The 87,749-nt window shown below is 67.9% G+C and carries 78 protein-coding genes and 3 pseudogenes; 33 read left to right on the forward strand and 48 right to left on the reverse strand.

The window, feature by feature from the left end:
• The 15 genes and pseudogenes from AQY21_RS20775 to AQY21_RS20835 all read right to left on the reverse strand — a co-directional run.
• Nucleotides 1–483: pseudogene (locus tag AQY21_RS20775) on the reverse strand (electron transfer flavoprotein subunit alpha/FixB family protein); the annotation flags it as partial.
• Nucleotides 483–1,241 carry an electron transfer flavoprotein subunit beta/FixA family protein gene (locus tag AQY21_RS20780; protein ID WP_058099503.1) on the reverse strand — a complete coding sequence of 253 codons (759 nt, stop codon included), beginning with the start codon at nucleotides 1,239–1,241 and terminating at the stop codon, nucleotides 483–485. The pseudogene AQY21_RS20775 and the gene AQY21_RS20780, both read right to left, overlap by 1 nt.
• A 12-nt stretch (nucleotides 1,242–1,253) precedes the next feature.
• A complete protein-coding gene (locus AQY21_RS20785; RefSeq protein ID WP_238986849.1) occupies nucleotides 1,254–1,967 on the reverse strand; it encodes an acyl-CoA dehydrogenase family protein in 714 nt (237 codons plus the stop codon).
• Between the two features lie 10 nt (nucleotides 1,968–1,977).
• Nucleotides 1,978–2,144: pseudogene (locus AQY21_RS29900) on the reverse strand (3-oxoadipyl-CoA thiolase); the annotation flags it as partial.
• Between the two features lie 28 nt (nucleotides 2,145–2,172).
• A complete protein-coding gene (locus AQY21_RS20790; RefSeq protein ID WP_058099505.1) occupies nucleotides 2,173–4,221 on the reverse strand; it encodes a 3-hydroxyacyl-CoA dehydrogenase NAD-binding domain-containing protein in 2,049 nt (682 codons plus the stop codon).
• Nucleotides 4,222–4,230: 9 nt separating this feature from the next.
• Nucleotides 4,231–4,995: an SDR family NAD(P)-dependent oxidoreductase gene (locus AQY21_RS20795; protein WP_058099506.1), complete on the reverse strand. Its 765-nt coding sequence runs from the start codon at nucleotides 4,993–4,995 to the stop codon at nucleotides 4,231–4,233.
• Nucleotides 4,992–6,662, reverse strand: coding sequence for a cyclohexanecarboxylate-CoA ligase (gene aliA, locus AQY21_RS20800; RefSeq protein WP_058099507.1), 1,671 nt, complete (start codon nucleotides 6,660–6,662; stop codon nucleotides 4,992–4,994). The genes AQY21_RS20795 and aliA overlap by 4 nt, the downstream gene beginning before the upstream one ends.
• A gap of 27 nt (nucleotides 6,663–6,689) precedes the next feature.
• Nucleotides 6,690–7,847: a cyclohexanecarboxyl-CoA dehydrogenase gene (aliB, locus tag AQY21_RS20805; protein WP_058099508.1), complete on the reverse strand. Its 1,158-nt coding sequence runs from the start codon at nucleotides 7,845–7,847 to the stop codon at nucleotides 6,690–6,692.
• A gap of 8 nt (nucleotides 7,848–7,855) precedes the next feature.
• Nucleotides 7,856–8,563, reverse strand: a complete 708-nt coding sequence (locus AQY21_RS20810; RefSeq protein WP_203416595.1) for an ABC transporter ATP-binding protein — start codon at nucleotides 8,561–8,563, stop codon at nucleotides 7,856–7,858.
• The gene (locus tag AQY21_RS20815; protein ID WP_058099510.1) at nucleotides 8,563–9,312 is read right to left on the reverse strand and encodes an ABC transporter ATP-binding protein; all 750 of its coding nucleotides are present in this window, start codon (nucleotides 9,310–9,312) and stop codon (nucleotides 8,563–8,565) included. The genes AQY21_RS20810 and AQY21_RS20815 overlap by 1 nt, the downstream gene beginning before the upstream one ends.
• Entirely contained in the window at nucleotides 9,312–10,283 is a 972-nt protein-coding gene (locus AQY21_RS28075) for a branched-chain amino acid ABC transporter permease (protein WP_082658204.1), read from the reverse strand. The genes AQY21_RS20815 and AQY21_RS28075 overlap by 1 nt, the downstream gene beginning before the upstream one ends.
• Nucleotides 10,280–11,152, reverse strand: a complete 873-nt coding sequence (locus tag AQY21_RS28080) for a branched-chain amino acid ABC transporter permease (protein ID WP_161906083.1) — start codon at nucleotides 11,150–11,152, stop codon at nucleotides 10,280–10,282. Before AQY21_RS28080 ends, AQY21_RS28075 begins: the two co-directional genes overlap by 4 nt.
• Nucleotides 11,153–11,212: 60 nt before the next feature.
• Nucleotides 11,213–12,433 (reverse strand): ABC transporter substrate-binding protein, encoded by a 1,221-nt coding sequence (locus AQY21_RS20825; protein ID WP_058099511.1) that lies wholly within the window; start codon nucleotides 12,431–12,433, stop codon nucleotides 11,213–11,215.
• Nucleotides 12,434–12,463: 30 nt separating this feature from the next.
• Nucleotides 12,464–13,246, reverse strand: a complete 783-nt coding sequence (badI, locus tag AQY21_RS20830) for a 2-ketocyclohexanecarboxyl-CoA hydrolase (protein ID WP_058099512.1) — start codon at nucleotides 13,244–13,246, stop codon at nucleotides 12,464–12,466.
• 12 nt (nucleotides 13,247–13,258) lie between these two features.
• A complete protein-coding gene (locus AQY21_RS20835) occupies nucleotides 13,259–14,029 on the reverse strand; it encodes an SDR family NAD(P)-dependent oxidoreductase (protein ID WP_203416597.1) in 771 nt (256 codons plus the stop codon).
• A gap of 295 nt (nucleotides 14,030–14,324) precedes the next feature.
• On the opposite strand from AQY21_RS20835, the gene AQY21_RS20840 reads away from it, so the two are divergent.
• Nucleotides 14,325–14,750, forward strand: coding sequence for a MarR family winged helix-turn-helix transcriptional regulator (locus AQY21_RS20840; RefSeq protein WP_238986846.1), 426 nt, complete (start codon nucleotides 14,325–14,327; stop codon nucleotides 14,748–14,750).
• Nucleotides 14,751–14,771: 21 nt separating this feature from the next.
• Here AQY21_RS20840 and AQY21_RS20845 read toward each other — a convergent pair whose 3' ends face one another.
• On the reverse strand, nucleotides 14,772–15,938 hold the full coding sequence (locus AQY21_RS20845; RefSeq protein WP_058099514.1) for an acyl-CoA dehydrogenase family protein: 1,167 nt from the start codon (nucleotides 15,936–15,938) through the stop codon (nucleotides 14,772–14,774).
• A 165-nt stretch (nucleotides 15,939–16,103) separates the two neighbouring features.
• Between AQY21_RS20845 and AQY21_RS20850 the strand changes: the two genes are divergently transcribed.
• Nucleotides 16,104–17,126 (forward strand): zinc-binding dehydrogenase, encoded by a 1,023-nt coding sequence (locus tag AQY21_RS20850; protein WP_058099515.1) that lies wholly within the window; start codon nucleotides 16,104–16,106, stop codon nucleotides 17,124–17,126.
• A gap of 7 nt (nucleotides 17,127–17,133) precedes the next feature.
• Nucleotides 17,134–17,910 carry an enoyl-CoA hydratase-related protein gene (locus AQY21_RS20855; protein WP_058099516.1) on the forward strand — a complete coding sequence of 259 codons (777 nt, stop codon included), beginning with the start codon at nucleotides 17,134–17,136 and terminating at the stop codon, nucleotides 17,908–17,910.
• A gap of 221 nt (nucleotides 17,911–18,131) precedes the next feature.
• On the opposite strand, the gene AQY21_RS20860 is transcribed toward AQY21_RS20855, so the two are convergent.
• The 7 genes from AQY21_RS20860 to AQY21_RS20890 all read right to left on the reverse strand — a co-directional run bounded on the left by AQY21_RS20860 (nucleotide 18,132) and on the right by AQY21_RS20890 (nucleotide 24,105).
• Entirely contained in the window at nucleotides 18,132–19,163 is a 1,032-nt protein-coding gene (locus AQY21_RS20860; protein WP_058099517.1) for an asparaginase, read from the reverse strand.
• Nucleotides 19,164–19,175: 12 nt separating this feature from the next.
• Nucleotides 19,176–19,934 carry an amino acid ABC transporter ATP-binding protein gene (locus tag AQY21_RS20865; RefSeq protein ID WP_058099518.1) on the reverse strand — a complete coding sequence of 253 codons (759 nt, stop codon included), beginning with the start codon at nucleotides 19,932–19,934 and terminating at the stop codon, nucleotides 19,176–19,178.
• 70 nt (nucleotides 19,935–20,004) lie between these two features.
• Nucleotides 20,005–20,994, reverse strand: a complete 990-nt coding sequence (locus tag AQY21_RS20870) for an agmatinase (protein WP_058099519.1) — start codon at nucleotides 20,992–20,994, stop codon at nucleotides 20,005–20,007.
• Nucleotides 20,995–21,013: 19 nt separating this feature from the next.
• Nucleotides 21,014–21,769: an amino acid ABC transporter ATP-binding protein gene (locus tag AQY21_RS20875; protein ID WP_203416599.1), complete on the reverse strand. Its 756-nt coding sequence runs from the start codon at nucleotides 21,767–21,769 to the stop codon at nucleotides 21,014–21,016.
• A gap of 47 nt (nucleotides 21,770–21,816) precedes the next feature.
• Nucleotides 21,817–22,539 carry an amino acid ABC transporter permease gene (locus AQY21_RS20880; RefSeq protein WP_058099521.1) on the reverse strand — a complete coding sequence of 241 codons (723 nt, stop codon included), beginning with the start codon at nucleotides 22,537–22,539 and terminating at the stop codon, nucleotides 21,817–21,819.
• 3 nt (nucleotides 22,540–22,542) lie between these two features.
• Nucleotides 22,543–23,202, reverse strand: a complete 660-nt coding sequence (locus tag AQY21_RS20885) for an amino acid ABC transporter permease (protein WP_058099522.1) — start codon at nucleotides 23,200–23,202, stop codon at nucleotides 22,543–22,545.
• Between the two features lie 60 nt (nucleotides 23,203–23,262).
• A complete protein-coding gene (locus AQY21_RS20890) occupies nucleotides 23,263–24,105 on the reverse strand; it encodes a transporter substrate-binding domain-containing protein (protein WP_058099523.1) in 843 nt (280 codons plus the stop codon).
• A gap of 242 nt (nucleotides 24,106–24,347) precedes the next feature.
• On the opposite strand from AQY21_RS20890, the gene AQY21_RS20895 reads away from it, so the two are divergent.
• Nucleotides 24,348–25,337: a LysR family transcriptional regulator gene (locus tag AQY21_RS20895; RefSeq protein WP_058099524.1), complete on the forward strand. Its 990-nt coding sequence runs from the start codon at nucleotides 24,348–24,350 to the stop codon at nucleotides 25,335–25,337.
• A 498-nt stretch (nucleotides 25,338–25,835) separates the two neighbouring features.
• Here AQY21_RS20895 and urtE read toward each other — a convergent pair whose 3' ends face one another.
• From urtE to AQY21_RS20930, 6 genes are all read right to left on the reverse strand, one after another.
• Nucleotides 25,836–26,543, reverse strand: a complete 708-nt coding sequence (gene urtE / locus AQY21_RS20905; RefSeq protein WP_058099526.1) for an urea ABC transporter ATP-binding subunit UrtE — start codon at nucleotides 26,541–26,543, stop codon at nucleotides 25,836–25,838.
• 3 nt (nucleotides 26,544–26,546) lie between these two features.
• Complete coding sequence (gene urtD, locus AQY21_RS20910; RefSeq protein ID WP_058099527.1) at nucleotides 26,547–27,287, reverse strand: urea ABC transporter ATP-binding protein UrtD; 741 nt, start codon at nucleotides 27,285–27,287, stop codon at nucleotides 26,547–26,549.
• A complete protein-coding gene (gene urtC / locus AQY21_RS20915; protein ID WP_058099528.1) occupies nucleotides 27,284–28,519 on the reverse strand; it encodes an urea ABC transporter permease subunit UrtC in 1,236 nt (411 codons plus the stop codon). The genes urtD and urtC overlap by 4 nt, the downstream gene beginning before the upstream one ends.
• A gap of 1 nt (nucleotide 28,520) precedes the next feature.
• Nucleotides 28,521–30,443, reverse strand: a complete 1,923-nt coding sequence (gene urtB / locus AQY21_RS20920; protein WP_058099529.1) for an urea ABC transporter permease subunit UrtB — start codon at nucleotides 30,441–30,443, stop codon at nucleotides 28,521–28,523.
• A gap of 47 nt (nucleotides 30,444–30,490) precedes the next feature.
• The gene (gene urtA / locus AQY21_RS20925; protein ID WP_058099530.1) at nucleotides 30,491–31,777 is read right to left on the reverse strand and encodes an urea ABC transporter substrate-binding protein; all 1,287 of its coding nucleotides are present in this window, start codon (nucleotides 31,775–31,777) and stop codon (nucleotides 30,491–30,493) included.
• 243 nt (nucleotides 31,778–32,020) lie between these two features.
• Entirely contained in the window at nucleotides 32,021–33,262 is a 1,242-nt protein-coding gene (locus AQY21_RS20930; RefSeq protein WP_058099531.1) for an NAD(P)/FAD-dependent oxidoreductase, read from the reverse strand.
• 202 nt (nucleotides 33,263–33,464) lie between these two features.
• Here AQY21_RS20930 and peaA point away from each other — a divergent pair, with 202 nt between their 5' ends.
• Genes peaA through AQY21_RS20960 form a run of 6 tightly spaced genes read left to right on the forward strand, consistent with a single transcriptional unit; the run spans nucleotide 33,465 to nucleotide 40,245 of the window.
• Nucleotides 33,465–35,000 carry a quinohemoprotein amine dehydrogenase subunit alpha gene (gene peaA, locus AQY21_RS20935; RefSeq protein ID WP_058099532.1) on the forward strand — a complete coding sequence of 512 codons (1,536 nt, stop codon included), beginning with the start codon at nucleotides 33,465–33,467 and terminating at the stop codon, nucleotides 34,998–35,000.
• Between the two features lie 4 nt (nucleotides 35,001–35,004).
• Complete coding sequence (gene peaB / locus AQY21_RS20940; protein WP_058099533.1) at nucleotides 35,005–36,462, forward strand: quinohemoprotein amine dehydrogenase maturation protein; 1,458 nt, start codon at nucleotides 35,005–35,007, stop codon at nucleotides 36,460–36,462.
• Nucleotides 36,459–36,791, forward strand: coding sequence for a quinohemoprotein amine dehydrogenase subunit gamma (qhpC, locus tag AQY21_RS20945; protein ID WP_018001313.1), 333 nt, complete (start codon nucleotides 36,459–36,461; stop codon nucleotides 36,789–36,791). Before peaB ends, qhpC begins: the two co-directional genes overlap by 4 nt.
• On the forward strand, nucleotides 36,791–37,861 hold the full coding sequence (peaD, locus tag AQY21_RS20950; RefSeq protein ID WP_058099534.1) for a quinohemoprotein amine dehydrogenase subunit beta: 1,071 nt from the start codon (nucleotides 36,791–36,793) through the stop codon (nucleotides 37,859–37,861). The genes qhpC and peaD overlap by 1 nt, the downstream gene beginning before the upstream one ends.
• A 1-nt stretch (nucleotide 37,862) precedes the next feature.
• Nucleotides 37,863–38,531 carry a S8 family serine peptidase gene (locus AQY21_RS20955; protein WP_058099535.1) on the forward strand — a complete coding sequence of 223 codons (669 nt, stop codon included), beginning with the start codon at nucleotides 37,863–37,865 and terminating at the stop codon, nucleotides 38,529–38,531.
• Entirely contained in the window at nucleotides 38,524–40,245 is a 1,722-nt protein-coding gene (locus tag AQY21_RS20960; RefSeq protein WP_058099536.1) for an ABC transporter ATP-binding protein, read from the forward strand. Before AQY21_RS20955 ends, AQY21_RS20960 begins: the two co-directional genes overlap by 8 nt.
• Here AQY21_RS20960 and AQY21_RS20965 read toward each other — a convergent pair.
• Nucleotides 40,149–41,093, reverse strand: a complete 945-nt coding sequence (locus AQY21_RS20965; RefSeq protein WP_238986847.1) for an AraC family transcriptional regulator — start codon at nucleotides 41,091–41,093, stop codon at nucleotides 40,149–40,151. The genes AQY21_RS20960 and AQY21_RS20965 overlap by 97 nt on opposite strands.
• A 355-nt stretch (nucleotides 41,094–41,448) precedes the next feature.
• On the opposite strand from AQY21_RS20965, the gene AQY21_RS20970 reads away from it, so the two are divergent.
• The gene (locus AQY21_RS20970; protein ID WP_058099538.1) at nucleotides 41,449–42,852 is read left to right on the forward strand and encodes an aldehyde dehydrogenase family protein; all 1,404 of its coding nucleotides are present in this window, start codon (nucleotides 41,449–41,451) and stop codon (nucleotides 42,850–42,852) included.
• 110 nt (nucleotides 42,853–42,962) lie between these two features.
• The gene (gene yghU / locus AQY21_RS20975) at nucleotides 42,963–43,826 is read left to right on the forward strand and encodes a glutathione-dependent disulfide-bond oxidoreductase (RefSeq protein WP_058099539.1); all 864 of its coding nucleotides are present in this window, start codon (nucleotides 42,963–42,965) and stop codon (nucleotides 43,824–43,826) included.
• 66 nt (nucleotides 43,827–43,892) lie between these two features.
• Here yghU and AQY21_RS20980 read toward each other — a convergent pair whose 3' ends face one another.
• Together AQY21_RS20980 and AQY21_RS20985 are read right to left on the reverse strand one after the other, a co-directional pair.
• Entirely contained in the window at nucleotides 43,893–44,846 is a 954-nt protein-coding gene (locus AQY21_RS20980) for a hydroxymethylglutaryl-CoA lyase (protein WP_058099540.1), read from the reverse strand.
• A gap of 1 nt (nucleotide 44,847) precedes the next feature.
• Nucleotides 44,848–46,035 (reverse strand): CaiB/BaiF CoA-transferase family protein, encoded by a 1,188-nt coding sequence (locus AQY21_RS20985; protein WP_058099574.1) that lies wholly within the window; start codon nucleotides 46,033–46,035, stop codon nucleotides 44,848–44,850.
• Between the two features lie 106 nt (nucleotides 46,036–46,141).
• Here AQY21_RS20985 and AQY21_RS20990 point away from each other — a divergent pair, with 106 nt between their 5' ends.
• On the forward strand, nucleotides 46,142–47,074 hold the full coding sequence (locus tag AQY21_RS20990; RefSeq protein ID WP_058099541.1) for a LysR family transcriptional regulator: 933 nt from the start codon (nucleotides 46,142–46,144) through the stop codon (nucleotides 47,072–47,074).
• Between the two features lie 48 nt (nucleotides 47,075–47,122).
• On the opposite strand, the gene AQY21_RS20995 is transcribed toward AQY21_RS20990, so the two are convergent.
• Genes AQY21_RS20995 through AQY21_RS21005 form a run of 3 tightly spaced genes read right to left on the reverse strand, consistent with a single transcriptional unit; the run spans nucleotide 47,123 to nucleotide 49,724 of the window.
• The gene (locus tag AQY21_RS20995) at nucleotides 47,123–48,124 is read right to left on the reverse strand and encodes an ABC transporter substrate-binding protein (protein WP_058099542.1); all 1,002 of its coding nucleotides are present in this window, start codon (nucleotides 48,122–48,124) and stop codon (nucleotides 47,123–47,125) included.
• A gap of 14 nt (nucleotides 48,125–48,138) precedes the next feature.
• Nucleotides 48,139–48,918, reverse strand: a complete 780-nt coding sequence (locus AQY21_RS21000; protein ID WP_058099543.1) for an ABC transporter permease — start codon at nucleotides 48,916–48,918, stop codon at nucleotides 48,139–48,141.
• On the reverse strand, nucleotides 48,915–49,724 hold the full coding sequence (locus tag AQY21_RS21005; RefSeq protein ID WP_058099544.1) for an ABC transporter ATP-binding protein: 810 nt from the start codon (nucleotides 49,722–49,724) through the stop codon (nucleotides 48,915–48,917). Before AQY21_RS21005 ends, AQY21_RS21000 begins: the two co-directional genes overlap by 4 nt.
• Before the next feature lie 622 nt (nucleotides 49,725–50,346).
• Here AQY21_RS21005 and AQY21_RS21010 point away from each other — a divergent pair.
• The 8 genes from AQY21_RS21010 (at nucleotide 50,347) to AQY21_RS21045 (ending at nucleotide 58,871) form a co-directional block, all read left to right on the forward strand.
• Nucleotides 50,347–50,997, forward strand: coding sequence for an ABC transporter permease (locus AQY21_RS21010; RefSeq protein WP_058099545.1), 651 nt, complete (start codon nucleotides 50,347–50,349; stop codon nucleotides 50,995–50,997).
• Between the two features lie 25 nt (nucleotides 50,998–51,022).
• Entirely contained in the window at nucleotides 51,023–52,171 is a 1,149-nt protein-coding gene (locus AQY21_RS21015; RefSeq protein ID WP_058099546.1) for a betaine/proline/choline family ABC transporter ATP-binding protein, read from the forward strand.
• Nucleotides 52,168–52,890, forward strand: coding sequence for an ABC transporter permease (locus tag AQY21_RS21020; protein WP_058099547.1), 723 nt, complete (start codon nucleotides 52,168–52,170; stop codon nucleotides 52,888–52,890). Before AQY21_RS21015 ends, AQY21_RS21020 begins: the two co-directional genes overlap by 4 nt.
• Nucleotides 52,891–52,928: 38 nt before the next feature.
• Nucleotides 52,929–53,813: a glycine betaine ABC transporter substrate-binding protein gene (locus AQY21_RS21025; RefSeq protein WP_058099548.1), complete on the forward strand. Its 885-nt coding sequence runs from the start codon at nucleotides 52,929–52,931 to the stop codon at nucleotides 53,811–53,813.
• Nucleotides 53,814–53,878: 65 nt separating this feature from the next.
• Nucleotides 53,879–54,754 carry a nitrilase-related carbon-nitrogen hydrolase gene (locus AQY21_RS21030; RefSeq protein ID WP_058099575.1) on the forward strand — a complete coding sequence of 292 codons (876 nt, stop codon included), beginning with the start codon at nucleotides 53,879–53,881 and terminating at the stop codon, nucleotides 54,752–54,754.
• Between the two features lie 12 nt (nucleotides 54,755–54,766).
• A complete protein-coding gene (locus AQY21_RS21035) occupies nucleotides 54,767–55,957 on the forward strand; it encodes an acyl-CoA dehydrogenase family protein (RefSeq protein WP_058099549.1) in 1,191 nt (396 codons plus the stop codon).
• Nucleotides 55,958–55,972: 15 nt separating this feature from the next.
• Nucleotides 55,973–57,535: a class I adenylate-forming enzyme family protein gene (locus AQY21_RS21040; RefSeq protein WP_058099550.1), complete on the forward strand. Its 1,563-nt coding sequence runs from the start codon at nucleotides 55,973–55,975 to the stop codon at nucleotides 57,533–57,535.
• A gap of 10 nt (nucleotides 57,536–57,545) precedes the next feature.
• A complete protein-coding gene (locus AQY21_RS21045) occupies nucleotides 57,546–58,871 on the forward strand; it encodes an MmgE/PrpD family protein (protein ID WP_058099551.1) in 1,326 nt (441 codons plus the stop codon).
• Nucleotides 58,872–58,884: 13 nt separating this feature from the next.
• Here AQY21_RS21045 and AQY21_RS21050 read toward each other — a convergent pair whose 3' ends face one another.
• The 9 genes from AQY21_RS21050 to AQY21_RS21085 form a co-directional block, all read right to left on the reverse strand.
• Nucleotides 58,885–59,880, reverse strand: a complete 996-nt coding sequence (locus AQY21_RS21050) for a GlxA family transcriptional regulator (protein ID WP_058099576.1) — start codon at nucleotides 59,878–59,880, stop codon at nucleotides 58,885–58,887.
• A gap of 79 nt (nucleotides 59,881–59,959) precedes the next feature.
• Nucleotides 59,960–61,153: an FAD-binding oxidoreductase gene (locus AQY21_RS21055; protein ID WP_058099552.1), complete on the reverse strand. Its 1,194-nt coding sequence runs from the start codon at nucleotides 61,151–61,153 to the stop codon at nucleotides 59,960–59,962.
• Nucleotides 61,140–62,723, reverse strand: a complete 1,584-nt coding sequence (locus AQY21_RS21060) for an NAD(P)/FAD-dependent oxidoreductase (RefSeq protein WP_058099553.1) — start codon at nucleotides 62,721–62,723, stop codon at nucleotides 61,140–61,142. Before AQY21_RS21060 ends, AQY21_RS21055 begins: the two co-directional genes overlap by 14 nt.
• Nucleotides 62,724–62,844: 121 nt before the next feature.
• Nucleotides 62,845–63,876 (reverse strand): hybrid-cluster NAD(P)-dependent oxidoreductase, encoded by a 1,032-nt coding sequence (locus AQY21_RS21065; protein ID WP_058099554.1) that lies wholly within the window; start codon nucleotides 63,874–63,876, stop codon nucleotides 62,845–62,847.
• A gap of 5 nt (nucleotides 63,877–63,881) precedes the next feature.
• A complete protein-coding gene (locus AQY21_RS21070; RefSeq protein WP_058099555.1) occupies nucleotides 63,882–65,114 on the reverse strand; it encodes an SRPBCC family protein in 1,233 nt (410 codons plus the stop codon).
• Between the two features lie 240 nt (nucleotides 65,115–65,354).
• Nucleotides 65,355–65,501 carry a hypothetical protein gene (locus tag AQY21_RS29095; protein ID WP_161906085.1) on the reverse strand — a complete coding sequence of 49 codons (147 nt, stop codon included), beginning with the start codon at nucleotides 65,499–65,501 and terminating at the stop codon, nucleotides 65,355–65,357.
• Complete coding sequence (locus AQY21_RS21075) at nucleotides 65,482–66,246, reverse strand: ABC transporter ATP-binding protein (protein ID WP_058099556.1); 765 nt, start codon at nucleotides 66,244–66,246, stop codon at nucleotides 65,482–65,484. The genes AQY21_RS29095 and AQY21_RS21075 overlap by 20 nt, the downstream gene beginning before the upstream one ends.
• A complete protein-coding gene (locus tag AQY21_RS21080; RefSeq protein ID WP_238986848.1) occupies nucleotides 66,239–67,279 on the reverse strand; it encodes an iron ABC transporter permease in 1,041 nt (346 codons plus the stop codon). The genes AQY21_RS21075 and AQY21_RS21080 overlap by 8 nt, the downstream gene beginning before the upstream one ends.
• Nucleotides 67,276–68,331, reverse strand: a complete 1,056-nt coding sequence (locus AQY21_RS21085; RefSeq protein WP_058099557.1) for an ABC transporter substrate-binding protein — start codon at nucleotides 68,329–68,331, stop codon at nucleotides 67,276–67,278. Before AQY21_RS21085 ends, AQY21_RS21080 begins: the two co-directional genes overlap by 4 nt.
• Between AQY21_RS21085 and AQY21_RS21090 the strand changes: the two genes are divergently transcribed.
• Nucleotides 68,216–69,157 carry a substrate-binding domain-containing protein gene (locus tag AQY21_RS21090; RefSeq protein ID WP_082658208.1) on the forward strand — a complete coding sequence of 314 codons (942 nt, stop codon included), beginning with the start codon at nucleotides 68,216–68,218 and terminating at the stop codon, nucleotides 69,155–69,157. The genes AQY21_RS21085 and AQY21_RS21090 overlap by 116 nt on opposite strands.
• Here AQY21_RS21090 and AQY21_RS21095 read toward each other — a convergent pair.
• The 4 genes from AQY21_RS21095 to AQY21_RS21110 all read right to left on the reverse strand — a co-directional run bounded on the left by AQY21_RS21095 (nucleotide 69,145) and on the right by AQY21_RS21110 (nucleotide 72,953).
• Entirely contained in the window at nucleotides 69,145–69,657 is a 513-nt protein-coding gene (locus AQY21_RS21095; RefSeq protein ID WP_058099559.1) for an HPP family protein, read from the reverse strand. The two genes, AQY21_RS21090 and AQY21_RS21095, sit on opposite strands and share 13 nt — an antisense overlap.
• A gap of 54 nt (nucleotides 69,658–69,711) precedes the next feature.
• On the reverse strand, nucleotides 69,712–70,917 hold the full coding sequence (locus AQY21_RS21100; protein WP_058099560.1) for an NAD-dependent formate dehydrogenase: 1,206 nt from the start codon (nucleotides 70,915–70,917) through the stop codon (nucleotides 69,712–69,714).
• A gap of 666 nt (nucleotides 70,918–71,583) precedes the next feature.
• On the reverse strand, nucleotides 71,584–72,003 hold the full coding sequence (locus AQY21_RS21105) for an NUDIX domain-containing protein (protein WP_058099561.1): 420 nt from the start codon (nucleotides 72,001–72,003) through the stop codon (nucleotides 71,584–71,586).
• A gap of 32 nt (nucleotides 72,004–72,035) precedes the next feature.
• Complete coding sequence (locus AQY21_RS21110) at nucleotides 72,036–72,953, reverse strand: LysR family transcriptional regulator (protein WP_058099562.1); 918 nt, start codon at nucleotides 72,951–72,953, stop codon at nucleotides 72,036–72,038.
• Nucleotides 72,954–73,868: 915 nt separating this feature from the next.
• Between AQY21_RS21110 and AQY21_RS21115 the strand changes: the two genes are divergently transcribed.
• The 11 genes and pseudogenes from AQY21_RS21115 to AQY21_RS21165 all read left to right on the forward strand — a co-directional run.
• Complete coding sequence (locus AQY21_RS21115) at nucleotides 73,869–75,545, forward strand: formate--tetrahydrofolate ligase (protein WP_058099563.1); 1,677 nt, start codon at nucleotides 73,869–73,871, stop codon at nucleotides 75,543–75,545.
• A gap of 99 nt (nucleotides 75,546–75,644) precedes the next feature.
• Nucleotides 75,645–76,544: a bifunctional methylenetetrahydrofolate dehydrogenase/methenyltetrahydrofolate cyclohydrolase FolD gene (gene folD / locus AQY21_RS21120; protein WP_058099564.1), complete on the forward strand. Its 900-nt coding sequence runs from the start codon at nucleotides 75,645–75,647 to the stop codon at nucleotides 76,542–76,544.
• Nucleotides 76,545–76,584: 40 nt separating this feature from the next.
• A complete protein-coding gene (locus AQY21_RS21125; RefSeq protein WP_058099565.1) occupies nucleotides 76,585–77,565 on the forward strand; it encodes a CoA ester lyase in 981 nt (326 codons plus the stop codon).
• Entirely contained in the window at nucleotides 77,565–78,830 is a 1,266-nt protein-coding gene (locus AQY21_RS21130) for a glycerate kinase (protein ID WP_058099566.1), read from the forward strand. Before AQY21_RS21125 ends, AQY21_RS21130 begins: the two co-directional genes overlap by 1 nt.
• A 109-nt stretch (nucleotides 78,831–78,939) precedes the next feature.
• Nucleotides 78,940–80,181 (forward strand): aminotransferase class V-fold PLP-dependent enzyme, encoded by a 1,242-nt coding sequence (locus tag AQY21_RS21135; protein WP_058099567.1) that lies wholly within the window; start codon nucleotides 78,940–78,942, stop codon nucleotides 80,179–80,181.
• A gap of 19 nt (nucleotides 80,182–80,200) precedes the next feature.
• A complete protein-coding gene (locus tag AQY21_RS21140; protein WP_058099568.1) occupies nucleotides 80,201–81,397 on the forward strand; it encodes a malate--CoA ligase subunit beta in 1,197 nt (398 codons plus the stop codon).
• Nucleotides 81,397–82,287, forward strand: a complete 891-nt coding sequence (gene sucD / locus AQY21_RS21145) for a succinate--CoA ligase subunit alpha (protein ID WP_058099569.1) — start codon at nucleotides 81,397–81,399, stop codon at nucleotides 82,285–82,287. The genes AQY21_RS21140 and sucD overlap by 1 nt, the downstream gene beginning before the upstream one ends.
• Before the next feature lie 9 nt (nucleotides 82,288–82,296).
• Nucleotides 82,297–83,268 (forward strand): D-glycerate dehydrogenase, encoded by a 972-nt coding sequence (locus tag AQY21_RS21150; protein ID WP_058099570.1) that lies wholly within the window; start codon nucleotides 82,297–82,299, stop codon nucleotides 83,266–83,268.
• Entirely contained in the window at nucleotides 83,268–85,910 is a 2,643-nt protein-coding gene (locus AQY21_RS21155; protein ID WP_058099571.1) for a phosphoenolpyruvate carboxylase, read from the forward strand. Before AQY21_RS21150 ends, AQY21_RS21155 begins: the two co-directional genes overlap by 1 nt.
• A 49-nt stretch (nucleotides 85,911–85,959) precedes the next feature.
• Complete coding sequence (glyA, locus tag AQY21_RS21160; protein ID WP_203416603.1) at nucleotides 85,960–87,228, forward strand: serine hydroxymethyltransferase; 1,269 nt, start codon at nucleotides 85,960–85,962, stop codon at nucleotides 87,226–87,228.
• Between the two features lie 71 nt (nucleotides 87,229–87,299).
• Nucleotides 87,300–87,749, forward strand: a pseudogene (locus AQY21_RS21165) (NAD(P)(+) transhydrogenase (Re/Si-specific) subunit alpha); the annotation flags it as partial.

Below are 87,749 nucleotides of genomic sequence, written 5' to 3' on the forward strand. Positions count from 1 at the left end.
GGCACTGCCGCCTTCGCCCGCCGCGTCGAAGCTGGCGGTGCGGATGGTGAAGACCTTCTTCGCGTCCCGCGACTTCACCACCTGGATGGCGTTGCCGGCATAGATCGGCCGCTCGAAGGTCTCGGCGTCGAGGATGGCCGAGACATCCGACAGCACCATCACGTCGAGCAGCGCCGCGACGCGGGGCATGACGTTCTTGGCATCGGTGGTCGCAGGCGCGGCGATGTGGTCGTAATCGCCGGCCAGGCCGACGATCAGCGCCGCGGTCGGCTCGGCCAGGCGGTGACCGTAGAGCGGGGCCTCGGCTACCAGCACCTTCGCGACGCCGGCGATCTTCGCGGCCTCCTCGGCGGCGGCTTTCGCCGAGGCGCCGGCGCAGAGCACCGTCACATCGCCCAAGGCCTTGACCGCCTGCACCGCCTTCGCCGTCGCGTCGCGGTTCAGCGCCCCGTTCGTGACTTCCCCAAGCAGCAGAACAGCCATCAGATCACCCCCGCTTCTTTCAGCTTGCCCACCAGCTCGTCCACCGAGCCCACCTTGATGCCGGCCTTGCGGCCCTCGGGCTCGCGCACCGAGACCACCTCCAGCCGCGGCGCGACGTCGACGCCGTAATCGGCGGCGGTCTTTTCATCGAGCGGCTTCTTCTTGGCCTTCATGATGTTCGGCAGGCTCGCATAGCGCGGCTCGTTCAGCCGCAGGTCGGCGGTGACCACCGCCGGCAGCGCCACCGCGATGGTCTGGAGGCCGCCGTCGACCTCGCGGGTGACTTTCGCTTTGCCGCCCTCGATCTCGACCTTGCTGGCGAAGGTGGCCTGGGCCCAGCCGAGCAGCGCCGCCAGCATCTGGCCGGTGGCGTTCATGTCGTTGTCGATGGCCTGCTTGCCGGCGATGATGAGCTCGGTGCCTTCCGCCTTGGCCACCGCGGCGAGGATCTTCGCCACCGCCAAGGGCTCGATGTCCTGCTGCACGTCGTCCGCAGCCACCACCAGGATCGCCCGGTCGGCGCCCATCGCGAGCGCGGTGCGCAGCGTCTCGGCCGCCTGCTTGACGCCGATCGAGACCGCGATCACCTCCTCGGCCTGGCCCGCCTCCTTCAGCCGGATCGCCTCCTCCACCGCGATCTCGTCGAACGGGTTCATCGACATCTTCACATTCGCCAGATCGACACCGGAGCCGTCGCTCTTCACGCGCGCCTTCACGTTGTAGTCGATCACGCGCTTCACTGGGACAAGGATCTTCATGGGATTACCTCCTTAGCAAAATGCCTGAAAGCCGGTGATCCTGCGGCCGAGGATCAAGGCATGCACGTCATGGGTGCCTTCATAAGTATTGACGGTTTCGAGATTGACCATGTGCCGGATCACCTGGAGCTCCTCCGAGATGCCGTTGCCGCCATGCATGTCGCGGGCAACCCGCGCGATCTCCAGCACCTTGCCGCAACGGTTGCGCTTGACGATGAAACCCATCTCGAGCGCCACGGTCTTCATCCCGGCGGGATCGGAGCCCGCAGCCGGTTCGGTCGGGGCGAAGCAAGCGATGAACTTGCCCGAGGCCAGCTTCGGCAGATATTTCCGGCGCGGCTCCTCCGATCCGTAGGCGTAGATCGGATATATGAGGAGGCTGGACTGCACCGGCATCATGCTGCGATAGCCGCTGTCCACCCGCTCTATCTCGGACGCGATGAGCCCATAGGCGAGGGAGGAGGCGCCGAACCCGCCACATTCGACCGGCACGGTCACGCCCGGCAGACCCATCTCGCGGAAGATCGCCGGGACGGCCTCCTCGTCGGCGAAGGCCTTGATCACCCGGGGTCGCAATTTCTCCCGCGAGAAGTTGCACGCCGCGTCGCGCAGCATCCGCTCGTCCTCGGTCAGTTGCTCATCCAACCGGAAGGCGTCTTCCCGGTCGAAACAGCCCAGATCGGGGCGTCCTTCGGCTTGAGATCTGGTTTCTCGGTCATCAGAAATCCTCCGGGGATCAAACAGGTCCGAGAAGCGGCGCCGCGCCCTGGCCGATGCCAATGCACATCGTGGCCGGCGCATGCCGGCGCTTGCCCTGCGACAGCTCAAGGGCGGCGGAACCGGCGATGCGGGCACCCTGTCCCGCAGATGGCCGAGTGCGATGGCGCTACCGTTGGGATTCACGCAGGGGCCGGCGTCGGTCATCGGATCCTCACAGATCTTCGGGGGTCTTGCCTTCGGCCACGGCGCGGGCCAGCAGGTCGGGAACGCCCCAGGACAGCGGGTCTTCGGCGGCATAGCCTTCGATCCGCCGCAGGATCTTGGCCAGGCCCGTGCGGCCCGCCCAATGCATCGGCCCGCCGCGCCAGCGCGGAAAGCCGTAGCCGTGGATCATCACCAGATCGACGTCGGCCGCGCGGTCGGCAATCCGCTCATCAAGGATGCGGAAGCCTTCCTCGACCATCGCCGCGGTGGCGCGGGCGACGATCTCCGCGTCGGTGAAGCCACGCCGCACGATCCCCGCCCGCGCGCTTTCCTCCAGCACGATCCCGTCGATCAGCGCCGAGGGGGTTGGCTTGCCGCCCGCATGGTCATACCAGCCCGCGCCGGTCTTGCGGCCCAGACGGCCGGTCTCCTCGACGATGCGGTCGGCGATGGGAATGTAGCGAAAGCCCGGCCTGGTCTTCCAGCCCAGCCGCTTGCGGTTGGCATAGGCGATGTCCAGCCCCGACAGGTCCTGCACCTCATAGGCTCCCATGGCCATACCGAAGCCGCGCATCGCGGCGTCGATCTGCGCCGGCAGCGCGCCCTCGATCAGCATCGCGTCGCAGCACTGGCGATAGCGGGTCAGGATGCGGTTGCCGATGAAGCCGTCGCAGACCCCGGCCAGCACCGGGATCTTCTTCAGCCGCGCCGCCAGCCGCAGGACGGTGGCAAGGGTTTCCGGTCCGGTGCCCCGCGCCCGGATCACCTCGACCAGCTTCATCACATGCGCCGGGCTGAAGAAATGCAGGCCGAGGAAGCGCGTGGGATTGCGCGCCCCCTCGATGATCCGGTTGGGGTTCAGATAGGAGGTATTGGTCGCCAGGATCGCGGTTTCCGGCAGAGCGGCATCCAGCGCGGCGAAAACCTGGCGCTTGACCGCCAGATCCTCGACCACCGCCTCGATGGCGATGTCCACCGGGGGCAGATCGCCATAGCCGGCGCGGAAGGTGAACAGCCGCTCCATGTCCGAAGCGGCCCTTTGCGCACTGGCCTTGCCGCGCCTGACCGCATCATCGAACAACCGCGCGATGCTGGCGCGGGCGCGTTCCACAGCGGCGGCATCGGTCTCAACCAATGTGACGGTGACGCCAATACCGGCCAGGGCATAGGCAATGCCCGCGCCCATGGTGCCGCCGCCCACAACCACGGCCGAGCGGACATCCGCCCCTTGGGCCTTGCCCTGCCCCATCGCGGCGCGTTCGGCAAAGAAGACATGGCGCAAGGCAGCGGCCTGATCGCCGATCTTCAGATCCAGAAAGGCCCGGCGTTCCAGCGCCAGCCCCTCGGCCATCGGCAGGCGCAAGGCGGCTTCGATCAGGTCGATGGCCCTTTGCGGGGCGATCTGCTGCGGGCTGCGCCGGGTGGCCTGTTTGCGGGCCGCCTCGATGGCGGCGGGATCGCAGGCAGGCACAGGCCGCGCGCCGGTCGCGGGACGGTCCGGCAGGGCCAATGTGCGGGCGGTGGCCACAGGATCGTCGGACACGGCATCGACGAGGCCGATCCGCAGCGCCTCGGCCGCGCCGATCACCCGGCCCTCAGGGATCAGCGACAGCGCCTGATCCAGCCCGACCAGCCGCGGCAACCGCTGCGTGCCGCCCGCGCCGGGGACCACGCCCAGCGTCACCTCGGGCAGGCCCAGCGTCGCCCCGGGCGCGGCCACCCGCGCGGCGCAGGCCAGCGCCAGTTCCAGCCCGCCACCCAGTGCCGCCCCGTTGATCGCGGCCACGACCGGCACCGGGAAGCTCTCGATCCGGTTTACGATATCGGGCAGATGCGGCGGCCGCGGCGGGGCAGAGAACTCCCTCGCATCCGCCCCGGCGACAAAGGTTTTTCCCGCGCCGGTCAGCACCACGCGCGCGACACCGGCGGCTTCCGCCCGGTCCAGCGCCATCATCACCCCCGCGCGCACCGCGCGCGAGGTGACATTCACCGGCGGGTTGTCGATGGCGATCCGTGCGATGTCGTCGGCAAGGGAAAGGTGAACCGCGTCGGTCATGTCTGCCTTTCAGAGATGCGGGTGGATGCCGCCGGAGACGGCCATGATCTCGCCCGTCACGAAGCGGGCGGCGTCCGAGGCGAAGAAGGCCACCGCCTCGGCGATTTCCTCGGGTTCGGCCATGCGGCGGTGGAAGGCCAGCGCGGTCAGCCGCGCGGCCTCGGCCTCGGGCATGTTCTGCGTGACCGAGGTGCGGGTCAGGCCCGGCGCGACGGCATTCACCGTCACCGCCGGCGCAAGCTCGGCCGCAAGGCTGCGTGTCAGCGAGGCGATGGCGGCCTTGGCGGCAGCATAATCCGCCTGCCCCGCCTCGCCGCCGAAGACCACGGTGGCGAAGTTCACGACCCGGCCGAGCCCGCGTTCCAGCATTCCCGGCGCGAAGGCCCGGATCAGGTGGAAATTGCCCATCAGGTTCAGATCGAAGGTGGCGCGGAACTGCGCCTCGTCCATCTCCAGAAACGGGGTATAGAGCCGGGACGAGCGGATGCCGCCCACGGTATTGACCAGCACATCGGCGCCGCCGAGCCGCTCCAGCACCATCGCAGCGAAGGCCGCGGCCTCGGCCGCCCCCGTCACGTCGCCGCGCAGCGTCTCGATCCGCAGGGCGGGATGCTCGGCTGCAAGCTGCGCCGCGGTTTCCGCCAGCCGCGCCGCGGAAATGTCGGTCAGGGCCAGCGCACCGGCCCCGGCCGCGACCAGCCGTCGGGCGACGGCGCGACCCATCGGACCGCCCGCCCCCGTCACCACCACGCGCTGACCGGCGATGCGCGTCATGCCTGGGCCCCTGCCGCCTTCGCGGCCTCGTATTCGGCACGCAATTCGTTGCGCAGCACGAATTTCTGGATCTTGCCCGAGGCGGTCGAGGGCAGCCTCTCGCGGATTTCCAGCCTTTCCGGGAAATACTGCCGGGCGAGGTGCTGGCCTTCCAGGAAGGCGGTCATGTCCTTGAAGCCGAAGGAATGCCCGGCCTTGGGCACCACATAGGCGCAAGCGCGCTCGCCAAGGCGGTCGTCGGGATAGGCCACGATCGCCACCTGCTGCACCGCCGGATGCTTGTAAAGCAGCGCCTCGACCTCGACCACGGGGATGTTCTCGGCGCCGCGAATGATGACGTCCTTGGAGCGGCCGCAGATGCGGATATAGCCCTGCTCGTCCATCCGCGCGATGTCGCCGGTGTCGAACCAGCCCTCGGCATCGGTGGCGTTCCATTGCGGGCGCTTGAGATAGCCGCCGAAATTGGAGCAACCGCGCACAAAGAGCTCGCCCTCATGGTTCGGAGGCACCGGCCTGCCGTCCGGCCCGCGGATCTGCAACTCCATCCCCGGCAGCGGCCGCCCGTCGGTCTGGACCGAGCGCTCGTCGGGATCCTCGGGCGCGACCACGGTGACGGCGCCGTTCTCGGTCATGCCCCAGGCCGAAATCACCTTGGCGTCCAGCACGCGCTGCGCCCGTTCGACCAGGGGCCCGGGGATGGCGGTGCCGGCGCAAAGGAAGATGCGCAGCGAGGAAGGATCGGTGGCGCCCTCCTCGACCGCCGAGGACAGGTCCATCAGGAACGGGGTGGAGGCCATGGTGAAAGTGACCCGCTCCTCCGCGATCAGCGTCGCAGCCAGCGCCTTGTCCCAGCCGTCCATCAGGACCATGCGGGCCTTCAGCATGACGGGCATCAGGAAGCCATACATGAAGCCCGTCTGATGCGCCATCGGCGAGGCCATCAGCACGATGTCCCCGGCCCCCAGATGCAGCCGGTCGGCATAGGCCACGAGGTTGGAATACATCGTGTTGGCGGTGTGCATCACGCCCTTGGGCTCGCCCGTGGTGCCCGAGGTATAAATGAGCTGGCAGACATCGTTGGCATCGCCGCGGTCGCGGGCACTGATCTCGCGCAGGCCGGGGGCGTCGTCCAGCGCCGGGTCCATCAGCAGCATATCGAAGCTGCTTGCCCCATCACCGCCGGCCACGACGATATGTTGCAGATGGGGCAGGTCGGGGCGCATGCCTTCGGCCATGGCCTCGTGGTCGAAACCGCGGAAGGTCTTCGGCACCACGAAGGCCTTCGCTTCGCCATGCTTCAGCATGAACCGCAGTTCATGTTCGCGGAAGATCGGCATGACCGGGTTGAAGACCACGCCCAGCCGCCGGCAGGCGATGTAGAGGACGACGAACTGCCACGAATTCGGCAGCTGGCAGGCCAGAACATCGTCCTTGACCAGACCCAGCCGGCGCAGCCCCTCGGCGGCCCGCCAGGACAGGGCGTCAAGCTGGGCCCAGGTCAGATCCCTGCGTGCGCCGGAATCGACTGCAATGCTGGTCAGGGCAGGCGCATCGGGCTTTCCGGCAAGGCATTCCTCGAAATAGTCGAGCAGCGTCTTGCCGGGCCAGAGGCCCTGGGCCTCCATTCGGGCGCGGCGCGGTTCGATCAGGACGGCATCGAATTCCATGGGTTCCTCCTCCCCTTTCGCTTTGGCTCAGCCGGTGACGGCCTTGCCGGCCCGCTCGCGGGCGATGATGTTCTTCATGATGTGCGCGGTGCCGTCGCCGATCTGGAGGCCGAGCACGTCGCGCAGCCGCTGCTCGAACGGCAGCTCGTTGGAATAGGCGGCATGGCCATGGATCAGCAGGCAGGCATGGATCGCCTCATAGGCCAGAAGCGGCGGCCACCATTTCGCCATCGCAGCCTCCGCCACATGCGGCAGACCGTTGTCCTTGAGCCACAGCGCGTTCAGCGACAGAAGCCGCGCCGCCTCGACCTTGGTGTCGAAATCCGCAAGCTGGTGGGTGATGCCCTGAAAGGCGGCCAGCGGTTTGTCGAAAGCCTTGCGCCCGCCGATATAGTCCCAGGTCTCGTCCAGCGATTGCCGCGCGGTGCCCAGGCATTGCAGCCCGATCAGCGAGCGCGAGAAATCGAAGCCCTGCATGACCTGGACGAAGCCCTTGCCCTCCTCGCCCAGCAGGTGATCGGCGGGCACGCGCACGTTGTCGAAGAAGATCGAGCCGCGGCCGATGGCGTGCTGGCCCAGGTCGGTGAAGCGGGTGGTGGAAATGCCGGGCGTGTCCATCGGCACGAAGATGGCGGAAATGCCGCGCGCCTTGTCCTCGGGCCTGCCGGTGCGGGCAAAGACCACCGCGCCCTTCGCCTGATCGGCGCAGGAGATCGAGGTCTTCTCGCCGTTGATCACATAATGGTCGCCGTCGCGCTCCATCCGCAGGCCCAGGTTCGCGGCATCCGAACCGCCACGCGGCTCGGTCAAGGCGATGGCGACGATCAGCTCGCCCCCGATCAGCTTGGGCAACCATTCGCGCTTGATCTCGGGATTGGCGAAATTCGCGAGGATCTGGCCGTTCAGCGAGGCGAGGATGTTGACATAGCCCATGTTGAAATCGCCCCGGGCGATTTCCTCGATGATGACGCCGGAATAGATCGCGCCCGAGCCGAGGCCGCCGAATTCTTCGGGCAGTTCCGGCGCGATCAGGCCGAGGCTGCCCATCTCGCGCAGAAGCTCGGGGCCGAAACCGCCGGCCTTTTCGCGCGCCTGATAGCCGGGGGCCAGTTTCTCGGCGGCGAACTTGCGGGCAAGGTCGCGCAGCGCGGTCAGTTCCTCGGTGTCGAAGATGGTGGGATACATGGGCTGCCTCATTGAACCATAAGAAATTTCCGGGTGATTTCCGGGTCGGCATAGAAGCCGTCCACGCTGCCGTTCCAGACCGTCATGCCCCGGTCGATGACATAGACCCGGTCGGCGCAGCGGCGGATCGTGTTCAGCGCCTGTTCCGAGACGATCATCGACACCCCCTCGCGCTTCAGCGCGACGATGGCGTCGACCACCTCCTCGGCGATCTTGGGCGCCAGGCCCTCATGCGGCTCGTCGAGCAGCAGGAGCTTGGGGCAGGTCAGCAGCGACCGGGCGATGGAGAGCATCTGCTGCTCGCCCCCGCTCATCACGCCCGCCTTGCGGTGGCGGTAGTCGTGCAGTTGCGGGAACAGGCGGAACACCTCATCCACCGTCCAGCGGCGGCGGTCGGCGGCGGCGACCGGGCGCGGCACGTTCAGGTTTTCCAGCACCGAGAGCGAGGCGAAGACGCGCCGGTCCTCGGGCACGTAGCCGACGCCGCGGCGGATCACCTCATGCGCGCGCATCCCGGCCAGCGACCGGTCGTCGAAGATGATCTCGCCACCGGTAACGGCGATCTGGTCGCGGACGATGGACTTCATGGTCGAGGACTTGCCGACCCCGTTTCGCCCGATCAGGCAGACCACCTCGCCCAGACCGACCTCCAGGTCGATCCCGTGCAGCACCTCGGCCTTGCCATAGGCGGCGCGCAGGTCTGAAATGCGCAGCATCATCCGTGCCCCCCTCCCAGATAGACGGCCTGCACCGCGTCGTTGGCCTTGATGTCCTCGGGGCTGCCCTGGGCAAGGATCGCGCCGCGCACCATGACGGTGACGCGCCGGGCGATCTTCATCACCACGTCGATGTCGTGTTCGACGAAGATCAGCGTCTTGCCGGTGGCATCGACCCGTTCGGCCACCATCTCCATCAGGAAGTGGCGTTCCTTGATCGACATCCCGGCGGTGGGCTCGTCCAGCAGCAGCAGGTCCGGGTCGGCAGCCAACGCCATGCCGAATTCCAGCCGCTTGCGGTCGCCGAGGCTGAGGTCCGCGACGACATCCTTCGCGCGGTCCGCCAGGCCCACGGTTTCCAGCATGGCGTGAACGCGGTCTATCCTTTCGTCATAGACCCGGTCCGAGAGCGAGGCCCACCGCCCCGAGGCGATGACGTAAGCCGCCATCATGTTTTCCAGCACCGACATGTGCAGGAAGGCGCGGCTGATCTGGAAGGTGCGGCCGATCCCCTTTTTCGCCAGCCGCGCGGGCGGCAGCGACAGGATGTTCTCGCCCTTGAAGATCATCTCGCCCTCCACCCCCGGCAACTGTCCGGCGATGCAGGCGATGAAGGTGGATTTCCCCGCCCCGTTCGGGCCGATCAGGGCGTGGCGTTCACCCTTGGGGATGTCGAAGGAGATGTCCTTCAGCGCGATGAAGGCGCCGTAGGCCTTGCGGATGTGGCGGGCGGAGAGGATCGGCTGCATCAGCGGATCCCCCCGAGCATCGCCCGCAACCGGGCCGAGACACCGGCGAAGCCGGCCGGCGCCGCCAGGCAGATCGCCAGCAGGATCAGGCCCAGCACCAGCTCCCATTCGTGGATCACCTTCGAGACGAAGGTGGCCAGCAATTCGTAGATGATGGCGCCCCAGATGCCGCCGGCAAAGCTGTTCAGCCCGCCGATGACGACCATGATCAGCCCGTCCAGCGTGATGCCCAGACCGGCATAGTCGGGGAAAGCCGCGCCATGCAGCACCGAATAAAGCGTGCCCGCGACCCCGGCGAAAAAGGCGGCGATGACGAAGGCCACCAGCTGCACCCGCCGCGCGCCCAGGCCAAGCGCCTCGGCCCGGTAGCGATCCTGCCCCACCGCCCGGATCGACAGGCCGAGCGGGGATTTCACGATCCCCCACAGCGCCAGCAGGCAGAGCGTGACCACCGCCAGCACCGCCGTCGCATAGCCCTTTTCCGACAGGCCGAAGCGCGGGATCATGAAGCCGGTGATGCCGGTATCGCCGCCGGTGAAGTCATACCACTGGAACAGCACCGTATAGGTGATCTGCGCGCAGGCCAGCGTCAGCATGGCAAAGTAGATCTGCGTCAGCCGCACGCAAAGCGCGCCGAAGACCAGGCCGCCAAGGGCCGCGACCAGCGGGCCGACGGCCAGCGCCAGTTCCGGCGGCACCCCGCCGCGCACCACGGCCAGGGTGAAGCCATAGGCGCCGAGGCCGAAATAGGCGGCATGGCCGAAGCTGACCATGTGGCCGAAGCTCATCAGCAGGTTCAGCGACGAGGCGAACAGCGCCATGATCATGATCTCGGTCATCATGGTCGAGGTCGATGTCGAGGCCATCCAGTTGATCGCCAGGACTACGGCCAGTGCCGGGACCACGAACCGCCAGCTGACCGTGGCGCGAGCGACCTTCGCCCGCCAGGTTTTCAGATCCTGCCCGGTCATCGCGCCGGCCCTCCTTGGCGGCCCAGCGAACGGGCGATGAGGACGGCGGCCATGATGAGGAAGATCAGGACCATCGACAGGCGCGGGAAATACATCACCCCGATCGCCTTGGTGACGCCGACGACCAGCGCCCCGGCCAAAGCACCGTAAAGGTTGCCCAGCCCCCCGATCACGCAGACGATGAAGGCTGAAACGATGATCGTGGTGTCGAGCAGGTAATTCACCTCGCCATAGGGCGCGCTCAGCCCCCCGGCCAGACCGGCAAGAAAGGCTCCGGCGGCGAAGACCGCGGTGAAGATGAGCTTCTCGTTCACGCCCAGCAGCGCGACCATGCCGCGGTCATCGGTGCCTGCGCGCAGGAGGATGCCCGCCCGGGTGAAGTAGATCACCCAGATCATCGCCAGCACCACGGTGAGCCCGGCGGCAAAGATCGCGATGGGGAACAGCGGGAAATAGGTGTCGCCCACCACCAGCGCCCCCATCAGCGCATCGGGCATCTGCACCGGGACGCTGTTCGCGCCCCAGGTCATGCGCACCAGGTCGCGGATGATCAGCACCAGCGCCACGGTGACGATCAGTTGCAGGATGCCGTCCTTGCCATAGATGCGGCGCAGCGCCGTCATCTCGAACAGGATGCCCAGGGCCGAGACGGCGGCCGCCGAAACCGCCACGGCAGCGAAGAAGCCCCAGAGCGTGCCCGGCCCGATCAGCGGCACCAGCTCATAGGTCAGGAACGCGCCCAGCATGTAGAAGGAACCATGGGCGAAGTTGATGATGCGGGTGACGCCGAAGATCAGCGTCAGGCCCGAGGCGATCAGGAAAAGCGTCATGCCTTCCATGAGCCCGTTGACGAGCTGGATCAGAACCATCTGGATTTCCTCTGGCTGGTCCCGGCGGATCATCCCGCCGGGACGGGTTCGCAGAGTGGCTTACCGGGCGGCTTCGCGGGCCTGGAGGATCAGGTCCTCGGCCGGCATCAGCGGCGCGCCTTCGAATTTTTCCACCTCGGTCAGGATCGGGAAGTCGTAGCCCTCGACCTTGGCCGCCTTGCCGACATAGACCGGCGCGTTCATCTGACCGTCCAGCGCGCGGATGGTCAGGCCCTTTTCGCGCAGCCCGTCGAAGCTGACCTGCGGCAGGGCGGCGATGATCGCATCGGCTTCGACGGTGCCGGCCTTTTCGGCCACGGCAGCGTAAAAGTTCAGCCCATCATAGGCATTGATCGCCCAGTCGGTCGGATATTCGCCATAGGCGGCGCGATACGTCTCGATGAAGGCGGTCACCTCTGGCGACTGCTCCAATGCGAAGAACGGTGCGCGGGCGATGCCATAGACGTTGTCGGCGGGCATCGAGACGCCTTGCGATTGCAACGTATCCACCGTCATCAGCGTCACGAGATTGGTCTTCTGGAAGAAGCCGAACCCCTGCCCCTGCTTCAGCGTCGCGCCCAAAGAGGGGCCAAACAGCGGTGCGAAGACCGCATCGGGCTGCTGCGCCAGCGTGGCGGTGATATAGGGCGCCATCGCGGTCTCGCCGACCTTGGCATAGATCGGATCGGCAAAAGCGATATCGGGGCGCAGTTCCTTCAGCCGCTCGGTGAAGGCCGCGACCGAGGTATGGCCCCATTCGTAGTCGGAACCAAGCGCCGAGATCTTCTTCCATTCGGGCTTCTTCGCCACATATTCGGCCGCGGCATAGGCCTCCATCGTGGCATTGGCCTGCACCTGCCAGAAATACGGCTGGTAGAGTTCGATATTGGCCCGCTGCGTCGAGCCGATGGCGGCGTAGAACGGCACTTTCAACTCGGCCGAGACCGCGCTTTCCGCCAGCATCACCGCTGAAGAACAGACGCCGGTCAGGACATCGATCCTGTCCTTGGCGATCAGCTCGCGGGCGACCTTGGCCCCCTCGTCGGGCTTGGTCTGGGTGTCGCGCACGATCAGTTCGACCGGGCGGCCCAGGATGCCGCCCCTGGCGTTGATTTCCTCCGCAGCGATCTTCGCGCCGTTCAGCCCGTCTTCGGACAGGGCCGCGCAGGCCCCGGTCAGGTCGGCGGCAAAGCCGACCTTGACCGGCCCGTCCTGCGCCCCGGCAGAGGTGGCCAGGGCTGCCAACACCACAGCGGCAACGGTATTCTTCTTCTCAAGCATGAACTCCTCCCCAGGTTGCTTGATGGCCGCTTATTTCGCGAACTTGCGGAAATCGGGTTTGCGCTTCTCCTTGAAGGCGATGCCGCCTTCCTTGCTTTCGTCGGTGTCGTAGTAGAGGCTGAGCGCATACATCCCGAGCCCCGCAATGCCGCGCTGATGCTCGGTGTCGATGTTGAAGCTGCGCTTGGCGATGGCGATGGCGGTGGGCGACTTCTCCATGATCTCGGCGCACCACTTGTCGACCTCGGCATCGAGCTGGTCGTCGGGCACCACGGCATTCACCAAACCCATGGCTAGGGCATCGGCCGCCTTGTAGCGACGGCACATGTACCAGATCTCGCGCGCCTTCTTCTCGCCCACCACGCGGGCCAGGAAGGCGGTGCCGAAACCGGGATCGACCGAACCGACCTTGGGACCGACCTGGCCGAACTGCGCGCTTTCCCCGGCGATGGTGAAATCGCAGATCGTGCACAGCACGTTGCCGCCGCCCACGGCAAAGCCGCGCACCTTGGCGATCACCGGCTTGGGCACGTCGCGGATGATGGAATGCAGATCCTCCATCGGCAGGCCGATGGTGCCGCGCCCGTCATACTGCCCCTCATGGGCGGATTGGTCGCCGCCGGTGCAGAAAGCCCTGTCCCCGGCACCGGTCAGGACGATGACCCCGATGGACTTGTCCCAGCCGGCCTTGTTGAAGGCGTGGATCAGCTCTTCGCAGGTCTGGCCGCGAAAGGCGTTCATCCTTTCGGGGCGGTTGATGGTGATGGTGGCGACGCCGTCCTTCACCTCATAGATGATGTCTTCATAGGTCATGGCTTTTCCTTTTCAGCCGTGCATGGTCAGGCCGCCCGAGACCGAGATCACCTGGCCGGTGATGAAGGCCGCGTCGTCGCTGGACAGAAACAGGATGGCGCCGGGCAGGTCTTCGGGCTTGCCCAACCGTCCCATCGGCACCGCCTTGGCAAAGGCCACGCGCAGCTTTTCCTTGTCGCCGGCCGCCTCCATGAAGTTTTCCAGCATCCCGGTTTCGGTCACGCCCGGGCAGACGGTGTTGAAGGTGATGCCGTGGCGGGAATGCTCGCGCGCCAGGGTCTTCATGAAGGCGATGACACCCGCCTTGCAGGCGCCATAGACCGACTCGCCGGAGGACCCGCCGCGCCCTGCATCCGAGCCGATCGACACCACGCGCCCGCCCTGCCCCCGGGCCACCATCGAGGCCAATACCGGCTTGGTGACGTTCAGCACCGCACGCAGGTTGATGGCGATGATCTTGTCCCAGTATTCGGGACCGGATTTCAGGAAGGGCACGAACAGGTCCCAGCCGGCATTGTTCACCAGAACGTCCACAGGGCCGAAATCGGCCTCGACCCTGGCCACGGCGGCGGCTGTCGCCTCGGCATCGGTCAGATCGACCACCATGGCGGTGGCCTCGGCCCCTGTCGCGCCGATCGCTTCGACGACCCGGGCAGCCGCCTCGGCGCCGACATCGGCCACGACGACCCGCGCGCCCTCCTCGGCGAAGCGCAGGCAGGTGGCCGAGCCAATGCCGCCCCCGCCGCCAGTTACGACAACTACTTTCCCTTCCAGGCCACGCAAAGCAATCTCCTTCCTGACTTCAGGCCGCAGGCTTCCGGTCAGGGAAATCGCACTTTTCCGCGCGATCCCTGCTGAATTATCCTGTCCGAATCCTTGGACGGCCTCCCTGTCAGCATCTTGCTCCAATTGGAAATTTATGTCAATATATTTACTTTATTTTGCCGGAGCGGCACGGCTTGACCTTGCCCGTGACTGCGGCCAGATTGGCAGCATGGCGAAAAGCGGCAAGAAAATCGGGGATCTGGGGTCGGGGCTGAGCAATCGGCTCTTTTTCCGCGTCTACCAATGCGCCAACATGTTGCACAAGACCGGCACCCGGGCGCTGGACGAGTACCACATCACCACGCAGCAATGGGCGGTGCTCGGGGCGCTGACCCGCCCCGCCTTCGAGAACGGCGTCGCGGTGGGCGACCTGGCAGCCTTTCTGCTGGTCAGCCGGCAGAACCTGACCGGCGTGCTGACGCGGCTGGAGGCGATGGATTACATCGAGCGCGCGGTGGACCAGAACGACAACCGTTCGCGCCTGATTCGCCTGACCGACAAGGGCCGCAGCCTCTGGGACGAGGACATGCGGCCGGTGATCTCGGATTACTACGACAAGGCGCTGCGCGGCTTCTCGACCGAGGACCGGATCCACATGATCCATTACCTCGACAAGATGCTGCGGAATTTCAAGGATATCGACCCGGAGGCCGGATCGGACAGGAAGGCGGCGGAATAGCCCGCCGCCCCGGCTGCTGCGCTAGAGTCCGGCCCGCGCCCGCGCCTCTGCCGCCATCGCCTTGGCGATGATGATCTGCTGGATCTGCGTCGTGCCCTCGTAGATGCGGAACAGCCGCGCGTCACGATAGAGCTGCTCGGCCCGGTATTCGCGGATATAGCCATTGCCGCCATGCACCTGCACGTTGCGGTCGGCGATCCGGCCCACCGCTTCCGAGGCGAACATCTTGGCGCAGGAGGCCTCGACCCCGACATCCCGGCCGGCATCGCGCTTGCGCGCCGCGTCCAGAACCATGCAGCGCGCCGCATAGGCATCGGCGCGGGAATCGGCAAACATCGCTTGCAACAGCTGGAAATCCGCCAGTGGCCGGCCGAACTGCCGGCGGGCGACGGCATAGTCCAGCATGTCGTCGATGATCCGCTCGGCCAGGCCGACGCAGGCCGCCGCGATATGCAGCCGCCCCTTGTCCAGCACCTTCATCGCCGTCTTGAACCCCTGTCCCTCGACCCCGCCGATCAGCGCCGAGGCCGGCACGCGGCAATCCTCGAGGATCACGTCGCAGACATGGGCGCCCTGCTGGCCCATCTTTTTTTCCGGTTTGCCCAGGGACAGGCCGGGCGCGTCACGCTCGACCGCGAAGGCCGAGACGCCGGCGGCACCCTTCTGCCCGGGATCGGTGCGCGCCATGACGGTGAACAGCCCAGCATGAGGGGCGTTGGTTATGAAACGCTTGGTGCCGTTCAGCACATAGAAATCACCGTCCCTGCGGGCCGTCGCCCTGACCGAACCGGCATCCGAGCCGACATCCGGCTCGGTCAGCGCGAATGAGCCGATCAGCTCGCCCGAGGCCAGGCGCGGCAGGTATTTCGCCTTCTGCTCGGGCGTGCCGTCAATGGCGATGCCCTGCATGCCGATGCCGACATTGGTCGCAAACATCGAGCGGAAGGCCGGCGCGGCGCGGCCAAGCTCGAAGATGGCCATGACCTCCTCCTCCATGGTCAGGCCCAGCCCGCCGTATTCCTCGGGCGCGGTCAGCCCGAACAGGCCCAGCTCGCGCATGCCGGCAACGATCCGCTCGGGAATGGCGTCGGTTTCAGCGACCCCGGCCTCGGCCGGGATCAGCTGCTCGTCCACGAAGCGGCGCAAGGTCGCGCAAAGCTGCGCGAGCGTATCGGGATCCATTGCCATCTCACCCTCCCCATTTATGACAATATATTTCTATATAATCTTGCAAAGAACGTCCGGCAAGCCGGAATTTATGAGGATAAACGCCGAATTAGTGCCGTTGATACGCAACCTATTGCCATATTATGGCAATGCATTTACCTTTTCGCCAAAGGGGGAGGAATCTGCATGAAAGCTATCGTTCTGCATCAGCGGGGCCGCGACGGGGTCGGCCTGCACGACCTGCCGGCCCCGGATTGTCCGCAGGGCTGGGCGCGGGTGCGCATGGTTGCGGCCTCGGTCAATCGGGTCGATCTCTACATGCGCGACAATGGCGCCGGCATCACCCATGATCTGCCGCTGATCATGGGCGTGGATGGCGTGGGCGAGGTGATCGAGGCTCCGGGCGATTCCGGGCTGGCGTCGGGGGACCGGGTCATCCTCTATCCCTATGAGTTCTGCGGCGCCTGCCGGCCCTGCCTTGCCGGAAACCAGCCGCTCTGCCACTCCGCCCGCATCCTGGGCGAACATCGCCATGGCACCTTCGCCGAACAGGTGGTCCTGCCGGCCCGGTCGCTGGTCAGGCTGTCGCCCCATGCCGACATGGAGCAGGCGGCGGTGCTGGGCGTGGCCTATCTGACCGCCTGGCGCATGGTCTTCGGCCAGGCGCCGGCCGGGCCGGGCCAGATCGTGATGGTGCAGGGTGCGGGCGGCGGCGTCTCCTATGCGGCGATGCAGCTGGCGCGCATGGCCGGCGCACGGGTCGTCGTCACCACGACGGGCGCCGACAAGCTGGCGCATTTCCGCAATCTCGGGATCGAGGCCATCGACTACCGCGCCGAGGATGTGTCGAAGGCGGTGTTGCGCCTGACGGGTGGCGAGGGCGCCGATCTGGTCATCGACAACGTCGGCGAAAGAACCTGGGCCGCCTCGCTGCGCAGCCTGGCGCGGGGCGGCCATCTGGTGACTTGCGGCGCCACCACGGGGGCGCATCCCTCGGCCGATATCCAGCGCCTGTTCGTGCGGCAGCTGTCGCTCCACGGCTCGACCATGGGCTCGTTGGAGGAGTTCCGCCGGCTCATCCGCGCTTGGGAGGCGGGCGGTTTCGTCCCGCTGATCGACCGCGCCTTCCCGCTGGCCAAGGTGCCGGCGGCTTTCACCCATCTGGAAGACCCTGCCCGGCTGGGCAAGATCCTGATCCGCATCGCCTGAGGCAATCATGAGCTATGAAAACATTCTCGTCTCGACCGAAGGCGCGGTCGGCGTCATCACCCTGAACCGTCCCGATGCGCTGAATGCGCTGAACCGCCGGATCACCGCCGAGATCTCGGCCGCCGCCGCCGGCTTCGACGCCGATCCGGATATCGCCGCGCTGGTCGTCACCGGATCGGACCGCGCCTTCGCCGCCGGGGCCGACATCAAGGAGCTGAAGGACAAGACCTTCGCCGAAGTCTATGACGAGCAGTTCATCACCGCGACATGGGAGGGGCTTTCGCGGGTGCGCAAGCCGACCATCGCGGCGGTCTCGGGCCATGCCGTCGGCGGCGGCTGCGAACTGGCGCTGATGTGCGATATCGTCATCGCCTCGGAAACCGCCCGCTTCGCCCTGCCCGAGACAACCATCGGCATCATCCCAGGCGCGGGTGGCACGCAAAGGCTGACACGCGCCGTCGGCAAGGCGGTGGCGATGGACGTCATCCTGACCGGGCGGGCGCTTTCGGCCGCCGAGGCGCTGGCGATGGGGCTGATCAGCCGCGTCGTGCCGGCGGGCACCCAGTTGGCCACCGCCATTGACCTTGCGGCGCGGCTGGCCAGCCATTCCCGTCCGATCCTGCAAATCGCCAAGGAGGCGGTCAACAAGGCTTACGAGACGCATCTGCAAGAGGGGCTCTATGTGGAACGGCGGCTGCTCTATGCCACCTTCTCGCTGGAGGACCGTCGCGAGGGCATGAATGCCTTTGCCGAAAAACGTCCGCCACGGTTTACCCACCGCTAGAGGCGATCAAGGCCCAAGGGGGCGGGCATCGCCCGAGGGCTGGACAAGCGGCGTGACCCGTGCCCCCCCAAGAAGGCGGCGTTTCATGATCGCCGGAACCGCTGGCGCGGCTGGGCGCACGGCGCGAGGTCTCGCCCGGGATCGACGAGAAAACCTTGGAGATACCGGGCGTCGGACTCGCCGGCCGTAATGCGCCGGATCAATGAGGCGGGATCGGGCGATCAATCCGGCTTATCGTCTGCCTGACGGGACCTGCCGGCTCCGAACCGGCGTTCCTGAGCGAAATCGCGGCAATAATGCCCGAAGTCCCCGGCCCCGACGGGGCTGGGCCCACCACCCAGCAGCAGCGCCAGCAGGATGCGCGCCTTCTTGCCCTGCAATCGCCCGGCCAGGATCGCCCCGGCCCGTTGCAGGTCCAGCGCGCCGCCATCAGCATAGAGCGGCCGCGTCTCGCCGCGCAGGCAGCGCGTCGTCACCACGCAGGGTACGCCCTGCTCTCGCGCGCGGGCGACGGCCGCGGCCAGTTCAGGCGTGCCGTTGCCGCAGCCGAAGCCCTCGATCACGATGCCCTTCATGCCGGCGGCGACCAGCGCGTCGATGCCGCGCCCGTCCATGCCCATCACCGCCGGCAGCAGCGCCACGTCCGGGCAGATGCCGGGTGCCGGCAGGGGCACGGGCCGGGGCGGCCGCGCCAGCAGGCGGATGCCTGCGCGGCCGATGCGGGCCACCGGGCCGAAATGCGGCCCGGCAAAGCCGGCGCGGGCCTGGGCGTCGATCTTGGTGACATCCTCGGCGGCATAGGCGCTGCCGTCGAAGACCACCACCACGCCCAGCCCCCGGCCCTTGCGCGAGCCCGCCAGGCGCAGCGCCGCGGCCAGATTGCCCGGCCCGTCCGGCGCGGGGCTGTCGGCGGCGCATTGCGCCCCGGTGAACACCACCGGCTTCTCGGACCCGATCACCAAGCCGGCCAGAAAGGCGCTTTCCTCCATCGTGTCGGTGCCATGCGTCACCACGCATCCGACGACATCGGGATCGGCCAGATGCACGGCGACCCGTCGCGCCAGGTCCAGCGATAGCGCCAGGTCGATGCGGTTGCTGCCGAGGTTGCAGAACGGATCGACCCGCAGATCCGGCAGGCCCGGGGCCAGCAGCGCCTCGGGCCCGTCCATGCTGAAAAGCCCGCCGTGATCGGCCGAGAAGCGCGAGGCGATGGTGCCGCCGGTCGAAACCAGCACGATGGTCCGGGGCGCCATGCCCGCCCTCCCTTAATGCAGGACCTGGCTGAGGAAACGCCGGGTGCGCTCATGCACCGGGGCGCCGAAGAACGCGGCGGGGGGAGCCTGTTCCACGATCTGGCCCCGGTCCATGAACACCACCCGGTCGGCCACCTGCCGGGCGAAACCCATCTCATGCGTGACGATCATCATCGTCATGCCCTCGGCCGCCAGGCCGCGCATGGTGTCGAGCACCTCGCCCACCATCTCCGGGTCCAGCGCCGAGGTCGGCTCGTCGAACAGCATCACCCGCGGCTCCATGCACAGGGCGCGGGCGATGGCGGCGCGCTGCTGCTGGCCGCCCGACAGTTGCGAGGGATATTTATGCGCATGCTCGCCCAGCCGCACCCGCTCCAGCAGCTTGACCGCCATCGCCTCGGCCGCGCGCCGGGACATGCCGCGTACCGACATCGGCGCCAGGACGCAGTTCTGCACCAGGTCGAGATGCGGGAACAGGTTGAAATGCTGGAACACCATGCCGACCTCGCGCCGCACCGCCTGCGCGGCGCTTTCGCTCTTGCCCAGCTCGATGCCGTCCACGACGATCGAGCCCTGCTGGTGCTGTTCCAGCTGGTTCAGGCAGCGGATCAGCGTCGATTTACCAGAGCCGGAGGGGCCGCAGATCACCACCTTCTCGCCCTTGGCGACCGACAGGCTGACATCGGTCAGCACCTGGAACGCGCCATACCACTTGCTCACCCCGGTGACCGAGATGATCGGCGCGACGGGCGCGGCGTCTGAATTGGACATGGCTGACCTCCTGAATCCTGGGGTGGCATCTTCTGTGGCCCGCCCCGGCAGGTAGCCGGGGCGGGCATGTTCAGGCAGCGGACCGAGCGGCACGCTGGCTGATCCGCTCGTCGAAATAGCCGGCGCGGACGGCGGCGCCGACCAGGTTCACGAAGAAGCGCCCGGCGGCGATGGCGGTCAGCTGGTTCACGTCCTTCGAGGGGGTGATCTCGACAATGTCCATGCCGACCACCCGGCCCTTGCGCACCAGCCCGTGCAGCAGGTCGCGCATCTGGCAATAGGTCACGCCGCCGAAGGCCGGCCCGGCGACGCCCGGCATCACCGAGGGATCGACGCCATCCGCATCGATGGTGATATAATAACGCCCGCCGTCCGGGATGCGGTCCAGGATCGCCGGCATGCCCTTTTCGTGCAGCTCGTAGGCGGTGACGATATTCGAGCCGTAGGCCTGTGCGGCCTCATATTCCTCGGGGCGGGCGGTGCCCTGGGCGCGGATGCCGATCTGGAAGATCTCCTGCACATGCGGCATTTCCGAGGCACGGCGGATCGGGCTCGACAGCCCGTCATGCACGCCGTTGATCTGGTCGCGCCAGTCCAGATGCGCGTCGATCTGGATCAGCGTGATCGGCCCCTGGTCGTCATAGGCGCGCAGCACCGGGATCGGGATGCCGTGGTCGCCGCCGATGATCAGCGGCAGCGCCCCGGCGGCAAGGATCTTGCGCACCGCGGCTTCGGCATTGCGCGAATGCGCCTTGGGGTCGGCCGGATCGCCGGTCACGTCGCCGCAATCCACCGCCCGCACGTCGCGGCCGTCATAAAGCGTGCCGCCGATGTCGAAATCGTAGCGGTCGAGCAGCCGCACCGCCCGGTCCGTCGCCTGCCGCACCGCGGTCGGCGCGCGGCTCTGGTCGTTCGTCACCTCGTCCATGGTATAGGCCGAGCCATAGGGAATGCCGAGAAAGGCGATATCGGCATCCAGGGTCTCCAGATCGGTCTGCACGGTCGAATAGAGCATGCTGGTATGGCCATGCTTCGGCGCCGAGGTCAGCTTGCGGGTCATGAATGGTCCTCCGGGTAAATCAATGGCTTGGGGTCGAGAGGTCGGCCGGGGCGGCCACCTCGTGGATCTGGGCGAGGAATTCCCTCAGCCTGGGATTCTGCGGGTCGCCCAGCACCTGCCGGGCCGGGCCCTGTTCGGCGACCAGGCCGCCGTCGAGGAAGATCACCCGGTCGGCGACATGGCGGGCAAAGCCGATCTCATGCGTCACGATCACCATGGTCATGCCGCTGTCGGCCAGCTCGCGCAGGAACAGCAGCACCTCCTTGACGATCTCGGGGTCCAAGGCCGAGGTTGGCTCGTCGAACAGCATCAGCCGCGGCTCCATGGCCAGCGCCCGGGCGATGGCGACGCGCTGCTTCTGGCCGCCCGACAGGGCCGAGGGATAGGCATCCTCCTTGCCGGCCAGGCCGAAGCGGGCCAGAAGCGCGCGGGCCTGGTGCTCGACCTCCTCGCGCGGGCGGCGCTGCACCTTGACCGGGCCGCGGGCGATGTTCTCCAGCACGGTCATGTGCGGCCACAGGTTGAATTGCTGGAACACGAAGCCCATCATCGGCCGCAGCTGGTCGATGCGCTTGTGCGACTGCATCCGCATCTTGCCGTCGCGGCCCGGCTCGCGGCCGATATGGGTGCCGTCCACCTCGACGAAGCCGCCGTCGGGAAAGGTCAGGTAGTTGATGCAGCGCAGAAGCGTGCTCTTGCCGCAGCCCGAGGGGCCGATGATGCAGACCACCTCGCCCGCCTCGACCTCAAAGCTGATGTCGCGTAGCGCGGTCATGGTTCCGAAGGACTTGGCCAGGTTCGAGACTTTCAGAAGGGGACGGGTCACTTGTTCCTCCGCATTCCGAGCTGAAGATACTTGTCGGCAAGGCTGTGCCGGGCCTGCTGGCTGCCCTGCGCGGCGCCGGCGGCGCGCTCGACCCGGTGCATGCCATGGGCGAAGGCCGAGGTGATGAGCCAGTAAAGCGCCGCCGTGGTCAGGAACACCTCGAACGGGGCGAAGGTGGCGCCCTGGACCACCAGACCCTGATAGGTGATCTCGGCCACGGTGATGGTGGACAGCACCGAGGTTTCCTTGATCATCGAGATCGCGGTATTGGTCGAGGGCGGCAGCAGCAGCCGCAGCGTCTGCGGCGCCACCACCTCGCGCATACCCATGAAATAGGACATGCCGACGGCGCGCGCGGCTTCGAGCTGGCCTTTCGGCACCGCCAGCACCGCGCCGCGGATCACCTCCGAGAAATAGGTACTGGCATAGAAGGCCAGGGCGATGCCGCCGACCACCGGCTCGGGCAGGCGCAGCCCCATGAAGGGCAGGCCGTAGAAGAAGATGTACAGCACCACGATGAAGGGGATGTTGCGGAACCATTCCACATAGGCCCCGGCGATGGTGCGCAGCCAGCGGCGATGCGACAGCGCCATGATCGCCACCGGGATCGCCAGCAGGAAACCCGCGGCGATGGACAGCAGGGCGACGACCAGCGTCATCCACAGCCCCGAGGCGAAAAGCTGCCAATTGTCGAGAATGACGGAGAAATCGAGGGTCATGGTCTATCCCCTGCGCGCGGCGAAACGGGTTTCGAGGCGGCGGCCCAGCTGGCTGATCGCCAGGTTCAGCGCGAACAGCACGATGGCGGCGGCCAGCAGCGCCTCGAGCGGGCGGAAGGTGGTGTTGGCGATCTGCTGCGCGGTGCGCAGCACCTCGACCACGGTGATGACCGACAAAAGCGCGGTGCCCTTGACGATGGTGGTCAGCTCGTTGACCAGCGGCGGCAGGATGCGGATATAAAGCTGCGGCAGGATCACCCGCGTCCAGATGGTCCGCGCCCGCACGCCCAGGGCGATGGCGGCCTCGACCGGGCCGGGGTCCATGCCGGAGAGGCCGCCGCGCATGATCTCGGTGATGAAGATCGAGCTGTTCAGCGCGATGGCCAGTACCCCGGCCTGGATCGGCGTCAGGTCCAGACCCAGCGCCGGCAGCCCGTAATAGAACAGAAAGATCTGCACCAGGATCGGCGTGCCGCGGATGAAGCTGATGAGCACGCCGATGGCGCCGGTCAACAGGCCGATGCCGGTGGTGCGCAGCACCGTCAGCACGGTGCCGCCGATCAGCGCCAGCGTCATCGCCACCAGCGCGATGGTCAGGTTGGTGAGGGCTGCGGGCAGCAGCCGGGGGAAGGCGTCACCAAACGCCACAAGGTCGAAGTCCAAGGGTTAGCTCCTGCTTCTGCTCGGCTTGCGCCGCGGCCCCCTGGAAGGGCCGCGCGCCCGTCAGAGCGCCCCTTCGGGCAGGTAGTCCTTTTCGGGCAGGTCGTAGGTCATGCCGAGCCATTTCTGCTGCAAGTCGGCAAAGCGGCCGCTGGCCTTAAGCTCCAGAATGACGGCGTTGATGGCGTCGCGCAGGTCCTTGTCCTCGGGGCGCACCACCCAGGCGTTCAGGCTCTGGGTATCCGCCGCCTGCCCGACCAGCTCGAACACGCCCGGGCGTTCGTTCATCAGGTTTTGCAGCACCGGCAGCCCTGCCATGGCGGCATCCGCCGTGCCGTTGGCCACCGCCAGGAAGGAATCGTTGAAGGTCGGGAACAGCTTCAGTTCGGAAAAGCCCTTGCCCTCGGCCTTCAACTTCTCGTCCAGCGCCTTGGCGACCGGATCGACGGCCGAGGCGAGCTGCGTCGCCACCACCTTGCCGGCCAGGTCCTCGACGCCCTTGATGTCGTCGTTGCCGGCGCGCTTGATGGCATAGGCGGTGCTGTCGGCGATGGGCAGCGTATAGGCATAGCGCGCCGCCCGCTCGGGGTTGATGCCGACCGAGGTCGCCACGAAGTCGAACTTCTGCGCCAGAAGCCCCGGCAGGATGCCCTGGAACGGCAGGTCGAGCTGCTTGATCTCGACACCCCAGGACTTGGCGATCTCGTCCAGCAGGTCGCGGCCGAAGCCGGTGATCTGCCCGTCCTTGACGAATTCGAACGGCGGATAGGCGGCCTCGGTGCCCACGACCATCGTGCCGGTGCGCTTGATCTTTTCGAAGGTGGTTTCGGCCAGAGCCGGCACTGCGCTCGCCAGGGCGATGGCGATGCTGACCGACAGGCCGGCGAAGGTGCGGCGGGTGATCATTGTCAGGCTCCTCCCTTGTCAGATGATCTGGCGCCGTGGATAAAGCGAATCCCCGCCACATCAAAAACAAAAATCATCCTGCGATCCTGCGCCGGACCGATCCTTGCGTGGCACGGAATTTTATAAAACCGTTTAATTATAATTATATACCTTAAATCATCCTGCGTGATTGGCACGATTCTGGCTTGCCATCATCCCGAAAACTCCTAATTATAATTCTGGAAAATCATGATGTGACCGCCATGTGCGCCGCTGACAGCCTAAGCCCCCTGCCCCGCATAGCGATCGACCTGCATGCGCTCGAACTGTATCTCGCCGTCTTTGGCACCGGCAGCATGACCGCCGCTGCCGAGCGGATGCAGCTGACGCAATCGGCGGTGTCCCGGCAGATCCTGCGGCTCGAGGCGGAACTGGGCGTGCCGCTGTTCGACCGGGCCTCGCGGCCGATGGTGCCGACGCCGGCCGGCCGGCGGCTGGCGCAAAGCGCCGAGCGGCTGCTGTCGCAGGCGGCATCGCTGAGAAACGAGCTGCTGGACGCCAACCAGACGACCCTGACCCAGCTGCGGCTGGGGATCATCGATTCGCTGTCCGATCCGCTGGTGCCGCAGTTGATCAAGGCCATGCGCCACAGCGTCGACGCGGTCTCGATCTTCAGCGGCTTCATGGAGCCGCTGCGGCAGAAGCTGATCAACGGCGACCTGGACGCCGTCATCTCGGCGGACCCGTTCGACGATCTCGACCGCTTCGACCGGCACGAGCTTTTCTCCGAGCAGTTCATCGCGCTGGTGCCCAAGGACGTGCCGCCGTTCCGGGACGAGGAATCGTTTCGCCGCTTCGCCACCACCTCGCCGATGATCCGCTCGGGTGCGGCGACGGGCATCGCGCGGCGGGTCGAGCAGCAGTTCCGCCGCACCCGGCTGGAGGTTCCGCATGCCTTTGCCTGCGACACCATCGATTCCATCATCAGCTTCGTCGCGGCGGGGCTGGGCTGGACCATCCTGACGCCAAGCTGCATCCGCAAATGCGCGAATCACGTGCCTTTCCTGCAAATCCTGCCGCTTCCCGGCCCGGCCTTCGCGCGGCGGATCTATCTGGTGACCCGCAGCGGCGAGTTGACGGCATTGAAGCCATTGCTGGTCCAGACCTGCCGCACGATCATCGCCGCGCAATATGTCCCCGCTCTCAGCGCCCTGGCCCCCTGGCTGGGCGCAGCGGTGAGCGTTGCGAAATAGGACCCCGCAGGGGCCATATTCCTCGCGGAGCCGGTCGCCCCCCGCATCGCCGGATGCCGCTGCTTGCGCAGCATCCGACGGCAGGCATGGATCACGGGCCACGCAGGCCGGGCTCCGGCCGGCACGATAACGGCCGCGGGAGCGTTTCAGCAGCTCGGATTGCCGCACGCAGCCCTTCGGCACCCGGATCAGCTTGGGCGGGCCGACCTCGGCGCCCGGCACGGTCAGGAAGGCGATGCGGTGGTCGGCGGTGTCGTTGGTGGGCCCGGCCGCGCCATCGAAGGCACAGTTCGGCACGCAGCCGACCATTGGCCCGTATCAGCCGATGATCCAGGGTTCCCTCGAAAGCCCCGGCCGTGAAGCGGTCTGGAATATGGCCGCGCCGATTTCCTGGACATGGACGGCGCCAGTATCGATCCGGATGGAGTTCCGGCTCCAACCCGGGCATCGCCCGGGTTCTGAGAGCTGCGTCCGCCCCGCCAACGGGGGGGAAATCCCTCATGCCGCGGCGTGACCGGCCAGCCGCGCGTGCAAATCCTCACGGCGCAGATCGGCTTTCGATCCCTGCGCCACCGCCCGGCCCCGTTCCAGCACCAGGAAATCATTGCCCAGATCCCAGGCGAAGTCGAAATATTGCTCGACCAGCACGATGGCCATGTCGCCCCGCTCGCGAAGCGCGGCGATCACCCGGCCGATCTGGGCAATGATGTTGGGCTGGATGCCCTCGGTCGGCTCGTCCAGCAGCAGGACACGCGGTTTGGCGATCAACGCGCGGGCGATGGCAAGCTGCTGCTGCTGGCCGCCCGAAAGGTCGCCGCCCCGCCGATGCGCCATCTCGGCCAGCACGGGAAAACTGTCGAAGATCTCGTCCGGGACGCGGCGCTGGTTGCGGGGCAGGCAGGCGAATCCGGTCTCCATGTTCTCGCGCACGGTCAGCATGGGAAAGATCGCCCTACCCTGCGGCACATAGCCAACGCCCATCCGCGCCATCTGCTGGGCCGTCACCCGACCCAGTTCGCGCCCGTCAAGGCGGATCGTGCCGCCGGAACGGGGATGCCGCCCGGCCAGCAGGCTCAGCAGCGAGGTCTTGCCCACGCCGTTGTTGCCCATCACGCAGGTCACGCGACCGGGCCGGGCGTCGATGTCGATGCCGTGAAGGATCTGGCTGCCGCCGTAGTGTAGGGTCAGGTTCCTGGCTTCCAGCATGTCTCAGCGCCCCAGATAGACTTCGATCACATCGGGATTGCGGGTCACGTGGTCCAGGCTGCCCTCGGCCAGCACCGATCCCTGATGCAGCACCGTCACCTTGCAGTCCAGCCGGCGCACGAAGTCCATGTCATGTTCGACCACCACCACGGCGCGGGTCTGAGCCAGCCGGACAAGCAGCGCGGTGGTCTGTTCGCGTTCCGCCAGGGTCATGCCGGCGGCGGGCTCGTCGACCAGCAGCAGGCGCGGCTCCTGCGCCAGCAGCATGCCGATCTCCAGCCATTGCTTCTGGCCGTGGCTCAACTTTCCCGCCTTGCGGTGGGTGTGGTCGGCCAGACCGACCTCGGCCGCCAGTTCCGCCACCCGCGCCTCCGATGCGGCCGTGGGTTTCCAGAACAGCACCGCAAAGGGGCCGCGGCTCGCCTTCAGCGCCATGGTCAGGTTGGCGGCGACGCTCTGGTCCTCGAAGACGGTCGGGCGCTGGAACTTGCGGCCGATGCCGGCGCGGGCGATCTGCGCCTCGTTCATCCGCAGCAGCGATTTCGAGCTTTCGCCGAATTTCACATCGCCGCTGTCGGGCCGGGTCTTGCCGGTCACGATGTCCATGAAGGTGGTCTTGCCCGCGCCATTGGGGCCGATCACCGCGCGCAGTTCCGCCGCGCCGATGCTGAAGGACAGGTTGTTGATCGCCCGGAACCCGTCGAAGCTGACCGCGATCCCGTCCACTTCCAGCAGCGCGGTCATGCCTTGGCCTCCTGCTCCTGCAATGCACCCTGGTCTGGACCAAGGTCGCGGCCGTGGCGGCGCGGCGGCAGGATGCCCGCCAGCCGGTCGAAGATGCCCGCGATGCCCTTGGGCGCGAACAGCGTCACCAGCACGAAGCAAAGGCCAAGCGCCACCTGCCACCAGTCCACCCAGTTGACCGTATAGCCCGGCAAATGAATCGAGGGCGCGCGCCCGCCCGTGAACCAGCTTGACAGCAGCGAGACCACGATGGCGCCGATCATCACGCCGTAAAGCCGCCCGCGCCCGCCGATGGCGACCCAGACGGCGAGGTAGATCGAGGCGATGGGCATCAGCTCCGCCGGGTTGATGATGCCCGCCTGCGGATAGTAAAGCGCGCCCGCAATCGCGGTGATCATCGCGGCCAGGGTAAAGACCGCCAGCTTGAAGCCCTCGACCGGATAGCCCAGGAAGCGCACGCGGGTCTCGTCGTCGCGGATGGCGCGGATGACGCTGCCGAACTTGCCGCCGACCACCCATGCGGCCAGCACGTAGAACAGCGCCAGGGCGGCGGCCGAGGCCCAGAGGAACCAGATCGACAGCCGCGCCTGCCCCACCCCGTCGAGGCCGGGGATGTTCTGCAATCCCGACAGACCGTTGTTGCCCCGGAAGCCGCTGTCGTTCTGGAACAGCCACAGGGCCAGCGCCAGCGTCATCGCCTGCGTCAGGATCGACAGGTACACGCCGTTCACGCGCGACCGGAACGCGAGCCAGCCGAAGACCAGCGCCAGCAGGCCCGGCACCACGACGACAAGGACCAGTTGCGCCGTCAGCGAATGGGCGAAGGACCAGACCAGCGGCAGGTCCGCGGACCCGACGACGCCGAAGATCTGGTTGGCCACGGCCTCGCGCAACTCCTGCGCGGTGGGCGGGATCGGGTTGCCGGAGAGCGAGGCGGCGACGATGGCCTCGGTGCGGGCATACATCAGCCATTGCCCGATCATGTAGCCGCCCAGGGCGAAGAAGGCCATCTGCCCTAGGGACAGGATGCCCAGATAGCCCCAGACCAGATCCATCGCCAAGGCGGCCAGCGCCAGGCACAGCGTCTTGCCCAGCACCTTGACGGTCGAGGTCGGGATGACGCCCGAACCGTAGGCCGCGCTCATCAGCGTCACGGCAAGCGTAAAGGCGGCCAGCAGCGCCAGGACGACCAGGGCCGAGGGGTTGCGCAGGATGAAGGGTTGCCGGGTCATGTCACGCCTCCGCCGCACGGCCGCGCTGCGGGATGATGCCGCGCGGCCGGAACTGGATGAAGATCACGATGAACAGGATCATGAAGGTCTGCGCCGCAAGCGTGTTCGAGGGATTGAAGGATTCGATCACCTTCGACAGCACCCCGATCAGCCCGGCGCCCGCCAGGGTGCCCCAGATGTTGCCGACGCCGCCGACCACAACCGTCATGAAGCTTTGCACGATATATTGCTGGCCCAGCTCCGAGGTGACCTGCGCGAACAGCCCGATGGCCACGCCCGCGATCCCGGCGATGCCGGAGCCGAGGCCGAAGGTCAGCATGGCGATGCGGTCGGGGTTGATCCCCATGCTGGCCGCCATGCCGGGGTTTTGCGTCACCGCGCGGACCTCCAGCCCCAGCCGCGTGCGCTTCATGATGATGAGGAACAGGCCCAGGAACAGCAGCGCCAGCCCGAAGATCGCCACCCGGATGGTCGAGATCGAGACCACGTCGTTCAGCGTGATCGCGCCCTCCAGCCATGCGGGCGCGGTCAGCGGCCGGGCCTGCGTGCCGAAGATGTTCTTGGCAAGCTGTTGCAGCGCGATCGAGACGCCGAAGGTCGCAAGCAGCGTCTCCAGCGGCCGATGCGCCAGGTGCCGGATCACCAGCCGGTACAGCACCACGCCCGCGGCAAAGGTCACCGCGAAGGCCAGCGGCAGCGCCGCCACCAGCGACAGGGTGCGGTCCGCGATCACGGTCTGCGCGACATAGCCGGTATAGGCGCCCATCATGATGAATTCGCCATGCGCCATGTTGATGACGCGCATCACCCCGAAGGTGATCGCCAGCCCGATGGCGGCCAGGAAATAGATCGAGGCCAGAGACAGCGCGTCCAGCCCCAGGTCGATCCCCTTCATCGCCACCAGCCGCCATTCCGCACCCCTTTGCGCGGCGCGGGCGGCGTCGGTCACGGCCGCCTCGGGTTCGGCAAAGATATCGAAGAAGCGGATGTCTGCCAGCGCCGCCTCGGTCTCGGCCTCGGTCGCGGCGGGCGGGACGGTCCCCGCGCCCTCCAGCGCCTCATAGGCGCGGTCGCGGGCTTGCGGATCGGACAGCTCGGCGGCGGAAACGCCGCCCACCCTGCCATCGACGATATGCGCGGCCAGCGCATTGCGCTGGTCGGCGGCGGTCAGGCGCGGCTGGATCAGCCCCTGTGCCGTCAGCAGGGCGACGGCGGCCTCGCGCGGGAAATCGGCTGACCCCACGCGCAATTCGCCGGCGATATTGGCGCCCTGCGGCTCCTCGGTCGAGGCCACGCGCCGGGTCGCCAGCAAAGGGTTCAGCGCGGCGCGGAAATCAAGGCCCACATCGCCCGCCATGTCCTGGATGGCTGCCACCCGCGCGGCGGGATCGGCGTCGAATCGGATGGCCAGCAGCTTTTCGATCCGGGCGCGGCGGGCGGCCAGCGCGGGGTCCGGATCGGGCGCGGCGGCGCGCAGGGCGGCCAGATGCTCGGGGGTGCCGTCGCGGGCGATGCTGGCCAGCGCGGCGGCGCGGCGGGCGCGGTCGGGGCTGGACACCTCTCCCGCGACCAGCGCCGATTCGATGACGCCGCGCACCCCGGCATTGGGCCGCAGCATCTTCGGGTCCGCGCCCCTGACAGCCTGCCCCGTCACCGCATCGGTGGCGCCGTCACCCGCGACGATCACCAGCCGCCCCGTCTCGGTCACGCCGAGCGCGCGGCCCGCCCAGGCCGACAGCAGCCCCAGCCCCTCGGGTCCGGTGGCGGCGATCTGGGCCACCAGGGGCTCGACCGTGCGGCGCGAGGGGCGCTCGATCTGGTCCAGGTGGTCGGCGATGACCGCTTCCAGCGCCGGATTGGCGGCGGCGGGCAAGACCAGGAACAGGCTCAGCAGCAAGGCGATCAGGCGGCAGGTCATGGGCATTCCCGTCTGGAGGCGAAAGAGGGCGGCTGCACCGCCCCCAAAGCCGGTCAGTAATTCGACTGGACCTGCACGCAGCTGGTGGTCTGGGTGTTGAACATGCCGCATTGCTTGCCCGGCCAGTCGGCATCCAGCACGGCGGATTCGGGCAGGTAGTCGGTCCAGGCGTCGCCCGGCACCGGCTCGGTCTGGCTGACGATGTCGAACTGGCCGTCGGCGCGGATCTCGCCGATCAGCACCGGCTTGGTCAGGTGGTGGTTGGGCAGGACCGTCGCCGTGCCGCCGGTCAGGTTCGGCACCTCGACCCCCACGATAGCGTCCAGCACCGGATCGACATCGGTGGTGCCTGCCTTTTCCACCGCCGCGACCCAGGCGCTGAAGCCGATCATCGTCGCCTCCATCGGATCGTTGGTCACGCGCTTGTCGTCGCCGATGAACTTGTGCCATTCCTCGATGAAGGCGGCGTTCTCGGGCGTGTCGGCGGACTGGAAATAGTTCCAGGCGGCCAGGTGCCCGACAAGGTTCGTGGTATCCAGCCCGGAAAGCTCTTCCTCGCCGACCGAGAAGGCGATGACCGGGATGTCCTCGGCCGAGACGCCCGCCGCCGCCAGTTCCTTGTAGAAGCCGACATTGGCATCGCCGTTGATGGTCGAGACGACGCCGACCTTCTTGCCGTCCGCCCCCAGCGCCACCACGTCCGCGACGATCTTGGACCAGTCCGAATGCCCGAAGGGGGTGTAGTTGACGAAGATGTCCGCGACGGCGACGCCCTTGTCCTTCAGATAGGCGTCGAGGATGTTGTTCGTGGTGCGCGGATAGACGTAATCGGTGCCCAAGAGCGCCCATTTCTCGACGCCCAGTTCCTCCATCATGTAATCGACCGCCGGGATCGCCTGCTGGTTCGGGGCGGCGCCGGTATAGATGACGTTCTTCGAGCTTTCCTCGCCCTCGTATTGCACCGGATAGAACATCAGCCCGTTCAGTTCCTCCAGCACCGGCAGCACCGACTTGCGGGAAACCGAGGTCCAGGCGCCGAAGATCACGTCCACCTCGCTGACGGTCAGCAGTTCGCGCGCCTTTTCGGCGAACAGCGGCCAGTCCGAGGCCGGATCGACCACCACGGCCTCCAGCGGGCGGCCGAGCAGCCCGCCCTTGGCGTTCTGGCGCTCGACCATCATCAGCACCGTGTCCTTCAGCGTGGTTTCCGAGATCGCCATGGTGCCCGAGAGCGAGTGCAGCACGCCGATCTTGATCGGCTCGCCTTCCTGCGCCCAAGCGATGCCCGCAAGCCCGGTCGAAATCGCCAGAACGGCGGCTGCGCTGATAGTCCTGTTCATCCCTGTCTCCCCTTGTATCGTTGCCAGCGGGTTCAAGGGCACTAGAGGGCATCGGCGGCACGCCGCCAATTCCTGCGCGCCCGACCATCACCCGGTGGCATGAACTGGCAAGATTTCAGGCAATTCGCCGGGTCATTTCCCGCAAAGCAGGCAGACTCCGACCAAATTTCAGCGCCGTGGGGTGGCGCGCCTGATCGTGCCGCAGGCGATTCACCCAGGGTTCCGCCGGGCCGAGGCGCCGGGTCAGCCGGTCTGAGGCCCGGCCTGCTGGAGCTGCCTGGCGATCCGTGCCCCCGCCTCGCCCCATCGGGCTTGCAGGGCAAGGGCGCCGCCCCGCTGCCATGACCGCCAGGCCTCGGCCGCCGGAATGTTGCCGAACCAGCCGATACCCTGCGGCGCGGCGGGGGTATGCAGCACCTCGCGCTCGGCCAGCAGCCCGTCCTCGACCAGGATGGCGCGGGCGACGCGCGGGCTTTCCGGCGGCGCGGCGGCAGGGCGGTCGTCGGGAAAGCCCAGCCGCGCCGACCAGAAGGGCTCGGCGCGAAACCGCGGCTCGGCGCGCAGGAAATCGCGGCCGATCCGCGCCTGGTGCAGGCTCGTCCGCAGCGCGCGCTCGGTCAGGAAGCGGCGGCAGAGGGATTCGGAGCCAGGCCGGGCCGCCAGGGTGCGGCGCACGGCGGCGGCGGCCAGCGCGCTCGACACCGCCCAGAACTGGCCATGGCCGGAAAGCGGGTCCATGGCGGCAAAGGCGTCGCCGACACGCAGCAGGTCCAGCGCCCCGACCGGCTCGGGCAGGCGCGGCGCCGCCTCGCGCACCAGCGGCGGGCCCGGCAGCGACGCATCGGCCAGGGCGGGCTCGGCCGCGGCCATGGCGGCCCGCAGCCGGTCGGCCGGCGTGCCATCGCCGGCCGCATCCAGCATGGCCTGCACCCAGACCCGCCCGTCGGGCAGCGCCACGCGCCAGAGCCAGCCTTGCGCCAGCGCCGCCAGCCGGATGCCGGGGGGCAGGCCGGCCTCGACCCAGCCGGACAGCGCCAGGGTGGCCGGGGCCTTGCCGCCCGCGGCGTGCGACCGGCGCCCCCTGGCGTCAATGACCATGGGCGCGCGCAGCCTTCGACCGCCGAGCCACACCCCGCCCGGTTCCGGCCGGCCGCTGCTGACGACCAGCAAGGCGCCGGCGGCTTCGGCGCAACGGCGCAGATGCGCGTCCAGCGCCGCGCGCTCGACCACATGCTCGGCATTGCTTTCGCTGATCCCGGCCCAGTCCACCTGCCGCCGCAGCGGGCCTGCAATACCGTCGAACCCGTCGAGCAGGCCCTGGCCCGCCAGCCAGCGGTGCAGGCGCGGGCTGAGCCCCTCCAGCCGCGGCCGGCTGCGGGCGGGATCGACCAGCAGCACGCGCAGCCCGTCGCGCGCGGCCAGCCAGGCCGAAACCGCGCCCGCCGGCCCGCCGCCCAGCACGATCAGATCGGCATCCGCGCCCATGCGCTTCCCTCCGCTTCGCCTGCATGATCGGCATTCTGCGCCCGCTTCCGGCCGGCAAACCTGACATTTGCGGCCAAATCGGCGCGGCGCGACGATCTGCCGCGACTCTGGCCGGGAATGACAAGAAACCTGCCGCCCCCCGGCGCTTTTCTGGATCCCATCGCAATCGGGTCATCCCCGACGAGCCAGAGGAAGCCGCCAGATGAAGCCACTTACCCGAACCGCGCTGGTCTCTGTCGCCGCCCTTGCCGCCACCCCGGCGCTGGCGGTGACCGGCGAGGAGGTGCTGGAGAACGCCTGCGCCGCCTGCCATGTCAAGCACGAGGACGGCCGATGGGAGCGCATCGACGCCGCCCGCAAGACGCCCGAGGGCTGGGACATGACCGTGACGCGGATGATGCGCAACCACGGCGTCGCCCTGGAACCCGAGGAGCGCGCGGCCGTGGTGCGCTATCTTTCCGACACCCGCGGCCTGACCCTGGCCGAAACCGAGGAACGCCGCTACATCCTGGAACGCGAGCCGGTGGCCTGGGACGAGGGCCCCGATACGCTGATGACCCAGACCTGCGGCCGCTGCCATTCCTATGCCCGCGTGGCGCTGCAACGCCGCACGCCCGAGGACTGGAAGCATCTGGTCAACTTCCACCTCGGCCAGTTCCCGACGCTGGAATATCAGGCGCTGGCGCGGGACCGCGACTGGTGGGGCATCGCCCAGGCCGAGATCATCCCCTTCCTCGCCAAGACCTATCCGCTGGGCGAGGCGCCGGCCGCCTTTGCCGGCGATGCCTCGGGCGATTACGTGCTGGCCGGGCGGCAGCCGGGGCGCGGCGACTATACCGGCCGGCTGGCGCTGAAGAAGGCGGGCGAGGATTACGAGGTGACCATGACCCTCGACTTCGCCGATGGCAGCCGGAGCTTTGCCGGCACCGGCCGCATCCTCGGCGCCGGCGAATGGCGGGCGACGCTGAGCGACGGCGAGACCACCATCCGCCAGGTCATGGCCTTCGAGGACGGCCGCTTCTCGGGCCGCTGGTATCATGCCGACAGCGACGTGATCGGCGGAAGGCTGGCGGCGGTGAAGGCGGACGGCGCGCCGCAGGTGCTGGCGGCCGCCCCCGCACGGCTGAAGATCGGCGAGGAAACGCGGGTCCGCGTCGCGGGCACCGGCCTGGGCGATGCGTTGACCCTGCCCGAAGGCGTTACCGGCAGCGTGGAAAGCGCCGGGGACGGCGTGACGGTGCTGAAGCTGACCGCCAGCGGCGCGCCCGGCCCGGTCAGCCTGGATCTGGGCGGGCAGAAGGTCGAGCTGGTGGCCTATGACCGGCCCGACCGCATCAGCATCGTGCCGGACATGACCATCGCCCGCATCGGCGGCAATGGCGGCCCGATCCCCAAGGTGCCCGCGCAGTTCGAGGCGATGGGCTGGCTGAACGGCCCCGACGGCGAAGCCGGGACCGAGGACGACATCGCCCTGGGCGCCTTCCCGGCCAGCTGGGCCACCGACAATTTCGACGAGGAGGCGGAAAAGATGCAGGACGCGAAATATGCCGGCTCAATCGACGATACCGGCCTGTTCACGCCGGCCGATGCCGGGCCGAACCCGGAACGCCCGATGCAGACCAACAATGCCGGCAACCTGAAGGTGATCGCGACCGTCACCGCCGACGACCAGCCGCTGACCGCCGAGGCGCATCTCTACGCCACGGTCCAGCGCTTTGTCGATGCGCCGATCCGGTGACGCCATGGGAGCCCTGACCCTGATCCGCCACAATGCCCACCGCGTCGATGTCGACGGCCACGCGATGCTGATGCATGTGCCGACGACCAGCCTGTTCGAGCTCGACGGCGTGGCGCGCGACGTCTACGACCTGTTCCGGCGGACGCCCGCCGTCGATCCCGATCTGATGCGCGCCGAGCTTGGCCCCCAACACGGCCCCGACACGCTGTCGGAATGCCTGCAAAGCTTCCTGGCGCTCGACATCCTGCGCGATGCCGATGCGGCGGACATCCCCCGCCCGGTGGTGAAGGTCGAGGAGATCCCGCTCTCGACCATCATCCTGAACGTGAATACCGGCTGCAACCTCGCCTGCACCTATTGCTACAAGGAGGACCTGACCACCCCGGCCAAGGGCCAGAAGATGGGCTTTCAGACGGCGCGCGCCAGTTTCGAGCTGCTGCTGAAGCAGGCCCAGGCCCGCGACCGGGTGAACGTGGTGTTCTTCGGCGGCGAGCCGCTGTCGAACATGCCGCTGATCCGCGAGGTGGTGGCCTATGCCCTGCCGCGCGCGGCGGAACTCGGCAAGACGGTCGATTTCTCGCTGACCACCAATGCCACGCTGCTAACGCCGGAACTGGTGGACTGGTTCTACGCGCATCGCTTCGCGCTGACGGTCAGCATGGACGGGCCCAAGGCGCTGCATGACGCGAACCGCAAGACCGTGGGCGGCAAGGGCACCTATGACCTGGTGGCGCGCAATGTGCGGATGCTGCTTGCGCGCTATCGCTCGCGCCCGGTCGGCGTGCGGGTGACGCTGACGCGCGGCGTGACCGACGTCATCGGCATCCACGACCACCTGAAGAACGAACTGGGCTTTCACGAGGTCGGCTTCGGCCCGGCGACCTCGGGGCCGATCGCGGTCTTCAACCTGGACCAGGAGGCGCTGAAGCGCGCCTTCGAGGACATGAAGACCCTCGGCCGGCGCTATGTCGAGGCCGCCTGCCGGGGCGAGAACATCGGCTTTTCCAACATGCACCAACTGCTGACCGATATCGCCCAGGGCACCAAGAAGGCCGTGCCCTGCGGCGCCGGGCTGGGCATGCTCGCCGTGGACAAGGAGGGCGAGCTGCACCTCTGCCACCGCTTCGTCGGCTCGAACCAGCCGACCTATGGCAATGTCGAAACCGGCATCGACATCCCCAAGCTCGCCGGTTTCATCGAGACCGCACAGGACCGCAGCGCCTTCGGCTGCAAGACCTGCCGCATCCGCAGTATCTGCGCCGGCGGCTGCTATCACGAAAGCTATGCCCGGCAAGGCGATCCCTTCGCGCCGGTCTGGCATTACTGCGACCTGATGCGGGACTGGGTCGATTTCGGCATCGAATCCTATGTCCGCATCATGCAGGCCAACCCGTCCTTCTTCCGCAGCCAATTGGAACCCCGGATCACCCGGTCCGGCCCAGCAAGGGAGGTTCTCCAATGAAACATCTGATCCCCGCCAACGCCAAGGCGAAGGCCTTCGTCGAAGCCGAGGCCCTGGGCCGCGAGGAGGAGGTCGTGGCGATGAATTCGCTGGTCGGCTGCACCACCTCCTTCGACCCCGGCTGGGAGGTGGACGCCTTCGGCGCCGTCTCGAACCTGTGCCAGCCGATGGAGGCCGACCTGTATGGCTGCGCCGATCCCTGCTGGTGGCCGGCGCAGGTGGCCGACACCCTGAACACCTATCCGAACTGGAGCGCCGGCGCCGACGACGTCATGCAGGACTGGCGCAAGCTGCAATCGGTGTTCCCGGAAACGAAAGGCTCGTCCTGATGCGCAAATCCCTGATGCTTGCGGCGGCGCTGGCGCTGGCCGGCCCGGCTGCCGCGCATGACTACATCCTGGCCCCGGCGCGGCCGAACAAGCTGGTCGTGGTCGATACCCAGAAGATGGCGGTCGAGAAGGTGATCGAGATCGACGACGCCGGCCCGACGCCCATGGTGCCGATGGTCGCGCCGGGCGGCAGGATCGCCTATGCCACGGTCAACAAGTCCGAAAGCCTGGTCAAGGTCGATCTCGTGACCGGCGAGACGCTGGGCCGCATCGACCTGTCCACCCCCGAGGAGCGGGTGAAAAGCCTGTTCGGCGCCGCGCTTTCCCCCGACGGCAAGACGCTGGCGATCTATGAAAGCCCGGTGAAGCTGGAACTGACGCATTTCGAGGTCCAGCCCACCCGCATCGCGCTTTACGACGCCGAGACTCTGGAACGGCGCAAGGTGTTCGAGGCGCCGCGCCAGGTCACCATGCTGGCCTGGGCCCGCGACGGCTCGAAGCTCTACGGGCTGGGCCGCGACCTGCATGTCATGGACCCCGAGACCGGTGCGCTGATCGAGGACAAGCCGATCCAGAGCTGGCAGGCCGAGACCTATGCCCAGCCCGACGTGCTGGCGGTCTGGAACCAGCACGAAAGCTCGGGCGTGATGGCGGCGCCCTTCTACACCGCGCGCAAGGACATCGACCCGGCCGACCCGACAGCCTATCGCACCGGGTTGCTGACCATGGACCTGGAGACCGGCGAGATGGCGATGCGCGAAATCCGCATCATGGACGTGTTCTATTTCTCGACCGCGGTGAACCCGGCCAAGACCCGCGCCTTCGGCGCCTATAACGTGCTGGAAAGCTTCGACCTGGAAAAGAACGCCTCGATCAAGCGGGTGGCGCTGCCGCACAGCTATTATTCGGTGAACGTCTCGACCGACGGCAGCACGGTCTGGCTGGGCGGCGCGCTTGGCGACCTTGCCGCCTATGACGCCGAGACGCTGGAGAAGAAGGGCCAGGTCGACCTGCCCGGCAATGCCTCGATGTCGCTGGCCTCGGTGCGGCTGTTCACGCGGGACGAATGAGATGCTGCGGGTGGGGGTGATCGACAGCGGACCCGGCCCCGAGGACCAGGCCGAGGACGCCCGCGCCTTCATGGCCGACGGCTCGGCCGTCCCCGCCCTGCCCGACCGGCTGGGCCACGGCACCGCCGTCGCCGCGATCATCCGCCGCGCCTGTCCGGGCGCGGCGATCATCCATGCGCAGGTCTTCGACGACCGGCCTGTCACCAGCGCGCTGCGCGTCGCCGCCGCGCTGCGCTGGTTCGCCGCCATGGGCGCGGCGCGGCCCGAGGTGATCTGCATGAGCCTGGGCCTGAGCGCCGACCGGGCGCCGCTGCGCCGGGCCTGCGAGGCGCTGGTGGCCGGCGGCGCGGTTCTGGTCGCGGCGCATCCGGCCCGCGGCGCGCCCTGCTTTCCCGCCGCCTATCCCGGCGTGATCGCCGCCACCGGCGATGCGCGCTGCGGCTGGGATGATCTGTCGCAACTGGGCCCGGCGCTGTTCGGCGCCTGGTGCAACTCGCCCGAGCACGGCCCGTCCGGGATGGGCGGGGCAAGCCTGGGCGCGGCGCGCATCGCCGGCCATCTGGCGGCGATCATGGCAAGGACCGGGCGGCTGGACGGCCCTGCCGCCATCGCCGCGCTGGCGGCGCGGGCGGTCCATCACGGGCCGGAACGGAAACGCGGCCATGGATAGGCTGGCCGCCCGCCTTGCCCGGCTGATCTTCGACCCCGAGGCGGCGGGCTGGCTGGCGCCGGTGATGGCGCGCGCCCTGCCCTCGGGGCTGCTGGTGCTGGCGGCCTCGCTTGCCGCGGTGGCGCTGGGGCTGGCCATGCCGATGCTGACCCGGCAGGTGATCGACGCCGGCATCATGGCGCGGGACATGGGCGCGCTGATCTTCTGGGCCGGGCTGTCCTTTGCGCTCGGCCTGGGCGCGGTGGGCTTCGGGATGGTGAACGGGATGCTGCACCTGCGCGCCTCGGCCCGGATGCTAGCCGACCTGCGCGGCCGGTTGTTCGACGCGGCCCTGGCGCGCGACCCCGCCCGCCCCGACCTGCCGCTGGGCGAAGCGATGGCGCGGCTGGACGGGGACTGCGCCGAGATCCAGGGCTTTGCCTTCGACACGGGCCTGGTCGCGGTTGGCGCGCTGTTTCGGCTGGCCGGCGGGCTGGGGCTGATGATCGCGCTGGACTGGCGCATGGCGGTCCTGCCGCTCTTGGCCGCCCCCTTCGAGCTGTGGTTCCTGTCCCGCGCTCGGCCCCGGACCCGCGCGCTGGCCGAGGATGTGCGCGGCCAGCGCGGCGCGCTTTCCGCGCAGATGGCCGAGACGCTGTCGGCCCGCGCCACCCTGCGCGGGCTGGGCGCGCTGGACCAGCGGGCGGCGGGCTTCGGCGCCGCGCAGCAGGCGCAGATCGCCGGGCTGACCCGCCAGCGGCTCTGGTCCGAGACGGTGGGCGCGGTCAGCCAGACCATCACCGCCATCCTGCGCGGCACCATCCTGCTGGTCGGCGGCTGGCAGGTGGTCCGCGGCGAATGGCAGATCGGCACGCTGGTCGCCTTCCTTGCCTATGCCGGGATGATGTCTGGGCCGCTGCGCAACCTTCTGGGCCTCTACCATGCGCAGGCCCGGGCGCGGGTGGCGGCGGACCGGTTGGGCGCGGTGATCGCCTCGGCCCGTCCCGACACGGGCGCCGAACCGCCGCCCGGACCGCTGACCATCGCCCTGCGCGAGGCCCGGGCCGAGGGCGCGGCGCATCATTCGGTAACCGCCACCATCCAGCCCGGCCAGCGCGTGCTGCTGGATGGGCCGTCGGGGATCGGCAAGTCGCGGTTGATGGCCGCGCTGACCCGCGACGCGCCGCTGGCCGAGGGATCGGTGCGGCTTGCCGGCACCGAGGTCGCGTATCTGCGCCCGCTGGCGCTCGCCGCGCGCATCACCCATCTGGCGCAGCGCCCGGCGATCCTGCGCGGCAGGCTGGCCGAGAACCTGCGCCTGGCCGCGCCGGATGCGGGCGACGCCGCGCTGTGGCAGGCGCTGGAGGCCGCCGACCTGGCCGGATGGGCGCGGGCCGAGGCCGGGCTTGCCACGCCGGTCAGCGAAACCGGCGCCAATCTGTCGGGCGGGCTGCGCCAGCGCATCGCCATCGCCCGCGCGCTGCTGCGGCCGGCCGAGGTGCTGATCTTCGACGAAGCCTTCTCGGAAATCGACGATGCCGCCTGCCGGCGCATCCTCGCCGCCATCGAGGCACGGCGTGCCGATGCCACGCGCATCTTCATCGCCCATAGCGGCCCGGCGCGCGAGGGGCGGTTCGATCAGCGGATCACGCTGACCTCCTCGGCGCCCATCTTCCTCAGCTCGCGCGGCGAGGCGCCATACCAGCGCGAGAAGGCGCGCGAAAAGGCGGTCTGATCGGAATAGCCCAGCAGCAACGCGATCTCGCCGAACAGCCGGTCGCTGCGCACCAGCAGCGCAAAGCCGTGGATGCGCCGGCATTCCTCCAGGATCTCGTGGAACGGCTGGCCCTCGGCCGCCAGCGCCCGGCGCAGCGAGCGTTCGGACATGCCAAGCTCGGCGGCGACATGGCTCTGGTTGACCATGCCGCGATCCATCCGGCTCAGGATCAGCTCATGCACCCGCTGCGCGACCGGGGTCTGCCGGCGCAGCTCGATCAGCGCGCCGTCCAGCCGTTTCGAACTCGCCATGGCATCGCCCCCCGGCTCGGCGCAAAGCGTGTTGCCCAGCACCCTTGCGGAAAACACGATGCGGTTCTCGTCCTGGCCGAAGCGCGGCGTGCGGCCGAGGTGACGCGCCAGGACCCGCAGGTCGCGATCCGGCTGATGTTCGAAGCACAGGTCCTGGATCGCGCCGTTCGGCACGGCGTAGCGGTCGCAGATGCCGCGGATCAGCCCCAGCGTCAGTTCGGTATCCGCCCGGCGCGGCCAGATGCGCGGGTCGAGCACCCGGTAGCAGACATGCGCCTCGTCGCCGATCACCTCGAGCGAGACGCGGCTGTTCGATTGCAGCACCGGAAAGCCGCGGGCGAAAATGCGCAGCGCCTCGCCCAGCGTGCGGCGCGGGGCGACGGCATCGCCCAGGATGCCGATGGCGGAAAGCTCCATCGCCTCGCCCGAGCGCCATGAGCGCAGGCCGTCGCTGCTGGCCGCACGCTCCTGTTCAAGATGGTTGACGAAGGTTTGCAAGGGCATCGCCGGCGCCGGAGCTGCCGGGGCGCCGTCCGCCTCGGACCCGATCAGCATGAATGCTATGGCTCCGCGAATCCATGACCCTTGCATGGCATTTCCCGTGGCTGCGCCGAGTGGCCGCTGTGTCGCGCCTTGCCCCGGCTATTTCCCTGTTGCGACAAAGTGTAGCATATCCGCCGGACGATCCCCAAGAATCCCGCCCCGCGCGCCCCTTGGGACGGGGCTTGCGAAAAACCGTTACAAATCCGCCGCTTTCCAGGATCGTGCCGCAAAATCAGGCAGTTGTGGATTTGACATTTCCGGCCAGATTTCCGCCCGCACCCTTCCGGCCTCGCGAATTGGCCGGATATGGCAAGAATCGGCCCGCCCTTTTGCCCCAGACTTGCCCGACGCTCTTGGGGAGGAAGAAATGACGGAATACCGATTGCTGATCGACGGCCAGCTGGTCGCGGGCGACATGACCATGGAGGTCGTGAACCCGGCCAACGAACAGCTGCTGGCCGAAGCCCCCCGTGCCTCGGCGGCGCAGCTCGACGCGGCGGTGGCGGCGGCCAAGGCCGCCTTCCCGGCCTGGGCCGCCCGCCTGATCGAGGAGCGGCGCGGGCTGATCCTGGCCATCGCCGACAAGCTGGAGGCGCAGGCCGAGGCATTCGCCCGGCTGCTGACCCAGGAACAGGGCAAGCCGCTGCCCGAGGCGCAGGCCGAGATCGCCTATACCTGCGCCTTCATCCGCCATCTGGCGGGCTACGACCTGCCGGTGAAGGTGATCGAGGACAGCGACAGCCGGCTGGTGCGGCAGTTCCGCAAGCCGCTGGGCGTGGTCGGGGCGATCATCCCGTGGAACTTCCCGGTGCTGATCGTGGCCTTCAAGCTGCCGCTGGCGCTGCTGGCCGGCAATACCATGGTGGTCAAGCCCGCGCCGACCACGCCGCTGACCACGCTGCGCCTGGGCGAGATCATGGCCGGGATCCTGCCGCCGGGCGTCGTCAACATCGTCACCGACCAGAACGACCTGGGCGCGGCGCTGACCGGCCATCCCGATGTCGCCAAGATATCCTTCACCGGCTCGACCGCGACCGGGCAGAAGATCATGGCCAGCGCCGCCTCGACCATCAAGCGGCTGACGCTGGAGCTGGGCGGCAACGATGCGGCCATCGTGCTGCCGGGCGCCGATCCGGCCAAGGTCGCACCGGGGCTGTTCGCCGGCGCCTTCATGAATGCCGGGCAGGTCTGCCTGGCGATCAAGCGCGCCTATGTCCACGATTCGATCTACGAGGAAGTCTGCGCCCGGCTGGCCGAGCTGGCCGAGGCCGCCGTGGTCGGCGACGGCTTGCAGCAGGGCACCACCATCGGCCCGCTGCAAAACCGCATGCAGTTCGAGAAGGTCAAGGGCTTCCTGGACTCGGCCCGCGCCGACGGCCGCATCATCGCCGGCGGTGCGCTGCCCGAGGGGCCGGGCTATTTCATCCGCCCGACCATCGTCGCCGATGTCAAGGACGGCGACCGCATCGTGGACGAGGAACAGTTCGGCCCGATCCTGCCGGTGATCCGCTTCGAGGACGTGGAATCGGCGGTGGCCAGCGCCAACGGCATCGATCTCGGTCTTGGCGGATCGGTCTGGGGCGAGGATCGCGACCTGGCCCGCAGCGTCGCCGAGCGCATCGAAAGCGGCACGGTCTGGATCAACAAGCATCTGGATTTCGGACCGAACATTCCTTTCGGCGGCGCCAAGCAGTCCGGGCTGGGCGTCGAATTTGCCGAGGAGGGGCTGGCCGAGTTCACCCAGATCCGCATCGTGAACGAGGCGCGCTAAGCGCCTCTCATCGACCCGAGAGTGTCACGGAGCATCAAGCGCAGAGGCCATGACGTTGAAGTTGTCAGCCCTCCCCCACATCTTGAGGTCTGACAGCGACAGGAGAGGTCATGAGCGACGATTATACCCCGCCCAGGGTCTGGACATGGGACAAGGAAAACGGTGGCGAGTTCGCCAGCATCAACCGCCCCATCGCCGGGCCGACCCATGACAAGGAGCTGCCGGTCGGCAAGCACCCCTTGCAGCTCTATTCGCTGGCCACGCCCAACGGGCAAAAGGTCACGATCATGCTGGAGGAGCTGCTGGAAGCCGGGTTCGATGCCGAATACGACGCCTGGCTGATCCGCATCGGCGATGGCGATCAGTTCGGCAGCGGCTTCGTCGCGGTGAACCCGAATTCCAAGATCCCGGCGCTGATGGACCACTCGGTGACGCCATCGCGGCGGGTGTTCGAATCCGGCTCGATCCTGCTTTATCTGGCCGAGAAGTTCGGCGCCTTCCTGCCCCGTGATCCCGGCGCGCGGACCGAGGCGCTGAACTGGCTGTTCTGGCAGATGGGCTCGGCCCCTTTCCTCGGCGGCGGCTTCGGGCATTTCTATGCCTATGCCCCGGTCAAGATCGAATATGCCATCGACCGCTATGCGATGGAGGCGAAGCGCCAGCTCGACGTGCTGAACCGGCATCTGGCCGATCACCGCTTCATGGCCGGCGACGAATACTCCATCGCCGACATGGCGATCTGGCCCTGGTATGGGCAGGTGATCGCGGGCAAGGTCTATGGCGACGCGGCGACCTTCCTCGATGCCGGGATCTATGGAAATGTCCGCCGCTGGTATGACGAAATCGCCGCGCGTCCCGCCGTGCAGCGCGGCATCATGGTCAACAAGACCTCGGGCGAGCCGGCCGAGCAGCTTTGGGAACGCCATGATGCGTCGGATTTTCTTCGAAAGCCGGGCACCGGCCATTCGTTATGAGGGAAAGCCGCATGGAGGACGATTTCCGGACAGAAAAGTATATGCCCGGCCATGCCCGTCCCGGGCTCAGCCATTGGCGGTCCTGACGGCGTCCATGCTGGAAAGCGCCAGGCGCGGCCCGGCCTTCATGACTTGGCCGGGCAGTTCCCTGCCCAGAATCCGCTCGGCGGTGCCAGCGGCCTCGATCAGCCTGCCGAGGTCGATCCCGGTCGGAAAACCGGATTCCTCGCACATGTAGACGAAATCCTCGGTGGCGATATTGCCGGTCGCGCGCGGAACGAAAGGACAGCCGCCGATCCCGCCCACGCTGGCCTCGAAATCGCGGATCCCATGCAGCAGGCCGGCATAGGCGCAGGCAAGACCGACGCCGCGCGTGTTGTGGAAATGCAGCGCGATGCCGACATCGGGGACCGCCTTGCGCAAGGCATCGAGCGCCGGCACGACATTGCCGGGCGTCGCCATCCCGGTCGTGTCCCCCAGGGTGATCCGCGAGATGCCGAGGTCGCGATACCGCATGGCCTGATCGGCCAGTCGGCCCACGGACACGTCGCCTTCGAAGGGGCAGCCGAAGGCCGTGGCGATGGCGCCATGCAGCGCGACGCCGGAGCCTTCGGCGAGGCGCGCGATCTGCTGAAACCCGTCCATCGAATCGGCGCGCGAACGGTTCACGTTCTTCAGGTTATGGCTTTCCGAGGCCGAGGCGAACATCACCACGGCATCGATTCCCGCCTCGATAGCCGCTTCGGCACCGCGGAGATTCGGCACCAGCGCGCTGAAGCGGATACCGGCCCGGCCCCGGAAATGCCGCACCAGCTCGGCCGCATCGCGCATCTGCGGCACGGCGCGCGGCGATACGAAGGATGTCAGTTCGACCGAACGGATGCCCGCGGCGACAAGGCTTTCGACAAGCCGGATCTTGTCCTCGGTCGGGACGAAGACCTTTTCGGATTGCAGGCCGTCGCGCGGCGAAACCTCGGTCACGGAAACCTGCCTGCCGGTGGCGCATGCGGGGCCGGCCATGTCACGCCGCCTCGCCCGAGGGCGCCTTGGCGGCGGCCGCCACTTCCTCGGGCGAGAGGCCGAGACTGCCGAGGATTTCGGCGTTATGCCCGCCGATGCTGTCCACATCACCCCCGCCGGCCAGCGAGGCGCCGTCGATCTCGATCGGCAAGGCCGGCGCCCGGAAGGTCCGGCCATCGGCGGTCTGCGACGAGGCGAGCCCGCCCTGCCGCATGACATGCTGGTCGCGGAACAGATCCGAGGGCTTGGCCACCGGCGCAAAAGGGATTTCCATCTTCTCCAGCGCCGGCAAAAGCTCGGCCATGGGGCGCCTTGCGACCGCCGCCGCAACCAGGGGCACCACCCAGGAGCGGGCGTCGATGCGTGCCATCCTGCTTTGCAACTCGGGATGCCCCAGCAGCTCGTCGAGGCCGAGATAGGCGCAAAGCCGGGTCCAATGGCCATCGCTGACCGCGCCGATGAAGATCTGCCCCCCCTCGGCATCGGCAAACACGTCATAGATCGGCCAGCTGAACGCCCGCTCGGGCATCGGTTCGGGATCCCTGCCCTCCAGCTCGAACTGCACCATGTGCTGCGAGACCAGCAGCAGGCAATTCTCGAACAGGCCGACGCGGATGGTCCGCCCCTCGCCGGTCTTGCCCCGCTCGAACAGCGCCGCGATGACGGCGAAGGCGCCGAACAGCCCGCCCATGATGTCGTTGGCCGAGGTGCCGACGCGCAGCGGCCGCCCCTTGGGGCCGGTCATGTAGGCAAGGCCCGACATCATCTGCACCACCTCGTCAAGCGCCGTCCGCCTCTCGTAAGGGCCTGAAAGGAAACCCTTGTGGCTGGCGCAGATCAGATGCGGAAAGCGTTCGTGCAGGGTTTCGGCATCCAGCCCCATGCCTTGCAAGGTGCTGTCCTTGAAGTTGTCGATGAACACGTCGGCCGAGGCCAGAAGCCGGTTCAGCGCCTCCTTGCCGGCCGGCGTGCGGCTGTCCAGGACGACGGATTTCTTCCGGCGGTTGAACAATGGAAAGAACGCGCTGCCCATGCCGGTCAACTGGCGTGTCTTGTCGCCCCCGGGCGGCTCGACCTTGACCACCTCGGCCCCCAGGAAGGCCAGGAACATGCCGCAGCTCGGCCCCATCACCATATGGCTCATCTCAACGACACGGATCCCCTCCAGGGGCTTGAACTCGGCGGTCATGCGGCCTCCCATACCATCGGCGACAGGATAGGATTGCCCATCTATTCTTACAATTATATAATACTTATAGATACGTTCTAAAAATTAGCACCCATGCGAGGCGCTCTTGGACCTGAAGCAATTGCGGTATTTTTGCAGCATCTACGACAACAAGAGCCTGTCGGCGGCGGCGGATGCCGAGAGGATCGCCGTTTCCGCGCTGAGCTACCACCTCGCCAATCTCGAGGCCGAGATCGGCGCGCCGCTGTTTACCCGAAAGTCGCGCGGCCTCGAGGCCACGGCGGCGGGCGAACGGCTTTACTTCCATGCCCGGTCGATCCTGAAGACCGTCGAGGTGGCGAAAAGGGACCTGTCCACCTTCCGCGACAATGTTTCGGGCGAGGTATCGCTGGCCATGGCCTATTCCGCGATCCAGGCCATCGGCGTCCAGCTGGCCAAGGTCGTGGTCGAGGATTATCCGAACCTGCAACTCAACATGATCGAAAGCCTTTCCAGCACCACCTTGCTGCACCTGTCCTCGGCGGACGCCGATCTGGGGCTGGCCTACAATCCGCCACTGACCAGCACCTTCAAGGCCACGCCGATCCTGGAGGAGGATCTGGTCCTGATCGGCAAGCGCGAGATCATCGGCAGCGGATCGGAGCCGGTGACAGTATCGGAACTGCTGAATTTCAAGATCATCATGCTGCGCCAGGGCATGGCGGCGCGGGCGCTGCTGGACCATCACAAGACCCTCGAACAGATCTACGCGACCAGCCAGCTGCAAATGAACTCGGTCCATGCGATTTCCGGGGCCGTTCGCGAGGGCCTGGGCTGCACCATCGGGACGACGCTGTTCATGGGCGACGAGATCAAGTCCGGCAGGCTGCACTGGCGGCCGATCATCTCGCCGACGCTGACGAGGACGCTTTATCTTTGCGAGCAGACAGACCGGCCGCCGACCATCGCGCTCGAGACGATCCGCGACCTGATCCGCGACCTGATGGTCCGCGCCGTCAACGACGGCATCTGGCCGGCAAGGCTGATCGAGGCGGAATGACGAAAGCCCCGTCCGAATGGACGGGGCTTCTGCATCGGTTTCACCGGCTCACTTCTGCGCCGCGACCTTTTCGACATAGGCGTTGGTATAGGTCTTGCTGAGGTCGATCTTGGCACCGGCGACCTCGGGCAGGTTGAAGCTCAGCATCGTCTGCACCGCTTCGGCACCCTTCGCATCCACCAGCCCGGTTTCCGACAGCATTTCCATGCTGTTGTTCAGCGATTCGATATAGACCTGCTTGTCCGCGCCGACGAGATTGGGCGGCATCTTCGCCGCGATCTCCTCGGCGGGGGTGTTGTGGATGTATTCCAGCGTCTCGACGATGGCGGCGGCCAGCGCCTGGGCCTGTTCGGGATGCTGGTCGAGCCATTCCGTGCGGGTATAAAGCGCCGCGCCGGGATAGTCCGCGCCGAACAGGGCATGGGTATCCGCCGCCTTGCGGGTATCGACCAGCACGGGCAGGTCGGCATGTCGTGTCTGAAGCTGGGTGATCGCCGGATCGGGCGTGACCACCGCATCGATCCGGCCCTGCTCCAGCGCCGCGACCGCGGTGGCGCCGACGCCGACCCCGACGACCGAGGCGGCATTCGGGTCCAGCCCGTTCTGCGACAGCATGTATTTGAGGAAGAAGTCAGTCGAGGAACCCGGCGCGCTGATCCCCACGGTCTTGCCGGCAAGATCCTTGATCGTCTTGACCTCGTCGGTCTTGCCGGGCGCCACAGCCACGGCGATGCCGGGCAGCCGCCCCATCAGCACGAACGAGGACAGCTCCTGCCGCTTGGCCGCCAGCGTGATGGTGTGCTCGTAATATCCCGAGACCACATCCGCGCTGCCGCCGACCACGGCCTTCAGCGCCGCCGAACCGCCCTTGAAATCCACGAGCTCGACATCGACCCCGTGCTTTTCGTAAAGGCCAAGCTGCTCGGCCAGGACGACAGGCATGTAGCAGACGCAGCTGGCACCGCCGATCGCGATCTTGACGGTTTCGGCCGCCGCGGGCGTGGCGCCCGCCACCAGCGCCGCCGCAAGGATAGTCCTGAGCATCGTCATCTTTGCTCCTCCCTTCAGTGATTGTTGTCGGGCTGCCAGACCAGCAGCTTCCTTTCCACCATCGTCACCCCCCAGTCGATCAGGAGGACAAAGGCCGAAAGGACGAACATTCCCGCGAACACGCCGGCGATGTCGAACATGCCCTCGGCCTGCGCGATCAGATAGCCGAGCCCGGCGGAAGACCCCAGATACTCGCCCACCACCGCGCCGACCACAGCAAAGCCGATCGAGACATGCAGCGAGGAAAACACCCAGCTCAGCGCCGAGGGCAGGTAGACATGGCGCAGCAGCTGCCGCTCGGTCATGCCCAGCATGCGGGCGTTTTGCAGCACGGTCCGGTTCACCTCCTTCACGCCCTGATAGACGTTGAAGAAGACGATGAAGAAAACCAGCGTGAACCCCAGCGCCACCTTGGACCAGATGCCCAGACCGAACCACAGCGTGAAGATCGGCGCCAGCACCACGCGCGGCAAGGCGTTGGCGGCCTTGACATAGGGGTCGAAGACCGCGGCCAGCTTCGGCCGGCGCGCCAGCCAGAACCCGGCGATCATCGCGGCCACCGCGCCGATGACGAAGGCCAGCGCCGCCTCGATCAGCGTGATCCACAGATGCCGCCAGATCTCGCCGCTCCTGAACCATGCCACGATCTGCCAGAACACGTCGGCGGGGGTCGAGAAAAAGAACTGGATCCGCGCCGGATCGCCCAGGATCGACGTCTGGGTGATCACCCACCACAGCGCCACGGCAATGACCGCCACAAGGACTTGCAGGGTTGTCAGGACGGTTCTGCTCATGCCCGCTCCTCCCGGTTCTGGTTGCCATAGGCCTTGAGCACCTGCTCCTTCAGCAGGTGCCAGATGTCGCGGTGCAGCTCCTGGAACTCGGGGGAGAGCTTGATCTCGGACACGTCCCGCGGCCGCGCCAGCGGAATGGTGAAATCCCCGATCAGCTTGGCGTCCGGTCCCGTCGACATGATGACCACCCGATCCGCCAGCGCGATGGCTTCCTCAAGATCGTGGGTCACGAACATCACCGCCTTGCGGTCCTGCTGCCAAAGGTCCAGCAGCAGGTCGCCCATGATCAGCCGGGTCTGCGCGTCCAGCGGGCCGAAGGGCTCGTCCATCAGCAGGATTTCCGGGTCGCGGATCAGCACCTGCGCCATGGCGACGCGCTTGCGCTGGCCGCCGGAAAGCATGTGGGGATAGCGGTGCCCGAAGCCCTTCAGGCCGACCTTCTCCAGCCAGTCCTCGGCCCGCTCCAGGGCTTCGCGCCGCGGCGTGCCCGAGATTTCCAGCGCGATGGCCACGTTGTCGCGCGAGGTCTTCCACGGCATCAGCGCATCGGCCTGGAACAGATAGCCCGCGCGCTTGTTGAGCCCCTCCAGCGGCTGGCCCTGGATCTCGACGGTGCCGGCCGAAGGCTTCAGCAATCCGGCGGCGGCGTTCAGCAAGGTCGATTTGCCGGAGCCTGTCGGGCCGACAATTGCGACGAACTCTCCCTTTTCGACGCTCAGACTGGCACCGGCCACCGCGCGAAATACAGTTTTCCCCGCCGCTCCAAAACTGATGTCGACATTGTCCAGACGCACAGCGTGCTGCATTCACCCTCCCTGACCGTCATCGCCCTCATGATCGGCCGGGCGGGATGCCGGGTTGATCCGACATGCCCCGACTGAATGCCGAGCGCTGACTGAATATTGGCTGACCGCAAGCCTCCTCATGCGGTCCCCCTCACATTATCGGAGCTGAATCATGCTCACAATTATATAATTTCATATGTTTTGTTCTATTTATTTGAAATCTCTGCGCCCCAGTCTCCGACCGCTGAAAGATGCCTCTGTTGCCGGAATGGGCTGGGAAGGCTCCGCCTTTCCTCGGACTGGGCCGTTCCACGGCATCCGTGACCGGGACACCAAGCGCGGTGCAGCCGTTCGGGACGGAAACGCGGACTGGAAGCTTGGCGACTTCACGGCCGAACCGGGCTTCGCTGCGGCGGGGTGGTCCTGCGGCCGGAATTGTTGCAGGATGGGATCATGCGACAGCCTTGCGATATGCGATCCGGTGGAGGGATGATCTCCGCCCCGGTTCAATGGCGCCTGAACCGTCTTTACGACGGATTCGTGCAAGCCAATGACGAATCGGCGCAACTTGATGCCATCCCAACCGGGCTATTTCGGGATATCGCTGATCAGGCCCCCATCTCTGCCCGAGGGAAAGAGGGATATGGAAATATTTGGTTTCATTGCGAATAACTGGCCGGTGATCCTGCGTCTGGCGGGCGAGCACATCTCGATCGTCGCGGTGGCCGTGGGGCTGGCGATCCTGACCGGCGTGCCCATCGGCATCGCCATCACCCAGAACCGGCGCGTCGCGGATGCGGTGCTCTATGTCGCCTCGATCATCGTCACGATCCCCTCGATCGCGCTTTTCGGGCTGATGATCCCGATCCTGTCCAAGATCGGCCAGGGGATCGGCTGGCTGCCCGCGGTGATCGCGATCCTGCTCTATTCGCAGCTGCCCATCGTGCGCAACACCTATACCGCCATCACCAATGTCGATCCGGCGCTGCGCGAGGCGGCGACGGGCATGGGCATGACGCCGTTCCAGCGGCTGACCCGGCTGGAGATCCCCATCGCGATCCCGGTCATCATGGCGGGCGTGCGGACCGCGGTGGTCATGAATATCGGCGTCGCGGCCATCGCCGCCTATATCGGCGCCGGCGGTCTGGGGGTGCTGATCGCGCGCGGCATCTCGCAGACCGATCCGCGCCAGCTGATCACCGGCGCGCTGGCCGTCTCCCTTCTCGCCATCTTGGCCGACTGGGCGCTTTTGCAATTGCAGAAGCGGCTGACCCCGGCCGGGCTGAAACGCTGACGCTTCCGAGCAAGGACCTTAGCAGATGATCCGACTCGAAGACCTGACCAAGAGATTCAAGACCCCCGGCGCCGACATCGTGGCCGCCGACCGGGTGAACATGGAAGTGCCCACCGGCGAGATCTGCATCCTGCTGGGGCCCTCGGGCTGCGGCAAGACCACCGCGCTGAAGATGATCAACCGGCTGATCCCGCCCACCAGCGGCAAGATCTATATCAACGGCGAAGACACCTCGCAGCTGGACGACATTCAGCTGCGCCGCAATATCGGCTATGTGATCCAGCAGATCGGCCTGTTCCCGAACATGACGATCGAGGAAAACATCTGCGTCGTCCCCCGGCTGCTGAACTGGGACATCCGCAAGGCCCGGCAGCGCGCCGCCGACCTGCTGGACCTGGTGGGCCTGGACCCGCGCCAGTTCCTGCGCCGCTACCCCAAGGAGCTGTCGGGCGGCCAGCAGCAGCGCGTCGGCGTGATCCGGGCGCTGGCCGCCGATCCGCCGGTGATGCTGATGGACGAGCCCTTCGGCGCCATCGACCCGATCAACCGCGAGATCATCCAGGACGAGTTCCTGAAGATGCAGGCCGAGCTGAAGAAGACCATCATGTTCGTCAGCCACGACATCGACGAGGCGGTGAAGATGGGCGACAAGATCGCCATCTTCCGCGCCGGCCGGATCGAGCAATACGACACGCCCGACATGATCCTGGCCCATCCCGCCAATGCCTTCGTCGCCGATTTCGTGGGCGCCGACCGCACGCTCAAGCGGCTGCGGCTGGTCACGGCCGAAGAGGTGGCCTCCGCCGAGGTGCCGGTGACCGCGCGGTCGACCAAAGTGTCCGACGCGCTGCACCAGCTGACCGTCGCCAAGGCGCGCCGCGCCGTCGTCATCGACAGCGACCGCCGCCCGGTGGGCTTCGTGACCGCCGAGGAAATGGCCGGCGCCTCGGGCACGGTCCGGGACTTCGCCCATCCGCTGCCCGCGACCGTGCCGGTCCGCGCCGACCTGCGTGCCGTGGTTTCGGAAATGTTCGCGCATGACACGATGTGGCTGGCCTGCACCGACGACCACGGCCGTTTCGCGGGCGTCATCACCCAGCCGGACGTGACCGCGGCATTGCGCGCGACCTATGGCCCCGACAAGGGCGCAAGACCGGAACAGGAGGCGTCATGACACGCTGGCTCGGTCTCGGGCGCATGGCGATGATGCCGCTGGTCTTCCTGCTGGGCATCTGGGTGGCGACCTCGGGGTTGCTGGACCAGATGGCGATATACTGGGACGACATCACCTATCTGACGCGCCAGCATGTGTTCCTGGTCGCCAGTTCCGGCGGGGCGGCGATCCTGGCGGGTGTGCCGGTGGGCATCTGGCTGTCGCGTCCCTCGATGGAGCGCTATGCCGAGACGGTGATGCAGGTCTTCAACATCGGCACCACCATCCCGACGCTCGCCGTCATCGCGCTGTCGATGACGCTTCTGGGCATCGGCTTTCCGCCGGCCTTCTTCGGGCTGTTCGTGGCCTCGCTGCTGCCCATCGTGCGCAATACCTATGCCGGGCTGCTGGCCGTGCCCTCGCATCTGAAGGAGGCCGCGACCGGCATGGGCATGACGCAGCGGCAGGTCCTGATGCGGGTCGAGATCCCGAATGCGCTCTATGTCATCTTCTCGGGCATCCGCACGGCGCTGGCGATCAACGTGGGCACGACGCCGCTGGCCTTCCTGATCGGCGGCGGGGGCCTGGGCGAACTGATCTTCACCGGCATCGACCTGATGGACACGGGCATGTTGCTGGCGGGCGCGATCCCGACGGCGGCGCTGGCCGTGGCCGTGGATTTCCTGATGGGACAGGCGCAACTGCGGCTGATCCCCAAGGGCGTGAATCCGCTTCGATAAGGCGGAACAATAACCAACAACCAAAGGGAGCCAACAGAATGAACATCACCATAAAATCCGGCCTTGCGGCACTGGCCCTCGCGGCGTTCGCGACCGGCGCGCAGGCGGCCGACATCGTCGTCGGCGGCAAGAACTTCACCGAACAGCAGATCCTGTCCGCCATCACCCAGCAGGTGCTGGAGGCGAACGGCCACAGGGTCGACAACCGCGCCGGCATGGGCTCGGCCGCGGTGCGCCAGGCGATGGAGAACGGCCAGATCGACGTCTATTGGGAATATACCGGCACCTCGCTCATCACCTACAACAACATCGAGGAAAAGCTGGACCCGCAGCAGACCTATGACACGGTCAAGGAACTGGACGCCCAGAAGGGCATCGTCTGGCTGAACCCGTCCGAGGCGAACAACACCTATGCCCTGGCGATGCGCGCGGCGGATGCCAGCGAAAAGGGCATCGCGTCCATTTCCGACCTGGCGGGGGCGATCAACGGCGGCCAGGGCCTGACCTTCGGCTCGAACGCCGAATTCTATGCCCGCCCGGACGGGCTGAAACCGCTGGAGACGGCCTATGGCTTCGAGTTCGGCCGCGCCAATGTCAAGCGCATGGATACCGGGCTGGTCTATCAGGCGCTGCGGGACGGGCAGGTCGATGTGGGGCTGGTCTTTGCCACCGATGGCCGCATTCCCGCCTTCGACTTCACCGTGCTGGAGGACGACCAGGGCTATTTCCCCAGCTATGCGCTGGCACCCGTGATCCGCACCGAGGTGCTGGAGGCGAATCCCGATATCGGCGATCTGCTGAACGGGGTGGCGGCCAAGCTGGACGATCAGGTCATGGCCGCGCTGAATGCCAGCGTCGACGTGGACAAGGTCTCGGTCGAGAACGCGGCGGCGAAGTTCTTGCAGGACAACGGCCTCAACTGAGGCGGGCCGGCGGGGGCGGCATGCGCCCCTGCCGGCTGGGCGGCGATGCGAAAGGGCCGAAGGCGATGACGACCAGCAAGACGATCACCATCGGCGCCGCGCAGTTCTCCAGCGAGATCGGCGATGTCGATGCCAATCTGGAGCGCCACCTGCACTGGATCGCACGGGGACGCGAGGCGGGCCTGGACATGCTGGTCATGCCGGAACTGTCCCTGACCGGCCATTACGGGTCCGAGCATCTGCTCGACGCCGCCATGTCGCGCAAGGACCCGCGGCTGAAGCGGCTGGCCGAGGCGGCGGGCCCGATGGCCGTGACGCTGGGCTTCATCGAGGAAGGGCCGGCCGCGCAATTCTACAACGCGGCTGCGATCCTGTGCGACGGGCGGATGATCCATCTGCACCGCAAGGTGAACCTGCCCACCTATGGCAAGCTGGAAGAGGGCAAGCATTACGCGCCCGGCCGCTTCGTCGAGACCTGCGAACTGGACGGGCATTGGCGCGCGGGCCTTCTGATCTGCGCCGATGTCTGGAACCCGGCGCTGACCCATCTGGCCTTCCTGCATGGCGCCACCCTGCTGATCTGCCCGGTCAGCTCCGGCGAGGAGGCGGTGGGCGCCGATTTCGACAATCCCGGCGGCTGGGCGCTGACCTGCCGCTTCTATGCGATGATCTACGGCGCCCCGGTCGTCATGGTGAACCGCACCGGGACCGAGCGCGACCTGACCTTCTGGGGCGGTTCGCGCATCATCGATCCCTTCGGGCGCGAACTGGTCGTCGCCGGTTCCGGCGATGAGATGATCTCCGCCACGCTGGATTACGACGTGCTGCGCCGCGCGCGCCACCTGCTGCCCACCGTCCGCGACAGCAACCTGGCGCTGGTCCAGCGCGAGACGGCGCGGCTGATCGACACCCTGGGCGTCCCGGATTTCGTCCGCGAATGAGGCAAGACGACGATGCGCGATTTCCTCCTGAATGACGAGGACCGGGCCTTCCGCACCGAGATCCGCGATTTCCTGGCCCGCGAACTGGCCCCGCGCGTGGACCGGATCGAGCGCGACCAGGATTTCGCGGCCCAGCTGGAGGTCGCGCAGGCCCTGGGCGAGGCCGGCTATCTGAAGCTGATGTTCCCCGACCTTTATACCGGCGGCCTGTCGCGGCCCGGCCTGACCCAAGCGGTGATCGTCTCGGAAGAGGCCGCCTATCTGAACTATGCCTTCGAGACGACCATCGCCACGGCCCTGTCCTGCGCCTACCCGATCCACCGCCATGCCCGCCCGGCGCTGCGCGAACGCTACCTGACGCCGATCCTGGAGGGCCGCGCCGTCGGCTCGATCTGCATGACCGAGCCGAATGTCGGCTCGGACAGCGCCGGCATGGAGACCGCGATCCGCTTTGACGAAGCCAGCCGCGAATGGGTGATCGACGGGTTCAAGCGCTATATCTCGAACGCGACCAAGGCCGATGTCTATATCGTCTGGGGAATCACCGATCCCGACGCCGCCCCGCAAAGGGGCATGAGCGCGGTGCTGGTTCCCTCCGATACCCCCGGCCTGTCCTTTCCCCGCATCTATGACTTCATGGGCCGGCGCGGCTCGGTCGTGGGCGAGGTGGCGCTGGACGGGGTGCGGGTACCGGAGGAGAACCTGCTGGGAGAGGCGAATGCCGGTTTCCGCATCATGCTGGGGGCCTTCAACTTCGAGCGGGTGATCCTGGGCGGCTCGGGCCTGGGCGTGGCGCGGGCGGCCTTCGACCTGGCGCGGGACCATGCGCAAAGCCGCGTCAGCTTCGGCGAGAGGCTGGGCCAGAAACAGCTGATCTGGGACATGATCGCGCAGATGAGCTGGCGCATAGACGCGGCCGAACTGCTTACCCAGCGGGCGGCCAGGATGTATGACGACGGCATCGGCGGCAAGGACCTGATGCGCGAGGCCAGCCAGGCCAAGCTGGTCGCGACCGAGACCGCCGTCTTCTGCTCGGACCGCGCGGTGCAGATCCTCGGCGGCGACGGCGTCACCCGCCAATACGGCCGGGCCGAGCAGCTTTACCGCGATGCCCGCGCGCTGCCCATCGTCGGCGGCAGCTCCGAGATGTGCAAATACCTGATCGCGGCGCGCGAGATGCCGGCGATCCGTCCCAATCTGTGACAGCAAGAGAGACCTATGCATATCGCCCGCATTCTGGAGGCTTCCGCCGACCGCTACCCGGATCACCTGGCGCTGGTCTTCGAGGACCGGCGCTGGACCTATGCCGAATGGCTGGCCCGCGTGCGCCGCTTTGCGCAGGCGCTGTCGGATCTGGGGGTGCGGCCGGGGGACCGCGTGGCCTTCTATGTCTCGACCTCGGAAAACTCGGTGACGACCTATTTCGCCTGCCAGATGCTCGGCGCGGTGGCGGTGCCGATGAACTTCCGCCTTTCGGCGGGCGAGGCCGCCTATATCCTGCGGGATTCCGGCGCCCGCGTGCTGATCTATGGCCGCAGCCTGACCGAAAACGTCGAACGGATCGCGGCGCAGATGCATTCGGTCCACGATTTCATCGGCTGCGCCTATGACCGGGCGCATATCCCCGCCGGCCATCTGCATTTCGATACCCTGGCCGAGCAGACCGCGGACCGGGACGAGCCGCGCATCATTCCCCCGGGGGATGCGATTTCCTCGCTGGTCTATACCTCGGGGACGACCGGGCGGCCCAAGGGGGTGATCCACACCCATGCCAACGACATCGCCATCGCGATGAACTGCGTCATGGAATATTCGCTGAACCACACCGACAAGGCGCTGCATATCGCGCCGCTCTACCATGTGGGCGGCATGCAGGCCTATTTCATTCCGCATCTGCTGGTCGGCGGCACCAATGTCGTGATCGGCCGCTACGAGGCGGAAAAGACGCTGGACACCATCGCGGCCGAGCGCATCACCACGCTGTTCGCCGTGCCCACCCAGATCCAGAAAATGCTGTTCCACCCGCGCTTCCGCGATCAGGACCTCTCCTCGCTGCGGCTGATCACCACCGGCGGCGCGGCCATTTCCGCCGCCACGATGGAGCGGGTGATGGCCGAGTTCTGCCCGGCGATCTTCAACGGCTACGGCATGACCGAGGCGTCGCTGACGCTGGTGCTGCATCCGCAGGACGCGCTGCGCAAGCTGGGGTCCTGCGGCAAGCCGACGCTGATTTCGGAATGCCGGATCGTGACCGACGACCCCGAGCGCGAGGTGCCGCCCTCGGAAACCGTGCCGCGCGGACAGGTGGGCCAGCTGATCGTGCGCGGCCCGCAGGCGATGCAGGGCTATTGGAACAACCCGTTCGAGACGCAAAAGAAGCTGAAGGCGGGCTGGATCTATACCGGCGACCTGTTCAGCCAGGACCGGGACGGGTTCTATTACTTCCACGGCCGGGCCGATGACATGATCGTCTCGGGCGGCGAGAACATCCATCCGCGCGAGGTCGAGGAGATCCTCTATCGCTGCCATGGCGTGCAGGAGGTGGCGGTCGTCGGGCTGGCGGACGAGAAATGGGGCCAGGCGGTGACGGCCTTCGTAGTCCGCTCGGACCCGGCGCTGAGCGCGCAGGACCTGGACGCGTTCTGCAAGGCCAGCGACGCTCTGGCGCCCTACAAGCGGCCCCGCCGCTACGAGTTCCTGGAAAGCCTGCCGCTGAACCCCAGCGGCAAGGTGCTCCGGCGCGAGCTGGTCGCGCGCCATGCCCCGCAGCCGGCCTGTTGAGGACAGCATCATGCCATCGAATTTTCACGATTTCCTGCACGACATGCGCGCGGAGGACATGCCGGATGCGGTGCTGGACCTTGGCCGCCGCTGGCTTCTGGACCTGCTGGGGGTCGCGGCGGGCGGCAGCCGGACGCGGCTGTCGCGCATCATCCGCGACCATGCGGCGGCGCATTTCGGCGCGGGGGGCCGCGCGGCCCCGATGCTGATGGACGGCCGCGGGGTCAGCCCGGCGGGCGCGGCGCTGGCGGGCGGCATGACCATCGACGCGCTGGACGGCCATGACGGGCACAAGCTGACCAAGGGCCATGTCGGTTGCGGCAGCCTGCCCGCGCTGCTGGCGCTGATGCAGGCCGAGGGACGGACGGATGACCGCGCGCTTCTGGCCGGGCTGGTCGTCGGATACGAGATCGGGACGCGCGCGGGCATCGCCCTGCACCGCACCGCCTGCGACTATCACACCTCGGGCGCCTGGATCGCGGTGGCGGCGGCGTCGCTGGGCGCGCGGGTGCTGGGGCTGGACGCGGCGCGGACGCGCGAGGCCGTGGGCATCGCCGAATATCACGGCCCGCGCAGCCAGATGATGCGGTGCATCGACCATCCGACCATGGTCAAGGACGGCTCGGGCTGGGGCGCGATGGCCGGGGTCTCGGCCGCCTATCTGGCGGCGGCGGGCTTTACCGGCGCCCCGGCGATCACCGTCGAGGGCGCGGATGTCGCCGACCTCTGGGCCGATCTGGGCACGAACTGGCGCATCGCCGAGCAGTATTTCAAGCCCTGGCCGGTCTGCCGCTGGGCGCAGCCCTCCGTGCAGGCGGTGCTGGACCTGCGGGCGCGGCATGGGGTGACCGCCGATCAGGTCGAGCGGATCGAGATCGCCACCTTCCACCAGTCCCGCCGCCTGGCCGCCCGCGATCCGGCCAGCACCGAAGAGGCGCAGTATTCCACCGCCTACCCCGCCGCCGTGGCGCTGGTGCGGGGCCGCGTCGATCCCGCGGACGTGGCCGAGGACGGCTTGGCCGACCCGCTGATCCGCAGCCTTGCCGCCGGCATGACCGTCAGCGAGCGCGAGGATTTCAATGCCGCCTTCCCGGCCCGCCGGTTCGCCGATGTGCGGCTGGTGATGAAGGACGGCCGGGTGCTGGACTCCGGCCCGACCGAGGCGGCGGGCGACCCCGAGGCACCGGCGCCGATGGATGCGGTGCGCGCCAAGTTCCGCGCCTATGCCGCGCCGGTTCTGGGCGAGGTTCGCGCCGCCGATCTGGAAAAGGCGGTGGACCGGCTGGGCGACGGCGGCGGCACGGGGACCCTGTTCGGCCTGCTGGGCGCTGCCTGAGCGGCGGTCGGGTTCAGGCGATGCGCCGCGACCGGGCCCGGGCGGCCCGCGCCTGTTCGCGCATCTCGCTCGGGCGGATGCCATAGAACTCCTTGACCCATTTCGAGAAATGCGAGGTCGAGGCGAAGCCCGTGGCGATGGCGATGTCGATGATCGGCTGTTCGGTGTAAAGCAGCATCTCGCGCGCCCGCTCGACCCGCAGCGACAGGTAGTAGCGCGCCGGCGTCATGCCCAGGAAGTTGCGGAAATTGCGCTCCATCTGGCGTTCGCTGACACCCGTCAGCGCGGCCAGCCTTTCGATCTGCAACGGCGTCTCGATATTGGCCTGCATCAGGCGAATGGCCATCTGCATCGTCCCGGGCAGGGTGCCGATCTGCTCGGCCCGGCCGCCCTGCTGGTTCTCGCCCGCATCGCGCATCCGGGCGTGATGGAACTGGTTGGCGACCCCGTTGGCCAGGTCGCGCCCGTGCAGGTCGGCGATGATATGCAGCATCAGGTCCATCGAGGCCGTCCCGCCCGAACAGGTCAGCCGGTTGCGGTCGATCTCGTAAAGCGTGCCGGTGATCGGCAGATGCGGGAAATCCTCCTCGAAGGCGGCGCGGTTTTCCCAGTGGATGGTGCAGCGATAACCGTCCAGCAGCCCGGCGCGGGCCAGCAGATAGCTGGCCGTGGACAGGGCGCCGATGGCCCGGCCGCGATACGCCGCCCGCCGCAGGGCGGCAAGATAGGGGCGTTCGTCCTGGGGATCGACCCGCGCGCCGCCGCAGATGAACAGGGCGTGGTTGCGCTCGATCGCCTGATCGACGGGGATGGCCGGAAAGGGAATGCCCGAGGACGGCATGACCGGCTGGCCGTCGATGCTGCACAGGTCCCAGCGGAAAACCTCGCGCCCCAAGAGGCGGTTCGCGGCGCGCAAAGGCTCGGTCGCCGAGGCGAGGCTCAGCATCGAGAGCCCTTCCAGCATCAGGAAGGCGAAGCACAAAGGCTCGCCCGTGTCGTGGTAGAACATCGGCGGGTCCGGGTTGCGATGCGCCATGTTCGGTCAAGCCGCCCCGCTCTTCAAGCCGCCCTGCTTCACGCGGTCCGCATCAGGCGGTCGCCATCGCGGCGGGCAGCCAGCCCTGAAGCGCGTCCCAGTCGGGTTCCAGCCGGTCGAAGCGTCCCAGCCGCAGGCTGGAGAGATCGGCGAAATTGCAGCGCCCCTGCGTCACCAGCTGCATCAGCGCCCGGCCCGAGGCTGGCGACAGGCCGAAGCCCACGCCCGACAGCGTGGCGACGGTCAGGTTCTGCCACAGCGCCGGGCGGTCGATGACCGGACGGCCGTCGGGGGTGTTCTCGATGATGCCGGCCCAGCTGCGGATGACGCGGGCATGGGCGGCCTTGGGCAGAAGCTCGGCCAGGCGCCGGGCGATGCTGCCCGCCAGCGGGGTCGAGGGGCGCGGCCCGCCCGGCTGCGCCTCGGTCTCGACCCATTCATGCGGGCCGCCGCCATAGGCCAGGTTGCCGCGCAGGGTCTGGCGGCCATAGAGCCCGTTGCCGTCGATCCCGCCCAGCGGCATCAGAGGCAGAGGTTCGGTGACGATCATCTCGGCGCGGGCGGCGCGCATGGGGATGTCCACCTCCAGCATCGCGGCCAGCCGGCCGGTCTGCGGACCCGCCGCGATGACCAGATGGTCGCAGCCGAAGTCGCCCTTGTCGGTCCTGACCGCCGTCACCCGGTCGCCCTGCCGCCGGAAGCCTATGACGGTGACGTGCTGGCGCAGCCGCCCGCCCCGGTCGCGCAGTGCCCAAGCATAGGCCTGCACGGTGCGGTGCGGATTCGCATGGCCTCCGAAATGGTAATAATGCCCGGCATGGACATTGTCGCCGGCCAGCGGCACCAGCTCGCGCACCGCCTGCGCGTCCAGGTCGTCGGCGCGGAAGCCCTGCTTGCGGGCATTGGCCACGGCGCGGCCGTAAAGCGTGAACTGCTCGGGCGACAGCGCGATGCGGATGCGGTTCGGCCGGAACTCGGTCGGATAGCCCAGAAACTCGTCCATCATCGGCCAGAGCCGCTGTTCCTCGGCGAAAAGCGGGCTGTGATGGTGCGAGCAGCCGCCGCCATTGCGCCCCGAGGCCTCCCAGCCGACGATGCCGCGTTCCAGCACAAGGACGTCGACGCCCGCCTCGGCCAGCCAGAAGGCGGTGGAGAGGCCCGTGACGCCGCCGCCGATCACGATGACCGAGGCGCCGCGATTGTCGTCGCCGGCGTCGATGCCGGGGATGGGGTTATTCGCTGACATGTTCCTTCTCCGTCGCAAGCGCGGCGACCGTGTAATGTTCCTCGACATCCCAGAAGGGCACCCATTGACGCGGCATCCCGAACCAGGAATCCCAGGCGGCAGCGATGGCGGGATCCTCGGGCGTGGCGGCGGCGGCCAGGCTGATCGGCCGGACCGGGCTGCGATGGCCGGCCAGCGGCACCACCCCCAGCGACAGGTCGTCCTGCAAGGCCAGCAGCGCCTGGATCTGCTCGCGGCAGCGGCGGCCCTGGCAGGGGCCCATGCCGGCGCGGGTCAGCCGCTTGATCTGGTCGGGATCGGGCGGACCCTCGCCCAGGATCTCGGTCAGGCTGCGGGTCAGGTTCGGCAGAGGCGGCGCGTTCAGATAGCGCGGCGGGCTGACATCCAGGATCTCGCGCGCCGTGACCTCCTCGCATTGGCAGACCGGCATGTCGGCGACGGCCTCCACCACCGAGGCGCGGACCCAGGCCTTGCGGTATTCGCCCAGATCGGCGGCAGGGCCGGGCTGCGGAGCGTCCCCGGCCGAAGCACTCGCCAGCCCCAGCGCCGCCAGCGCGGCCCCGGCGGCCAGCCGCCCCTCGGCCTCGGCCAGCGCCGGATCGGCGGATTTCGCGGCCCAGATCCCCGCGCAGTCGCCCGCGGCGCGGATGCCGGGCAGGCTGGTCTCGCCGCCCGCGCCCAGCAGGGGCACGAAACCGCCGCGGCCATTGTCGAAGGCGCAGCGCGCGCCGGCGGCGTGCAGCAGGTCGATCATCGGCACCGCGCCCACGCCCAGCAGCACGGAATCGCAGGCGATGGTGCGGTTGCGCAGCACCAGCCCGGTGACGCCATCCGCGTCCGAGGTGACGCCGCGCGGCGCCTCGCCGGTGACGATCTCGACCCCGGCGGCGCGGATGCGCGCCACCAGATCCTCGGGCGCGGCAGGGGCGGCCGCCTGTTCGACCACGGCGGCAATGGTGACGCCCGCATCCATCAGCTCCAGCGCCGCCAGCAGCGCCTCGGGGGTCGAGCCCAGCATGACCGCGCGGCGGCTGTCCAGCGCATCGTAGAGCCGTGCCAGCATCAGCGCGGCGCCGGCGCCCAGCACGCCGGGCAGGTCCCAGCCGGGAAAGGCCAGCCCCATGTCGCGCCGCCCGGTTGCCACCACCGCTTGATCGAAGCCGACCAGATGGCTGCCCTGTTCCTCATCTACCAGGCCGGCGACCAGTCCGGGCATCCAGCCCAGATTGGGCTGGTTGGCGAACAGCCCCCAGCAGGCGGTGCCCAGGCGGATGTCGATGCCCAGATCGAACAGCTCGACCAGGTCGGGCCGCGCCTCCAGCATCCATTCGGTCATGGCGTTGCGGTTGCGGACCGCGCCGCCCATGCGGCCGCCCCAGATCTGCGGGACGCTTTCGCCCATGGTCTCGAAGGGCACGGGATGTTCGTCGACCAGCATCACCTGCGCGCCGCCCTGATGGGCGTGGCGGGCGGCGGCGATCCCGGCGGGGCCGGCGCCCACGACCAGGATCTGGGTCCGCTCCGCGATCTCAAGGCGCTTGCCGGCGACGGATCGGGGGTCTGTAGTCATCTTGCGTCCTCTGGTGACTGGTCGGCGGGCATCGCGGCAGGGCCATCCTTGGGGCATGGCTGGCCCGGCCGACATCAGGTTTCCGCCCGGAAGGGAAAGAAATCCGACCGTGATCCGGGCGTCAGGCCAGCTTGATCTCGACATCCGACGCCGCCCGGGTCGAGCAGGCCAGCACATAGCCCTCGGCCGCCTCTTCCGGCGTCAGCCCGCCATTCGGCCGGCTGTCCACTCGGCCCGAGACCAGCTGCACCATGCAGGTGCCGCACATGCCCTCGCCGCAGCCGCAGGGGATGACGACCTCTTGGCGCAGGCTGGCCTGCAACAGCGTCTCGTCCGGGCGGATGGCGATGGCGCGGCCGTTCACGGTCAGGCCGAAACCGGGGCCGGCCGCGACGGCGACCTCGGCCACGGGCGGCGCGACCGGGGCAGCGGCGCCGAAGCTTTCGGTGTGGAACTGTGCCCGCGCCCCGCCCTCGGCGGCATGGATCAGCCGGACCTCCTGCATGAAGCCCTGCGGGCCGCAGCAGAACACCTGACGGCGGCCCAGATCGGGGATGGCGGTCGCCAGCTGCCCCCGGCTGACGCGGCCGCGATAGCCGAACCAGCCCGGCGCGGCGCAGCTGACGCTGACCGCCACCGTCAGATTGGGCATCCGCGCCTGCATTTCGGCCAGTTCGCGGGCAAAGAGCACCTCGGCCGGATCGCGCGCGGCATGGAACCACGCCAGATCGGCCTCGGGCTCGGTTTCCGCCAGATGCCGCAGCATGGCCATCATCGGCGTGGCGCCCGACCCGCCCGAGACGAAGGCCAGCCGGTCGTTGCCGCGCAGCCCCAGCGTGAAGGCGCCGCGCGGGGGGCGGGCCTCGATGCCGCTGCCCTCGCGCAGGTTGTCATGCAGCCAGCGGGTCGCGCCGCCCGGTGCCTGCGCCTTGATCGTCAGCTCCAGATCGCCCCGGGCGCCGCCCGAGATGGTGAAGCTGCGCCAGGCCGGGCCGCCCGGCAAGGGCACCCTCAGCACCAGCGCCTGGCCGGGGGTGAAGCCCACCGGGCCGCTGTCCGCGCGCAGGCGGAAGGTCTTGACGGTGGGCGTCTCGTCGCGGACGGCGATGCAGGACAGCGCCAGCAGGGCCGCCGGAGGGGCTTGCATGTCCATGCGCCTTACTCCGCCGCGATCCGCGCCTGCGGGCCGCCGGTGAAATCACCCATCTTGCCCGCATACCATTCCGAGAAATTGTTCAGCATGAATTCCGAGGGCGCATAGGGGCCGGGCCGATAGGCGCGCGACAGGATGCCGCGATGGTTGTTCTCGGCCAGCACGCGATCCTCGTCATTGGTGGCCAGCCAGACCTCGGTCAGGCGCGTGAGGTCGTAATCCACCCCCTCGACCGCATCCTCGTGGACCAGCCATGTGGTGCGCACCTCGGTCCGGTTCGCCGACAGCGGCAGGACCCGGAAATGCAGGATGTGGTCGGAGAGGAAGTGGTTCCAGTTGTTCGGCACCCGGAACATGCGGACCGAGCCCAGATCGGGTTCGGTGAAATCGGCCAGAAGCTTGTTGCAGGCGGGCTTGCCGTCCATGGTGAAGGACAGGCAGCCCTCGTTGAAAGGCAGGCGGATGCAGCGGAACTCGTTGCCGCCCTCGGCCGGCTTGTGCGGCAGCCCCAGCCCGTCCCAGCGCGCGGTGGAACGCTCCATCAGCCCCTGGAACTGCGCCTTGACCAGCGGATCGTCGGGCAGCGCGAATTCGACCAGCGTCACCAGCAGCTCGGGATGGTTGCCCGCGCAGTGATAGCATTCGCGGTTGTTCTCGATCACCAGCTTCCAGTTCGCCTCCTCGACGATGGTCGAGGTGAAGGCGACCTTGGTGCGGTCGGGCATGTGCGGGGCGATATAGGGCGTGACCCCGGCGCGAAACCGCGCCAGCGAGGGCGGCTGATCGGCAAGGCAGATATAGACCATGCCGCAGATCACCTCGACATGGACCGAGGCAAGGCCATGCGCCGCCTTGTCAAAATCGTCGGGCATCTGCCGGGCGTTGATCAGGCTGCCGTCCAGTTCATAGACCCATTGGTGATAGGGGCAGACCAGGCGGTTCGCCCGGCCCCTCTCCTTCTGGCAGATCAGCGAGCCGCGATGCCGGCAGCTGTTGTGGAAAGCGGCGATCTCTCCCTCGCGGTTGCGCAGCACGACGACGGGATTGTCGCCGACCTTCAACGTCAGATAGTCGCCGGGGCGGGGGATCTCGACCACGTTGCAGGCAAAGATCCAGTCGGTCTCGAACACCGCCTGCATGTCGGCGCGAAAGATCTCGTCATCGACATAAAAGTCGCGGGGCAAGGAATGGCCGGGCCGGCGCTGGCCGAGCAAACCCGCTATCCGTTCTTTCAGCATTCTCGGCAACCTCTTGAAAAACCTTTCGATGCAGACGCAACCAGACGGTCGTGGGCATCCTGTCCTGCGCCCTCGGCCCGGCGCAGCAGCAATGCGACATCGGCCGTCAGCTTTCCGACGAGCCCCGAAAAGGGGGGCCGCTTGAAAGGAACGGGCCGGACGACCGCCAGCGGAGGCATCCGATTACTGGCCACGCCCTGGATGAACAGTCCGCATCAGCCAGGAGAGTTCCGAGAGCAATCACCGGAACAGGATCACCATGGCCGCCCCCTGATCGGGAAGCCCGCTTCGACGGCGTTCGTACCGGGCCGGCCTGTCGGAGACCCCGTCGCGCTGCGGATCGCTCATCGGGATGAGATCGGCCTCATCACCGGCCATCTGCCGCATATAGCGGCACCACGGCTCGGCAGATACGCTTACCCTGCCGGTAATCGAGGATCTTCACGGGCAGGCCGTAAAGCGCCCCGATCCGGGCCTCGGTCAGGATCTCGCGGCAGGGGCCGAAAGCCGGCGGGCCTTGCGGAAGCATCAGCAGCGCCTTGTCGGTAACGGCGAGGGCATGGTTCGGCTGATGCGTCGTCATCATCACCGCCAAACCGCGGTCGGCAAGCGCCCGAGCCAGCGACAGCACGCGGTCCTGGTTGCCCAGATCCAGCGCCGAGGCGGGCTCGTCCAGCAAAAGCGCCGCAGGCTCAGCGGCGATGGCGCGGGCGATCAGCACCATCTGGCGCTGGCCGCCCGACAGGGCGTCGAAATGCGCCTCGGCCCGGTCGGCAAGGCCGATCACCGACAGCGCCTGCATCGCGGCCTCGCAGTCGCGCCGCCCGGGCATGCGCAGCAGGCCGATATGGCGCGCCCGGCCCATCAGCACCATGTCGATGACACGATAGGGAAAGGCGCGGGCAAAGTCCTGCGGCACCAGCGCCGCCCGCCCGCTCACCGCGATCCGGCCCCCTGTCGGGGGGCGCAGCCCGGCCGCAACCCGCAGCAAGGTGGACTTGCCGCAGCCATTGGGCCCGAGCACGGCCATGATCTCGCCCGGCCGGACGGCGAAACCCAGCTCGCGGAACTGCCAGCGCCGGCCGTCATAGGAATGCTCCGCGCGCTCGGCCAGGATCAGCGGCTCAGCCATCGATGCGCCTTTCCCGCGTCCGCCACAGCAGAACCGCGAAGATCGGCGTGCCGATCAGCGCGGTCAGGATGCCCAAGGGGATTTCCGAAGCGCTCATGCTGCGCGCGGCATCGTCCACCAGCAAGAGGAAGGTCCCGCCCAGCAGCGCCGAGGCCGGCAGCAGCACCCGGTGATCGGCGCCGACCAGCATCCGCGCCAGATGCGGCACCACCAGACCGACCCAGCCGACCATGCCGGACACCGCCACCTGCGCCGAGACGATCATCGCGGTCAGCGCCAGCAATAGCCAGCGCAGCCCCGTGACCGGCACCCCAAGCGCACGGGCGTCCTCGTCGCCCATCGACAGGATGTTGATCCGCCAGCGCAGGGCCAGCAGCACCGCGCCGCAGGACAGAACCGGCCCCGCCAGCAGCACCGCCTTGCCGGCATCCGCGGTGGCGAAGCTGCCCAAGAGCCAGAAGACGATCACCGGCAGCTTGTCCTGGCTGTCGGCCATGAACTGCACCAGGCTGACCAGCGCCCCGAAGAAGCCCGAGACTACGACCCCGGCCAGCACCAGCACGAGGATATTGCTGCGCGAGACCGCCGCGCTCAACAGCCAGACCAGCACCAGCGCCGACAGGCCGCAGGCGAAGGCGGCCCCGACCAGCCCCAGATGCTGCCAGCCGGCCAGGATGGCCAGCGTGCCGCCGAAGGCCGCGCCGGACGAGACGCCCACCACTTGCGGCCCGACCAGCGGGTTGCGGAACAGGCCCTGAAGCGTCGCGCCCGCCAGCGCCAGCCCGGCCCCCGCCAGCGCCGCCATCAGGACGCGCGGCAGGCGGATGACGGTGACGACGCTCCACTCCATGGCGGTGACCGGCTCGGCCGGCGCAAGCCAGGGCGAGATCAGGATCTGAAGCACCCGTCCCGGCGGGATGTCGAAGCGGCCGATGCCCAGCGAGGCGCTGGCGACGGCGACCAGCAGCGCCGCCAGCGCCCAGAGGATGCGGGCCTCGCGTCGCGCCGCAGCGACGGACAGCGCGGCGGTCACGGCCGATAGGGCACGCGATAGAAGCGCCGGTAATAGCCGTCGGCGCGGGCGTCCAAGTCGATGTCGTCGAACCGTTCAGGATAAAGCGCCTTGGCCATCCACAGCTCGCCCAGCGCCATCGCCTCGGGCATGGGATAGCCCCAGGCCTTGGCATATTCCGGCATCAGCCAGATGCGATCGGCCTGCACCGCGGCAATGGGCTGCCAGGCGGGGCTGGTCCTGATCTCGTCCACGACCTCGGGATAGCGATCCTGCACGAAGATCACCTGCGGATCCCAGCCCAGGATCTCCTCCATGGTGATCTGCTTGTAGCCCTGGATCTGCTTCGCCGCGACGTTCAGCGCGCCGGCCCGCGCCATCATCAGTCCGGTATACTTGCCGCTGCCATAGGTGGTCAGGTCCGGGTTCGCCATATAGGCGCGGACGCGGTCACCCTCCGCCAGATCCGCCAACCGCCCGGCCACCAAGGCCCGCGACTCCGTCGCCGCCGCGATCAGCTCCTCGCCGGCCTCGGCCTTGCCGAAGACCTCGGCGATCAGTTGCACGCCCTCGCGAAAGCCGTTGTCATAGGCCGCAGCCTCATCCCCGCCGACCACCGGGCTTTGCTTGACCGCCTCCTCGGGCGGGACGTCCAGCAACGAGATCACCACCACCGGCAGGCCGACGGATGCGATCTGTTCGCGCATCTCGGCCGGGGCATAATTGGTGACGAAAACCACATCGGGCTTGAGCGCCAGCAATTCCTCGATGTTCACGCTGGTCAGGCCGCCGGGCATGGCCAGAGCCCCGATCCCCGGCGCCAGCCGTTCGAACCCGGCGCCGAGCTGCTTTTTCCATTCGTCGAGCACACCGACGACCTGGCCCTGCGCGTCAAGCTGCACCGCAATGTTCAGCGTCTGGTGCTGCAAGACGACGGCGCGCTCTATGGTGTCGGGAATGGTCACCTCGCGCCCCAGCTGGTCGGTGACGGTGCGGTCCGCCAGCGCGGGCGAGGCCAGCCCCAGCGCTACCCCGAGGGCGAGCAAGGTCAGGCAGCGATCATGTCTTGTCATCAATGTCCCTCCGGCCTGTCATCAGCAGGCGATTCGATATATCCATTTAAGCATATCGTGTGGCACAGGACAGGATGGGAATGCCGCAAATCACTTTCGCCGTGGCGGGCAGCCTGCCGCCGCCCTGTCCGAGTTCGCGCGCGGGTTCATCGAGGAAACCGGGCATGCCGTTTCCATTCATCATGGCCCCGCCGGCCTGTTGACCCAGGCAATCCGGGACGGGCTGGCGGTCGATGTCTTCGTCTCGGCCAGCCCGGAAGGACCGGCCGCGTTGCACCGGGCCGGTCTGTTCGGCCCGCTCCGCACCATCGCGTGGAACCGCATGGTGCTGGTGGTCCGCCCGGAGTTGGAAGCGCCGGTCGAGGATGCGCTGGCCCTGCTGGCCGATCCGCGCTGGCGCATCGGCATGTCCACCCCCGGCGCCGATCCGGGCGGCGACCATGCCGCAGCCTTCCTCGGCCGGCTGACCACAACCGATCCGGGCCGCTGGCAGGGCCTGCGCGTCCGCTGCGCCAGCCTTTACGGGGCTTCGCTGCCCGATCCCGATGCGCCGCCCCGCAGCCCGGCGGCCGAGACGCTGCGTGAGGGACGGGCCGACATGCTGATCGCCTATGCGACCACGGCGGACCGGATCGCGCGGGCGCTGCCCGGAACGCGGATCCTGTCGCTGCCGCCTCACCTTGCGCCACCGACCGAGATCTGCGCCACCGCGCGATTCGGCGGCCCGGAACCGGCGCGCCGCTTCTTCGAGGCCTTGCAGGGCCCGGCCTGCGCAGAGATCCTGCGCCGCCATGGTTTCCTGACCGCCCCCGTTCAGCCCGGATAGGCCCGCATCGAGACCAGCCGGTGATAGGCGATGGCGACCAGCACCAGCGTTACGGTTCCGGCCAGGATCGGCAGGCCGAGGAAGGACCAGCCCGCGCCGGTCAGGATCACCACCAGCGGATCGCCGCCCGCGGGCGGGTGTACGGTTCCGGTCAGCTGCATGACGGCGATGGCCAGGCCCACGCCAAGCCCCATGGCCAGCACGGAATCGCCGATCAGGTTCAGCACCAGCAGCCCGACCAGCGCCGACAGGACATGCCCGCCGATCACGTTGTGCGGCTGCGCCAGCGGGCTTTGCGGCAGGGCGAACAGCAGCACGCAGCTTGCCCCGAAGGGCGCGATCAGCAGCGCCTGCTCCAGCGATTGCGCAAGCCCCGCCAGCAGCCAGATCGCCACCGCCCCGCCCAGGCCCGAGACCAATGCGGTCAGCAGGTTCAGGCGGGCATGGACGGCCGGAACCGGCGGCTTTTCCCGCTCTGCGGTCTGTGTTTGCGAATACATGTCATTCTCCCGGAAAACGGCCCCCGCGATCCCTCTCGCGCGGGCCGGCAGGCGTCAGCCGACTTTCTCGAACTTGGCGGCCTCTTCCGAGCCGCCGGTCGCATTGCCCTTGGAATAGGAATGCGCGCCCACCCCGGCGAGGCTGCCGCCCTGCACGATCAGGTATTCGTCGCGGATCGGCCGGCCCTCGAAATAGCATTCCAGGATCTCGCGGGTGCCGGCGGCATAGCGCGCCTGCGCCGAGAGCGAGGTGCCCGAGATATGCGGCGTCATCGCGTTATGCGGCATGGTGCGCCAGGGATGATCCTGCGGCGCCGGCTGCGGGAACCAGACGTCGCCGCCATAGCCGGCCAGCTGGCCGCTCTCCAGCGCCCGGGCCACCGCATCGCGGTCGCAGAGCTTGCCGCGCGCCGTGTTGACCAGATAGGCGCCGCGCTTGAACAGCTTCAGCGTCTCGTCGTTGACCATATGCTCGGTCTCGGGATGCAGCGGGCAGTTCAGCGTGACGATGTCGCAGGCCGGGAACATGGCCTGGGGGCTCGCGTGCCAGGTCAGGTCCAGTTCCAGCTCGACCTCGCGCGGCAGGCGGTGGCGGTCGGTATAGTGCAGGTGCATGCCGAAGGGCTTGAAGCGGCGCAGCACCGCCAGGCCGATGCGGCCGGCGGCGACGGTGCCGACATGCATCCCCTCGATGTCATAGGACCGGGTGACGCAATCGGCGATGTTCCAGCCGCCCCTGACCGCCCAGTCATGCGAGGGGGTGTAGTTCCGCACCAGGTTCAGCGCCGTCATCACCACATGTTCCGACACGCTGATCGAGTTGCAGAAGGTGACCTCGGCCACGGTGATGCCGCGGTCGATGGCCGCTTGCAGGTCGACATGGTCCGAGCCGATGCCGGCGGTCAGCGCCAGCTTCAGCTTCGGCGCCTTGGCGATGCGCTCGGCGGTCAGGTAGGCCGGCCAGAACGGCTGCGAGATGACCACCTCGGCATCGTGCAGGTGCTTTTCCAGCTCGCTGTCGGGGCCGTCCTTGGACGAGGTCACCACCAGCTCGTGGCCCTGCGATTCCAGATAGTTGCGCAGGCCCAGCTCGCCCGAGACCGAGCCGAGCAGGCTGCCCGGCACGAAGTCGATCGCCTTGGGCGTCGGCAGGGTCTGCCCGTCGGGATAGCGCTCGATCACCGGCAGCGAATCGCGGGCATAAGAGGTCGGATAGCCGTTGATCGGGTCGTCGTAGAGCACGCAAACAACCTTGGCCATGAATATTCCTTTCCGTTCATGAGGCAGCCGGAAGTCCCGCCTTGTGCCGCGGGTGGGCACGGGGAAACGCAAGCCTGTCCCGTTCGCGGGCAGGCGGACCGGCAGGGACCGGGCGATGTCGGGGCTTTCCTCCCTGGATGCCTCGAGGGTTGCACGAGGTGTCTTGTGGACAGGGCCGAGCCTGCATCCCGTCGCATGCAATCGCAAATCGGAGTTTTTCAACGATCCATAGACGGTTTCGATGATGCCGCGCCGCGGCATACGATTTTCCCTTGGTTTGCTGGGAAAAGACGGTTCCAAAGGACGGGCGGCGGCAAGGGCCGCACCGCGAAAACGCCCGGTCGCCAGCCTGGCTTGACAGCCTTCCCGGTTCCCTTCACCTCGGCGAACGATATGTTCATAACGAAATAACGAATCATGCGCCCAGCTTCCAGCATCCTGCTTTCCCAGGGCCGCCTTGCCGACCGTACGCCCGGCGCCAAAGCCGTCGCCGAGGCCCTGGCGACAGGCTGCGCGCCCTTCTTGCCGCCATTCCGCCAGAGCGCATCGCCGGGGTCGAACTCGCCGAATTCGAGATGCCGGAGACGGACCAAGCGGTGCAAAAGGCCATCGCGACCATCCTGGACATCGTCGGCCCGCTGCTTCCCAACAGGCAATGAGCCGGGGCTAACCGGCCTGCTGTGGAGCGAAGGCGCCCGCGACCCAGCGCGGCAGGATCTGCTCACCGGTCAGCGGCGCCAGCGGGATGCCGGCGCCCGCCGGATCGACCCAGCGCGCCTCGGCGATCTCGGCGCCGGGGACGATTTCCATCCCGTCCGGGAGATGCAGCAGGAACAGGTCGGCAAGCACCTGCCGGCCGGGCTCGTTCGCCGCGCGGGCGCGAAAGCGGCCCAGCCCGCGCAGCCGTCCCGCCTCGACCCGCAGGCCGGTTTCCTCGGCAAGCTCGCGGCACAGCGCGGCCTCGGCGGTTTCGCCCGCGTCGATCTTGCCGCCGGGTTGCTGAAAGACGCGCGTGCCGGCCTTGCGGACCAGCAGCGTCCGGCCGTCTGGGCGCATGACCAGCGCCGCCGCGATCATGATATCCATTCCGCCCTCCGTCCCAGATACGACGGGCAGCATCAACCCGCCCGCATGGCGCTGAAAACCCGCTCGGCGGCGGCGCGCAGGGCGCAGTCCTGCAAGGCGCGCACCATCGGGGATTGCGGCATGCGATCCGCCAGCACCAGCCCGATCTCTTGCGCATGGCCGGGGTCAGTCAGGGGCACCAGCCGCAGATCCTCCACCCCGGCGAAGACCAGGCCGAAGGTATGCGGCAGGATCGCGCACCACGGGCCGCGCCGCAGATGCGCAAGCACGCCCAGGAAGGAATTCGTCGCGACCTTTGGCGCCAGGCGCACGCCCGCCCTGCCGGCAATGGCGTCGAGGATCCGGCGGTTCTGCATGTCCCCCGACAGCAGGCAAAGCGGCCGCGCCGCAGCCTCGCTCCAGGTCACACCGGCCCGCCCGGCGAAATCGTCGCCGCTGCGACAGGCAAAGACGTAATGCTCGGAATACAGCGGAAAGCAGCGCACATGCTGCAAGGGTTCGTTGTCGAGATAGGTCACGCCGCCGTCGATCTCGAAATTGTCCAGCCCCTTCTGGATGGCGCGGGAGGACATCGATCGCAGCTCGATCTCGGCCAGCGGGTGGCGCGCAACGAAGGCCTCGGTCAGCAGCGAGGCGGCGGGCATGGCCGCGGGGATGACGCCCAGCCGCAGCCGCCCGGTCAGCCCGCCCCGGTCCCGGCCGTTCAGGTCGTCATGCAGGCTGTCGTAATCCGCCAGGATCTGCCGGCCCCAATGCAGCACCCTTTCGCCCTCCGGCGTCAACGCCAGGAAACGGTGGCCGCGGACGATCAGGCCCAGGTTCAGCTCGTCCTCCAGCTTGCGGATGGCGTGGGACAGCGTGGGCTGCGTGACATTGCAGCGCTCGGCCGCCCGGCCGAAATGCTGCTCTTCGGCAAGCGTCACAAAGAATTTGAGGTGGCGTATCAGCATGGCCGCGGTCCGGTGCTCTCGCTGTCATCGTTATAGCGAAGCTGGCATATCGGCAAGCTGCGGGATTGCCCGGCAGGAAAGGCGAAAGCGTCGCGGAATGCAAGCTCATGGCGCAGGACCGCTGGAGCGGACGACCGGCCCAGCATGTCGAAGCGGCCCGTCCGATCGCCGCAGATGAGCAGCTTGGGCAGGCCTGATCCCGGTTCGCAACCTCAAGGAAAGCCGGGCGGCGCACGCAACCTTGAACGCCTGGTCGGCCATGGCAGCGTCCTGTCGGGCCTGATCGGACTATCTCCGGTTCGGCACCGGGGCACGGCGGTCGTGACGGAATGGCTGATTCGCCTTTCGCAGCAGCGCCTGGCCTGTTTTCCGGGACAGAGCCGCGAGTCGGTCGTGCCGACCGAAAAAAGCCGATTTGGACAGAATGTCCCAATTTTACCGCCCGATCCACCTGCCCATGGTCAGGATGTCCGAAAATCAGGCGGGCGCGGCGCAAAGAACAGACAGTGTGTCCAATCAACTGCCTGATATATAACAATAAAATATTGACAGCCGAGCGCAATATGCCGTTCCTGCACTTGGGGGTCATCGTCGGGAAACGCTGAGCGCGGGCACCGACAGTCAGGTGAAGGGAGGAAACCATGCATCATTCCAGGATGCCGGAAAGGCTGCAACCAGCGGTGCGAGGCGCCCGGAGGGCCACAGCCCCCGCCAGTGAGCGACGGCGCCTGTTCCTGCCTTATCCGGGGCTTTGAGCTGCATCGCGGCCGGATACCTGACAGCGGCTGGCGCCGTTGCACGCATCGCGCCGCATAGGATCTCCGGCATCTGACGGAACCGACCGGGCCGGCACGCGAGGGCCAGCTTCACGGGCGATCGTTCCGGCACACAACCTTCAGCATCAAGAACATCATCATGGCATATAAGAGCGACTCAGAAATCGCGTCCGAAGCCAGCAAGCTGCCGATCCGGGACGTGGCGGCGAAGCTGGGCATCACGGCCGAGGATCTGCTGCCCTATGGTCACGACAAGGCCAAGGTCAGCCAGCAGTTCATCGACCGGTTGCAGGACCGGCCCTCGGGCAAGCTGGTGCTGGTCACGGCGATCAACCCGACCCCGGCGGGTGAAGGCAAGACCACCACCACCGTCGGCCTGGGCGACGCGCTGAACCGGATCGGCAAGCGCGCCTGCATCTGCATCCGCGAGGCCTCGCTGGGGCCGAATTTCGGCATGAAGGGCGGCGCGGCGGGCGGCGGCCATGCGCAGGTGATCCCGATGGAGGACATGAACCTGCATTTCACCGGCGATTTCCACGCCATCACCAGCGCCCACAACCTGCTGTCGGCGATGATCGACAACCACATCTATTGGGGGAACGAGCAGCAGATCGACCTGCGCCGCGTGGTCTGGCGCCGCGTGCTGGACATGAACGACCGCGCGCTGCGGCAGATCACCTGCTCGCTGGGCGGCGTGACCAACGGTTTCCCGCGCGAGACCGGCTTCGACATCACCGTCGCCTCCGAGGTCATGGCGATCCTGTGCCTGGCGACCGATCTCGACGATCTCGGGCGGCGGCTGGGCGACATGATCGTCGCCTATCGGCGCGACAGGACGCCGGTCTATTGCCGCGACATCAAGGCGGACGGCGCGATGACCGTGCTGCTGAAGGACGCGATGCAGCCCAATCTGGTGCAGACGCTGGAGAACAACCCGGCCTTCGTCCATGGCGGGCCCTTCGCCAATATCGCCCATGGCTGCAATTCGGTGATCGCCACCACCACGGCGCTGAAACTGGCCGATTACGTGGTGACCGAGGCCGGCTTCGGCGCCGATCTGGGGGCCGAGAAGTTCTTCGACATCAAATGCCGCAAGGCCGGGCTGAGGCCGGACGTGGCGGTGATCGTCGCCACGGTCCGCGCCCTGAAAATGAACGGCGGCGTCGCCAAGCCGGACCTCGCGGCCGAGAATGTCGAGGCGCTGCGCAAGGGCTGCGCCAATCTGGGCCGCCACATCGCCAACATGAAATCCTTCGGCGTGCCGGTGGTGGTCGCGATCAATCACTTCTCGGGCGATACCGAGGCCGAAATCCGCGCGGTGCAGGATTATGCCAGGGCGCGCGGGGTCGAGGCAATCCTGTGCAGGCACTGGGCCGAGGGCTCGGAAGGCGCGGTCGAGCTGGCGCAGAAGATCGTGCAGATCGCCGAGGCGGGCAGCGCGGAATTCGCTCCGCTCTATCCCGACGACCTGCCGCTGTTCGCCAAGATCGAGACCATCGCCAAGCGCATCTACTATGCCGACGAGGTGCTGGCCGATACCGCGATCCGCAAGCAGCTGAAGGAATGGGAAGGCCAGGGCTACGGCCACCTGCCGATCTGCATGGCCAAGACCCAGTACAGCTTTACCACCGACCCCAATCTGCGCGGTGCGCCCGAGGGCCATTCCGTGCCGATCCGCGAGGTGCGGCTGGCCGCCGGCGCCGGCTTCGTCGTCGTCATCTGCGGCGAGATCATGACCATGCCCGGACTGCCCCGGCAGCCTGCTGCCGAGGTGATCGGGCTGAACGGGGCGCGCGAGGTCGAAGGTCTGTTCTGACCCTCCGGCCCGTCGCCCGACCAAGCGACCCAACGACGCTGCGGCGGCGGTGGCCCAGGGCTGCCGCAGGACCGGGCGCATTATCAGGAAGCGAAGACAATGAATGCCAAGATCATCGACGGCAAGGCCTTTGCGGCGACGGTTCGGGACCGGGTGGCAAGGACCGTGGATCGGCTGAAGGCGGAAGCCGGCATCACCCCGGGACTGGCGGTCGTGCTGGTGGGCGAGGACCCGGCCAGCGAGGTCTATGTCCGCTCCAAGGGCAAGGCGACGCTGGAAGCGGGGATGAACTCCTATGAGCACAAGCTGGATGCCGATACCTCGGAGCGGGACCTGCTGGCGCTGATCGAGCGGCTGAACAACGATCCCGAGGTGCACGGCATCCTGGTGCAGTTGCCCCTGCCGGCGCATCTGGACCCGGATGTGGTGATCAATGCCATCGACCCGGCGAAGGACGTGGACGGCTTCCATATCTCGAATGTCGGTCTGCTGGGGACGGGGCAGAAATCCATGGTGCCCTGCACGCCGCTGGGCTGCCTGCTGATGCTGCGCGAGCATCACGGCTCGCTCTCGGGCCTGAACGCGGTCATCGTCGGCCGCTCGAACATCGTCGGCAAGCCGATGGCCCAGCTGCTGCTGGGCGACAGCTGCACCGTGACCATCGCCCACAGCCGAACCCGGAACCTGGCCGAGATCTGCCGCAACGCCGACATCCTGGTCGCGGCGGTCGGCCGGCCCGAGATGATCCCCGGCGACTGGGTCAAGCCGGGTGCGACGGTGATCGACGTCGGCATCAACCGCATCCCGCATCCCGAGGACGGCGGCAAGACCCGGCTGGTCGGCGACGTCGATTTCGACAGCGCCGCGGCGGTCGCGGGCGCCGTCACCCCGGTGCCCGGCGGCGTCGGGCCGATGACCATCGCCTGCCTGCTGGCCAATACCGTCACCGCCTGTTCGCGGGCGCATGGCCTGCCCGAACCCGAAGGGCTGACCTCCTGAGGGGGCGGCGAACTCGAACCGAAGGAAGAAGGAACCCGATATGAGCTTTCACGTCATCGAACAGGCCCCCGCACGGCTGAACCGCAGCGAGCTTGCCGTGCCCGGCAGCGCCCCGCAGATGTTCCAGAAGGCCGCCGAATCCGAGGCCGACGTCATCTTCCTGGACCTTGAGGACGCGGTGGCCCCCGATGAAAAGGCCGAGGCCCGCCGGAACATCATCAAGGCGCTGAACGAGATCGACTGGGGCAGCAAGACCATGTCGGTGCGCATCAACGGACTCGACACGCATTACATGTATCGCGACGTCGTGGACGTGGTCGAGCAGGCCGGCGAGCGGCTGGACCTGATCATGATCCCCAAGGTCGGCACCGCCGCCGACGTCTATGCCGTGGACATGCTGGTCACCCAGATCGAGGACGCGAAAGGCTACAAAAAGCGCATCGGCTTCGAGCACATCATCGAGACCGCGCTGGGGATGCAGAATGTCAGCGCCATCGCCGCCGCCTCGAAGCGCAACGAGAGCCTGCATTTCGGCGTCGCCGACTATGCCGCCTCGACCCGGGCGCGCACCACGATCATCGGCGGCGTGAACCCCGATTACGCCGTCCTGACGGATCCCGACCAGGATGGCGGCCGGCAGCGGCACTGGGGCGACATGTGGCACTATGCCATCGCCAAGATGGTCGTCGCCGCGCGTGCCAACGGCTTGCGGCCGATCGACGGGCCCTTCGGCGATTTCTCGGACCCCGAGGGCTACAAGGCCGCCGCCTATCGTGCCGCGGTGCTGGGCTGCGAGGGGAAATGGGCGATCCATCCCAGCCAGATCGCCCTGGCCAACGCGGTGATGAGCCCCTCGGACGCCGAGGTGACCAAGGCGCAGCGCATCCTGACGGCGATGGCCGAGGCCGAGGCCGAGGGCAAGGGCGCCGTCTCTCTGGACGGGCGGCTGATCGACTATGCCTCGATCCGCCAGGCCGAGGTACTGGTCGAGAAGGCCCGGCAGATCGCCGGCGCCGCGTGATGTCCGCCGCGCTCAGATCCCGGGCCGAGATGCTGTTCCGGGCGGCCTGCACGGCCGCCGACCCGGCGCAAGCCCTGCGCGCCGCGCTGCGGAAGCATCCGGTGCCGGACCTGGGCGCGGAGGGCCGCTACATCCTCGTCGCGGTCGGCAAGGCAGCGACCGCGATGGCCGAGGCCATGCTGGACGCGCTGGGACCGGCACCGGTGCAGGCGCTGGTGGTGACCAATCGCGAGAACCGGCGGCCCCTGCCCGGCGCCATGGTCATGGTCGCCGGCCACCCGGTCCCGGACCCGGACGGCGCCGCGGCGGCCAAGGCGGTGATCGCGCTGCTGGGCGCGGCGGGGGCGGAGGACCGGGTGATCGCGCTGATATCCGGCGGCGGCTCGGCCATGCTGCCGGCGCCGGTGGGCGACTTGACCTTGGCGGACGAGATCGCGGTCGGCCGGCTGCTGCTGGAGCGCGGCTTCGACATCCGCGCCGCCAACCTGGTCCGCCAGCACCTGTCGCGGCTGAAGGGCGGCGGCATGCTGCATTTCGCCGCCCCGGCGCCGGTGACGGCCTATATCCTGTCGGACGTGATCGGCGACGACTTGGCGGTAGTGGCCTCGGGGCCGACCGTGGCGCCGATCGGCAGCATCGAGGAGGCCCGGTCGCTGATCGAGGCGCGGGGCCTGTGGCTGCTGCTGCCCGAAGAGGTCCGGGCGCATCTGGGCCGCGGCAAGGCGGCCGGCCCCGCTGCGGCTTCGCCCGCGGCGCAGAACCACCTGATCGGCTCGAACCGCAAGAGCCTCGAGGCGATTGCCGCGGCGGCCGCGGACCTGAACCCGGCGATCCTCTGCGACGCCCTGGTGGGCGAGGTGGCCGGGGCCGCGGCGCGCATCGTCGCGGCGGCGCAGGACGCGCCGCGCGGCCAGCCCGCCTGCCTGATCTTCGGCGGCGAGACGGTGGTGAACGTGGTCGGAACCGGGCTGGGCGGGCGCAATCAGGAACTGGCGCTGCGCGTGGCGCTGGCGATGCCGGCGCTTGGCCGGGACTGGGTCTTCCTGTCGGGCGGCACCGATGGCCGCGACGGCCCGACCGACGCCGCCGGCGGCATCGTGGACGCCGGAACCGCCGCTCGAATCCGCGCCGCCGGCCGCGACGGCGCGGCGCTGCTGGCCAACAACGACAGCCACGCGGCGCTGAAGGCCGCGGGCGACCTGCTGGTCACCGGCGGAACCGGAACCAATGTCGCCGATGTCCAGATCCTGCTGCTCGGCCCCTGAACCAAGGAGGAAACCGTGAAGAACCATCCGCCCCCGTCCACCCGGACTCGACACCTGACCACGGCACGGCCCGCACCCAGGCAAACATTCTTTTCGAAAGGTTGACGCGATGAAGGACACGATCATTTTCCCGCCCCTCGAGATCCCCGAGACGCTGGCCGCCGGGCCCGGCCCCGGCAATACCGATGCGCGGGTGCTGCAACGCTTTTGCCAGTCGGGACTGGCCGACCACATGCAGGCCGACGTCCTGCGGGGGATGATCGAATGCAAGATCATGCTGCGTGCGGTCTGGGGCACCCGCAACATCCATACCTTCGGCGTCGCCGGCACCGGCTTTTCCGGGCTCGACTGCATGCTGAGCGCGATCCTGCCCGGCGACAGCGTCGTGGTCTTCACCAACGGCACCTTCTCGGGCATCGACGGGTTGTCGATCCGCATGAAGGCCTCGACCCGCGAGGAATTGCGGGCCGATCCGCTGAACCCGCAGCCCGCCTCGGTGACCACCATCGAGGTGCCACATGGCCAATCCGTCTCGGCCGAGGTGATCGAGGCGGCGCTGGCCCGGCACAAGCCGAAATGGGCCTTCATGGCGCATTGGGAAACCGGCGCGGGCCGGATCAACGACCTGCGCGGCTTCTCGGACGCCTGCCAGCGGCACGGCGCGCTGGGGCTGGTCGATGCGGTCTCCTCGCTGGGCATCGCGGATTTCTCGATCGACGACTATCCCGGCGTGGTCGGCTGGGCCTCCTGCCCGCAAAAGGGCGTGCTGTGCCTGCCGCTGACCTATGCGCCGGTCAGCTTCAACGACCGCTATATCGCCGAACTGCGCGAGAACGGCTGCCACAGCTATGTCCATCACCCGATCCTCGAGGCCCGGCATTGGGGCATCATCGACGGCCAGGATGTCGAAAAGGGCGCCTATCACCGCACCCATTCCGGCTATGCGGTGGCCGCCTTCCACGAGGCGCTGCGCATCATCCTGCAAATGGGCCGCGCCGAGCGCGCCCGGGACTATGCCTTCCACGAGAAGGTCCTGCGCGAGGCGGTCGAGGCGATGGGTTGCGAGGTCACCTCGAACATGACCTCGCTGGTGGTGCTGAACCTGCCCGGCACGCTGGCCGGGCGCGAGATGGAACTGGTGCAGAATTGCCGCGCCAAGGGCTTCGGCATCTGGCCGACGCTGTCCGAGCCGGTGCAGGTCCGGATCGGCATCCTCAACCAGCTCTCCGAACCCGCGATCACCGAGATCGTCACCCGCTTTGCCGAAGCGATGGCCGAGCTGGGCGCGAATATCGACATGGCCCGGGTCCGGGCGGTGCTGAGCGCCCATTACGACCACGCCGACGCCTAATCCAGGGAGGGATTGTCAGATGGATATTCACGAATACCAGGCCAAGGAAATCCTGGCGAGCTTCGGCGTCGCCATTCCGCCCGGTGCGCTGGCCTACAGCCCCGAGCAGGCGGCCTATCGCGCCCGCGAACTGGGCGGCGACCGCTGGATCGTCAAGGCGCAGGTCCATGCCGGCGGCCGCGGCAAGGCCGGCGGGGTCAAGCTCTGCGACAGCGATCACGAGATCATGGAGGCCTGCGAGGCCATGTTCGGCCGCAAGCTGGTCACGCATCAGACCGGGCCCGAGGGCAAGGGCATCTATCGCGTCTATGTCGAGGGCGCGGTGCCCATCGCGCGCGAGATCTATCTGGGCTTCGTGCTCGACCGCGGCTCGCAGCGGGTGATGATCGTCGCCTCGTCCGAGGGCGGCATGGATATCGAGGACATCTCGGCCGAGAAGCCCGAGACCATCGTCCGCTCGGCCGTCGAGCCGGCGGTGGGGCTGCGCGAGTTCCAGGCCCGCGAGATCGCCTTCGCGCTGAGTATCCCCGCGCCGCTGATCCAGCAGATGGTGCGCACCCTGACCGGCTGCTACCGCGCCTTCCGCGACCTCGACGCCACCATGGTGGAAATCAACCCGCTGGTGGTCACCGGCGACAACCGCATCATGGCGCTGGATGCCAAGATGACCTTCGACGACAATGCGCTGTTCCGCCATCCGCAGGTCTCGGAACTGCGCGACAAGTCGCAGGAGGACCCGCGCGAATCCCGCGCCGCCGACCGCGGCCTGTCCTATGTCGGTCTGGACGGCAATATCGGCTGCATCGTCAACGGCGCGGGCCTTGCCATGGCGACCATGGACACGATCAAGCTGGCCGGGGGCGAGCCCGCGAACTTCCTCGACATCGGCGGCGGCGCCACGCCCGAGCGGGTGGCCAAGGCGTTCCGGCTGGTCATGTCGGACAAGAACGTCCGCGCCGTGCTGGTCAACATCTTTGCCGGCATCAACCGCTGCGACTGGGTGGCCGAGGGCGTGGTGCAGGCGCTGACCGCCAACCCGGTCGCGGTGCCGGTCGTGGTGCGCCTTGCCGGCACCAATGTCGAGGAGGGCCGCAGGATCCTCGAGCAATCCGGCCTGCCGGTCATCCCGGCCAAATCCCTGATGGATGCGGCGCAAAAGGCGGTGAGCGCCCTGACGGGCAAGACAGCCATCTTGGAAAAGGCGGAGGCGATCTGATGAGCATTTATCTGGACAACGAAAGCCGCGTGATCGTTCAGGGCATCACCGGGCGTCTGGCGCAGTTCCACACCAAGGAGATGATCGAATACGGCACCAATGTCGTCGGCGGCGTCGTGCCCGGCAAGGGTGGCGAGACGGTGCAGGGCGTGCCGGTCTTCGACACCGTCAAGCAGGCGGTGGCGGCGACCGGGGCCAATGCCAGCCTGGTGATCGTGCCGCCGCCCTTTGCCGCGGATTCGATCATGGAGGCGGCGGATGCCGGCATCGGCTATTGCGTCTGCGTGACCGACGGCATCCCGGCCCAGGACATGATCCGCGTCAAGCGCTACATGTATCGCTATCCCCGGGAACGCCGCATGGTGCTGACCGGCCCGAACTGCGCCGGCACCATCAGCCCGGGCAAGGCGCTGCTGGGCATCATGCCCGGCCATATCTACCTGCCGGGCAATGTCGGCATCGTCGGGCGTTCCGGCACGCTGGGCTACGAGGCGGCGCAGCAGCTGAAGGATCTGGGCATCGGCGTCTCGACCTCGGTCGGGATCGGCGGCGACCCGATCAACGGCTCGTCCTTCAAGGACATCCTGATGGCTTTCGAGCAGGACGAGCAGACCGATCTGGTCTGCCTGATCGGCGAGATCGGCGGCCCGCAGGAGGCGGATGCGGCCGGCTATATCCGCGACCACATGAAGAAGCCGGTGGTCGCCTATATCGCCGGGCTGACCGCGCCCAAGGGCCGCACCATGGGCCATGCCGGCGCCATCATCTCGGCCTTCGGCGAAAGCGCCAGCGAGAAGGTCGAGATCCTGTCCGCCGCCGGGGTCACCGTCGCCGAACATCCCTCGATGATCGGCGAGACCATCGCCCGGTCGATGAAACAGTTTGCCTGAGAGGTCGAGATGGCACAGCCCAAGGTACTCCTGACCCGGCGGTGGCCCGAGGCGGTCGAAGCGCGGCTCGGTGAGGTCTTCGACCTCACCGTCAGCCGGGACGACCTGCCGCTGGACGCCGACCAGCTGAAAGCCGCGTTGCGGGATTTCGACGCGGTGCTTCCCACGGTGACCGACCGGCTGTCGGCCCCGATCTTCGACGTGGCAAGCCCGCGCACGAAGATTCTCGGCAATTACGGCGTCGGCTTCAGCCATATCGACCTCGCAGCGGCCAATGCCTGCGGGATCACCGTGACCAACACGCCGGACGTGCTGTCCGAATGCACCGCCGACCTTGCCATGACCCTGCTTCTGATGGTCGCGCGCCGCGCCGGCGAGGGCGAGCGGGAATTGCGCGCCGGCAAATGGACCGGCTGGCGCCCGACCCACATGATCGGCAAGAAGGTCTCGGGCGCGACGCTGGGCATCGTCGGCTTCGGCCGGATCGGGCAGGCCATGGCCCGGCGCGCGCATTTCGGCTTCGGCATGAAGATCGTGGTGCAGAACATCCCCGCCGTCGCCCCCGAGACCCTGGCCGAATTCGGAGCCGAGCAGGTCGGCACCATCGACGAATTGCTGCCGCGCTGCGATTTCGTGTCGCTGCATTGCCCGGGCGGGGCCGAGAACCACCACCTGATCGACGCCCGCCGCCTGGGGCTGATGAAGCCCGACGGCTGCCTGATCAATACCGCCCGCGGCGAGGTGATCGACCAGCACGCGCTGGCGCAGGCGCTGTGGTTCGGCACCATCGGCGGCGCCGGGCTGGACGTGTTCGAGGGCGAGCCGGACATCCCCTATGAGCTGCTGGGTGCCGACAATCTGGTCATGCTGCCGCATCTGGGCTCTGCCACGCGCGAGACGCGCGACGCCATGGGCCTGCGGGTGATGGAGAACCTCGTGGCCTTCTTCGAGGGCCGCGAACCGCGCGACCGTGTGAACTGATGGCACGCGCGCGGGACTTCCAGCCCGGACCGGACGGCAGCGCCGATGCCTATCCCGAGGCGTTGAGGCACACGCTGCGGCAGCTTTGGCGCGAGGTGCTTCTGCGCCGCGCGCCGCAGGTGGCCGCCAGCCTCGATTCCGGCGCGCCGGTCGCGATCCCCCGCGACAATGCGGCGGTGCCCTATCTTCAGGCGCTCAACATCTGGTTCCAGCTGCTGCGCATCGCCGACGAGAACGCCGCCATGCGCGAGCGGCGCCGGGCAGAGACCGAGCTGGGCGCGGCGACCGTCCCCGGCAGCTTTGCCAAGGCGCGGGCCGAGCTGGGCGACGACGCCCGGATCGGCGCCGCCGGCTCGGACGACGGCATCTGTGTGGGGCCGACCCTGACCGCGCATCCGACCGAAGCCAAGCGTGTCACCGTGCTGGAGATCCATCGCCGCATCTATCTGACCCTGGTGGCGCTGGAGACGCATCGCTGGACCCCTCGGGAACGGGCGCAGCTGACCGAGGACCTGCGCAGCGAGATCGACCTGCTGTGGATGACCGGCGAGCTGCGGCTGGAACGCCCGCGGCTGTCGGACGAGATCGAATGGGGGCTGCAATTCTTTCGCGACAGCATCTACGACGCGGTGCCGCTGCTCTATGACCGCTATCTTGCCGCCGGCTTCGACCCCGGCACCCTGCCCCAGATCCGCTTTCACAGCTGGATCGGCGGCGACCGGGACGGCAATCCCAACGTGACGACCGAGGCGACCCGCGATGCGCTGGCCCGCGGCCGGCAGGCGATCCTGGACCGCTATCTGGACGGGCTGCGCGAGGCCGGGGCCCGCATCAGCATCAGCTCCTCCATCGTGGCCGTTCCGGGGGCGGAGGGCATCGCGCTGGACGCGCTGATCGCCGAGCAGCCCGAATGCCGCAGCCGCAACCCGGGCGAGATCTTTCGCCAGGCGCTGACCGTCATCGGCAGCCAGATCCGGGCGCTGCGCGACCGGACCGGCGGCTACCGCTTCGTGGACGACTTCATCGCCGACCTGAAGGTGGTCGAGGACGGGTTGCAGGCCATCGGCGCCGCGCATCTGGCGCATCGCCATGTCCGCCCGATCCGCTGGCAGGCGCAGACCTTCGGCTTTCGCACCGCGACGCTGGACATCCGCCAGAACTCGACGGTGACGACCGGGGTGCTGGCCGAGATCTGGGCCGGCGACGGGGGCCCCGCGCCGCAATACGGCTCGGACGCCTGGTCGGGGCGGCTGCGCGCCGATCTGTCCAGCCCGGTGCTGCAAGAGGTCGATCCCGCCCGGCTGGGCGATGCCGGGCAAGAGCTGATGGCGCTGCTGCGGCTGATGCGCGACATGCGCGAGGGCGCGGACCGCGACGCGATTGGCCCCTTCATCCTGTCCATGACGCGCTCGACCGACGATCTGCTGGGGGTCTATCTGCTGGCCCGCCATGCCGGTTTCGGCGCCGAGACCCTGGATCTGCGCGTGGTGCCGCTGTTCGAGACCATCGCCGATTTGCGGGCCGCGCCGGCGATCCTGTCCGAGTTGTTGCAGGTGCCGCTGGCGCGTCGCAGCCTCAAGGCGCGCGGCGGCAACCGGCTCGAGGTGATGCTGGGCTATTCCGACAGCAACAAGGACGGCGGCTTCGTCAGCTCGACCTGGGAACTGGAGCGGGCGCAGCGCAGCATATCCCGCGCCTTGGCCGGCCACGGGATGCGCCCGGCCTTCTTCCACGGCCGCGGCGGCTCGGTCAGCCGCGGCGGCGCCCCGACCGAGCGCGCCATCGCGGCGCAGCCGCCCGGCACGGTCTCGGGCCGGATGCGGATCACCGAACAGGGCGAGGTGGTGTCGTCGAAATACGCGAACCGCGGCACGGCGCTGAACACGCTCGAAGTGCTGACCGCATCGGTGCTGCTGCACAGCGCCGTGCCGGCCCGGACCGCAGGGACGCCGGAATTCGACGACGCGCTGGAGGGGCTGGCGGGCATGTCGCAGACCGCCTATGCCACCCTGCTGCGCCAGCCCGGCTTCGTGAGCTATTTCCAACAGGCGAGCCCGGTCGAGGAACTGGCGATGCTGAAGATCGGCTCGCGCCCGGCCCGCCGTTTCGGGGCCAAGTCGCTCGACGACCTGCGGGCGATTCCCTGGGTCTTTGCCTGGTCGCAGAACCGCCACCTGATCACCGGCTGGTATGGCTTCGGCACCGCCATCGACAGCTTTCGCAAGGTGCGCGAGGCGGAGGGCGAGGACTTGCTGCGGCGCATGCTGCGCGGCTCGCCGCTGTTCCAGCTGATCGTAGACGAGGTCGAGAAATCGCTGTTCCAGGCGGATATGCAGATCGCCGCCCGCTATGCCTCGCTGGTCGAGGATGCCGGGGTGCGCGACGCGATCCTGGGGGCGGTGCAGGCCGAATACCGCCGCAGCGAACGGGCGCTGCTCTGGCTGACCGGCGAGGCGCTGCTGGCCGAGCGCTTCCCCCTGATGCGCGAACGCTTCGAGCGGGTCCGCGCCCCGATGGACGACATCCATGCGTTGCAGGTCGACCTGCTGCGCGAATTGCGCGGCCGCACGGCAGGCAAGCTGTCGGTGCCGCTGCTTCAGACCATGAACTGCATAGCCGCCGGCCTGGGCTGGACCGGCTGAACCACAGAACAGGGAGAGGAAGATGAACCACCAACCGATCAACACCACCATGGCCGTCAAGCCGCTGGCCGACAGCGACCCCTATATCTTTCGCGCCATCCGCATGGAGTTGGGCCGCCAGCGCGACGAGATCGAGCTGATCGCCTCGGAGAACATCGTCTCGCCCGCGGTGCTCGAGGTGCAGGGCTCGGTCCTGACCAACAAATATGCCGAGGGCTACCCCGGGCGACGCTACTATGGCGGCTGCGAATATGTTGACATCGTCGAGGATCTGGCGATCCAGCGGGCAAAATGGCTGTTCGGCTGCGAATATGCCAATGTGCAGCCGAATTCCGGCAGCCAGGCCAATCAGGGCGTGTTCACCGCGCTGATGAAGCCCGGCGACACTTTCCTGGGCATGAACCTGGCCTCGGGCGGCCACCTGACCCATGGCGCGGCGCCCAACCAGTCCGGCAAATGGTTCAACGCGGTGCAATACGGCGTGCGCCAGCAGGACTGCCTGATCGACTTCGACCAGGTGGCGGAACTGGCCCGGCAGCATCGGCCGAAGCTGATCGTCGCCGGCGGCTCGGCCATTCCGCGGATCATCGACTTCCGCAGGTTCCGCGAGATCGCCGACAGCGTCGGGGCCTATCTGATGGTCGACATGGCCCATATCGCCGGGCTGGTCGCCGGCGGCGCGCATCCCTCGCCCTTCCCCCATGCGGATGTGGTGACCACCACGACCCACAAGACCTTGCGCGGCCCGCGCGGCGGCATGATCCTGACCAATTCCGAGGAGATCGCCAAGAAGGTCAATTCGGCGATCTTTCCCGGCATCCAGGGCGGGCCGCTGATGCATGTCATCGCCGGCAAGGCCGTGGCCTTCGGCGAGGCGCTGCAACCCGAGTTCAAGTCCTATGCCGCGGCGGTGGTGAAGAACGCCCAGGTCCTGGCGGCGGGCCTGATCGAGGGCGGGCTGGACATCGTCACCGGCGGCACCGACACGCATGTGATGCTGGTCGACCTGCGGCCGAAGAAGGTGACCGGCAACGAGACCGAAAAGGCGCTCGGCCGGGCGAACATCACCTGCAACAAGAACGGCATCCCCTTCGACCCGGAAAAGCCCACGGTGACATCGGGCATCCGGCTGGGCAGCCCGGCCGCCACCACCCGCGGCTTCGGCGAGCCGGAATTCCGCCAGATCGCCCGCTGGATCATCGAGGTGGTGGATGGACTGGCCGAGAACGGCCCCGAGGGCAATGCACCGGTGGAAGCCCGGGTCAAGGCCGAGGTCCAGGCGCTGTGCGCGCGCTTCCCGCTTTATCCCGAACTCTGAATGGCATCCGCCCGGCCCTCCCGGGGGGCCGGCGGATTCTGACGCGTGAAGATTACGGAAAGGATCGCCTGGTGAGGATTGGCGGATTGAGGGAGCGTTTTGAGGGGGAGTCGCGTGTTTCGGTGACTCCGTCCTCTGCGGCGCATCTGCAGAAGCTGGGCCATGAGGTGCATGTGGAAACCGGCGCCGGGGTTCGGGCGGGGTTTTCGGACGCGGCCTATGAGGCGGCCGGGGTCAGCGTGCATCCCGATGCCGCGGCGCTGATCGGGGCGGTGGACGTGGTGGTCAAGGTGCGGCCGCCGAGCGAGGCCGAGCTGCGGCAGATGCGGCGCGGCCAGGTGCTGATCTCGCGTTTCTGGCCGGCGCAGAGTCCGGGGCTGCGGGAGCTGGCGCGCGAACAGAGCGTCACCGCCATCGCCATGGACATGGTGCCGCGGATCTCGCAGGCGGAGAAGATGGATGCGCTGAGCTCGATGGCCAATATCGCCGGCTACCGGGCGGTGATCGAGGCGGCGAACAAT

Origin of the sequence: Paracoccus sp. MKU1 (genome assembly GCF_001447385.1) — a bacterium.
Taxonomy (GTDB): Bacteria; Pseudomonadota; Alphaproteobacteria; order Rhodobacterales; family Rhodobacteraceae; genus Paracoccus.

Excerpts from the sequence above, each read along its gene's own strand:
- AQY21_RS21075 (WP_058099556.1), bottom strand. The coding sequence starts at position 66,246 with ATGGCTGAGCCGCTGATCCTGGCCGAGCGCGCGGAGCATTCCTATGAC.
- AQY21_RS20855 (WP_058099516.1), top strand. The coding sequence starts at position 17,134 with ATGAGCTATGAAAACATTCTCGTCTCGACCGAAGGCGCGGTCGGCGTC.
- AQY21_RS21070 (WP_058099555.1), bottom strand. The coding sequence starts at position 65,114 with ATGCTGAAAGAACGGATAGCGGGTTTGCTCGGCCAGCGCCGGCCCGGC.
- AQY21_RS21005 (WP_058099544.1), bottom strand. The coding sequence starts at position 49,724 with ATGCAGCACGCTGTGCGTCTGGACAATGTCGACATCAGTTTTGGAGCG.
- urtE (WP_058099526.1), bottom strand. The coding sequence starts at position 26,543 with ATGCTGGAAGCCAGGAACCTGACCCTACACTACGGCGGCAGCCAGATC.
- AQY21_RS21090 (WP_082658208.1), top strand. The coding sequence starts at position 68,216 with ATGGTCACCTCGCGCCCCAGCTGGTCGGTGACGGTGCGGTCCGCCAGC.
- AQY21_RS21100 (WP_058099560.1), bottom strand. The coding sequence starts at position 70,917 with ATGGCCAAGGTTGTTTGCGTGCTCTACGACGACCCGATCAACGGCTAT.
- AQY21_RS20980 (WP_058099540.1), bottom strand. The coding sequence starts at position 44,846 with ATGGCCGGCCCCGCATGCGCCACCGGCAGGCAGGTTTCCGTGACCGAG.
- AQY21_RS21155 (WP_058099571.1), top strand. The coding sequence starts at position 83,268 with ATGGCACGCGCGCGGGACTTCCAGCCCGGACCGGACGGCAGCGCCGAT.
- AQY21_RS21035 (WP_058099549.1), top strand. The coding sequence starts at position 54,767 with ATGCGCGATTTCCTCCTGAATGACGAGGACCGGGCCTTCCGCACCGAG.
- AQY21_RS21050 (WP_058099576.1), bottom strand. The coding sequence starts at position 59,880 with ATGTTCTACCACGACACGGGCGAGCCTTTGTGCTTCGCCTTCCTGATG.
- AQY21_RS20780 (WP_058099503.1), bottom strand. The coding sequence starts at position 1,241 with ATGAAGATCCTTGTCCCAGTGAAGCGCGTGATCGACTACAACGTGAAG.
- AQY21_RS29095 (WP_161906085.1), bottom strand. The coding sequence starts at position 65,501 with ATGCGGCAGATGGCCGGTGATGAGGCCGATCTCATCCCGATGAGCGAT.
- AQY21_RS21150 (WP_058099570.1), top strand. The coding sequence starts at position 82,297 with ATGGCACAGCCCAAGGTACTCCTGACCCGGCGGTGGCCCGAGGCGGTC.
- AQY21_RS21015 (WP_058099546.1), top strand. The coding sequence starts at position 51,023 with ATGATCCGACTCGAAGACCTGACCAAGAGATTCAAGACCCCCGGCGCC.
- AQY21_RS20970 (WP_058099538.1), top strand. The coding sequence starts at position 41,449 with ATGACGGAATACCGATTGCTGATCGACGGCCAGCTGGTCGCGGGCGAC.
- AQY21_RS20790 (WP_058099505.1), bottom strand. The coding sequence starts at position 4,221 with ATGACCGACGCGGTTCACCTTTCCCTTGCCGACGACATCGCACGGATC.
- AQY21_RS21065 (WP_058099554.1), bottom strand. The coding sequence starts at position 63,876 with ATGGACATGCAAGCCCCTCCGGCGGCCCTGCTGGCGCTGTCCTGCATC.
- peaB (WP_058099533.1), top strand. The coding sequence starts at position 35,005 with ATGGGAGCCCTGACCCTGATCCGCCACAATGCCCACCGCGTCGATGTC.
- AQY21_RS20955 (WP_058099535.1), top strand. The coding sequence starts at position 37,863 with ATGCTGCGGGTGGGGGTGATCGACAGCGGACCCGGCCCCGAGGACCAG.
- AQY21_RS21085 (WP_058099557.1), bottom strand. The coding sequence starts at position 68,331 with ATGACAAGACATGATCGCTGCCTGACCTTGCTCGCCCTCGGGGTAGCG.
- qhpC (WP_018001313.1), top strand. The coding sequence starts at position 36,459 with ATGAAACATCTGATCCCCGCCAACGCCAAGGCGAAGGCCTTCGTCGAA.
- AQY21_RS21130 (WP_058099566.1), top strand. The coding sequence starts at position 77,565 with ATGTCCGCCGCGCTCAGATCCCGGGCCGAGATGCTGTTCCGGGCGGCC.
- AQY21_RS20875 (WP_203416599.1), bottom strand. The coding sequence starts at position 21,769 with ATGACCGCGCTACGCGACATCAGCTTTGAGGTCGAGGCGGGCGAGGTG.
- sucD (WP_058099569.1), top strand. The coding sequence starts at position 81,397 with ATGAGCATTTATCTGGACAACGAAAGCCGCGTGATCGTTCAGGGCATC.
- urtB (WP_058099529.1), bottom strand. The coding sequence starts at position 30,443 with ATGCCCATGACCTGCCGCCTGATCGCCTTGCTGCTGAGCCTGTTCCTG.
- folD (WP_058099564.1), top strand. The coding sequence starts at position 75,645 with ATGAATGCCAAGATCATCGACGGCAAGGCCTTTGCGGCGACGGTTCGG.
- peaD (WP_058099534.1), top strand. The coding sequence starts at position 36,791 with ATGCGCAAATCCCTGATGCTTGCGGCGGCGCTGGCGCTGGCCGGCCCG.
- peaA (WP_058099532.1), top strand. The coding sequence starts at position 33,465 with ATGAAGCCACTTACCCGAACCGCGCTGGTCTCTGTCGCCGCCCTTGCC.
- AQY21_RS20880 (WP_058099521.1), bottom strand. The coding sequence starts at position 22,539 with ATGACCCTCGATTTCTCCGTCATTCTCGACAATTGGCAGCTTTTCGCC.
- aliB (WP_058099508.1), bottom strand. The coding sequence starts at position 7,847 with ATGTATCCCACCATCTTCGACACCGAGGAACTGACCGCGCTGCGCGAC.
- AQY21_RS21095 (WP_058099559.1), bottom strand. The coding sequence starts at position 69,657 with ATGTATTCGCAAACACAGACCGCAGAGCGGGAAAAGCCGCCGGTTCCG.
- AQY21_RS21110 (WP_058099562.1), bottom strand. The coding sequence starts at position 72,953 with ATGCTGATACGCCACCTCAAATTCTTTGTGACGCTTGCCGAAGAGCAG.
- urtD (WP_058099527.1), bottom strand. The coding sequence starts at position 27,287 with ATGACCGCGCTGCTGGAAGTGGACGGGATCGCGGTCAGCTTCGACGGG.
- AQY21_RS20870 (WP_058099519.1), bottom strand. The coding sequence starts at position 20,994 with ATGACCCGCAAGCTGACCTCGGCGCCGAAGCATGGCCATACCAGCATG.
- badI (WP_058099512.1), bottom strand. The coding sequence starts at position 13,246 with ATGACCTATGAAGACATCATCTATGAGGTGAAGGACGGCGTCGCCACC.
- AQY21_RS21125 (WP_058099565.1), top strand. The coding sequence starts at position 76,585 with ATGAGCTTTCACGTCATCGAACAGGCCCCCGCACGGCTGAACCGCAGC.
- urtA (WP_058099530.1), bottom strand. The coding sequence starts at position 31,777 with ATGAACAGGACTATCAGCGCAGCCGCCGTTCTGGCGATTTCGACCGGG.
- AQY21_RS20815 (WP_058099510.1), bottom strand. The coding sequence starts at position 9,312 with ATGCAGCCGATCCTCTCCGCCCGCCACATCCGCAAGGCCTACGGCGCC.
- AQY21_RS20960 (WP_058099536.1), top strand. The coding sequence starts at position 38,524 with ATGGATAGGCTGGCCGCCCGCCTTGCCCGGCTGATCTTCGACCCCGAG.
- AQY21_RS20985 (WP_058099574.1), bottom strand. The coding sequence starts at position 46,035 with ATGACCGCCGAGTTCAAGCCCCTGGAGGGGATCCGTGTCGTTGAGATG.
- AQY21_RS28080 (WP_161906083.1), bottom strand. The coding sequence starts at position 11,152 with ATGGTTCTGATCCAGCTCGTCAACGGGCTCATGGAAGGCATGACGCTT.
- AQY21_RS20865 (WP_058099518.1), bottom strand. The coding sequence starts at position 19,934 with ATGTCCAATTCAGACGCCGCGCCCGTCGCGCCGATCATCTCGGTCACC.
- AQY21_RS20825 (WP_058099511.1), bottom strand. The coding sequence starts at position 12,433 with ATGCTTGAGAAGAAGAATACCGTTGCCGCTGTGGTGTTGGCAGCCCTG.
- aliA (WP_058099507.1), bottom strand. The coding sequence starts at position 6,662 with ATGGAATTCGATGCCGTCCTGATCGAACCGCGCCGCGCCCGAATGGAG.
- AQY21_RS20840 (WP_238986846.1), top strand. The coding sequence starts at position 14,325 with ATGTTGCACAAGACCGGCACCCGGGCGCTGGACGAGTACCACATCACC.
- AQY21_RS20890 (WP_058099523.1), bottom strand. The coding sequence starts at position 24,105 with ATGATCACCCGCCGCACCTTCGCCGGCCTGTCGGTCAGCATCGCCATC.
- AQY21_RS21115 (WP_058099563.1), top strand. The coding sequence starts at position 73,869 with ATGGCATATAAGAGCGACTCAGAAATCGCGTCCGAAGCCAGCAAGCTG.
- AQY21_RS28075 (WP_082658204.1), bottom strand. The coding sequence starts at position 10,283 with ATGACCGGGCAGGATCTGAAAACCTGGCGGGCGAAGGTCGCTCGCGCC.
- AQY21_RS21060 (WP_058099553.1), bottom strand. The coding sequence starts at position 62,723 with ATGACTACAGACCCCCGATCCGTCGCCGGCAAGCGCCTTGAGATCGCG.
- AQY21_RS20995 (WP_058099542.1), bottom strand. The coding sequence starts at position 48,124 with ATGACGATGCTCAGGACTATCCTTGCGGCGGCGCTGGTGGCGGGCGCC.
- AQY21_RS21055 (WP_058099552.1), bottom strand. The coding sequence starts at position 61,153 with ATGTCAGCGAATAACCCCATCCCCGGCATCGACGCCGGCGACGACAAT.
- glyA (WP_203416603.1), top strand. The coding sequence starts at position 85,960 with ATGGCCGTCAAGCCGCTGGCCGACAGCGACCCCTATATCTTTCGCGCC.
- AQY21_RS20795 (WP_058099506.1), bottom strand. The coding sequence starts at position 4,995 with ATGACGCGCATCGCCGGTCAGCGCGTGGTGGTGACGGGGGCGGGCGGT.
- AQY21_RS20895 (WP_058099524.1), top strand. The coding sequence starts at position 24,348 with ATGTGCGCCGCTGACAGCCTAAGCCCCCTGCCCCGCATAGCGATCGAC.
- AQY21_RS21025 (WP_058099548.1), top strand. The coding sequence starts at position 52,929 with ATGAACATCACCATAAAATCCGGCCTTGCGGCACTGGCCCTCGCGGCG.
- AQY21_RS20810 (WP_203416595.1), bottom strand. The coding sequence starts at position 8,563 with ATGCTGCGCATTTCAGACCTGCGCGCCGCCTATGGCAAGGCCGAGGTG.
- urtC (WP_058099528.1), bottom strand. The coding sequence starts at position 28,519 with ATGACCCGGCAACCCTTCATCCTGCGCAACCCCTCGGCCCTGGTCGTC.
- AQY21_RS21000 (WP_058099543.1), bottom strand. The coding sequence starts at position 48,918 with ATGAGCAGAACCGTCCTGACAACCCTGCAAGTCCTTGTGGCGGTCATT.
- AQY21_RS21140 (WP_058099568.1), top strand. The coding sequence starts at position 80,201 with ATGGATATTCACGAATACCAGGCCAAGGAAATCCTGGCGAGCTTCGGC.
- AQY21_RS21135 (WP_058099567.1), top strand. The coding sequence starts at position 78,940 with ATGAAGGACACGATCATTTTCCCGCCCCTCGAGATCCCCGAGACGCTG.
- AQY21_RS21030 (WP_058099575.1), top strand. The coding sequence starts at position 53,879 with ATGACGACCAGCAAGACGATCACCATCGGCGCCGCGCAGTTCTCCAGC.
- AQY21_RS21040 (WP_058099550.1), top strand. The coding sequence starts at position 55,973 with ATGCATATCGCCCGCATTCTGGAGGCTTCCGCCGACCGCTACCCGGAT.
- AQY21_RS20850 (WP_058099515.1), top strand. The coding sequence starts at position 16,104 with ATGAAAGCTATCGTTCTGCATCAGCGGGGCCGCGACGGGGTCGGCCTG.
- AQY21_RS20860 (WP_058099517.1), bottom strand. The coding sequence starts at position 19,163 with ATGGCGCCCCGGACCATCGTGCTGGTTTCGACCGGCGGCACCATCGCC.
- AQY21_RS21020 (WP_058099547.1), top strand. The coding sequence starts at position 52,168 with ATGACACGCTGGCTCGGTCTCGGGCGCATGGCGATGATGCCGCTGGTC.
- AQY21_RS20845 (WP_058099514.1), bottom strand. The coding sequence starts at position 15,938 with ATGGCAATGGATCCCGATACGCTCGCGCAGCTTTGCGCGACCTTGCGC.
- AQY21_RS21010 (WP_058099545.1), top strand. The coding sequence starts at position 50,347 with ATGGAAATATTTGGTTTCATTGCGAATAACTGGCCGGTGATCCTGCGT.
- AQY21_RS20965 (WP_238986847.1), bottom strand. The coding sequence starts at position 41,093 with ATGCTGATCGGGTCCGAGGCGGACGGCGCCCCGGCAGCTCCGGCGCCG.
- AQY21_RS20930 (WP_058099531.1), bottom strand. The coding sequence starts at position 33,262 with ATGGGCGCGGATGCCGATCTGATCGTGCTGGGCGGCGGGCCGGCGGGC.
- AQY21_RS21045 (WP_058099551.1), top strand. The coding sequence starts at position 57,546 with ATGCCATCGAATTTTCACGATTTCCTGCACGACATGCGCGCGGAGGAC.
- AQY21_RS21105 (WP_058099561.1), bottom strand. The coding sequence starts at position 72,003 with ATGGATATCATGATCGCGGCGGCGCTGGTCATGCGCCCAGACGGCCGG.
- yghU (WP_058099539.1), top strand. The coding sequence starts at position 42,963 with ATGAGCGACGATTATACCCCGCCCAGGGTCTGGACATGGGACAAGGAA.